The 115,343-nt window shown below is 67.7% G+C and carries 99 protein-coding genes and 1 tRNA gene (2 of these 100 only partly in view); 51 read left to right on the top strand and 49 right to left on the bottom strand.

The features are described from left to right. On the top strand, positions 1 to 339 hold the 3' portion of the coding sequence (locus tag ACI3KT_RS01140; RefSeq protein WP_404901983.1) for a hypothetical protein. 216 nt of this gene lie to the left of the window's left edge; the window shows 339 of its 555 coding nt (coding positions 217-555); its start codon lies beyond the left edge, outside the window; it ends in the stop codon at positions 337 to 339. Here the strand turns inward: ACI3KT_RS01140 and ACI3KT_RS01135 are convergent, their stop codons facing one another. After that, positions 340 to 1,347 (bottom strand): alpha/beta fold hydrolase, encoded by a 1,008-nt coding sequence (locus ACI3KT_RS01135; protein ID WP_404901981.1) that lies wholly within the window; start codon positions 1,345 to 1,347, stop codon positions 340 to 342. It abuts the gene before it with no gap. 206 nt (positions 1,348 to 1,553) lie between these two features. On the opposite strand from ACI3KT_RS01135, the gene ACI3KT_RS01130 reads away from it, so the two are divergent. From ACI3KT_RS01130 to ACI3KT_RS01085, 10 genes are all read left to right on the top strand, one after another. Further along, entirely contained in the window at positions 1,554 to 2,489 is a 936-nt protein-coding gene (locus ACI3KT_RS01130) for an ABC transporter substrate-binding protein (protein ID WP_404901980.1), read from the top strand. Then, the gene (locus ACI3KT_RS01125) at positions 2,486 to 3,529 is read left to right on the top strand and encodes a FecCD family ABC transporter permease (RefSeq protein ID WP_404901978.1); all 1,044 of its coding nucleotides are present in this window, start codon (positions 2,486 to 2,488) and stop codon (positions 3,527 to 3,529) included. Before ACI3KT_RS01130 ends, ACI3KT_RS01125 begins: the two co-directional genes overlap by 4 nt. A 14-nt stretch (positions 3,530 to 3,543) precedes the next feature. Then, positions 3,544 to 4,593 (top strand): FecCD family ABC transporter permease, encoded by a 1,050-nt coding sequence (locus ACI3KT_RS01120; RefSeq protein ID WP_404901975.1) that lies wholly within the window; start codon positions 3,544 to 3,546, stop codon positions 4,591 to 4,593. Next, the gene (locus ACI3KT_RS01115; RefSeq protein WP_404901972.1) at positions 4,586 to 5,413 is read left to right on the top strand and encodes an ABC transporter ATP-binding protein; all 828 of its coding nucleotides are present in this window, start codon (positions 4,586 to 4,588) and stop codon (positions 5,411 to 5,413) included. The genes ACI3KT_RS01120 and ACI3KT_RS01115 overlap by 8 nt, the downstream gene beginning before the upstream one ends. After that, positions 5,410 to 6,261 (top strand): siderophore-interacting protein, encoded by an 852-nt coding sequence (locus ACI3KT_RS01110; RefSeq protein WP_404901971.1) that lies wholly within the window; start codon positions 5,410 to 5,412, stop codon positions 6,259 to 6,261. The genes ACI3KT_RS01115 and ACI3KT_RS01110 overlap by 4 nt, the downstream gene beginning before the upstream one ends. 46 nt (positions 6,262 to 6,307) lie before the next feature. Beyond that, positions 6,308 to 6,625 carry an NIPSNAP family protein gene (locus ACI3KT_RS01105; protein ID WP_307298897.1) on the top strand — a complete coding sequence of 106 codons (318 nt, stop codon included), beginning with the start codon at positions 6,308 to 6,310 and terminating at the stop codon, positions 6,623 to 6,625. A gap of 126 nt (positions 6,626 to 6,751) precedes the next feature. Beyond that, positions 6,752 to 7,195 (top strand): VOC family protein, encoded by a 444-nt coding sequence (locus ACI3KT_RS01100; RefSeq protein ID WP_404901968.1) that lies wholly within the window; start codon positions 6,752 to 6,754, stop codon positions 7,193 to 7,195. A gap of 598 nt (positions 7,196 to 7,793) precedes the next feature. After that, positions 7,794 to 9,008 (top strand): hypothetical protein, encoded by a 1,215-nt coding sequence (locus ACI3KT_RS01095; protein WP_404901966.1) that lies wholly within the window; start codon positions 7,794 to 7,796, stop codon positions 9,006 to 9,008. A 393-nt stretch (positions 9,009 to 9,401) separates the two neighbouring features. Continuing rightward, positions 9,402 to 9,788, top strand: coding sequence for a hypothetical protein (locus ACI3KT_RS01090; protein ID WP_307298920.1), 387 nt, complete (start codon positions 9,402 to 9,404; stop codon positions 9,786 to 9,788). Continuing rightward, positions 9,776 to 10,231 carry a hypothetical protein gene (locus tag ACI3KT_RS01085; RefSeq protein ID WP_404901964.1) on the top strand — a complete coding sequence of 152 codons (456 nt, stop codon included), beginning with the start codon at positions 9,776 to 9,778 and terminating at the stop codon, positions 10,229 to 10,231. Before ACI3KT_RS01090 ends, ACI3KT_RS01085 begins: the two co-directional genes overlap by 13 nt. Positions 10,232 to 10,508: 277 nt before the next feature. Here ACI3KT_RS01085 and ACI3KT_RS01080 read toward each other — a convergent pair. The 6 genes from ACI3KT_RS01080 to ACI3KT_RS01055 form a co-directional block, all read right to left on the bottom strand. Continuing rightward, positions 10,509 to 10,599: transfer RNA gene (locus ACI3KT_RS01080), tRNA-Ser, on the bottom strand. A 75-nt stretch (positions 10,600 to 10,674) separates the two neighbouring features. Further along, complete coding sequence (gene cydC, locus ACI3KT_RS01075) at positions 10,675 to 12,318, bottom strand: thiol reductant ABC exporter subunit CydC (protein ID WP_404901961.1); 1,644 nt, start codon at positions 12,316 to 12,318, stop codon at positions 10,675 to 10,677. Further along, complete coding sequence (cydD, locus tag ACI3KT_RS01070) at positions 12,315 to 13,997, bottom strand: thiol reductant ABC exporter subunit CydD (protein WP_404901958.1); 1,683 nt, start codon at positions 13,995 to 13,997, stop codon at positions 12,315 to 12,317. The genes cydC and cydD overlap by 4 nt, the downstream gene beginning before the upstream one ends. A gap of 10 nt (positions 13,998 to 14,007) precedes the next feature. Continuing rightward, the gene (cydB, locus tag ACI3KT_RS01065) at positions 14,008 to 15,027 is read right to left on the bottom strand and encodes a cytochrome d ubiquinol oxidase subunit II (protein ID WP_404901956.1); all 1,020 of its coding nucleotides are present in this window, start codon (positions 15,025 to 15,027) and stop codon (positions 14,008 to 14,010) included. Between the two features lie 15 nt (positions 15,028 to 15,042). Next, positions 15,043 to 16,458, bottom strand: a complete 1,416-nt coding sequence (locus ACI3KT_RS01060) for a cytochrome ubiquinol oxidase subunit I (RefSeq protein WP_307298930.1) — start codon at positions 16,456 to 16,458, stop codon at positions 15,043 to 15,045. Next, positions 16,445 to 17,095: a helix-turn-helix transcriptional regulator gene (locus tag ACI3KT_RS01055; protein ID WP_404901953.1), complete on the bottom strand. Its 651-nt coding sequence runs from the start codon at positions 17,093 to 17,095 to the stop codon at positions 16,445 to 16,447. The genes ACI3KT_RS01060 and ACI3KT_RS01055 overlap by 14 nt, the downstream gene beginning before the upstream one ends. Before the next feature lie 205 nt (positions 17,096 to 17,300). Here ACI3KT_RS01055 and radA point away from each other — a divergent pair, with 205 nt between their 5' ends. Further along, positions 17,301 to 18,668, top strand: coding sequence for a DNA repair protein RadA (radA, locus tag ACI3KT_RS01050; protein ID WP_404901950.1), 1,368 nt, complete (start codon positions 17,301 to 17,303; stop codon positions 18,666 to 18,668). 13 nt (positions 18,669 to 18,681) lie between these two features. Here radA and ACI3KT_RS01045 read toward each other — a convergent pair whose 3' ends face one another. The 5 genes from ACI3KT_RS01045 to ACI3KT_RS01025 form a co-directional block, all read right to left on the bottom strand. Continuing rightward, positions 18,682 to 19,092 carry a dehydrogenase gene (locus ACI3KT_RS01045; RefSeq protein WP_292909505.1) on the bottom strand — a complete coding sequence of 137 codons (411 nt, stop codon included), beginning with the start codon at positions 19,090 to 19,092 and terminating at the stop codon, positions 18,682 to 18,684. A gap of 264 nt (positions 19,093 to 19,356) precedes the next feature. Next, on the bottom strand, positions 19,357 to 20,007 hold the full coding sequence (locus tag ACI3KT_RS01040) for a hypothetical protein (RefSeq protein WP_292909504.1): 651 nt from the start codon (positions 20,005 to 20,007) through the stop codon (positions 19,357 to 19,359). A 9-nt stretch (positions 20,008 to 20,016) separates the two neighbouring features. Next, entirely contained in the window at positions 20,017 to 20,520 is a 504-nt protein-coding gene (locus ACI3KT_RS01035; RefSeq protein WP_292909503.1) for an amino-acid N-acetyltransferase, read from the bottom strand. A 260-nt stretch (positions 20,521 to 20,780) separates the two neighbouring features. After that, on the bottom strand, positions 20,781 to 23,309 hold the full coding sequence (locus ACI3KT_RS01030) for an ATP-dependent Clp protease ATP-binding subunit (protein WP_307298939.1): 2,529 nt from the start codon (positions 23,307 to 23,309) through the stop codon (positions 20,781 to 20,783). Positions 23,310 to 23,654: 345 nt separating this feature from the next. Beyond that, the gene (locus ACI3KT_RS01025) at positions 23,655 to 25,223 is read right to left on the bottom strand and encodes a DUF222 domain-containing protein (RefSeq protein ID WP_404901948.1); all 1,569 of its coding nucleotides are present in this window, start codon (positions 25,221 to 25,223) and stop codon (positions 23,655 to 23,657) included. 105 nt (positions 25,224 to 25,328) lie between these two features. Here ACI3KT_RS01025 and ACI3KT_RS01020 point away from each other — a divergent pair, with 105 nt between their 5' ends. The 3 genes from ACI3KT_RS01020 (at position 25,329) to ACI3KT_RS01010 (ending at position 27,483) form a co-directional block, all read left to right on the top strand. Further along, entirely contained in the window at positions 25,329 to 25,688 is a 360-nt protein-coding gene (locus ACI3KT_RS01020) for a hypothetical protein (protein ID WP_404901947.1), read from the top strand. A gap of 164 nt (positions 25,689 to 25,852) precedes the next feature. Continuing rightward, a complete protein-coding gene (locus tag ACI3KT_RS01015; RefSeq protein ID WP_404901945.1) occupies positions 25,853 to 26,998 on the top strand; it encodes an ImmA/IrrE family metallo-endopeptidase in 1,146 nt (381 codons plus the stop codon). Then, positions 26,998 to 27,483, top strand: a complete 486-nt coding sequence (locus ACI3KT_RS01010) for a DUF4411 family protein (RefSeq protein ID WP_404901942.1) — start codon at positions 26,998 to 27,000, stop codon at positions 27,481 to 27,483. Before ACI3KT_RS01015 ends, ACI3KT_RS01010 begins: the two co-directional genes overlap by 1 nt. 119 nt (positions 27,484 to 27,602) lie before the next feature. On the opposite strand, the gene brxL is transcribed toward ACI3KT_RS01010, so the two are convergent. The 6 genes from brxL to ACI3KT_RS00980 are packed head-to-tail and all read right to left on the bottom strand — an operon-like array spanning position 27,603 to position 39,945. Continuing rightward, positions 27,603 to 29,663 (bottom strand): BREX system Lon protease-like protein BrxL, encoded by a 2,061-nt coding sequence (gene brxL, locus ACI3KT_RS01005; RefSeq protein ID WP_404901940.1) that lies wholly within the window; start codon positions 29,661 to 29,663, stop codon positions 27,603 to 27,605. After that, on the bottom strand, positions 29,660 to 31,999 hold the full coding sequence (gene pglZ, locus ACI3KT_RS01000; RefSeq protein ID WP_404901938.1) for a BREX-1 system phosphatase PglZ type B: 2,340 nt from the start codon (positions 31,997 to 31,999) through the stop codon (positions 29,660 to 29,662). The genes brxL and pglZ overlap by 4 nt, the downstream gene beginning before the upstream one ends. Beyond that, positions 31,996 to 35,190, bottom strand: a complete 3,195-nt coding sequence (locus ACI3KT_RS00995) for an Eco57I restriction-modification methylase domain-containing protein (RefSeq protein WP_404901937.1) — start codon at positions 35,188 to 35,190, stop codon at positions 31,996 to 31,998. The genes pglZ and ACI3KT_RS00995 overlap by 4 nt, the downstream gene beginning before the upstream one ends. Further along, positions 35,187 to 38,633 (bottom strand): BREX system P-loop protein BrxC, encoded by a 3,447-nt coding sequence (gene brxC / locus ACI3KT_RS00990; RefSeq protein WP_404901935.1) that lies wholly within the window; start codon positions 38,631 to 38,633, stop codon positions 35,187 to 35,189. The genes ACI3KT_RS00995 and brxC overlap by 4 nt, the downstream gene beginning before the upstream one ends. Then, on the bottom strand, positions 38,630 to 39,187 hold the full coding sequence (locus ACI3KT_RS00985) for a BREX protein BrxB domain-containing protein (protein ID WP_404901934.1): 558 nt from the start codon (positions 39,185 to 39,187) through the stop codon (positions 38,630 to 38,632). Before ACI3KT_RS00985 ends, brxC begins: the two co-directional genes overlap by 4 nt. Next, positions 39,184 to 39,945: a hypothetical protein gene (locus ACI3KT_RS00980; RefSeq protein ID WP_404901932.1), complete on the bottom strand. Its 762-nt coding sequence runs from the start codon at positions 39,943 to 39,945 to the stop codon at positions 39,184 to 39,186. The genes ACI3KT_RS00985 and ACI3KT_RS00980 overlap by 4 nt, the downstream gene beginning before the upstream one ends. A gap of 70 nt (positions 39,946 to 40,015) precedes the next feature. On the opposite strand from ACI3KT_RS00980, the gene ACI3KT_RS00975 reads away from it, so the two are divergent. The 3 genes from ACI3KT_RS00975 to ACI3KT_RS00965 all read left to right on the top strand — a co-directional run bounded on the left by ACI3KT_RS00975 (position 40,016) and on the right by ACI3KT_RS00965 (position 42,357). Beyond that, positions 40,016 to 40,291: a helix-turn-helix domain-containing protein gene (locus ACI3KT_RS00975; RefSeq protein ID WP_404901930.1), complete on the top strand. Its 276-nt coding sequence runs from the start codon at positions 40,016 to 40,018 to the stop codon at positions 40,289 to 40,291. A 61-nt stretch (positions 40,292 to 40,352) separates the two neighbouring features. Next, complete coding sequence (locus ACI3KT_RS00970; RefSeq protein ID WP_404901927.1) at positions 40,353 to 40,685, top strand: hypothetical protein; 333 nt, start codon at positions 40,353 to 40,355, stop codon at positions 40,683 to 40,685. A gap of 256 nt (positions 40,686 to 40,941) precedes the next feature. Then, positions 40,942 to 42,357, top strand: a complete 1,416-nt coding sequence (locus ACI3KT_RS00965; protein ID WP_404901924.1) for a dicarboxylate/amino acid:cation symporter — start codon at positions 40,942 to 40,944, stop codon at positions 42,355 to 42,357. A gap of 300 nt (positions 42,358 to 42,657) precedes the next feature. Here the strand turns inward: ACI3KT_RS00965 and ACI3KT_RS00960 are convergent, their stop codons facing one another. Genes ACI3KT_RS00960 through ACI3KT_RS00950 form a run of 3 tightly spaced genes read right to left on the bottom strand, consistent with a single transcriptional unit; the run spans position 42,658 to position 45,377 of the window. Continuing rightward, positions 42,658 to 44,382: a cation:proton antiporter gene (locus tag ACI3KT_RS00960; RefSeq protein WP_404901922.1), complete on the bottom strand. Its 1,725-nt coding sequence runs from the start codon at positions 44,380 to 44,382 to the stop codon at positions 42,658 to 42,660. A 27-nt stretch (positions 44,383 to 44,409) separates the two neighbouring features. Beyond that, positions 44,410 to 45,051 (bottom strand): phosphoribosyltransferase, encoded by a 642-nt coding sequence (locus tag ACI3KT_RS00955; RefSeq protein WP_404901921.1) that lies wholly within the window; start codon positions 45,049 to 45,051, stop codon positions 44,410 to 44,412. A gap of 41 nt (positions 45,052 to 45,092) precedes the next feature. Then, complete coding sequence (locus tag ACI3KT_RS00950; protein WP_404901920.1) at positions 45,093 to 45,377, bottom strand: MerR family transcriptional regulator; 285 nt, start codon at positions 45,375 to 45,377, stop codon at positions 45,093 to 45,095. 112 nt (positions 45,378 to 45,489) lie between these two features. Here ACI3KT_RS00950 and ACI3KT_RS00945 point away from each other — a divergent pair, with 112 nt between their 5' ends. The 5 genes from ACI3KT_RS00945 (at position 45,490) to ACI3KT_RS00925 (ending at position 48,723) form a co-directional block, all read left to right on the top strand. Beyond that, positions 45,490 to 45,912 carry an Hsp20/alpha crystallin family protein gene (locus ACI3KT_RS00945; protein ID WP_292910998.1) on the top strand — a complete coding sequence of 141 codons (423 nt, stop codon included), beginning with the start codon at positions 45,490 to 45,492 and terminating at the stop codon, positions 45,910 to 45,912. Between the two features lie 94 nt (positions 45,913 to 46,006). Continuing rightward, a complete protein-coding gene (locus ACI3KT_RS00940; RefSeq protein WP_404901918.1) occupies positions 46,007 to 46,234 on the top strand; it encodes a hypothetical protein in 228 nt (75 codons plus the stop codon). A gap of 59 nt (positions 46,235 to 46,293) precedes the next feature. Continuing rightward, positions 46,294 to 47,337 (top strand): LLM class flavin-dependent oxidoreductase, encoded by a 1,044-nt coding sequence (locus ACI3KT_RS00935; RefSeq protein ID WP_404901917.1) that lies wholly within the window; start codon positions 46,294 to 46,296, stop codon positions 47,335 to 47,337. Between the two features lie 83 nt (positions 47,338 to 47,420). Further along, positions 47,421 to 47,627 (top strand): methyltransferase, encoded by a 207-nt coding sequence (locus ACI3KT_RS00930; RefSeq protein WP_404901913.1) that lies wholly within the window; start codon positions 47,421 to 47,423, stop codon positions 47,625 to 47,627. Positions 47,628 to 47,802: 175 nt separating this feature from the next. Continuing rightward, positions 47,803 to 48,723, top strand: coding sequence for an endonuclease domain-containing protein (locus ACI3KT_RS00925; RefSeq protein ID WP_404901911.1), 921 nt, complete (start codon positions 47,803 to 47,805; stop codon positions 48,721 to 48,723). Positions 48,724 to 48,946: 223 nt separating this feature from the next. Here ACI3KT_RS00925 and pheA read toward each other — a convergent pair whose 3' ends face one another. Next, entirely contained in the window at positions 48,947 to 49,897 is a 951-nt protein-coding gene (pheA, locus tag ACI3KT_RS00920) for a prephenate dehydratase (protein WP_292910992.1), read from the bottom strand. Between the two features lie 130 nt (positions 49,898 to 50,027). Here pheA and pgm point away from each other — a divergent pair, with 130 nt between their 5' ends. Further along, on the top strand, positions 50,028 to 51,671 hold the full coding sequence (pgm, locus tag ACI3KT_RS00915; protein WP_404901909.1) for a phosphoglucomutase (alpha-D-glucose-1,6-bisphosphate-dependent): 1,644 nt from the start codon (positions 50,028 to 50,030) through the stop codon (positions 51,669 to 51,671). A 169-nt stretch (positions 51,672 to 51,840) separates the two neighbouring features. On the opposite strand, the gene ACI3KT_RS00910 is transcribed toward pgm, so the two are convergent. From ACI3KT_RS00910 to ACI3KT_RS00900, 3 genes are all read right to left on the bottom strand, one after another. Next, positions 51,841 to 52,923 (bottom strand): glycerate kinase, encoded by a 1,083-nt coding sequence (locus ACI3KT_RS00910; protein ID WP_404901907.1) that lies wholly within the window; start codon positions 52,921 to 52,923, stop codon positions 51,841 to 51,843. Next, complete coding sequence (locus ACI3KT_RS00905) at positions 52,920 to 53,972, bottom strand: LacI family DNA-binding transcriptional regulator (RefSeq protein ID WP_404901905.1); 1,053 nt, start codon at positions 53,970 to 53,972, stop codon at positions 52,920 to 52,922. The genes ACI3KT_RS00910 and ACI3KT_RS00905 overlap by 4 nt, the downstream gene beginning before the upstream one ends. 112 nt (positions 53,973 to 54,084) lie before the next feature. Continuing rightward, a complete protein-coding gene (locus tag ACI3KT_RS00900; protein WP_404901902.1) occupies positions 54,085 to 55,083 on the bottom strand; it encodes a hydroxyacid dehydrogenase in 999 nt (332 codons plus the stop codon). A 118-nt stretch (positions 55,084 to 55,201) separates the two neighbouring features. Here ACI3KT_RS00900 and ACI3KT_RS00895 point away from each other — a divergent pair, with 118 nt between their 5' ends. From ACI3KT_RS00895 to ACI3KT_RS00870, 6 genes are all read left to right on the top strand, one after another. Beyond that, complete coding sequence (locus ACI3KT_RS00895) at positions 55,202 to 56,539, top strand: ABC transporter substrate-binding protein (protein WP_404901900.1); 1,338 nt, start codon at positions 55,202 to 55,204, stop codon at positions 56,537 to 56,539. Then, the gene (locus tag ACI3KT_RS00890) at positions 56,536 to 57,507 is read left to right on the top strand and encodes a sugar ABC transporter permease (RefSeq protein WP_307298962.1); all 972 of its coding nucleotides are present in this window, start codon (positions 56,536 to 56,538) and stop codon (positions 57,505 to 57,507) included. Before ACI3KT_RS00895 ends, ACI3KT_RS00890 begins: the two co-directional genes overlap by 4 nt. Next, on the top strand, positions 57,504 to 58,370 hold the full coding sequence (locus ACI3KT_RS00885; protein WP_292910978.1) for a carbohydrate ABC transporter permease: 867 nt from the start codon (positions 57,504 to 57,506) through the stop codon (positions 58,368 to 58,370). The genes ACI3KT_RS00890 and ACI3KT_RS00885 overlap by 4 nt, the downstream gene beginning before the upstream one ends. A gap of 3 nt (positions 58,371 to 58,373) precedes the next feature. Beyond that, positions 58,374 to 59,114 (top strand): tyrosine-protein phosphatase, encoded by a 741-nt coding sequence (locus tag ACI3KT_RS00880; protein WP_404901897.1) that lies wholly within the window; start codon positions 58,374 to 58,376, stop codon positions 59,112 to 59,114. Further along, on the top strand, positions 59,111 to 60,394 hold the full coding sequence (locus ACI3KT_RS00875; protein ID WP_404901896.1) for an alpha-L-fucosidase: 1,284 nt from the start codon (positions 59,111 to 59,113) through the stop codon (positions 60,392 to 60,394). The genes ACI3KT_RS00880 and ACI3KT_RS00875 overlap by 4 nt, the downstream gene beginning before the upstream one ends. Positions 60,395 to 60,500: 106 nt before the next feature. Further along, positions 60,501 to 61,982: a polysaccharide lyase 6 family protein gene (locus ACI3KT_RS00870; RefSeq protein WP_404901894.1), complete on the top strand. Its 1,482-nt coding sequence runs from the start codon at positions 60,501 to 60,503 to the stop codon at positions 61,980 to 61,982. A gap of 79 nt (positions 61,983 to 62,061) precedes the next feature. On the opposite strand, the gene ACI3KT_RS00865 is transcribed toward ACI3KT_RS00870, so the two are convergent. Together ACI3KT_RS00865 and ACI3KT_RS00860 are read right to left on the bottom strand one after the other, a co-directional pair. After that, positions 62,062 to 63,099 (bottom strand): LacI family DNA-binding transcriptional regulator, encoded by a 1,038-nt coding sequence (locus tag ACI3KT_RS00865; RefSeq protein ID WP_404901891.1) that lies wholly within the window; start codon positions 63,097 to 63,099, stop codon positions 62,062 to 62,064. Positions 63,100 to 63,102: 3 nt separating this feature from the next. Then, positions 63,103 to 64,320: a mannitol dehydrogenase family protein gene (locus tag ACI3KT_RS00860; protein WP_404901889.1), complete on the bottom strand. Its 1,218-nt coding sequence runs from the start codon at positions 64,318 to 64,320 to the stop codon at positions 63,103 to 63,105. 134 nt (positions 64,321 to 64,454) lie between these two features. Between ACI3KT_RS00860 and uxaC the strand changes: the two genes are divergently transcribed. Next, positions 64,455 to 65,867, top strand: a complete 1,413-nt coding sequence (gene uxaC, locus ACI3KT_RS00855; protein ID WP_404901887.1) for a glucuronate isomerase — start codon at positions 64,455 to 64,457, stop codon at positions 65,865 to 65,867. Between the two features lie 267 nt (positions 65,868 to 66,134). On the opposite strand, the gene ACI3KT_RS00850 is transcribed toward uxaC, so the two are convergent. Next, positions 66,135 to 68,075: a chondroitinase-B domain-containing protein gene (locus ACI3KT_RS00850; RefSeq protein ID WP_404901884.1), complete on the bottom strand. Its 1,941-nt coding sequence runs from the start codon at positions 68,073 to 68,075 to the stop codon at positions 66,135 to 66,137. 47 nt (positions 68,076 to 68,122) lie between these two features. Further along, complete coding sequence (locus ACI3KT_RS00845) at positions 68,123 to 69,652, bottom strand: discoidin domain-containing protein (RefSeq protein WP_404901883.1); 1,530 nt, start codon at positions 69,650 to 69,652, stop codon at positions 68,123 to 68,125. Between the two features lie 229 nt (positions 69,653 to 69,881). On the opposite strand from ACI3KT_RS00845, the gene ACI3KT_RS00840 reads away from it, so the two are divergent. Continuing rightward, complete coding sequence (locus ACI3KT_RS00840; protein WP_404901880.1) at positions 69,882 to 70,223, top strand: hypothetical protein; 342 nt, start codon at positions 69,882 to 69,884, stop codon at positions 70,221 to 70,223. Positions 70,224 to 70,226: 3 nt separating this feature from the next. Here ACI3KT_RS00840 and ACI3KT_RS00835 read toward each other — a convergent pair whose 3' ends face one another. From ACI3KT_RS00835 to ACI3KT_RS00820, 4 genes are all read right to left on the bottom strand, one after another. After that, on the bottom strand, positions 70,227 to 70,985 hold the full coding sequence (locus tag ACI3KT_RS00835; protein WP_404901877.1) for a sugar phosphate isomerase/epimerase family protein: 759 nt from the start codon (positions 70,983 to 70,985) through the stop codon (positions 70,227 to 70,229). 150 nt (positions 70,986 to 71,135) lie between these two features. After that, complete coding sequence (locus ACI3KT_RS00830) at positions 71,136 to 71,999, bottom strand: sugar phosphate isomerase/epimerase family protein (RefSeq protein ID WP_404901875.1); 864 nt, start codon at positions 71,997 to 71,999, stop codon at positions 71,136 to 71,138. After that, positions 71,996 to 73,276: a dihydrodipicolinate synthase family protein gene (locus tag ACI3KT_RS00825; RefSeq protein ID WP_404901872.1), complete on the bottom strand. Its 1,281-nt coding sequence runs from the start codon at positions 73,274 to 73,276 to the stop codon at positions 71,996 to 71,998. The genes ACI3KT_RS00830 and ACI3KT_RS00825 overlap by 4 nt, the downstream gene beginning before the upstream one ends. Next, positions 73,276 to 74,436 (bottom strand): Gfo/Idh/MocA family protein, encoded by a 1,161-nt coding sequence (locus ACI3KT_RS00820; protein WP_404901870.1) that lies wholly within the window; start codon positions 74,434 to 74,436, stop codon positions 73,276 to 73,278. Before ACI3KT_RS00820 ends, ACI3KT_RS00825 begins: the two co-directional genes overlap by 1 nt. Positions 74,437 to 74,641: 205 nt before the next feature. On the opposite strand from ACI3KT_RS00820, the gene ACI3KT_RS00815 reads away from it, so the two are divergent. Both ACI3KT_RS00815 and ACI3KT_RS00810 read left to right on the top strand, forming a co-directional pair. After that, entirely contained in the window at positions 74,642 to 77,731 is a 3,090-nt protein-coding gene (locus ACI3KT_RS00815) for an NPCBM/NEW2 domain-containing protein (protein ID WP_404901868.1), read from the top strand. A gap of 99 nt (positions 77,732 to 77,830) precedes the next feature. Then, positions 77,831 to 78,904: a substrate-binding domain-containing protein gene (locus tag ACI3KT_RS00810; RefSeq protein ID WP_404901866.1), complete on the top strand. Its 1,074-nt coding sequence runs from the start codon at positions 77,831 to 77,833 to the stop codon at positions 78,902 to 78,904. A 1-nt stretch (position 78,905) separates the two neighbouring features. On the opposite strand, the gene ACI3KT_RS00805 is transcribed toward ACI3KT_RS00810, so the two are convergent. The 8 genes from ACI3KT_RS00805 to ACI3KT_RS00770 form a co-directional block, all read right to left on the bottom strand. Then, the gene (locus tag ACI3KT_RS00805) at positions 78,906 to 80,786 is read right to left on the bottom strand and encodes a hypothetical protein (RefSeq protein WP_404901864.1); all 1,881 of its coding nucleotides are present in this window, start codon (positions 80,784 to 80,786) and stop codon (positions 78,906 to 78,908) included. Continuing rightward, on the bottom strand, positions 80,783 to 82,504 hold the full coding sequence (locus ACI3KT_RS00800; RefSeq protein WP_404901862.1) for an acyltransferase: 1,722 nt from the start codon (positions 82,502 to 82,504) through the stop codon (positions 80,783 to 80,785). Before ACI3KT_RS00800 ends, ACI3KT_RS00805 begins: the two co-directional genes overlap by 4 nt. Continuing rightward, on the bottom strand, positions 82,501 to 83,475 hold the full coding sequence (locus ACI3KT_RS00795; protein WP_307298998.1) for a hydroxyacid dehydrogenase: 975 nt from the start codon (positions 83,473 to 83,475) through the stop codon (positions 82,501 to 82,503). Before ACI3KT_RS00795 ends, ACI3KT_RS00800 begins: the two co-directional genes overlap by 4 nt. Continuing rightward, positions 83,472 to 84,140 (bottom strand): DUF624 domain-containing protein, encoded by a 669-nt coding sequence (locus ACI3KT_RS00790; protein WP_404901859.1) that lies wholly within the window; start codon positions 84,138 to 84,140, stop codon positions 83,472 to 83,474. The genes ACI3KT_RS00795 and ACI3KT_RS00790 overlap by 4 nt, the downstream gene beginning before the upstream one ends. Positions 84,141 to 84,143: 3 nt before the next feature. Beyond that, complete coding sequence (locus ACI3KT_RS00785) at positions 84,144 to 85,049, bottom strand: carbohydrate ABC transporter permease (protein ID WP_292910948.1); 906 nt, start codon at positions 85,047 to 85,049, stop codon at positions 84,144 to 84,146. Next, positions 85,046 to 85,984: a carbohydrate ABC transporter permease gene (locus ACI3KT_RS00780; RefSeq protein WP_292910946.1), complete on the bottom strand. Its 939-nt coding sequence runs from the start codon at positions 85,982 to 85,984 to the stop codon at positions 85,046 to 85,048. Before ACI3KT_RS00780 ends, ACI3KT_RS00785 begins: the two co-directional genes overlap by 4 nt. 70 nt (positions 85,985 to 86,054) lie before the next feature. Then, positions 86,055 to 87,335 (bottom strand): extracellular solute-binding protein, encoded by a 1,281-nt coding sequence (locus ACI3KT_RS00775; RefSeq protein WP_292910944.1) that lies wholly within the window; start codon positions 87,333 to 87,335, stop codon positions 86,055 to 86,057. Positions 87,336 to 87,377: 42 nt separating this feature from the next. Beyond that, on the bottom strand, positions 87,378 to 89,309 hold the full coding sequence (locus ACI3KT_RS00770; protein ID WP_404901856.1) for a DUF2264 domain-containing protein: 1,932 nt from the start codon (positions 89,307 to 89,309) through the stop codon (positions 87,378 to 87,380). Between the two features lie 143 nt (positions 89,310 to 89,452). Here ACI3KT_RS00770 and ACI3KT_RS00765 point away from each other — a divergent pair, with 143 nt between their 5' ends. The 3 genes from ACI3KT_RS00765 to ACI3KT_RS00755 are packed head-to-tail and all read left to right on the top strand — an operon-like array spanning position 89,453 to position 91,465. After that, complete coding sequence (locus ACI3KT_RS00765; RefSeq protein WP_404901855.1) at positions 89,453 to 90,547, top strand: substrate-binding domain-containing protein; 1,095 nt, start codon at positions 89,453 to 89,455, stop codon at positions 90,545 to 90,547. Positions 90,548 to 90,606: 59 nt separating this feature from the next. Continuing rightward, on the top strand, positions 90,607 to 90,939 hold the full coding sequence (locus ACI3KT_RS00760; RefSeq protein ID WP_292910938.1) for a hypothetical protein: 333 nt from the start codon (positions 90,607 to 90,609) through the stop codon (positions 90,937 to 90,939). Continuing rightward, positions 90,926 to 91,465 carry a DUF6036 family nucleotidyltransferase gene (locus tag ACI3KT_RS00755; RefSeq protein ID WP_292910936.1) on the top strand — a complete coding sequence of 180 codons (540 nt, stop codon included), beginning with the start codon at positions 90,926 to 90,928 and terminating at the stop codon, positions 91,463 to 91,465. The genes ACI3KT_RS00760 and ACI3KT_RS00755 overlap by 14 nt, the downstream gene beginning before the upstream one ends. Positions 91,466 to 91,498: 33 nt before the next feature. On the opposite strand, the gene ACI3KT_RS00750 is transcribed toward ACI3KT_RS00755, so the two are convergent. Beyond that, complete coding sequence (locus ACI3KT_RS00750; protein ID WP_404902309.1) at positions 91,499 to 92,449, bottom strand: LacI family DNA-binding transcriptional regulator; 951 nt, start codon at positions 92,447 to 92,449, stop codon at positions 91,499 to 91,501. Positions 92,450 to 92,574: 125 nt separating this feature from the next. Between ACI3KT_RS00750 and galT the strand changes: the two genes are divergently transcribed. Genes galT through galE form a run of 3 tightly spaced genes read left to right on the top strand, consistent with a single transcriptional unit; the run spans position 92,575 to position 95,976 of the window. Continuing rightward, a complete protein-coding gene (gene galT, locus ACI3KT_RS00745) occupies positions 92,575 to 93,750 on the top strand; it encodes a galactose-1-phosphate uridylyltransferase (RefSeq protein ID WP_404901853.1) in 1,176 nt (391 codons plus the stop codon). Further along, positions 93,747 to 94,955 (top strand): galactokinase, encoded by a 1,209-nt coding sequence (galK, locus tag ACI3KT_RS00740; RefSeq protein WP_404901852.1) that lies wholly within the window; start codon positions 93,747 to 93,749, stop codon positions 94,953 to 94,955. Before galT ends, galK begins: the two co-directional genes overlap by 4 nt. Positions 94,956 to 94,995: 40 nt before the next feature. Then, a complete protein-coding gene (gene galE / locus ACI3KT_RS00735) occupies positions 94,996 to 95,976 on the top strand; it encodes a UDP-glucose 4-epimerase GalE (protein WP_404901849.1) in 981 nt (326 codons plus the stop codon). A 234-nt stretch (positions 95,977 to 96,210) separates the two neighbouring features. Here galE and ACI3KT_RS00730 read toward each other — a convergent pair whose 3' ends face one another. The 3 genes from ACI3KT_RS00730 to ACI3KT_RS00720 are packed head-to-tail and all read right to left on the bottom strand — an operon-like array spanning position 96,211 to position 99,601. Further along, positions 96,211 to 97,551, bottom strand: a complete 1,341-nt coding sequence (locus ACI3KT_RS00730) for an MFS transporter (protein WP_404901847.1) — start codon at positions 97,549 to 97,551, stop codon at positions 96,211 to 96,213. Further along, positions 97,548 to 98,471, bottom strand: coding sequence for a polysaccharide deacetylase family protein (locus ACI3KT_RS00725; protein ID WP_404901845.1), 924 nt, complete (start codon positions 98,469 to 98,471; stop codon positions 97,548 to 97,550). The genes ACI3KT_RS00730 and ACI3KT_RS00725 overlap by 4 nt, the downstream gene beginning before the upstream one ends. Next, a complete protein-coding gene (locus ACI3KT_RS00720; protein ID WP_404901843.1) occupies positions 98,468 to 99,601 on the bottom strand; it encodes an ROK family transcriptional regulator in 1,134 nt (377 codons plus the stop codon). The genes ACI3KT_RS00725 and ACI3KT_RS00720 overlap by 4 nt, the downstream gene beginning before the upstream one ends. Before the next feature lie 153 nt (positions 99,602 to 99,754). On the opposite strand from ACI3KT_RS00720, the gene ACI3KT_RS00715 reads away from it, so the two are divergent. Genes ACI3KT_RS00715 through ACI3KT_RS00705 form a run of 3 tightly spaced genes read left to right on the top strand, consistent with a single transcriptional unit; the run spans position 99,755 to position 101,999 of the window. After that, the gene (locus ACI3KT_RS00715) at positions 99,755 to 100,222 is read left to right on the top strand and encodes an Lrp/AsnC family transcriptional regulator (protein ID WP_292910923.1); all 468 of its coding nucleotides are present in this window, start codon (positions 99,755 to 99,757) and stop codon (positions 100,220 to 100,222) included. Between the two features lie 29 nt (positions 100,223 to 100,251). Then, positions 100,252 to 101,655: an NAD(P)/FAD-dependent oxidoreductase gene (locus tag ACI3KT_RS00710; protein WP_404901842.1), complete on the top strand. Its 1,404-nt coding sequence runs from the start codon at positions 100,252 to 100,254 to the stop codon at positions 101,653 to 101,655. Next, positions 101,652 to 101,999: a cupin domain-containing protein gene (locus ACI3KT_RS00705; RefSeq protein WP_404901839.1), complete on the top strand. Its 348-nt coding sequence runs from the start codon at positions 101,652 to 101,654 to the stop codon at positions 101,997 to 101,999. Before ACI3KT_RS00710 ends, ACI3KT_RS00705 begins: the two co-directional genes overlap by 4 nt. Before the next feature lie 115 nt (positions 102,000 to 102,114). Here the strand turns inward: ACI3KT_RS00705 and ACI3KT_RS00700 are convergent, their stop codons facing one another. From ACI3KT_RS00700 to ACI3KT_RS00690, 3 genes are all read right to left on the bottom strand, one after another. After that, on the bottom strand, positions 102,115 to 103,101 hold the full coding sequence (locus ACI3KT_RS00700; protein WP_404901836.1) for a hypothetical protein: 987 nt from the start codon (positions 103,099 to 103,101) through the stop codon (positions 102,115 to 102,117). A gap of 320 nt (positions 103,102 to 103,421) precedes the next feature. Next, on the bottom strand, positions 103,422 to 104,882 hold the full coding sequence (locus ACI3KT_RS00695) for a carboxylesterase/lipase family protein (protein ID WP_404901834.1): 1,461 nt from the start codon (positions 104,880 to 104,882) through the stop codon (positions 103,422 to 103,424). Between the two features lie 17 nt (positions 104,883 to 104,899). Further along, positions 104,900 to 106,201, bottom strand: coding sequence for an MFS transporter (locus tag ACI3KT_RS00690; protein ID WP_292907664.1), 1,302 nt, complete (start codon positions 106,199 to 106,201; stop codon positions 104,900 to 104,902). A 140-nt stretch (positions 106,202 to 106,341) separates the two neighbouring features. On the opposite strand from ACI3KT_RS00690, the gene ACI3KT_RS00685 reads away from it, so the two are divergent. Continuing rightward, a complete protein-coding gene (locus ACI3KT_RS00685; protein WP_292907666.1) occupies positions 106,342 to 106,914 on the top strand; it encodes a TetR/AcrR family transcriptional regulator in 573 nt (190 codons plus the stop codon). A gap of 20 nt (positions 106,915 to 106,934) precedes the next feature. On the opposite strand, the gene ACI3KT_RS00680 is transcribed toward ACI3KT_RS00685, so the two are convergent. Continuing rightward, entirely contained in the window at positions 106,935 to 107,930 is a 996-nt protein-coding gene (locus ACI3KT_RS00680; protein WP_307299044.1) for a LacI family DNA-binding transcriptional regulator, read from the bottom strand. A 120-nt stretch (positions 107,931 to 108,050) separates the two neighbouring features. On the opposite strand from ACI3KT_RS00680, the gene ACI3KT_RS00675 reads away from it, so the two are divergent. The 7 genes from ACI3KT_RS00675 to ACI3KT_RS00645 form a co-directional block, all read left to right on the top strand. Next, entirely contained in the window at positions 108,051 to 109,184 is a 1,134-nt protein-coding gene (locus ACI3KT_RS00675; protein ID WP_307299045.1) for a Gfo/Idh/MocA family oxidoreductase, read from the top strand. Further along, positions 109,181 to 109,909, top strand: a complete 729-nt coding sequence (locus ACI3KT_RS00670; protein ID WP_404901832.1) for a cupin domain-containing protein — start codon at positions 109,181 to 109,183, stop codon at positions 109,907 to 109,909. Before ACI3KT_RS00675 ends, ACI3KT_RS00670 begins: the two co-directional genes overlap by 4 nt. Next, a complete protein-coding gene (locus tag ACI3KT_RS00665; RefSeq protein ID WP_404901831.1) occupies positions 109,906 to 110,967 on the top strand; it encodes a Gfo/Idh/MocA family protein in 1,062 nt (353 codons plus the stop codon). Before ACI3KT_RS00670 ends, ACI3KT_RS00665 begins: the two co-directional genes overlap by 4 nt. A 56-nt stretch (positions 110,968 to 111,023) precedes the next feature. After that, complete coding sequence (locus ACI3KT_RS00660) at positions 111,024 to 112,052, top strand: ABC transporter permease (protein ID WP_404901830.1); 1,029 nt, start codon at positions 111,024 to 111,026, stop codon at positions 112,050 to 112,052. Continuing rightward, positions 112,046 to 112,978 (top strand): carbohydrate ABC transporter permease, encoded by a 933-nt coding sequence (locus tag ACI3KT_RS00655; RefSeq protein WP_292907678.1) that lies wholly within the window; start codon positions 112,046 to 112,048, stop codon positions 112,976 to 112,978. The genes ACI3KT_RS00660 and ACI3KT_RS00655 overlap by 7 nt, the downstream gene beginning before the upstream one ends. A 48-nt stretch (positions 112,979 to 113,026) precedes the next feature. Beyond that, a complete protein-coding gene (locus tag ACI3KT_RS00650; RefSeq protein ID WP_404901828.1) occupies positions 113,027 to 114,685 on the top strand; it encodes an extracellular solute-binding protein in 1,659 nt (552 codons plus the stop codon). Between the two features lie 79 nt (positions 114,686 to 114,764). Further along, on the top strand, positions 114,765 to 115,343 hold the 5' portion of the coding sequence (locus ACI3KT_RS00645) for a DUF624 domain-containing protein (protein WP_404901826.1). 132 nt of this gene lie beyond the right edge of the window; only the first 579 of its 711 coding nucleotides appear in the window; its start codon is at positions 114,765 to 114,767; its stop codon lies beyond the right edge, outside the window.

Genomic DNA, 115,343 nt, shown 5'->3' with positions numbered 1-115,343 from the left:
CCCGAGTGGATCGGTGTCGCCGTCAGCATCATCGTCACGATCGCGCTGGGCGTCACCTCGTCGATCTCGCTCTCCGCCGCCCTCGCGGTGTGGGGCGCGTGGGCGATCGTCTCCGGCGCCCCTCAGCTGATCACCGCGATCCACAACCGTCGCAACGGCGGCCAGATCGCGCAGATGCTCTCCGGCGGCATCTCCCTGCTCGCCGGAGCCGGGTTCCTGTTCCAGGGCCTGCAGGGCAGCAGCATGATCATCGGCGTCGCCGGCTATGCCGCCGTCGGCGCGATCTTCTTCCTCGTCTCCGCTGTCGTGCTGAGCGTGAGACTGAAGAAGGCGGCGTGATCAAGCCACAGCGTGCGGCAGTGCCAGGTTCACGAGACTCACCACGAACTTCCCCGGCTCTTCGAACATGCACAGGTGCGCCGAGTCCTCGAACCAGACGACGTCCTTCGACGGCGCGGTCACTCGCTCGAACCAGCGCGTCACCGGAGCCGTCGGAGTCGTCCAGTCGTGGCGGCCGAGGAACTGCAGCAGGGGAACCTCGAACGCGGTGCGCTCCCGGGCGTCGAAGGACAGCAACGCGGGGAGGACCTGCGGCATGGTCACCTGCTGTCCGACGCCGATCAGACCCAGGTCCTCGTCCGTGTAGTACGGCGAAAGGTCCTGCGATTCCATGAAGTACGCGGAGTCGGATCGATAGGCAGACAGCCCTCCGTAGTGCTGCGCCCATCTCCTGCAGGTCACGATTCGCTCCGTCGTCAGCGGCTGGGCTCCCGGATACTCGCCGAGCGCCTGCAGTTCCGCAACGGCTTCCGCATTCCGATCCGCAGTCGCACTGCGAACAGCGAACTGGAAACTCTCCGCCTCGTTCTCCACGCCGGAGATCACCTGCCCGACTCCGACGTAGCCCCAGAGCAGGTCGGGTCGCCGCTCGGCGACAAGGAGACCGATGATCGTCCCCCAGCTGTGGCCAAGAACGCCCACCTTTCTCACGCCGAGCTCGTTCTGCACCCAGGCGATCAGTTCGATGAGATCGTCCACGTACCTGTCGATGCTCAGATCGATCTCGCCGCCTGCCCGTGCCGCGGACTTGCCGCTGGCGCGCTGGTCGTAGTTGACGACGGTGAAGTAGTCCTCGACCGCTCGTTGCCAGATCCAGGACGAGGGCAACGAGGGAAGAGCCGGCCCACCGTGGCACACGATGAGCACCGGATTGGTCGCGCGTCGGCCGCGGATCGAGACGAACTGCGACACACTCCCGAGTTCCACGAATTCCGTGCGGTCGATCGCGTCGGGATTGGGGATGCGGCACAGATCCGCGATCACCGCTCGGCCGGTCTCGTCACTCATGGGAGCCAGCTTAGAAGGACAGTGGATCCGGATCTCTGCGGGAACTTCGGCAGACTGCCGAAGTCACGCATGTCCGCCACGCCGCCCTCCGGAAGCCGGATGACTCCGGGCCCATGCCGGACGGCGAGCTCTCCCGACGCCTGTTAGGGTTGCCTTACCAAGGTTCCCCATACTTTCCCGTATCCCCTTCAGAAAGACGATCCGTCATGCCCTCACATGCCCGCCGCCGCTCCAGTGCGCTCCTCGCCGCTTCGGCTTGCGCTCTGCTCCTGCTGTCCGGTTGTGCTGTCGATTCTCCCGCCGAAGAGGATGCCGCGCCCGAGTCCACCGGCACGCACGACGTCGAGCACGCGCGGGGAACGACGGCTGTCCCCGACGACCCTCAGCGAGTGGTGACTCTGGAGCCGCTCGAACTCGACACTGCCGTCGCGGTCGGCATCGTGCCGGTCGGCGCGGCCGTCGCGAGCAATGTGACGGGGGCGCCGGAGTACCTGGGCGCAGACGGAGTCGAAGCCGTAGGCACCGTCCCCGAGCCCGATCTCGAGGCGATCGCCGCTCTCAAGCCCGATCTGATCCTCGGCACCGAGGCGCGGCATTCCGAGCTGTACGACCAACTCGCATCGATCGCTCCGACGGTCTTCATCGCGACGCAGGCCGATCCGTGGCGCGACAACGCGCTGCTCATCGGCGACGCGCTCAACCGCGAGGACGAAGTCGCCGATCTGCTGTCCGCTGTCGACGACCGCTGCGTGTCGCTCGCCGACGAGTACGAGGTCGGGGGTGAGACGGCCCAGTTGATCCGTCCCCGTGATGAGACGACCCTCAGCCTGTACGGACCCGTGTCGTTCTCGGGCAGCCTGCTCGAGTGCGCCGGCTTCACGATCCCGGAGCAGAACTGGGCCGACGGTCTGCAGGCTGACATCTCGCCCGAGAACATCCTGTCCGCGCAGGCCGACCACGTGTTCATCACGGTGGCCGACGTCGACGACGAGTCGGCGATCCCCGCGGCGATCACCCAGAACGCCGGCGCCTTTCCGTCGGTGACCCTCGTCGACACGAGCTACTGGGTCTCCGGGGTCGGACCCAAGGGCGCGCAGGCCGTGCTCGACGACATCGAGTCCTTCCTCGAAACGAGCCGTTGACCTCTCGCTCCGACACCGCGGCGCCACCGACGCGGCTTCCTCGACGCGGCGCGCGTGCGGCCGGGGGGATGTTCATCCTCCTCGCCGCGCTCGCGCTGGCCGTCGTGCTCTCGCTCTCCGTCGGCGCCAATCCTCTCTCTTTGGAAGCCGTGTCGACCACACTGCGCGGCCAGGGCACCGCCGAGACCGACTACATCCTCTTCGATCTGCGCATACCCCGCACCGTCACCGGCCTCGTGGCCGGCGCCGCCCTCGGCGTGGCAGGCGCGCTCATCCAGGCCTTCACACGCAACCCGCTCGCCGATCCGGGGATTCTCGGCGTGAACGCCGGCGCCGCGCTCGCAGTCGCCCTCGGAGTGAGCGTCCTCGGACTGCGCGACGCGTCGCAGTTCGTGTGGCTCGCCTTCCTCGGGGCGCTGGTCGTCACGATCGCGGTCTATCTGATCGGGTCATCCGGGCGGGGCTCCGCCGACCCTCTGAGGCTCACCCTGGCCGGGGTCGCGCTCGGCGCCGTGCTGTCGGGCATCACCACCGGCCTCTCTCTCAGCGATCCGGACGCCTTCGAATCGATGCGCAGCTGGAACGCGGGGTCGCTGCTCGGACGCGGCTACGACGTGATCCTGCCGGTGCTCCCGTTCGTGGTGACGGGCCTCGTCCTCGCCCTCACCCTCGCGCCCGGCCTGAACGCGGTCGGCCTCGGCGAAGACGTCGCGCGCGCGCAGGGCGCGAACGTCGTCGGCATCCGCATCGGCGTCGTCATCGCCGTCACACTCCTCGCGGGTGCCGCCACCGCTCTCGCCGGCCCGATCTCGTTCATAGGACTGATGGTGCCGCACGTGATCCGCTGGACGTTCGGCGTCGACCAGCGAAGGATCGTCCCGCTCTCTGCAGTGTTGGCTCCCGTCATCCTTTTGCTCGCCGATGTTCTCGGCCGCATCATCATCGCCCCGGCAGAGGTGCCGGTCGGGATCGTGGCGGCCTTCATCGGCGCGCCCGTACTGATCCTCCTGGCTCGTCGTCGCTCCGCGAGCGCACTGTGAGGGTGCCGTCGCCGATGAAATCGACAGCCGATGCGGGTTACCGTCGTGTGCTGCTGCGCTGCGGTCCGCTGCGCATGCCAGTGCGCCTGCGCAGCATCGTCGTCGGACTCGCGGCTGTCGTCGCGCTGGGCGTGCTCGGCGTGCTGTCGCTGGGCCTCGGCACGTATCCTCTCTCACCGCTCGAGGTCGTGCGGACCCTCATGGGCGGCGGCGGCGCCATGGACCGCACGGTCGTGATCGACTGGCGGCTCGCCCGGTCGATCGCCGCGATCACGATCGGCGCGCTGCTCGGCGTCGCCGGCGCGCTGTTCCAGACCGTGACGCGCAACCCGCTCGCCAGCCCCGACATCCTCGGGCTATCGAACGGCGCATTCACGGGGATGCTGCTCGCGCTGGTGCTCTTCTCGGGGAGCTGGCCGACCCTGACCGCCGGCTCCCTCCTCGGAGGGTTCGCGACGGCTGCGCTCATCTGGATCCTCTCCGCGCGAGGCGGCATCCAGGGCTTCCGGCTCATCGTGGTCGGCATCGGCGTCTCGGCCGTCCTCGCCTCGCTGAACACCTGGATGCTGCTGCAGATCGAGCTGGAGACGGCGATGTTCGCCTCGGCCTGGGGAACCGGCTCCTTGAACGGCGTCACGGCGGGTCCGCTCGTAGGGGCGCTCCTGTGTGCGCTGCCGTTCGTCGTCATCGCGCTCATGCTCGTGCCGCGACTGCGTCAACTCGGGCTCGGCGACGACATGGCCGCCTCGACCGGCGCAAGGCCCACCGCGATCCGTGCGACCGCACTGCTCACCGGAGTCGTGCTCATCGCAGCGGCCACGACGGTAGTGGGTCCGGTCGCCTTCGTCTCGCTCGCCGCACCGCAGATCGCCCGCCTCACCGCTCGGACTCCACACCTCTCGCTCGTGCTCTCCGGGCTGCTCGGGGGCGTGCTGCTGCTCGGAGCAGATCTCGTCGCACAGCATGTGCTGCCTGTCGCCCTGCCCGTCGGCGTCGTGACCGTTTCGGTCGGCGGCGCCTATCTCATCCTCATGATCATCCTGGAGATCCGCCGCCGTGCCTGAGACACCGCCACACACGTCGACCTCTCGGCTGTCCGCCGAGGGGATCACTCTGTCATACGACCGCGCCGAGGTCGTCCGCGACCTGTCGGTGACTGTGCCTACCGGCGGATTCACCGTGATCATCGGCCCGAACGCCTGCGGCAAATCCACGCTGCTGCGCGGGCTGTCCAGACTGCTCGCTCCCTCGAACGGACGCGTCGTGCTCGACGGACAGACGATCAGTTCGTATCCGGCGAAGGAGGTCGCCCGCCGACTCGGCCTGCTGCCGCAGAGCGCGACGGCGCCCGACGGCATCACGGTCGCCGATCTGGTGGCGCGTGGCCGCTATCCGCATCAGAATCTGCTGCGCCAGTGGTCGGATGCCGACGAGCAGGCGGTCCGGCGCGCTCTGGACGCGACCGGCACCACCGACCTCGCTGCCCGGCCCGTCGATGCGCTCTCCGGTGGTCAGCGCCAGCGCGTGTGGGTGGCGATGGTGCTCGCGCAGGACACCGATCTGCTGCTGCTCGACGAACCCACCACCTTCCTCGACGTCGCGCACCAGGTGGAGCTCATGGAGCTGTTCGCCCAGCTCAACGCCGAGGGGCGCACGCTCGTCGCCGTGCTGCACGACCTCAACCACGCCGCGCGATACGCGAGCCACATCATCGCGATGCGCGACGGGCACATCGTTGCCGAGGGGACGCCTGGGGACGTGATCACCAGCGAACGGGTGCACGAGGTCTTCGGCCTCGCGAACGTCGTGATCCCCGATCCGGTGACCGGTGGACCGCTCGTGGTGCCGCTGCGCGGTTCCGCCCCGGCGAGGTCGCGATCGTGACTGCGGAGCGCCCGTGGGCCTACAGCGCGTTCCCTGTCGAGGTGCGCGCCCGCCGGATGCTCAGCCCGCACTTCGTCCGGCTCACGCTGGCCGGTTCGAGCCTCGTGAATTTCGCCGACTGGGGCACGGACCAGCGGATCAAAGTCGTGCTGCCGCTCCCTGGTGGCGGCATCGCCGACTTCGGGCTGCTCGAAGAGCCGACCCCGCATCCGTCCGATTGGTACTCCCGATGGCGCAGTCTTCCTGAAGAGCAGCGGAATGTGCTCCGCACGTACACACCGGCGGCCATCAGGGCGGACGAGGGCGAGATCGACGTCGACTTCTTCCTGCACGACCCGGCCGGTCCCGCATCCACATGGGCCGCCACGGCCGTTCCCGGCGATCGCCTCGTGGTGACCGGACCGGACGCACGCATGGGGTGGACCGGATACGGCCTGCACTGGCAGCCGGGCGACGCGCGGAGGTTCCTGCTCATCGCTGACGAGACGGCTTTCCCGGCCCTGCTCGGCATCCTCCGTTCGCTGGCACCCGATGTGCGCGCCGACGTCATCATCGAATGCGCGGATGCCGCAGATGACCTCGTCTCAGCAGCGGCACCGCTCGCCGCACGAGTGCAACGAGTGCGACGCGACAGCGGCGACTCCGCGGCGATCGAGCGAGCGGTGCGAGCATGGGGCGCCGAACACGGCGAGGGCGCCCGCTCCGACGCCGCCTTCTATGCATGGATCGCCGGGGAATCCGGCACGACGACGACGATCCGCCGGTACCTCACCGCCGATCTCGGAATCGAGAAGGAACATGTGTCGTTTCTCGGCTATTGGAAGCGGGGCGGCCCCCTGGTGGGGTGAGCAGCATCTGTCATCGCGATCTCCGCGCTCTGAGAAGATGAAGGACATGATCACCGTTCACCTGCGCTACGAGATCGACCCCGACAAGCTCGACGTCTTCACCGAGTACGGCCGCGCGTGGATCCGGCTTGTGGCGAAGCACGGAGGAACCCACCACGGGTATTTCATGCCGAGCGAAGGCGACAGCGACGAAGCATTCGCGCTGTTCACGTTCCCCTCCTTGGCAGCGTACGAGATCTACCGCACAGCGTCGAAGACCGACCCCGAATGCGTGGAGGCTTTCGAACTGGCGCGCAGAACACAGTGCATCCGCCGCTACGAGCGCCGCTTCCTCAGCCCGGTCTTCTCAGCAGACGCGGACTGAGGCTCACCGACACCATCGCGATCGAGCTGGCCGCGCGAGCATGGGCTGCGCGAGCAGGGGGCGCTGATTCTACGCATGGACCGTCGGGGGCTGGAACTTCGGCGGCCGGCGAAGGAAGATGTCCCCATGACCGACACGACCTCCTCCCCCGCCAGCGAGATCCCGAACGATCCAGGCAACCCGCCCGTGCCGCCCGGTGCGCTGTTGCTGGAGCTCGTGCCGGTGCCGGTCACCGACATCGAACGGGCCAAGGCCTTCTACCAGGACCAGCTCGGGTTCCGTCTCGACGTCGACGTCAATCCGAAGCCCGGTGTCCGAATCGTGCAGCTCACTCCGCCCGGCTCCGCGTGCTCGATCACGCTCGCCGAGGGCCTTCCGACGCTCGACATGCCCGCCGGAACACTGCGCGGCCTGCATCTGGTGGTCGCCGACATCGAGGCTTCTCGCGCTCGACTCGTCGAACGCGGCGTCGAGATCCGCGAGGTCGAGGACCTCGGCGGAGTGCTCTACGCGTTCTTCGCGGATCCCGACGGCAACACCTGGTGCCTTCAGCACATGCCCTGGCGCTAGACGTCCGGCGAGCCGACGCACGCCGAACACGAAGAAACCCACGATCTCTCGGGGGTTTCCATGGCGGTGACGGTGGGATTTGAACCCGCATGACCTTTGGAACCGAGCGACGGCTTTACTATAAGCCGGAATCATGCGGGTTCTGGATCACTAGGATCACCCTGGATCAGCCTCAGCCATGAGCCCTGTTGCCGCGCAACTACTTGGGTGTCACCGCGGAAACCGAGTTCCACGCGGACGGCAAGACTTACAAGTGCTGGATATGGGGCAACGCCGTCACGATCCACGACACTTCCGGATGACGACAAAACCTCTCAACATATCGACCTGTTTCGATGCTGTCTGTAGGTAGAAGAGGGGACAGCGCGGAGGAGCGTTGCGTCAATAGGGTGTGCCTGTGAACTCACTGATAGGGACCAAGCGTCCAGGACCATCATTCGCCCGTCGTCTTACGGCTACCGCCGCGGCAGCCGCAGTCGTCCTTGCGGGAGTACTCATACCTGCCACTGCAGCATCCGCGACTGCGATCGAGCCGGGAACGCAAGCCCTCGCACAACAACTTGTGAACAGCGGCCGCCTGTCGGGAACCAGCGAGACGATGGCGCAGATCCAGGCTTATGCGAACGGAGCAATGCGCGTCAACCCGTCAACCGGCCGCGAGTGCCTCATCGACGCCGCGATCCTTAAAGCGCTGAAGACCGTCGTCGTAGACAAGAACTTCTCCATCAGCATCTCGTCACTGAACCGCTACTGCACCAACGAGCAAGTCGGTACAGGAACGGCTAGTTACCACTACCGCGACGGCGGCGGTCACGCTGTCGACATCAACAGGGTCAACGGCGTTACCGCGACCGGTAGCACCCCTCAAGATCTTGCTCTGATCAACGCGATGTTCTCTGCGCTTCCCGCACCGGCCGGCCTCGGGCAGATCGGTTGCGGCGGCCGGAACGTCACCGTGCCCTCCGGATGGGTGCAGTTCAAGGACGGGTGCAACCACAACCACTTCGAATACCGCGGCGGACCCATCTCCGTCCCCATCGAGGACCTCGACCGTTCGTTCAGCATCGCGACCGACGGTACGCTGCAAGCAAAGACTGGCATGTACCAGCCCATCGTGAATCTCCGCACCGACATCGTGGCGCTCGACGTCGACGGCACCACCACCGCAGCCGTCGACACCGCAGGCAACGTCTGGGTGCAACAGGGAGCCTTCGACAGCGGCTGGGTAGGGCTGGCAGGAGGAGCGAAGGACGTCGAAGTCGACGGCGAACGCTTCGTGGTCCTCAAGACCGACGGCACCGTGATCGCCAAGGACGGCCTCTACTCCACGGCATGGACCACCCAGCTCAGCGGCGTAGACAAGATCGACGCCGACGGCGGTCGCCTGGGCGTCCTCAAAGGCGGACACCTCTTCGTGAAAGAGGGCAACCTCTGGGCGAGCTGGGTCGACCAGGGCGGCGGTATGACTGATTTCGACCTCGACGGCAACAGGGTTGGCGTCATTTCTGGGGGGACTGCCTTTGTGAAGGAAGGCGACCTATACGCCTCATGGGTCACCATGCGCAACGGCAGCCGCGTCGAACTCGAAGGTACGCGTGTCGCCGTGCTCACACCGGAGGGAATCGTCACAGTGAAGGAGGGCAACCTCTGGGCCAGCTGGGCTGACCTGACGGGTCCCGGCGTATCCGATTTCGACCTCGCCGGGAGTCGCGTCGCCGTCGTCAGTGGCGGCTCCGTCCTGATCAAGTCGGGGCCGCTGAACGCCGGATGGATCGGCGCGTACTCCAATTCGAAGGGCGTCAAACTCTCGTAAGGGCAAGAACTGAGAAGTGCCCCCGCCCCATTCGCGGGCGGGGGCTTCGACTCCGCGGGCCCCAATCGGCAAATCACCAGGCAACGCCCGAAACCTCTCGACCTATCGATGTGTGCCAGCCCTGTCTGTAGGTAGAAGAGGGGACAGCGAAGGCTGGCGGTTCTCTGACAAGATGACCGCCATGGGCGACGGCGCCCATGACGATCGGAGAGAAAGTTGAAGAACAAGATTAAGGCATCGGGCGCGTCGGCGCTCGCTCTCGCGTTGGTGCTTCTCGGGGGAATGGCACCTACGGCGGCATCGGCGGAATCGTCGGCACCGGGCGATTCAGCCACGGCCGAAGACTCATCAGCTCGCTGTACAGCAGGGTGGAGGTATCAGGCGGTCACGCGGGTGAGCAACTCGCTGATCAAGGTCGGTCCCACGTACTCGAACTACAACGGGACCGGTAGTAGCGCCTCGATGACGTTGACGAACTCGGTTTCCGGAACGGTATCGGTCACATACTCGGGCAGCTCGAACGTCTCCGGAAGCGTCAAGCTCGTTACGCTCGGCGCGACGTTCGGCATCAGCGCGCAAGCGAGCATCACCGCCACTGTGGGCAACTCGATCACAATCACTGTTCCGGCAGGCAAGACCGGAAACGGCGACTACGGCGTATGGAGGGCCTACGTGACAGGAAAAGAGGTTTACTACCTGAACAACTGCACATCAGGTGGAAGCTCGGCATCGAACGTGTGGGCCCCGTACCGTGTCGGTTGGAACACGTGGATCAGTTGAAGCCCGCCGCCGTCATCAGCGCCCTCGTTGTGGTGCTGATAACGGCGACAGGGTGCACCGCCGAGAGCGGAGTCGGTCCATCGCCGATTCCGTCCAGCGGGTCCGCCTCGACGGAGACAACACCTACCGAATTGTTAGCGTCGTATCCCGACCAAGAGGCGTTGATCGAGAAGATCGATTCTGGGCGCGGGACGGCAGAGGTTGGTCCGTTCGATCGAGCAAATGATCGCGTGGGCGTGTACGTTCGGTGTTTTGGTGAGGGAAGTGTCCATGTTGAGGTCGTGGGAGCTGCTGAGTTTGACCAAGACTGCTTGACCGATCCTGACGATCCGGGCACGCGCAACCTGATCGATGTGAGGTACGTCGAACAGGTCACCGTGAAGGCCAGCTCTGACTCTACGAATATGTGGTCGCTCGCGGTCACCGCCATCACAGATGGGTAGGGATGAGACCATGAAGTAGTGCCGTCCGCGCGGAATAGAACAACGACCCCCACCCCGTCGAAGGGTGGGGGTCTTGTTCCGCTCGGATAGATGACAACTGCTCCGCCGGGATCGCGGCTCTCGACACGTACGCCGGTCTCTTCGACGATGACCTCGACGGCCTTGCAGCCTCGCCCGATCAGGCACGACGCGCAGCAAGTGCCGTCGTGGCGTTGCCCCGGGACAAAGAGAAATCCCGCCCTCCCCAGTGGTTCCTAGGGAGAACGGGCTTCTGTAGTGGCGGTGACGGTGGGATTTGAACCCACGGTAGGGGGTTACCCTACACAACTTTTCGAGAGTTGCACCTTCGGCCGCTCGGACACGTCACCGCGGACAAGCTTAGAGGAGATACGGCCCGGATGCGAATCGGGGCGCGTGCGGGCACGGGGCACCAACCGAGAAGCTCACGAGACGGTTCGCCCCGATTCCAGCCGCACCACCCGATCGACCGCCCCCTCGGGCGGAGCGACGTGCGAGATCAGCAGCACCGACTGCGCCCCCGCGGCACCCAGCAGGTCGCGGAGCAGAGCCTCGGATGCTGCGGGGTCGACGCCTGCGGTCGGCTCATCCAGCGCCAGCACCGGGAATCCGCGCAGAAGCGCCCTCGCGAGCGCGATGCGCTGGGCCTGGCCGCCCGACACGAGTGCTCCGCGATCACCCACCCGGGCATCGAGGCCGCCTCTTTCACGCACCCATCCGCCGAGACCGACCCGCTCCAGAACCTCGAGGAGTTCAGCATCGGTCGCGGTGTCTCTGGCGAACAGCAGGTTCTGCCGAATGTCCTCGTCGAAGAGCTGCGGGCTCTGCTCGCACAGACCGATCGTGCGGCGGAGGGCCTCACCCGACAGTTCGGAGGCGTTCATGTCTCCGAGGGAATACTCTCCCTCGACGCGAAGGAATCCCACCAGCGCGGCGGCCAGCGAGCTCTTGCCCGCGCCGCTCGGGCCCGCCACGAGAACGCGCTCCCCCGGTGCGAGATCGAGGTCGACACCGGCCAGCGCCTGTGCTCCACCCGGCCAGCGCGCGCTCAGCCCGCGCAGCCGCACGGGCGGCACGGAGTCGAAAGACACGTCCGCTCCGTCGTCCGTCCGCAGTTCCGCCGGGAACGACGAAGGCAGCACCTCGTCGATGCGCTGGGCGCTCGCCCGTACGCTGCGCCACGATGCGGCGGCGATCGGCACCGCTCCGAAGATCTCGAACACCACCATCGGCGCCAGCACAACGACCGCGAGCCACGGTCCGTCGATCCCACCGGAAACGAGGCCGGGAGCCGCGGCGGCGAGCGCCCACGCCGAGGCCGCTCCCGCGGCCGCCGAGACGACCCCGGCTGCGACGGCCTGTGCGATCGACGCGCGGCGCACGGCGACGCGCAGGACACGGTCAGCGGCGGCGATGCGCTCTCGCGCCTGCGGTTCCGCCCCGTAGGCGATCAGCACGTCGAGGCTGCCGAAGTAGTCGACGAGCGCGGCCGACAGATCCCCGCGGTGTGACGATACCGACGCCTCGGCTCTCGACCCCAGCAGCCAGCCGAGGCCGATAGAGGCCGCCGCCGCCAGCAGCAGGCAGGCCGCGAGCGTCAGGGCGGCCACGGGCGAGACGAACGCGACGAAACCCACGGCGCCCACGGCGACCAGCGCCGCGACGACCAGGGGCTGCACGACGCGCAGCGGCAGATTCTGCAGGTTCTCGACATCGTCGACGAGCGCCGCGAGCACGCGCCCGCGATCGGTGCCGCCCAGCCCCGCGGGAGACAACGGGATGAGCCGGCGCACCATGTCGGAACGTGTCGTCGCGAGTTGCCGCAGGGCCGCATCGTGCCCGCTGAGCCTCTCGAGGTACCGGGTCACGGCCCGCGAGACGGCGAAGAAGCGCACCCCGACCACCGCGATCGACAGCGGCACGAGCGAGTCAACGATCGACGCGCTCACGATCAGCCAGCCGCTCACGGCGAGCAGGCTCACGGCGGCGGCCGACGACAGCACACCCCAGACGAGCCCGGGCAGGAAGCGGCGGAGCGGCGGCTGGGCCGCTCTGAGCACGCGGTTCATGCGCTCACCCCCAGCGTGACGATCTGATCGGCGATCTCCCTCGCCGATCGGCGGTGCGAGACGAGCAGGATCGTGGCCCCGGCATCCGCCCTCTCCCGCAACGACGCCCACAGTCGCGCCTCGGTGTCGGCGTCGAGAGCGCTGGACGGCTCGTCGAGCGCGAGCACCCGCCGGGGATCGGCGGCATGGCGGTAGAGAGCGCGCGCGACCGCGACGCGCTGCGCCTGCCCGCCCGACAGCCCGCTCCCCTGCACGCCGAGTTCGAGCGCGGGGTCGAGATCCGCGCAGGCCGCGATGAGAGCAGAGCGGATGCCGTCGGCATCCGGTTCCGCATCGCCGAGGGCGACGTTCGAGGCGATCGTGCCGCGCATCAGCTGCGGACGCTGATCGGCCCAGGCGAGCCATTCGGCCGGGCCCACATCGCACACGTCGACGTCGTCGATCGTCGCCGCGCCGTCGAACGCTGTCGCGCCGCGGAGGGCTGCGAGCAGGCTGGACTTGCCGACGCCGCTCGGCCCCTCGATGAGCGTGATCGCGCCCGGACCCGCGGTGAACGAGACAGGCGGGAGTTCGCGCACCCGCACGTCGCGGACAACGAGCCTCCCACTCCCCCGGGACGTCTGCAGGACCGGCGCACGTCTGCGGGACGACACGCCTTCGTCGATTCCTGCATCCGTGTCCGAGTCCTGCAGACGTTCCGAGGATGAGGAGGAGGGGAAGGAAGAAGACGTGGTACCGGCCTCATCCAGCACCGCGAACACGTCCTCCGTCGCGGCGACGCCTTCGGCCGCGGCGTGGAACTGCACGCCGACCTGCCGGATCGGCAGGAACGCCTCGGGGGCGAGCAACAGCACGAACAGCCCGACCTCGAGCGTGAGGTCGCCCGCGAGCAACCGGAACCCGATCGACACCGCGATCAGGGCGACCGCGAGCGAGGCCAGCAGCTCCATCGCGAAACCCGAGAGGAACGAGAACCGCAGCACCTTCATGGTCTCGCGGCGATAGTCGTCGGCGGTCTGCTCGATGCGGTCGGCCGCGCGACGATCGCGTCCGAACAGGCGGAGGGTCGACAGCCCCTGCACGGTGTCGGCGAAGCGCACGGCGAGCGTCTGCAGCGTGTTCCACTGCCGCTTCTGCACCGTGCGGGTCGCCATGCCGATCAGCACGAGGAACAGCGGGATCAGCGGCAGCGTGACGAGCGCCGTCAGCCCGCTCAGCCAGTCCTGCCACCACATCACCGCGACGATCACCGGCGTCGCGATCGCAGTGAGCACGAGCTGCGGGATGTATCGGGCGAAGTACGCATCGAGGGCGTCGAGCCCGTGCCCGGCGGTAACCGCCAGTGCGGCCTGATTGCGCTGCGCGAGCCATCCCGGGCCCAGCTTCCCGACAGCGGCGATCAGGCCCGATCGCAGCTGCGAGCCGGTGGATGCCGCGGCTCTCGTGCCGGCGGCATCCGATGCGGCGATCAGCAACCCGCGCAGCAGGGCCAACCCCAGCAGCCAAGCCACCTGCGCCCCGACGGCGCGACCGTCAAGAGCACCCGTGACGGCATCGGTCAGCACCCAGGCGAACGCGACCGTGACAGCCGTCTGCACCACCCCGATCAGCGCGGATGCCGCGACGAACCGCCGCGCGGCGCTCGCGTACCGCAGCAGACGGGGGTCGAGGGGTTTCATGGGTGCCGCGCTAGTGCGCGGCCGCCGCCTCGATCGAGACGCGGGTGACGCGCTTGCGGAACACCCAGTACGTCCATCCCTGGTACAGCAGCACGAGCGGGATCGCGATGAGCGCCGTCCAGCTCATGATCGTGAGCGTGTACGGGGTGCTCGAGGCGTTCTCGATCGTGAGGCTGAAGGCGTCGTCGATGGTGGACGGCATCACGTACGGGAACAGCGCGCTGAACAGCATCACGACGGCCGAAGCCACCGTCACGGCCGCGGCCGCGAAGGCCCGGCCGTCGAGACCCCGGGTCGAGAACAGCACCGCGGTGATCAGTGCCACGGCGGCGATGGCTCCGCACGCGATGACGAGCGGCAGCAGCGGCGCTTCGCGCCCGGCGGCCATCAGAACGGTCCACACCACGGTCCCCGCCGCGGCGAGGATGGTGGGGCCTGCGAGCAGCTTCGCGAGGCGCCGGGCGTCGGCGTGCACCTGGCCGTCGGTCTTCAGCGCCACGAACAGCACGCCGTGCAGGAAGAAGATCAGCAGCGTCGTCACGCCGACCAGGAGCGCGTACGGGTTCAGCAGTGAGAGCAGCCCGCCCACGAAGATGTGATTCTCGTCGAGCGCGACGCCCTGCACGATGTTGCCGAAGGCGACACCCCACAGCAGCGCGGGCACGACCGAGCCGATCACGATCATGCGGTCGAAACCCGCCCGCCAACGGGCCGATTCGCGCTGGTGGCGGTATTCGAAGGAGACTCCGCGAAGGATCAGCGCGAGCAGGATCAGCAGCAGCGGCAGGTAGAAGCCGCTGAACAGCGTCGCGTACCACTCGGGGAACGAGGCGAACAGGCACGCGCCGGCGACGATGACCCAGGTCTCGTTGAGATCCCACACCGGCCCGATCGAGTTGATCACCTGGCGCCGTGAGACGTCGTCCTTGCCGAGGATCGGCAGCGACATGCCCACTCCGAAGTCGAATCCGTCGAGCACGAAGTAGCCGACGAAGAAGAAGGCGACGATCCAGAACCAGAGGTATTCCATGGTCTTCTCCGTCTCTCAGTACACGACAGACGACAGCTGGGCCGTCTCCTCGTGGGGCTGCTCGGTGGTGTCGGGACCCTTCTGCGCCGCGCGGATGATCAGTCTGATCTCCACGACCGCGAGGGCGGCGTAGATCGCGGTGAAGGCGATCAGCGAGATGAGCACCTCGAGGCCGCTGACCCCGGGTGAGACGCCGTCTCGCGTGGACATCAGCCCGAACACGATCCACGGTTGCCTGCCCATCTCGGTGAAGACCCAGCCGACGATGTTCGCGCCGAGTGCGAGCGGGAACGACCAGATCGCGAGCTTCCACATCCACGGCGCCGGCTCCTTCTTGGCGCTCTTGCGGGTCAGCCACAGACCGATCACGGCGACGAGTGCGGCCAGCATCCCGAGGCCGATCATCCAGCGGAACGCCCAGTACGTGACCCACAGCACGGGGGCGAAGTTCGTCAGGCCGGTGTCGGCGAAGGTCTGCGCGTACTCGGCGTTGAGGTCGTTGATTCCGTGCACGCACTCGTCGAGCGAATGCGTCGACAGCAACGACAGCAGGTAGGGCACGCGGATCGAGAACAGCTCGGACGTGCCGTCTGGAGTACCCAGGGTGAACAGGCTGAAGGATGCGTCGGCGCCGCACACCGTGTTGAACGTCGCCTCGGCGGCCGCCATCTTCATGGGCTGCGCCGCGTACATCGCGAGTCCCAGCTGGTCTCCGGAGAGCACGACGCCCGCGGTGGAGACGAGCATCCCCCACAGCCCGAATTTCAAGGACTTGCGCATCGTCTCTTCGTGCTGCTTGCGGGCGAGGTGCCAGGCCGAGACCGAGATGACGACGCCGGCGGCGAACATGAAGGCGCCGAAGATCGTGTGCGGGAAGGCCGCGAGCGCCACGGGGTTGGTGAGCAGGGCCCAGAAGTCGGTGAGTTCGGCGCGGTTCGTCTCCGGGTTGAAGACGTAGCCGACCGGATTCTGCATGAACGCGTTCGCCGCGATGATGAAGTACGCCGACAGGATGCTGCCGACCGCCGTGCACCAGATCGTGGCGAGGTGCAGCTTCTGCGGCAGCTTGTCCCAGCCGAAGATCCAGAGCCCGATGAACGTGGCCTCGAAGAAGAACGCGAACAGACCCTCGAAGGCGAGCGGGGCGCCGAACACGTCGCCGACGAATCGGGAGTAGTCCGACCAGTTCATCCCGAACTGGAACTCCTGCACGATGCCGGTGACCACACCCATCGCGAAGTTGATGAGGAAGATCTTGCCGAAGAAGCGGGTCAGGTGCAGGTACTCGATCTTGCCCGTGCGCACCCAGACCGTCTGGAAGATCGCGGCGACCGTGACCATGCCGATCGTCAGCGGCACGAACAGGTAGTGGTAGACCGTGGTGAGACCGAACTGCCATCGGCTCAGGATCAGCGGATCAAGCCATTCCATGTGTCACTCCTCCTGCGTCCACCAACTGCGCTCGCGTGTCGCTCAGATGCACCGTGCACTCCGACTGCTCGCCTCGCACGCACGACGCCGTGAGCGGTCCGCCGGCTTCGGCGAGCACGCCCTGCATCAGACTCAGATGCACCTGGCACAGCACCGGCCGGTCCTCCGGACGCGCCGCCGCGTGCGGGCACGGGGTGAGCTCCACCGTGAGGCGCGTGCCGTCGATGACGGGCTCGAAACCGCTCTCCTCGAGGTGCTCGATCAGGGCGTCGAGCTGGTTGTCGGCGGCCGGCCCCAGATCGGATGCTGCGCCGGGGACGATCCGTCGCATGATGTCGCCACGGACCGCAGCGGCCTTCGCCTTCTCTCTGGCGACCGGGCTGGACGCCCCTGGCGCACCGGTGGCCGCGCTGTACAGGGTGCGCGGGCGACCCCGAGTCGCACGGCGCTCGATCTGGGCGATCACGTAGCCGCCGTCGATCAGACGCTGCAGATGCTCGCGCACGGTGTTCGCGTGCAGACCGGTGGCCTCGCACAACTCGCCGATCGTGCGATCGGCTCGGCTCTGCACCAGGTGCAGGATCTGCACTCTGGAGAAGCTCGAGATCGGCCCGCAGACGGGCCCGGCGCTGGCCATGTCTCCATTATGTTCTGGGCATCATCCGCAATCCGCCTGTTGGGCCGTGAATAACGTCTCCAGGCGATAGGGATGTCGGATTCCGCCGATAGCGCCCGCGCATCACTCGGCCGGAGGCGCCGCTGACGCGGCCTTCCGCACCTGCAGAAGACGGGCGGCCGGGCACACCGGATCCCGTGTCGGATGCCGCCACTAGCCTTGTGTGATGGCCACCCGCAAACCCGCTCCCCCTGCTTTCGTCTGCACGGAATGCGGCTGGACGACCGCGAAGTGGGCGGGCCGATGCGGCGAGTGCCAGCAGTGGGGCACGATTCAGGAGCAAGGCACCCAGACCGGCATCGTGCAGCGCGTGACGGCGGTGGCGCCGGCATCTGATCGGGTCGCCCGCCCGATCACGCAGATCACGACGATCGACTCGCCTCGCCGCACCAGCGGGGTCGGCGAGTTCGACCGCGTGCTGGGCGGCGGCATCGTCCCGGGAGCTGCGATCCTGCTCAGCGGCGAGCCCGGCGTCGGCAAGTCGACGCTGCTGCTCGAGGTGGCCGCGAAGGCTGCGATCGCCGGGCGCCGGGTGCTGTACGCGAGCGCCGAAGAGTCGCCCGCCCAGGTGCGTCTGCGCGCCGAGCGCACGGGCGCGCTGCACGACGAGCTGTACCTCGCGAGCGAGACCGATCTGGCGACCATCCTCGGGCACATCGACGAGGTGCAGCCCCAGCTCGTGATCGTCGACTCGGTACAGACCGTGGCGTCGTCGCTGATCGACGGGGCCGCGGGTCAGCCCAGCCAGGTGCGAGAGGTGGCCTCGACGCTGATCCGCATCGCCAAGGAGCGCGGCCTGCCGATCGTCATCGTCGGGCACGTCACGAAAGACGGTCAGGTCGCCGGCCCTCGCGTACTCGAGCATCTCGTCGACGTCGTGTGCCATTTCGAAGGCGACCGGCAGACCTCGCTGCGTTTCCTGCGAGCGCTGAAGAACCGTTTCGGCCCGACGGACGAAGTCGGATGCTTCGAGATGACGGGCGACGGCATCGCCGAGGTGCCCGACCCCTCCGGGCTGTTCCTCTCACAGGGTGCGACAGAACCCGGAACGTGCGTCGCGATCGCGCTCGAGGGGCGCCGTGCGATGCCCGTCGAGGTGCAGGCGCTGACCATCAGGACCACGGCGCCCAACCCGCGGCGGGTCGTGCACGGGCTCGACGGGTCACGGGTCGCGATGGTGCTCGCCGTGCTCGAGCGTCGTGCCGGCATCAAGGTCAGCGACCAGGACGTGTACGTCTCGACGGTGGGCGGGGTGCGCTTCACGGAGCCCGCGGCAGATCTCGCGATCGCGATCGCGGTGGCGGGATCTCTGAGCAACAGCGCGGTGCCGCGCACGGTCGCCGCAGTGGGAGAGTTGAGCCTCGCCGGCGAGGTGCGCCCGGTCACGCAGTTCGCCCAGCGCCGATCCGAGGCCAAGCGGCTCGGTTACGAACAGGTGATCGACGATCGCTCGAAGACACTGCGCGCGGCGCTCGGCGACGTGCGCTCACGCAGCACGCAGCGTCGCGACGAAGACGACATCTCGCCGTTCTGATTCGGGCGAAAGCTCAGGCGTCGAGCGCCTTCAGCAGTTCCTCGGGCGACGCCTGCATCGGGTGCGGGCCGGCGATGTCGAGGAAGACCGTCGTGATGGGGTGAGTGGCGAGGAACTGCCTCAGCCAGTCAGCGGTGTAGATCCCGACGCCCGGAGGCAGATTGTCGGGCTTGTGCTTCGCGTCGCTGAACAGGAGAAGCGCGAGGTCACCGGTGCGGGAATCCCGATACGTCCATACTTCGCCGGTGTCGAGCGGGTTGTCGCGCGCACCGGGCTTGACCAGGGGAACGACCGTGGTTCCGTGGCGGAGCGCCAGGGCGACCGCGGCGACATCCTGTTTCTCCAACGCCGCTGCCAGAGCATCCGATCGGAATTCCTCTGGTGCCGGTTTCTTGCTGCCGGGCTTAGCCTTCTTCGCTGCCATGACTCCAGCTTATTCACGGCTCATCGGGCCGCGCGCGAAAAGACGACCTGGATAGAGTTGGGGCCCTCTCGAGTCCCACATTGGGGACTGGGGTACTCGAGAGGGCCCTTGGGCTCTCGAGCGGCGGTGTCGAAGCGCTGGGGACGCTGTAAGTCGACGCCACTGGGGATGGCATGATGCCGCGTGTTCAGAGAGCCAAGTCAATGGTATCCCAAAGAACGGATGCTGTGGGCACCAATTCTGAGTACGAGTCTGTATTCGCGCTCAGTAGAGCAGGATCTGCTTCGACACCGTTCCCTCGAACCCGCCGATCTGCACGTCGACGTGGTACGAGGCGCCGCCACCAGGGGCGTGCGGACGGTTCTCTGAGGCGCAGGATTCGACGCTCGAGCGGGTGCGGTCCCAGGTGACAGGCGTCTTGCTCTCGACAGTGGCGCCGGCCGCGAGGGTCGCGATCATGCTGCTCGGATTCTGCTGGCAGTCTGTCGAGCGCCACCACACGTCGTCGCCGCTGGACACCGTGAACACCTGAGTGCTCGATCCGACGTCGATCGTGCAGTCAGTAGAGCCGTTGTTGGTGAGCCGGATCGACAGCTGCGGCAGCACACCCGCCTCATAGGTGTCGGCGTCGGTGAGCGCTTCGATCGCGACGTCCTTCGCCTCGCAGGCGACGATGCCGGGAGTCTCCTCGTTCGTCGGCTCGGCGCTGGCCCCGGTGGTGTCGGTCGCTTCGGGCGATGCCGTATCGGTCACGGGCGCAGTCGGCGTCGGGGTGTCGACGGCTTCGGCCGCGTTCGCCCAGGGCTTGGCGACCAGGAGCCAGATCGAGACGCCGATGACGGCGACGACGACGATCAGCGCGAGAAGCAGGACGAACCGCCGACGGCGATAGACGGCGGCGGAACGGCGGGGCATTCCTCCAGGCTAACCGAGCTTCTTGAGCATCCGCGTGTTGCCGAGCGTGTTCGGCTTGACGTGCGCCAGGTCGAGGAACTCCTCGACGCCGGCGTCGCCGCTGCGCAGCAGCTGGGAGTACACATCGGAGTCGACGACCTGCTCGCCGATGGGCGTGTAACCGCGGCGACCGAAGAACTCGGTCTCGAAGGTGAGGCAGAACAGTCGGCTGAGGCCGAGGGCTTTGGCGTGCTCCTCGAGCCGGTCGACGATCGCCCGGCCCACGCCGTGGTGCAGCCACTCGTCGCTGACCATCAGCGTGCGGACCTCGCCGAGGTCTTCCCAGAACACGTGCAGCGCACCGCATCCGATCAGCGCGCCGTCGGCCTCGGCGACGACGAACTCCTGCACGGCGCCGTAGAGCACCGCGAGGTCCTTGCCGAGGAGGATGCGACGTTCGACCATCGGCTGCAGGAGGTTGCGGATGCCGACGATGTCGGTGCTGCGGGCCGGACGGACGATGTAGTCGCTCACGTACTCAAGCCTAGGTCCAGGCGCCTGCCAGGATGCTGCGCGCGCCCGCCCGGGTCCCGTCCCGCGCGCGCCACCAGGTTCTCGACGCGCCACCAGGTTTCAGGCGTTCACTCGACGGTGGGACGCGCATGGCGTGGTGGCGGACGCGTCTCCCCCTCACACGGCGCCCCTCACACGACGCCCCCTCACACGACGAAGGGGCGGATGCCGCAGCATCCGCCCCTTCTCAATTCCTGAGCCCGCCCGAGGCGGACCGGAGGTCACTCCCCGCTGGCGACCGCCAGGTCGGGGGTGGCCGTGATCTCGCCGCCGGTGTTCACGCCGACCGCGATCTTCTCGCCACGCGGACCGTGCTCGAAGAGGAACTCGCCGTTCTCGGCGTCGACCTTGACGTGGTCGCCCGAGGAGAGCTCGCCGTGCAGGATCTTCTCCGACAGGCGGTCCTCGATCTCGTGCTGCATCGCGCGACGCAGCGGGCGGGCGCCGAGAGCCGGGTCGAACCCGATCTCGATGAGACGCTCCTTGGCGGCGGTCGACAGCTCGATCGTCATGTCGCGGTCGAGTAGCCGCTCGCCGAGGCGCTTGGTGAACAGATCGACGATCTGCACCAGCTCCTCCTTGTTGAGCTGCGGGAACACGATGATGTCGTCGACGCGGTTCAGGAACTCGGGCTTGAAGTTGCGCTTCAGCTCCTCGTTGACCTTGCCCTTCATCCGCTCGTAGGTCGTGGCGTTGCTGCCCTCGATCTGGAAGCCGACGGGACCACCGGCGATGTCACGTGCACCGAGGTTGGTGGTCATGATGATGACGGTGTTCTTGAAGTCGATCACACGACCCTGACCATCGGTCAGGCGACCCTCTTCGAGGATCTGCAGGAGCGAGTTGAAGATGTCCGGGTGGGCCTTCTCGATCTCGTCGAACAGCACCACGCTGAACGGCTTGCGACGCACCTTCTCGGTGAGCTGACCGCCCTCTTCGAATCCGACGAATCCGGGAGGGGCGCCGAACAGACGCGAGACGGTGTGCTTCTCACCGAACTCGCTCATGTCGAGCGAGATGAGCGCTGCCTCGTCGTCGAACAGGAACTCGGCGAGCGCCTTGGCGAGCTCGGTCTTTCCGACACCCGTGGGGCCGGCGAAGATGAACGAACCAGAGGGGCGCTTCGGGTCCTTGAGGCCCGCGCGCTGGCGGCGGATCGTCTTGGAGAGGGCGGCGATCGCCTCCTCCTGACCGATGACGCGCTGGTGCAGGGCCTTCTCCATGAAGACGAGTCGGCTGGACTCCTCCTCGGTGAGCTTGAAGACCGGGATGCCGGTGGCCTGAGCGAGCACCTCGGCGATCAGACCCTCGTCGACCACGGCGGGGCTGGAGACGTCACCCGAGCGCCACTGCTTCTCGAGGCGCAGACGCTCCGCGAGGAGACTCTTCTCCTCGTCGCGCAGCGACGCGGCCTTCTCGAAGTCCTGCTCCTCGGAGGCGACCTCCTTCTGCTCGCGGACGTCGGCGATCTTCTCGTCGAACTCCCGCAGCTCGGGCGGGGACGACAGGATGCTGAGGCGCAGGCGTGCGCCGGCTTCGTCGATCAGGTCGATCGCCTTGTCGGGCAGGAACCGGTCGGAGACGTAGCGGTCGGCGAGGTTCGCCGCGGCGACCAGGGCGCCATCGGTGATCTGCACCTTGTGGTGCGCCTCGTAGCGGTCGCGGAGTCCCTTGAGGATGTTGATCGTGTGCGGCAGCGTCGGCTCGTTCACCTGCACCGGCTGGAAGCGGCGCTCGAGCGCAGCATCCTTCTCGAAGTGCTTGCGGTACTCGTCGAGCGTGGTCGCGCCGATGGTCTGGAGCTCGCCTCGTGCGAGGAGCGGCTTCAGGATGCTGGCGGCGTCGATCGCGCCTTCGGCGGCACCCGCACCCACGAGGGTGTGGATCTCGTCGATGAAGACGATGATGTCACCGCGGGTGCGGATCTCCTTGGTGACCTTCTTCAGGCGCTCCTCGAAGTCTCCGCGGTAGCGGGATCCGGCGATGAGCGAGCCGAGGTCGAGCGAGTAGAGCTGCTTGTCTTTCAGCGTCTCGGGCACGTCGCCCTTGACGATGGCCTGTGCGAGGCCCTCGACGACGGCGGTCTTGCCGACGCCGGGCTCGCCGATCAGGACGGGGTTGTTCTTGGAGCGGCGGGAGAGGATCTGCATGACCCGCTCCGCCTCCTTCTCGCGCCCGATGACCGGGTCGAGCTTGTTGTCACGGGCGGCCTGGGTCAGGTTGCGGCCGAACTGGTCGAGCACGGCGGATCCGCCCTGGGCGCCGGCCGGCGAGTCGTTGGTCTGTGCGCCGACGGCGGCGGGCTCGCGCCCGGGTGCGCCGGAGAGCAGCTGGATGACCTGCTGGCGGACCTTGTTGAGGTCGGCGCCGAGCTTGACGAGCACCTGGGCTGCGACACCCTCGCCCTCGCGGATGAGGCCGAGCAGGATGTGCTCGGTGCCGATGTAGTTGTGGCCGAGCTGAAGGGCCTCGCGGAGGCTGAGCTCGAGCACCTTCTTGGCGCGCGGCGTGAAGGGGATGTGACCGGTCGGCTGCTGCTGACCCTGGCCGATGATGTCCTGCACCTGCTCGCGGACGGCGTCAAGGGAGATGCCGAGACTTTCGAGCGCCTTGGCGGCGACGCCCTCGCCCTCGTGGATGAGGCCGAGCAGGATGTGCTCAGTGCCGATGTAGTTGTGGTTGAGCATCTTCGCCTCTTCTTGGGCGAGGACGACCACTCGACGGGCTCGGTCCGTGAATCTCTCGAACATTGTTGACTCCTTGGTTCGTTCCTCGCATTCCGGGTGCCGGGACACGGAGGGTCGAAGCGCTGATACATCGAGAGTAACCACCGGGCGGATGCTGTATGCCCGTGTTCGCCGTGGGCATAGCGGGGTCAGGCGGTGGTGCGGGCGGTCTCGGGCAGCAGTCGCTCTGCTGTGAGCGCGAGCACGAGGAGTGCACGTTCACGGGGCGGCGGTGAGCGAACCGTGCAGCAGGGCCGTCCGCACGTGCGCCTCGCGCAGCCGGTCACACGCAGCCGGAGCAGGGCAAGCCTGCTCGCCCGGAACAAGTTCTTCGATGCGTCAGCATCCGTGCGTCGGGATCCGCCCGCCTCAGGCGGCGGGCCTGAATCGGTACGGCGGCGGATCGATCCCCGACCAGGCGTAGGCCAAAGTGGCTCGCTGATGCAGCACGTAGCTCTCCCCCTCGCGCTGGTGCAGCACGAAGTCGCCCTTGCCGTCGCGGGTGATGCGCCAGCCGCCGTGGTGCAACTGCATGTGATGGAAACGGCAAAGGAGTATCCCGCGGTCGATGTCGGTGCGACCGCGATCCGCCGCCCATTCGTCGATGTGATGTGCCTCGCAGTACGAGGCCGGGCGATCGCAGCCTCGCCACCGGCATCCGCCGTCTCTGATCGCCAAGGCGATGCGCTGCTTTGGGGTGAAAAGCCGCTGCTCGCGGCCCACATCGAGTGGATTGCCGCAGGAGTCGACCGTGACCGACACGAATCCGCTTTCGCACATGTGCTGGGCGGCGACGCCCGCCGGAAAGGAGGTCAGATGGTCTTCGGTGTGCGCGACCCGCGCCGGCGTTTCGGACGCGTCGACGACCTGCACGAGACGGACGCCGGCTTGCCTTGTCCCGAAGACGCTCTCGGCGTCGGCGAGGACTCCGGCGCGCAGCACATCGAGCAGCAGGTCGTAGGCGAGCTGGTCGTTGGTGCGCGAGTCCGCGGTGAGATCTGCGGCCCGCTCCTGCTCGTCTGCGTCGACGAATCGGGGACCGCCGCGTCGTGGCCGCAGTGCAGCATCGAGCATGGCGGTGACGAACGCTCCGCCCTCGTCTTCGAACGCGATGCTCGCTCGAAGCACCCCGTCGGCATCGCGATACGTGCGGAACATCCGCTTCTCGTAGCGCGCCAGGAAGCGCGCCTCGGCACCCTCGGGATCGAGCAGATCGCGGAGCATCCGCGCCGCCCCACCGAGTTCTTCGGTGGTGCGCTCGGCGGCTTCGCGCACGAGCTGCTCGGCCGCTGCGGACCACGCGTCGCGGACGGCGCGCTCGATCGCCGCGAACTCTTCTGCGGACAGCCCGTCAGCGGCGGGCGCCGGCGGCTCACCCAACCCGCTCCTGATCGCGTCGTACTGCGCCGAAGTCAGCACGCCCGAACGCATCGCCTCGCGCAGCGGTGCGTGCCAGACGGGCGGCACCTGCTCGGAGCATGAGGCACCCGCCGCACCTTCTCCTCCCGAAGTACCGGCGCCGCCAGCGTCCCCCGCACCGCCATCAGCACCGGCATCCGCAGGCCCGGCGTCCGCCCCGCCGCCGCTCTCCCCCTCGCCGTCGAGCAGCCCTCGCCCGACGCGAACGTCACGCGCAGCCTCGCTCCTCGTCGATCCCGTGAGGTGCTGAACGAGCTTCTCCGGCGAACCGTGCCCCTGCGACTGTGCGAGCCCGGAATGCCCGACCTCGCGCGTCGAGCGCTCTGCGATCAGCCCTGCTGCGACGACGCGAATCTGATCAGCGGATCGCGAGACTGCGACCGATTCGCGCAGGATCGCGACGACCTCGGCATCCGTCATCTCCGTCATGAGGGTGACCGCCTGTTCCAGGCAGGCGCCCTCGTCGAGTCGCTCGCCCAGCGTGGGGATCAGCGACGCGATCTCGGAGAAGATTGCCATAGTTCATCATGACGCTGGCCTCCGACATTCGAAGCTGAATGCAACTCCTGCGAGACCCGACTCAGGTAACGAACGCATAACAGTCGACAGCGCTACCCTTTCCGCATGCCCTCTCCTTTCGACGACCCTGAGTTCCGCGCTCAGATGGCGAAGATGGGTGTCGCCCATCAGCCCGGAATGGCGGCTGACCTCATGAGAGATCTCGCCCCGCTCTTGAAAGCCGACGGCGTCGATCTCGATGAACTCGGCGAGACCGACATCGCGACGCTCGACGCGGCGCTCGGCCGAGCGATCGAGCGCCGCAATCTCGAGCTGCTGACCTCGATCGGCGCGCAGCGCGCCGGCGCGATCGCCACGCTGCGGGTGTTCACTGCGGCGATGCCCGAGGGGAACGAGAAGATCGCCCGAGCGATCCTCGATACCGTCCGGCAGAGTTGCGCGGTGTCGTCGCGCGGGGGCTGCTGACGGCGATGGCTGTCATGGCCACGATGGAGGATTTCGGGGACTTCGACGACCCCGAGGAGTAGGTGAGACGCGCCAGCGGGACCACTTTGTCAGGCGTCCCTCATACACTCGACCGAACCGAGAAGCGCCTGTGTATATTCGGGTGAACGCGAGAAGGGAATCCGATGTCTGTCCGTGTGCCGGTCAAGCCTGAGATGCTCGCGTGGGCGCTGAAGCGGTCCGGCATGGAAAGCGGCACCGATCGATACGAACGCTTCTCGCAGTGGGCCACGGGGGACGGAACGCCCACGTTCCGGCAGCTTGAGGAATTCGCCAAGGCGACCCATGCTCCGCTCGGCTATCTCTTCCTCGATGAGCCCCCGGCTGAGACCGTTCCCATCCCGGATTTCCGCACGATCGGCAACTCCGCCATCGCCAGCCCGAGCGCTGATCTGCTCGACACGATTTACGAGGCCCAGCATCATCAGGACTGGTATCGAAGCTATGCGGTCAGTCAGGATCTGGCTCCCATTCGATACGTAAGCTCAGCTGCTGTCGACAGCCCGCCGCGCGTAGTCGCGAACGAGATGCGCGAGGCGCTCGACTTCGGGTTGGAACGCCGGTCGCGCTTCACTTCATGGGAGGAGGCCCTCCGCGCTCTCATCGACGCGATAGAACGACTCGGCGTTCTGGTGATGGTATCGGGGATCGTCGGAAGCAACACCCACCGCGTTCTCGACCCGAACGAGTTCCGAGGTTTTGCTCTGGTCGACCCGCTGGCGTCGGTGATCTTCGTGAACAACGCCGACACCAAAGCTGCTCAGATCTTCACCATGGTTCATGAGCTGGCCCACGTATGGCTTGGCGAAAGCGCGCTTTCGGAGTCGCCTCTCGCGAGCGATCCTCAAAACGCTCACGAGTTGTGGGCGAATCAAGTCGCCGCTGAAGTACTGGTTCCGACTGACGCGATCCGTCGGGACGCGACCGCAGGAGCGGATCTGCCGGAGTTGAAACGCCTCGCGCGCCTCTACAAAGTGAGCACTCTCGTTGTGCTGAAACGCATGCACGACGCGTCATTGCTGACGTGGGAAGAATTCCAGGTGCGGTATCAGGAGGAGCTGGCGCGTCTAAAAGACATCATGGCGACGAGTTCCCAAGGCGGCGGCAACTACTACAACACCCAGCCGTTGCGTCTCAGCCAGCGCTTCGCTCGCGCGGTGATCGTCGACACGCTTGAGGGCCGCACGCTCTACCGCGATGCGTCGCGGCTCCTCGGGGCCGCCAAGCGCTCGACGTTCGAGGGACTGGCCAGCAAGCTCGGAGTTGCGTGATGTATCTCCTCGATGCGAACGTCTTCATCCAGTCGCATCGTGCGCATTACGGTCTCGATTTCGTCCCGGGATTCTGGGAATGGATCGATGTCTCCTTCGCTGCAGGAACCCTGGAGAGCATCCACCCGATCGCCGTCGAGATCGCCGCTGGTCACGACGATTTGTCGGAGTGGGCGGCCGCGAGCTCGCACTTGTTCGTGCCGATGGATGCCGCATGCGCGCCGAGCCTGTCGGCGATCTCCACGTGGGTGAACGGTGCCTCCTACACTCCTGGCGCTGTCGCGGAGTTTCTGTCAGTCGCCGACTACCAGCTCGTCGCATTTGCTCGCACGCACGGTCACACAGTCGTGACGATGGAGCGCTCCGAGCCGCAGCGCAAGAGCAAGGTCAAGATCCCCGACGTATGCAACGCGCACGGAATCACCTGGACGACGCCCTTCCAGATGCTTCGCGATGAGCGCGCATCCCTGGTCCTTGGGCCGTAGGCCGGTTGCCGCCGCGCTGGCCCTCCTAGGTCGTCTGGTTAACGAGGTGCAACCTTGGTTGCGCTACCGCAAGTTCGAAGTCGGATGCATCGAATCGGAGCACGACACTTTCTGCGGGCTCAGTTGGCCAACGCCTTCACCAGCGCGTCTTTCGCGTCGGTGTAGAACAAGAACGAGACCTTTGTAGCCACTTCATCACTCACGTCAAGGAGCTGGCGTCGCGCGGAGACAGGCAGTAGCAAAGACGTTGCGCCTTTCTCCATCGCATGCTCGGCCAGCGCAGCCGCATTCAGCACGGTCTCAACGCCGCCCCCGAGTGACAGGTTGCCGACGGCGATCAGTCCACCTCGGAGGGAGCGTTGCAACATAGAAGAGGTCAGCGCAAGGAGGATCGGCAACCCAAGGCCTGCTCCCGACTTGGCCGCATCGAGCGCTCGAACCTGCGCCGTCAGATTGTGCTCCCGAGGGTCTCGGTCGCCGACCAGCGCTCGACCCTGCGCAACGAGGTTTTGATCGGCAACCTTGAAACTCTCACGAAGTGGCGCGGGTGCCGCCTGATTCAGCAGCCCTCGCGCTCCCGCTCCGGGAGTGTCGGTCGCCTCGATTCGATACAGCCCGGGACCGACCTCACCTCCGGCATCCTCAGCGATCGCCCACACCTGGCCAGGAGGGAGCGGATCGAGGCCGATCGAATCCGGACTGGCGAGCTCGAGCGTCGAGACGAACTGCTCGATGCCTTCCCCGATCCGGTATCCGAATTGCGTGTTGCGGAACTCGGCAGCGCCGATGCGACGCTGTTGTTCCTTCACACGCCGCCGGCATTCCAGGGCGATGCGCACGGCCCATTCCAGGTCTTCATCGGAGATCGCGGCCTCGGCATCAGGCGAGATGAGCTTCAGGAGGCCGTCCACCGTCTTGTTGACGGCAGAGAGATCACGCCCGGACAACGCATCCGAGTAGTTGACGCGCCCCTGCACAGAGGCGACGCGCGACTGGTTGCGCAGATGCGACCAGCATTCGGACAGGAAGTCGCTGACCAAGCCGAAGTGCCGCGTGAAATAGGACGGGTTCAGTTTGGGAATATCCCAGCCGGGCAGATACGCGTGGATACGGTCCATGAATGCCGTGTCGTCGCGCATCTCCGGCGGCAGCGGGGACAGGAGGTGACCGATCCGTTGCTGATGTGCGACGTCGACGTCGAAGTTGCCCACGAGCACGATCGAGCCGTCAGCTCGTATCGACTCACGACCTCGTGAGAACTCTCCGGACTCCATGTAGCCCTTCATGATGTTGACGCCGTCCTTCTGATCGAAGGACACGCCTGACACCTCGTCGAAGCAGACGACGTCGTATTGCGCGACAAGACCGCGCTGACCCGTGGCGTTGTTGACGAACATGCGCGCCACAGTCGCCTTGCCACCGGAGATGAGATGAGCGTAGGGCGACACCTGCTGGAACAGATGCGACTTTCCTGTCCCTCGCGGACCGAGCTCCACCATGTTGAAGTTGCGCTGGACGAACGGCACCATCCGCAGAAGCAGAATGTCCTGCTCCCGATCTGTCAGTGTTTCCGGTTCGAAGCCCACCGACCGGAGAAGCAAGTGCTTCCACTGCTCGGTGGTGAATCGCGAGCGCCCTTCTGCGAGCCGCGCAAGCGAGTCACGGGTCGACAACTGGATGGGCCTCAACGAACCGATCGCAAAAGGCTTGCCGTTCGTCTCGTCGGCGATCACCGCGTCGTAGAAGAGGTCGACCTCCGCGTAAAAGCCGCCCGTGAGCATCCGCTCGTTGTCGCGCACCACGGCATCATCGATCCGGACGTCCTTGAGACCCAGGCTGGGAAGCTCGGCAAGATAGATGTTCGACTTCGCGTCCAGCCGCGCCTTGACGAGGTCGATGAGTTTGATCGTCATCCGTTCGCGCGCACGCGATTTGAACAGCTCTTCTTCGCCGGCTCGAACAGTGCGGTCGGCGAGCAGGCGACGAACGATCTGCAAACCCTCCTCGATCTCCTCGAGATCTGTCGTCGCGCAATATCGGCCGATCAGGAACTCGCCGACGTACGTAGGCACTGGGTAGGCGCCTTTGAACTGAAGCGCGAGGTCTTTGCGGACCACGTACCCCTCGAACGCTGCGGCGGCCAACTCGTCGATCGAGTCAAGAACGATGGTCTCGGTCATTCCACACCTCCGACTTTCGTCTCCCGCTGCGCGAGAACGGTGCCGTCAACACCGAGAAGGAGCACGAACGCCTGAGTACCCGCAGCCGCCCGTTCCTCGTCTACGAGCACTTTGATCTCGCCAGGTTCGCCTGGCGCCTTCGGTCCACCGATGATCGAGCCGGGGTCCCCCGGAGCAAGCCTCACTTCGGCGGTGACGTCGGCTTCCACCGGCGCGTAATCGATACGACAGCGCTGACCGGTCCAGCGGATCGAATCGATCTGGGCGGGCTTGGGTGCACCGCCCCCCGACTTGATCTCGAGCACAGGCGTGACGCATTCCTGCGGGCTCAGGCCGCCATGCTCGTACAGCGTCCCCGCCACGAAGGCGGAGGCGCCCGGCGCACTCACCATATTGATCGCTGCATCCCATGTCCATGCCAGGACAGGGAGGTCCGGGGAGGACACGCCTGTCTTGAGGCGCGCGACTCGCGGTTTCCGCGCCGCGTCCCCCTCAGTGATCGCGAGAGGCAGATCGACCTTCGGCGCCGCGGTCGCCGGCAGGAGGAAGCCATGGTCCGTGACGACGACGACACGCTGCCACCCTGCGTCGAGAAGTGAACGGATACGTTCGGCGACGAGGTCGAGTTGCTGGTCGATCATGCCGGCGAGCTCATGCCCGTGGTCGTGGCCGAGCGCGTCGATGGTGTTGGTCTGCGTCCATCCAACGCCGCTGATGTCGCCCGTCTCCGACGACTTCCAATCGAGATACTGGACACCGGCCTCGGTCAAGGCCGAACGGAAGATCGCTGCCTTGACCGAACGTCCTTGAGCATCACCGGCATCGAATGCCGGCCCCGCACCGAAGGTGGTGTTCACGGGCGCTACGGCGGGCTGCCCGGTCGGCGTGACCGTCGGGAACGCCGCCAGCCTCGACGTCGTTTCGATCTCGAGTGGCGCCAATCGCTTCGCCAGCCGTTGCGCGAGATCGAAGCGAAGCGCGTCAACGAAGACCACACATGTCCCAGCCGCGACATTCAGCCCGACATCGCCTGAGTATTCTCCGCTGGATGCATCCTGAAAGGCGCGTGCCGTGCGGTCGACCCACGGGTCATAGAGGACCTGAAGCGCCTTCCGTACCGAAGCGCGATCGGCAGCACCGGGCACCGCTGCGAGAGATCGCAGCGCGAGATCGTCGATCTTGTGACCGAGTTCGACGTACCACTTGATCTGAGCTTCGAGGCCGTTGCCGGGCGCGCTGACCCTCGTGAGCTCGGCGAGTTCAGACAAAAGCGCCACTGCTTGAGCCAGCGGGGCACGTCCCATCTCACCCCACACGCTCTCCTCCCTCGGCGAATGCCCTGCCGCGAGGTCCACCACAGTTGCTCGCGCCTGCTCGAGGTCCATCGTCGTCGCCACGGCAGTGAGCGCCTGACGGAGTTCTGACTCCTGCTCCGCATTCCAGGAAGGCCACGAATCCGGATGGGGACTGACGTCGCCGAAGAGATCCTGCGCAGGACGAGCCTGGTCGAGTCGGATGGGGATTTTCTCGTACCGTCGCGGGTTGTCTTCGAATCGATCCCAGACACCCTGCCACGCCCCCTGGCGCCCGCCCAGCCGCGCTGCTGCGGTGAGGACGCCGTCCTTCTCGGGGTCGATGCCGTATGTCGCGCGGCACGCTTCACGGAAGGCATTCCAGCTCGCTGCGGACAGTGCCGCGCGCGACGCCTCTGGGTCGTCAAGCCAATCCAGCAGCATTCGGATGCTGTCTGTCATCACCAGTGAATGCAGACGCGAAGCGTCGAGCCGTCCCAGGAGACGCAGGTCATCGACCTTCTCGATGAGCAGGCGATCCAGAACATCGCTCAGAGCCGCTTTGCTCTTTGCATCGCCGCCAAGGTCGAGCCCAACACCATGCTTCGACCCGAGGAAGGAGTGCGGTGTCCACGCCCCCTGCCCATAGGCGGAGGGCCACCAGTTGGAGCGGAGAGCGATCTCGACCAACGGAGCGATCGCAGATTCCGGGCTGTTGGCTTCGGACAACGCACTGCGTCCGATCCCCGGTAGATAGATCACCCACGGGTTCTTCTCGTCATGCGACGCGAGGTGGTCCGGAAGTTCAGCGGAGTCCGGGTCGGCCAGCACCGCCCTCATCCAGATCGCGGGACCTTGGGCTTTGTCAAGGTCGTACTCGCCCAGGATCAGGATCGGCACCGCCTCCTGGAGGAGCCGTATCACCGGCTCCCAGGCACGGTCCGGATCGGACCAGAACACGGCAGCTGGGCGCACACTGGAGTCTGCGTTGAAGGCCGCGGCCTCGCGCAACGCGTGTGCGACGACAGCCCGCACCGCTGTCACAGCCCCTCCCCTGCCAGGCGCCTCGCCTCGCGGCGTTCCTCGAGAGTCGGATGCAGGTCATTGAGTCTTTCGGAGCCGTCAGCGTTCTTCCCGCGATCCTTCTCCCATTTCACGTTCACCTTGGCTCGCAGCACCTTCGCGGTGATGAACGGTCGAATGTTGAGCCGCACGCCGTCGTCGAGATCGGGGTTCCAACCGACTGGTTGTTTGTGAAGTTCCTTCCACCGGACGTAGACGTCATAGGGCGGCGCGCCATCGAGGATGAGCTTGAGTCGATTCTGCAGATCTTCTGCGGCGGCGAGACGGACGTCGGCTCCAGCTCGGCTCGCCGCCACCTCGTGCCGCTGGCGTTCAATCCACGCCCCCAGCGAGGTGAACGTGAGCTTCTCCAGGGTGCGGTGGTCGAGGCGGTGATAATTGACGATCGCGGAGAAGCCGTCCTTGTGACCATCCCAGATGTGCCACAGAAACGGGCGGTTGTCGAAGACCTTTACGTGCTGGGCAAAAAATACATCGCGCAGCCAATCGTCGAGGCGCCCGTTCGCGCCGCCCGCCTCTGTGACCAGGGTTCGCTCGCGAGCGCTCGACCAGTCGTCGCCGTAGGCCGCCTCAAGCAACTTCCGAAGGCGCGTCACCAGGTCAGGTTCGCCAGGAAGCGGCTGCATAGACGCAATGCCGTCCGCGTCCGCGAACTGATCGAGGGCATCCGGCTGCTGATCGGGCCACCGATAACCGAGGAGCCTCGCGACGGCAACCTGAAGCGGATGCTCCGAAGTCATGACATCGCCCCGGAAGAGCCATTGCGTCGGATCGTTCGAATGGGGTGCAGGCAATGGACCCCTCTCGTCAGCCACGTTCTGCCAACGTTCTCGGTCGAAGCTGACTTTTACGAGAGTGGCGTTCGTGATTTTCAACGCGTCATCGATGTCCCGGACGCTTGGCGCATACTCTCTACTGGAGAGGTACGCCCACAGCGTGGGAAGATCGGCATCGTCGTGAGGGAACACGACAGCCGTATTCATGTCGAAGATCTCACCGGTATAGCGAGTGACCGCGAGAGCACCCATCTGTGAAACCGCTACACCGAGTTTGCCCCAAGCTGCCGAGCCCTTGATTCCGGCGCGCTCGTTGGGTATCCAGCCTCCGCCTGTTTCCCACCAAATGATCTGGTCACGTCCGCCGAATGAAGTTGTCCGATTCACTGAGCTCTGAAGCCTCCGGAACTGCGATTGAGGCAACGGCACCTCCCACATCTGGCGGATGTAGCGCGGATTATCTCCCGTGGCAATCCCTTGAACTGACTTCGCCATTCCGCCGAGCAACGCCTGTGATTCAATCGATGTCAACGTGATCCGGCGGTCGGGATTCTGCGTTTGTGTCACTTGTCTCGGTGCCAACAACCCACGGTGCCGAAGTTCCAGAGATTTGGCCTCAACCCCGTTCGTCTGCTGAATACTAAGCCCAGCGATGCGATGGCTATCCGCCGGCGGCGCACCGCTCAACACTGTGAGCGAGACTTTGACAACTTCGCCGGTGATCTGTCGGAATGCCCCGGACCCAAGCCGCGCAACGACGTCGAACCGTCTCTGCTTGAGCAGCCGTTCGCGGAACTTCTCATACGACCCCAACAGCAGCCAGTTCTGCGGCGACACGACCGCAACCGTTCCGGTCGTCCCCACAAACTCCAGACAGCGCTCGATAAAGGCTGTCGCGATGTCGGATTTCGCCGCCGGATGGTGAACACCGATGTAGGTCTGAAGCCTTACGTCCATCGACGCACGCTTTAGGTACGGCGGATTCGTCGCCACGAGCGTGTATCTGCCCGACAGCAGCCCCGCCGCATGAACGACGTCATCGGCCGCATGCCCGAGAACTGTCTGCGCCTCCTTCTCGGCGGCGAGTATCTGACCCAGCGAAGTCCGAACGGATTCCCAATTCGCGCCGATGCTGAGATCAGTCCCGAATAGAGACTCCTCGAAGTCGCCTGGATGAGGCGAGATCAGCGACCCGAGAGTATCGGCATCACGGAAGAGGCCGTGAAGTCGAGTCAGCACTTTCTGAAGTTCTTCGTCGTCCCCGGCATACGCCAGCCACTCGTCCTTCGTCCCCCGCGCGGGAACACCCGAACAGGCGATCTGCGGTGCCGGTAGATCTCGGAATCCACCCTGCTTCCACGCTTCCAACGCGACGTTGAACGTCGCGATCTGGGTGCAGCGCGGATCGAGCTCGAGCCCGTGCAGGTTGTCGCGCAGCACAGCATCCTGGGCGTCAGCGGGCGAGAGCCCTTCCTCCTCAGCTCGCATCCGCCAGAGCATGCCGAACATTGCGACCAGGAAGTGACCAGACCCGCAGCACGGGTCCATGACGGTGACCTCTGCCGCAGTCTTGGGCCACTCTTCGAACGTGCCGGCCGCCGGTGTCCCGTCATCCAGCCTGCGAAAGTACTCCCAGGAGTCGACCAAGGGAGAGTCTGAGCGCCGGGATGCCCACCACGCGCCGAGTGAGTTCTCCAGCAGGAAGCGAACCATGTAATTCTCGGTGAACAACTGCGTGACCGGCGAGAGGTCGGCTCCGCCGATCTTGACACCGGAATCGTTGACGCGCTTCTTCTCTGCCGTCTGCCAGAACTGGTAGACCCAGCCCAGAGCATCCTCGGTGCGGAAGACCTCATCCGGAATGCTGAGGAGGATTCTCTCGAGCTCAAGCCGATGCTCGGTCGCGAACCGCATCTGAACAGCAGGATCGTCGAGGCGGAAGACTCCGGGGAGAATCTCAGACGCGAATCGCGCAGCCACCAGCCACCCATCCGGCTCCTCCAGATCGCTCGCGAGGTCGGTACAGTCCTCGAATGTCAGCGGAGTGTCTCGGAAGTCAGGATGCCTCAACAGTCCGTTGACCTCGAGAAACCGGCTGAAGAGAAGGCGGTGCCACTGCTCATAGGCGACGTCACGGATCAAGTTGGTGAGGTCGACATTGTTGCCGGCGGTGTCGTCGCCGAGTTGCCGCGCTTTCTCCCGCAAAGCGATTCGCAGGGCATTCTCGCTATCACCGAGATATGACGGACGGCTCTGATCCGCGACCGCCAACGCGCGCAGTGCATCCGCTGCGGCGCTCTCCGCTGCCGACCGGGCGCGCTGCACGGCACCATCGAGCTGACTGCGTTGACCTGCGTTGAGGACTTCGCCGGTCATCCCTTCACCACCACGGTGTCGTGATCCGCGAGCGCACGCGCGAGCTTCTCTCGCAGTTCGCTGAGGTAGCGATCGAGATCCTCGACGCTGCTGAGGCTGGCACTGGGAATGGTGACGGTAGCTGCCTTCGGTGCGCTCAGCCGGACGGCCGCCTCCAGCGCTTTCGCCGCCCGAGCCGAAACCGCATCGAATACCGCGCCCCACTCAGAGAGAGGTCGCTGCTGGACAGCATGAAGAACGGCAGGGCCGTCGGAGAGATCGATGTCACCTTCTGGAGCGAGGTTGTTCTCTGCCAGGAGTTGCCCCTGCGTCGCCAGATCGAGCGCGGCCCAGGCCGATTGCGCCTCGAGGTCTGCGACTGCCCGCAGCCGAGCGTCTTCCAGCGACTCGGACGCACCGAGAACAGCGACGCGAACTGCGCTGGCGAGGTCTCCGGCGATCGGAGTGATCTGGTCGTTATCCGCGAGAAGTTCTCGAGTGGTCTCGAATGCCTCAAGTCGTGCGCGTGCTTCGGCAGCGCTGTCGAGTGCCACGGCTGCGCTCGCGAGCGCACGAGCCAGGTCCAGCGCAGTCCGCCGGGAGACGCGCCGCCTCTCCATCGCGTCGATCCGCTCAACAAACTCCGAGAGTTCATCCTTGGCTGCCAGCAGCGCGTGTACTCGCGCATTGCCGGAAGCCTTCATCACCAGTTCGACCCGCGGCGGGAACACGATGTCCGGCAACGGAGGCGCGCCGGTGACAAGACCTGCGCGCTCCAACAGCGCCTTGATCGCCTGCTCGGCCGCGGACGCCAGCGTGTCATTGCTGGCCTGTACCCCCAGGTTGCCGAGCAGGCTCCGCGCGGCGAGCTTCTCCGAGGCGCTGAGCACCGTCGACTCTCTTCTCAGGTGCACCACACCGAGCCGTGTCTGCGCCATGACCTGGGCGGTAGTCGCATCAGAACCATTCACGGTCGCATGTATCAGACCGTTGTCGAGCAGGACCCCGACAGCGGCCATGACGGCATCTCGGGGCCAACCGTACGGCGCTGACGTGACCGACTTCTCGACCTCGCTCGCGGACGTTCCTGCCGAGCCGACTCGGCCGAGTATCTCCTTCACTACCGGGTGCAGCGCAGCATCCGCATCGTGTCCCACGGCTTTGAGCGCGTCGCCGCCGGATCCTTTCTTGATGTAGTCGAGGGCGCGGGGCCAGCGGGAGTCATCGGCGACCTCGAACTTGTCGAAGCGCCGAGTCACCGCTGCCAGGGCGCCGCTCTCGATACGATCCCGCAGCGCCGCGCCTCCTGGGCCAGACCCTCCCCCCAGAAGGACGTTGCATTTCGCGATGACATCGCGAGCGTGGCTCGTAACCTGAGCCCTGGCGCGTTCCAAACGTGACTCCATTGCACGTCGCGCTTGTTTGCCCTCATCGTCCTGGGGGAACCCCTGCTGATCGAGCGTCCGTTGGGCCGCAAGCTGATTGCGCAGTGCCGCGGCAAACGACACCGGCTGAATCCGCGGCAGGTGGGCGAGCACGACGGGCGAGTCGGAACCGAGACTCCGCGCCAGATCTTCGAACTGCTTGTTCGTCGTCCCGTCATCCCACTCGGAACGCAGCCAGACGGAAATCGTGTCGGATGCCGTCGGTGGCGTGGAGTCGGCGTGCAGCACGATCTTCCGCGCAACCTTGGCCTTGCCGTGAGGAATCGAGGCCGGGACCGAGCGTTCGAATTCCGCGCGCAGCAACACGTCTCGCTCGGTGCTGATCTCGCTGTCGGAGAGCTGCGCAGAATGGCGGCGGAATGTCTCATCCCAGATCCGGCCGGCCAGAGTCTGGATCCGATACTCGTCGCCGTCCTGCTGCAGGACCCCTTCCTCGACGAATGCGCCGAGCACTTCGGGAACGTCCTGCCGCAAGCGCTCGCCGTCACTGGCGAGATCCTCGATGAGCAGATCGACGAGATGATCAGCCGTCGCTCGAACGCCGATGTCGGCATGTCCGGAGGTCTCAAGGAGGCTGATGAGGTGGACAAGGCCGAGGATGCGCCCCCGAAGCGGATCCTGCTGGCCCTGCTCATGAATGAGGCGCTGGGTCTCCTTGAGGAGGAGACCGGCCCCGTTCAGATCTTCATGCTTCGCGGTGTAGAGGTAATCCGCTCCGACGACAGTGCCGACCGGCCGGGGAGCGACCAGACGGTTGGCCTCGTGCACGATCCGGAGTTGTGACCGGAGCTGACCGGCCCGGCCTGTGTCCGCCTTACGAAGAACGCTCTCCCAGAATCGGCGGCGACTGGGCAGGAGCGGATAGTCCTCCGGAAGGTCGATGTCGTCCTGAGCGGAGTGCTGGATCTTGCTGCCCGCGAGCTGACGCGAGATCGGCCCTGCAGCATCGGAGAGAGTCTTTACCAGTTCCGCACGCTCCGAAGGCTCCTTGCTGAGCAGCACACGGCGAACGACCGCATCGACGTCCTGGTTCTTGAGGACGACCTTGACCGTGAAGCGGTCCTGGATCTTCTGCAGCGTCGGGTCGGCAGTGAGTTCTTGCTGACCTGTCGCGACAAGCAGAACCCGCCCTTCGAGTTCCCGGGAGACGGACTCGACGAGATTCTGCACCTCCATCGCACGGCCCCCGTCGCCGCTGATGTACTGCTGGACTTCGTCGAGCACAATCAGGGTCGGAGGGATGACGCCCGAACCGACGCGGCGGAGCACCTTGCGCAGCATCTCGATCGTCTCGTCCGTGGACAGGGCACGCACGTCAGGGAACTGAGTCCGCAGCGCCTTTCGCACATCCGCACCGTTGGCCGCGAAGTCGGGATCAACTGCGAGCACGGCGTCAGCAAGGAGAGTGCTGACGTTGTACTGGCTCAACTCCTCGAGGAAGGATCCGCCATGGGCTTCAACATGTGCCCGCACCGCGCCGAGAATGCCCTTGCCGTCCAACCACAATGCAACCCGCGCAGGGCCGACCCGACTCGGCAGCTCGGCTGCGCCGAGCACGATCGAGAGGAAGACCGAACTCAGGCTCTCACTGCTGCGATCCAGGGAACCGGCAGCGGACCACGGCGCCACACCGTCCCGCTTGCTGATCGTCGACAACTCGACGAGCTGCTCACGAATCCCATCGGGGAGATTCACCAGCCCCCTGGCAGATGCCCCACCAGGAAGACGCGTGTCCGCCCACAGATGCTCGAGCACGCGTACCAGGTGCGACTTGCCGCTGCCGTAGAACCCCGATACCCACACCGCAGGCTGCGTCGTCACACCGCGATGACGGATGTACGAATCAAAGATGCGCTGAAGTCCGTGCTCGTACTCGCCCTCGCAGACAAAGCTCGTGAGCTCGTAGTCGAGCACCTTCCACTGGTTGGAGTCATCGGGGCGATCGACATTCGTCACACCATCGTTCGGGATCACGAAGTCGAGCGGACGACGAGTGAACAGTTCGTTGTTGATCGTCACGCGATCTCCCTTTGAGGGTCGATGACGCGCGCGCGGTAGTTGAATCCGTCACGTGCGTCGAGCAGGCGGAAAGAATGCGTGTCCGCATCATGCAGACCCGGGAAGAGAACGAGCAGGCGGCCCTGAACCGCATCATCGATCGCCTTGATGACGCTCGATGCTCGAAGGAACGGAAAGATCGACCCGATCCCGACGAGACTGACCACATCGTTCCCCGACGCCGCGGCGAGGTGTCCGCGAATTCCGGAGACCAGTTCGGCCTCGAACTGATCGAGAATCGACAGCGTGAGGTCGCTGGGTTCCTCGAAGAAGGCCTCGGCGTGGCGATGGCGAGCGAGCCAACGTCCGAACTCATCCGTGATGTCGATCGAGCGCCAACCGCGCCCGCTCTGGCCCGTGACGAATTCCAGTCGTGCGAGGTTCGCCCGCATCGCCCGCTCCTGTTCCGGCGGGTAGACGAGCATCCACACTCGTTCTCCGCCGGAAAGCCCGTCGCGCCAGGGCAGAGCGAGTTCAGCGGCGTAGGCGTCGACCAGTTCAGATATCCGGCTCATATCCGGCCGCTGTCGAAGAGGGGAAAGCTGATGTCGACGACGTTGCCGGCGACGAGAAGATCGATCAGCCCCTGCGTGTGCGCAGATCGCAAGGCGTCGAGTTGCCGACTCCGTGGCAGGTCGAGGATGCGAGCCCACGGGGTATCGAGCATCCCTAGCCCGCGGATACCTGACCGATGGCCGATAAAGGCTGCGAAAGCGACAGCCGCCGGCGAAGATTCGACTACGCGGCGAACTTTGTTCGTCCTGCCGACGAGATGTCCGGTCTGCGTCCAGCACGCGCCGGTGTTCCTGCCCGTCTTATCGAGAGTTGCTTCCGAAAGTTCGTCTTCGTACACGGCAGCGACGGCTCGAGTGAGGTCGGCGGACGACACGGTCACGCCCTCTTGCGCCCGCTCAATCGCCGAGAAGGATGCTCGGAGGATGCCGTCCCGAGTAAACGCAAGGATGCCCGCCAGGAGCGGCTGCGCCGCTCGGTCGACCTCCCACAGACGTCTCAGTGCTGAGAACTCGGGGTTCATCGGATCGAGCAGGTAGAGCTCTCGTAGATGGCGGAAGGATCGTTGCCGCCCGGCGTGCGTCGGCCGGCCGAGGATGTTCTCCTCCACGACCGCATCGCGATAACGCTCATGAGACGCGTCCGAAGGCACGTACCGGAGGAGCTCTACGAGATGCGGGATCCCGATCGTGTGACTCGCCGTCGTCCGCAACGACGCCAACGCGAACTGCTCAGGCGCAGCATCCTTCTCCTTAGTCACGTCCCGAGTGTACAAGTACCCGGGGACCTTCACCCTGGCGTCAACGACCGGGCGCTATCGGGCTTGACGGGTGCCCCGAACTCCCTCTGCTGCTGCCGCCCTCATCGGCAGCCGAATCGCCGAGGAGCGCAAGAGCAAGGGGCTCACGCAGGACCAGCTGGCGGTGCTCAGCGGAATCGACTCCTCGAACATCCGCAGCTACGAATCAGGGCGCTCGATGCTCAGCATCCTGACGCTGATCCGCATCTCCGAGGCGCTGCATGCGACGCCCGGCTCGTTCATCGACGAGGTCTCTTCAGCCGATTTCGCGACACCACTGACCGACGCCCGCCGCCGCGCGAGCTGATGGGCACTCCTCCCCACTCGTCCTCTCTATCGATCGGCTATGCCCGGCGTACGGTGTAGCCATGAACATCGACCGGAACCTGCGCCTCCCCGCCCGCCTGCTGCTCGCCGTGCCCGTCGCGGCGCTCGCGTTCTCGCTCGCCGCGTGCAGCGCGAGCCGCCCGACCGTCGACCAGGTCTCAGACGGTCTGATCAAGTTCTTCGAGTCGCAGGATCAGGGCGACGTGCTGACGGACGACGCCGCGGACTGCTTCGCGAAGCACTTCGTCGACTCCGATCTCAGCAACGAGACTCTGAACTACATCGCCCAGGGCAAGGACCAGGCGTCCAGCACCGAAGACGCCACCCTGACGCAGAAGATCCTCCAGGACAACTACGAGGAGTGCACCGCCTGAGACGTTTCGTCTCGCTCCGCTCGCTCAACGACCGGAGAACAGACTGCGCACTCTGAGACGTTTCGTCTCGCTCCGCTCGCTCAACGACCGGGGGGGGTAGCGAGGCGCTCGCTCAACGACCAAGAGTGCGGATGCCGGATGCCGTCGGCATCCGTCATCCTTCGTCATCTCCATCCAGGGAATTCCCAGCCAGACGTAGCGTTGAAACATCCCGCGTGCACTCGGCACGCCGCGCTTCTTGGAGTTTCCCCCTGCTATGAGTACTGCCACGCGCGCCGCCAAGGCGCCCGACACCCGCGGACCCGTTCGCAAACTGCTGACCTCGTTCGGCTTCCAGATCATCGCCGCCCTCGTCCTCGGCGTCGTCGCCGGCCTGATCGCCCGCAACGCAGGCGCTACGGTGGAGGCGCCGAACGGCTTGTCCGCCACCCTCGACACGATCGGCAGCTCGTACGTCACGCTGCTGCGCGCCGCCGTCATCCCTCTGATCTTCACCGCGATCGTCGCGAGCATCTCGAACCTGCGCCGCGTGCAGAACGCCGCGCGCCTCGCGGGTCAGACGCTGCTGTGGTTCGCCTACACCGCGTTCATCGCCGTCGTCATCGGCATCGGTCTCGGCCTGATCATCCAGCCCGGATCCCGCGCCGGCGAAGGCCTGCAGGAGGGCGACCCGTACACGGTCGGCACCTGGTGGAACTTTCTCACCGGCCTCATCCCGCAGAACTTCCTGGGCCTGACCGTCAGCACCTCCATCGACCCGGAGTCCGGCAGCGCGACCTCGAGCATCGGCTTCAACGTGCTGCAGATCATCGTCGTCGCCGTGGCCGTCGGCATCGCCGCTCTGAAGGCCGGCAAGAAGGCCGAGCCGTTCCTCGCCTTCACCGAGTCGCTGCTCAAGGTCATCCAGCGCGTGCTGTGGTGGATCATCCGCATCGCCCCGCTCGGCACCTTCGGCCTGATCGGCGCCGCCGTCGTCAAGTACGGCTGGGAGAAGCTGGCCTCGCTCGGCTGGTTCGCGATCGCGATCTACATCGGCCTCGCCCTCGTGCTCTTCGTGGTCTACCCGATCATCATCAAGACCAACGGACTGTCGATCAAGCAGTACTTCTCCGGCGTCTGGCCCGCCATGCAGCTGGCCTTCGTCAGCCGCTCCTCGATCGGAACGCTGCCGCTGACCGAGCGAGTCACCGAGCGCAACCTCGGCGTGCCCCGCTCCTACGCCTCCTTCGCCGTGCCGCTGGGCGCGACCACGAAGATGGACGGCTGCGCCGCCATCTACCCGGCGATCGCCGCGATCTTCGTCGCCCAGTTCTTCGGCATCCAGCTGGAGTGGTGGCAGTACATCATGATCGTCGTGGTCTCGGTCGTCGGCTCGGCAGCGACCGCCGGCACCACAGGCGCGATCGTCATGCTCACGCTGACGCTCTCGACCCTGGGCCTGCCCCTCGCCGGAGTGGGTCTGCTCATCGCGATCGACCCGATCCTCGACATGGGCCGCACTGCGGTCAACGTCGCCGGCCAGGCGCTCGTCCCGACCATCGTCGCCAAGCGCGAGGGCATTCTCGACGAAGACCTCTACAACGCGCCGCGCGAGGGCCTGCCCTTCGCCGACGACTCAGGCGACGAGGCGCCGGAATCGGACGCGGACAAGGAGACGGTCGGCGCGCGCTGATCACCTCCCCACGAGCGCCTCGCCCTGTTCAAGGACGAGGCGCTCGTGCGTTTCCCCACTGGATCGAACCGATACGTCGCTGCCGGCGATCCGCCCAGCTGATGCGGCCCACCGAGGTGCGCCAAAAGGTCGCCTCTCCCGCGAAGCGCGACCACAACGCACACCCCGGCAGGCCGCCAGCGGATCCCTCCCACCCAGGTGCACCGAAAGGTCGCCTTCCCGGCGAAGCGCGACCATAACGCACACCCGGGAGAACAGTTGCTCAAGGGGGCGGGGCCCTGAGCGACCCCGACACCACCTCTACCGCTGCTGCCGCGTCACGCTCCGGGTGTCGAGAGCGAGTTCTTCGGCATCCATCGCGGCGAGCAGCTCGCGCATGACCTCTTCGTCGAGGTTTCCCGCGTCGCGCTCGGCGAGCACGATCTCGCGCCGCACCTTCAGCCATCCGCGCGACAGTGCGATGAGCTCGTCGAACGAGGGCCGGGTCACGGCGTCCTCCACCTGCTGCGCCTCGTCGGCATCCTTCTCGACCCGCGTCATCCGCTTCGCGAACGCGTCGAACAGGCCGAGGTCGACCCGCCCGTGCGTCGACTCCCACTCCACGCGCCGTGCTGCGAGGAACGCCTTGCCCGCCTCGCGGGTCTTGGCCTGCACGGCGGCGAGGGCCGCGGCATCCTCCTCGTGCTCGCTGTCGCTCGCGATGTCGAGCCTCGTGATCAGCATGGGCAGTGTCAGCCCCTGCAACAGGAGTGTTCCGACCGTGACGATGAACGCGACGACGACGATCGCGTGCGAGGCTTCAGTCCCCAGGGTCGCGAGATCGGCCGCGGCGAGAGCGGTGGCCAGCGTGACGACGCCGCGCATGCCGGCCCAGGAGATGACCGCGTTGTCCTTCCACGTGAGCTGGAGCCCCGCCATCCGCTCGCGCACGATCTGCGTCCGCAGCTCATCCGCGCTGTACTGTCGCCAGCGCCTGGACTTCTTGCGACGCTGGTCGAATACGCCGGACTCGATGCCCCGATCGACCCGGGCGAGCCGTCGCCGATCGGCGCGGTTCGCCCAGGCGTTCACCGGGAACACGTACAGCGGGCGCACCAGCAGCACCACCAGGAGCACGGCCGCCGACAGCCACAGGATCTGCGCGACCGACTCGCTCCCCAGATCGCTGAGCACGCGCGGGAACTGCAGACCGATGTACGCGAAGACGAAGCTCTCGAGCAGCAGATCGGCCGACGACCACAGCGGCTTCTCCTGCTGTCGCGTCGTGTAGTCGGTGCGCGGCGAGTTGAAGCCCACGTAGATGCCCATGGCGACGACGGCCAGCACACCTGACCCGCCCAGATGCTCGGCGATCGCGTAGGCGCCGAACGGTGCGAGCAGACCGAAGGTGCCGATCACGACGGCGTCGCCGATGCGCATGCGCAGCTGGTGCAGCCCGATGCCGAAGACGAGCCCGATCGCCACGCCGATGACCACGGCCAGCACGAACTGCCAGACGCCGTTCGGGATCGTGACTGTGGCCCCCGCCAGGATGAGCGCGAACACGCGGTACAGGGTCAGCGAGGTCGCATCGTTGATCAGGCTCTCGCCCGACAGCACGTTCATGATGCGCCGAGGCAACCCCAGCTTGCGTCCGATCGCGGCCGCCGACACGGCGTCGGGCGGGGCGACGATCGCCCCGAGCAGCAGCGCACCGGGCAATGTCAGCGACGGCAGGATCAGCCAGGCGACCAGCCCGACTGCGAGCGTCGTGAGCAGGACGAGCCAGATGCCGAGGCGCTGGATCTGCGGCAGGCTGCGCTTGAACCCGACGAACGACACGTCCAGCGCCGCCGAGTAGAGCAGCGGCGGCAGCACGAGGTTGAGCAGGACATGCCCGTCGATGTCGAGATCGGGCACGAAGGGGAGGAAGGATGCCGCGAGGGCTGCGACGGTGACGACGAGCGGCGCCGGCCAGCCGCGCCAGCGCGAGATCGCCGCGACGACGACGCTGCCGACCAGTATGTAGAAGAGCTCAGCATCCATGCCCCCACGGTACTGGGGTGCGCAGGCTCAGGGAGAGCGGCGCAGCAGCTCGACCACTTCGCCGTCGGCGACCTGGCGGAAATCGAGGTAGTGCATCCCCACCGCCATGAAGTCCTCGGGCACCTGCAGGACCACGACGTCGTCGGCATCTCCGCTTTCGATGAGCCATCGCGCGGCGTCGGGATCCGCGACCGGCACGGCCACGACGACGGATGCCGCGCCTCGCGCCCGTGCGATCGCGCACGCCGCGCGAACCGTCGCGCCGGTCGCTATGCCGTCGTCGACGAGGATGGCGGTGCGACCGCGCAGGTCGGAGATCGTGCGTCCCTCACGGAACCGGCCCGCGCGCTGCTCCACTTCGGCGCGCTCCCGGCGCTCGACGCGCTCCAGGTCGGCATCCGACACCCCAGCGGCCTCGATGACCGCCGGGTTGAGCACGCGCGCTCCTTCTTCGCCGACCGCGCCCATCGCGACCTCCTCATGCCAGGGCACGCCGAGCTTGCGCACCACCAGCACGTCGAGCGGCGCTGCGAGCGCAGCCGCGACCTCCGCGGCGACCGGCACCCCGCCGCGCGGCAGCCCGAGCACCACGGGCTCGGGCGGGGGATCCTCGGCGAGGCGGGCTCCGAGCATCCGCCCCGCCTCTCTTCGATCCCTGAACCTGTCCACGGCGTCCTCCTCCTCCGGACTACCTCGCCGCGCGGCGCGGGTCAAGACCCCGCGTCGTCGGCCTGATCCCGCAGGCTCGCGTTCTCATCTTCGAGATCGAGCACGCGACGGATGCCGGCGATGTTGATGCCTTCGTCACGAAGGTCGGTCACCCGCCTGAGGCGTGCGATGTCGTCGTCGCTGTAGCGCCGGGTACCGCCGTCGCTGCGAGCCGGCGTGAGCAGTCCTTTGGCCTCGAACAGCCGCAGACTCGCCTCCGGCAACCCGAGCAGCTGCGCGGCTACGGCGATGCCGTACACCGGGGTCTGAGAATCTCTTTCGACCATCGACAGATTTCCTTCACCGGGGGTTGCATTAGCTTGCGGACTTGATCTATAACAAATCTATAGCACGAGATGCAGATAAGTCTCGTGGAACCTCGCACGAAAGGAGACACTCATGGCACTGTCATTCGATCCGTTCAGTCAGCTCGATCGCTTCGCCGCGAGCGTGCTCGACTCCGTTCGCGCACCCCGGCTGATGCCGGTGGACCTGTTCCGCGACGGAGAGCAGTACGTCCTGCATGCCGACCTCCCAGGCGTCGATCCAGGTTCGGTCGACGTCGACCTCGACGGCTCGCAGCTGACCATCCGCGCACAGCGCACGGCGGACAACCGCGAGGGCGTGCGCTGGCTCGCACGCGAACGCGGCGCCGGTCAGTTCCTGCGGCAGTTCACGCTCGGCGAGGGCGTCGATCTCGATCGGATCAGCGCCTCGTACGAGAGCGGTGTGCTCTCGGTGATCATCCCGGTCAGCGAGCGCGCGAAGCCGCGGAAGATCGAGGTCGAATCCCGCGACCACCGACAGGCGATCGACGCCTGAGCCGACCTGGGGCGGGCCACCGGCCCGCCCCTCCCCGAGCCCGTCGACGGACTGTCCGCGACGGAGCACCCCGCACACGGAAAGGACGACCCTCATGCTGCTCTCCCCCATGCTCGATCGATTCCTCGCCGGTATGGAATATCCCGCTCTGCGAGACGATCTTCTGCGCGAAGCGGCCCGCGAAGGTCTCTGCGTCGAGGACAGGGCTCTGCTCGAGTCGCTCCCGGAGCAGAGCTACAGCGCGGCCTGGCACATCAGGTACCGGCTCGGGCGCGCGGTTCTCGCCGACGCGTTCGAGCCTCGTCAGCCGGTCGCCGCCTGACGCGCAGCGGTCACCGAGGGAGGGCGGGAATTCCCCGCCCTCCCTGGCCGTTGCGGTAGATGATGACTTCCACCTCGCTCTCCGTCCTCGACCTCGTCCCGGTGCGCACCGGGCAGACCAGCGCCGAGGCGATCTCCGCATCGCTGAGCCTCGCGCAGATCGCCGACCGGCTCGGCTACCGCCGCTACTGGTTCGCCGAGCACCACAACATGCCGGCCGTGGCATCCACGACTCCCCCTGTGCTGATCGCAGCCGCGGCGAGCCGCACCACGAGCATCCGTCTCGGCTCCGGCGGAGTCATGCTGCCCAACCATGCGCCGCTCATCGTCGCCGAGCAGTTCGCGGCGCTCGAGGCGATCGCCCCCGGCCGGATCGACCTCGGCCTCGGCCGCGCACCCGGCAGCGACCCCGTGATCACGCAACTGCTGCGCGGATCCGGAACGACCAGCGACGTCGAGCAGTTCCCCCGGCACGTGCAGGACATCGGCGCCCTCCTCGGCGGCGACGGTGCCACCGTGCGGTTCACCTCCGGTGGCGAGTACACCGTGCACGCGACGCCGGCGGCCACCGGAGCCCCCGAGATCTGGCTGCTCGGCTCGAGCGACTACTCGGCGCAGCTCGCGGCATCCGCGGGCCTGCCTTACGTCTTCGCGAACCACTTCTCGGGCCAGGGCCTCGAACGCGCTCTGGATCTGTACCGCTCCAGCTACCGCCCGAGCGAAGAGCACCCCGAGCCCCGGACGTTCCTGACAGTGAACGCGGTCGCCGCCCCGACCCAGGAGGAGGCCGAGGCCAGAGCACTGCCGCAGCTGCGGATGATGTCCCGGCTGCGCCTGAACAAACCGCTCACCCCGCTCGAGACGGTCGAAGAGGCCGTCGCCGCAGAGTCGGATGCCGCGACCGACCAGGTCGTCTCGGCGGCCCGCGAGCGGTGGTTCGTCGGCACGGGCGAGTCGGTGGCTGCAGAGGTGAACGCGTTCGCCGAGCGCTACGGCGTGGACGAGGTCATGCTCTCCCCCGTGGCCGCGTCGTACGAATCGGAACCCCGGGATTCCTCGCCGGGCCGCGCACAGACGCTGGAGCTGATCGCCGCGTCGATCTGACGACCCTCGGGCGGCGACGTGTCAACCCCTGGCCTTTCCCCGAGGAGAGGGGTAGCGTCGGGCCCGACGGAAGGGGTTCGATGATGAGCACGACGAAGACCCTGGCCCTGTGGGTCGCTTACGGCACGAACGGAGTCGTCGGGAGCATCCGCCACGACGACGGGTACACGGTGGTGATGGCGGGCTCGGATGCCGCTGTGGGCACCTACCCGAGTCTGGCGTCGGCGAAGGGAGCGTTGCACGCGCACATGACGCCGGGCAGCTCCTGGCCGATGTTCCGCGAGCACTGACGAGAGCATATTTTCGTGGGTGGTCAGATGCGCATCGGATTTTCCTGGCAGGGATGCTGATTCGACCACTCACTCGCCACGACAGCCTATCCACAGGCGCGAGTTATCCACGGTTCGCGGGAAAGCGTCAAAGTTCGGCTCACGGCCCCGCCGTCGCATCGCGCACCATGGGGCGATGCGACACCGGATCCCCCTCCCCGAGAGCCTCGGCGGCAGCTTCACTGTGCAAGACGCTCAGGAAATCGGCATCCGCCGAGGCCGCATCTCCTCGCGCGATCTCGCGCGTCCCTTTGACGCGGTTCGTGCGCGCAGGACTCCGACGACTCCGATGGAGAGAGTGCTCAGTCTCGCACCTCGCCTGCGCAGCGAACAGCGCGTCGGCGGCAGCACCGCCCTCCAGGTGTGGCGATACCCTCATCCGAATCTCTGGCTGATCGAAGACGACATCGAGATCGTCGTGCCGACGGATGCTGCGCGCCCCCGGCTCGTGGGGGTGAAGAGCACACGCCTCGCCCGCTCTCGCATCCGGGGCTGGATGCTGGACGGCATCCCCATCGTCGATCCGATCGGGGCGTTGTTCATGTGCGCGAAGGATCTCACCGAGGATCAGATCGTCGTGCTCCTCGATTCGATGATCACCACGTCCGAGAACTACCCCGATATTCGCGAGAACCGACCGATCTTCACGCCGGCCGAGATAGCGGTCAGGCTTCGCGAATGGGGACGGTTTCCCTCTTGCGGTCAAGTCCGTGACGCTCTTGCTCGGATCCGACACCATGTCGAGTCTCCGAAGGAGACGGAGACTCGCTTGCTGCTCATCGCGAGCGGGTTGCCTGAACCTGCCGTTCAGCACTCCGTATACGAGCGCGGACGCTTCGTGGCACGAGTCGACCTCGCGTATCCGGGTCTCAAGATCGCGATCGAATACGAGGGCGACGGACATCGGCGCAGCAAGTCGCAGTGGCGGCACGACATCCAGCGACAGCGCGACCTCGAAGACCTCGGCTGGATCGTGATCCGGGTCACCGAACTCGACCTCCGCCACGGCGGCGCTCCCTTGCTCCGCCGCATCCGCAACGCGATCGCGACCCGCTGATCGCGCTCGCCAGACCCTCGCGCATCCGGCCGTGGTGCGTGGTCAAGATCGCACCGCGAACCCGACGCCGAGATGCAGAAGTGACCACCCACGCAGGGCCTTCGCCAGGCGGCCGCGCATCCGCTCCCTAGGTGGCCAGAATCGCATCCCAGAGCCGACGCCGAGATGCTGAAGTGACCACCCACCAGAACGGCGAGGCGAGGACGCGACAGAGACGAGAGGGTCAGTCCTCGGGCTCGCCCGACAGGATGCCGCGCAGCCAGTCGCGCGCCTCGACGAACACGTCGTCCTCGTACCTCTCCGGGTACTGGACGATCTGCCGATCGGCACGCGGATACGACCCGAGGAAGACGACGCGGGGGCTGAAACGGCGGATGCCGAGCAGCGCGTCGGCCATGCGCTCGTGGCTCACGTGCCCGTCGGCGTCGATCACGAACCGGTAGCGGCCGAGCTCGTCGCCGATCGGGCGCGACTCGATGAGCGACAGGTTGATCCCTCGGGTCGAGAACTGCTCGAGCATCTCGAGCAGCGACCCCGGATGATCGTGGGGCAGCTCGACGATCAGAGACGTCTTGTCGGCACCCGTCGGCTCGGGCGAGCGCATCGTGCGGGTCACGAGCACGAAGCGGGTGACCGCCTGCTTGTTGTCGCCGATGTCTTCGGCGAGCACATCGACGTCGTAGTGTCGGACGATCCCCGGAGGCGCGATCGCGGCCTGGGCGGGGAGCGTGCCGTCGAGCACCCCGATGGCGGAGGCGACGTTGGACGCGGCCGGCACGTGCGAATGCTGAGGGAGATTGGCTCCCAGCCAGCCGTGGCATTGCGCATAGGCGACGGGGTGGGCGGCGATCACCTGAACGTCGGACAGCTGTGTGCCGGGCGACGCCACCAGCACGAAGTTCACCTGCACCAGGTACTCGCCGACGATGCGCAGACCCGGCAGCGTCGCGAGGGCGTCCTGTGTGGTCGAGACGCCGCCTTCGATCGAGTTCTCGATCGCGATCATGGCGGCGTACGACCGACCGGAGAGGACGTCGTCGAGCGCCTCGCCGACGTTGTGCACCGCACGCCACTCCTGGCCGCGGGCCTCGGGAACCTGGTCGAGCGCCGCTTCAGTGAACGTTCCTGCGGGTCCCAGATAGCTGTACGTGCGGCGTTCGGTCACGCGTTTCACCTTAGCCCTCTCCTCCCGATGGGCGAGACGTCGCTGGATCGGCCGCCGAGCACGTCTGCGAAGGCCGAATACCTGCGTTGCTCAGGAAACCCAACGTGCGCTTACGGCCCGGTCGGTGCAGACTGTCTGCATGACGAGCCGCGCCGGCCTCCCTGCGGAGGACACTGACCTCATCGATGTCGACGAGCTGATCGCCGCCTACTACGATCGCCAGCCGAATCCCGATGTCGCCGCCGAGCGCGTCGTGTTCGGCACGAGCGGTCATCGTGGCTCGTCGCTGTCGAACAGCTTCAACGAGAACCACATCCTCGCCACCACGCAGGCGATCGTCGACTACCGGAACGGACAGGGCATCTCGGGCCCGCTGTTCCTCGGCCGCGACACTCACGCGCTCTCGCTCCCCGCCGAGCGCAGCGCGATCGAGGTGCTCGTGGCGAACGGCGTCGACGTGCGGGGGGATGCCCGTGACGCCTGGGTGCCGACCCCCGCGCTCAGCCATGCGATCCTCACCTACAACCGCGCCCTCGCGGCCGACGCCGCCGGACGCGCAGACGGCATCGTCGTCACTCCGAGCCACAATCCCCCGCGCGACGGGGGCTTCAAGTACAATCCCCCGCACGGCGGCCCCGCGGACACCGACGCCACCGGATGGATCGCGAATCGCGCGAACGAGCTGATCGCCGCCGGTCTCGACGGCGTCAAGCGCATTCGCCATGCAGACATCGACGCCGACAAGCTCGGCAGCTACGACTTCCGCGACGCCTACGTGCGCGACCTCTCCTCGATCATCGACGTCGAGGCCATCCGCAACGCGGGTGTGCGCATCGGCGCAGACCCGCTGGGCGGAGCATCCGTCGAATACTGGGCGTTGATCTCGGAGGTCTACGACCTCGATCTCACGGTCGTGAACCCCGAGGTCGATCCGACCTGGCGCTTCATGACGCTCGATTGGGACGAGAAGATCCGTATGGACCCGTCGTCTCCGTCGGCGATGGCGTCGCTCGTCGCGAAGAAGGGCGACTTCGACGTCCTGACCGGCAACGACGCCGATGCCGACCGTCACGGCATCGTGACGCCGGATGCCGGTCTCATGAACCCCAACCACTACCTCGCCGTCGCGATCGACTATCTGTTCTCGCACCGCGCCGAGTGGCCGCGCGATGCCGCGATCGGCAAGACCTTGGTGTCGTCGATGATCATCGACCGGGTCGCGGAGTCGCTGGGCCGGCGGCTGCTCGAGGTCCCCGTGGGCTTCAAGTGGTTCGTGCCGGGGCTCCTCGACGGTTCGGTCGCGTTCGGGGGCGAGGAGTCCGCCGGCGCCTCGTTCCTGCGCAAGGACGGCTCGGTCTGGTCGACCGACAAGGACGGCATCCTGCTCTGCCTGCTCGCGGCCGAGATCATCGCCGTGACGGGCAAGAGCCCCTCGGAGCGGTACCGCGAGCTCGAAGAGGCGTTCGGCGCCTCCGCGTACCAGCGCGTCGACGCCCCGGCGACGCCGGAGCAGAAGGCGACGCTCGGCAAGCTGGCCCCGGATGCCGTCAGCGCGACGACCCTCGCGGGTGAGGCCATCACCGCCAAGCTGTCGCATGCCCCCGGCAACGGCGCTGCGATCGGCGGGCTGAAGGTGCAGACCGAGCACGCGTGGTTCGCCGCGCGCCCCTCCGGCACCGAAGACGTCTACAAGCTGTACGCCGAGAGTCTGCTCGGACCCGAGCACCTCGCCGAGGTGCAGACCGAGGCTCGCGCCGTGGTGTCCGCCGCCCTGGGCGGTTGACCCGGCTCACCGTGTCTCGTCTCGTCGCTCCTCGCTCAACGACCAGTAAGAGAGGCACCGCTCGTTGAGCGAGCGAAGCGAGACGAAACGCCCGCCTCCGACCGGGACATCGGCCGACCGCAGCTCACCGCGTTTCGTCTCGTCGCTGCGCTTCTCGCTCGACGGCCGGTCAGCGGGACTCGGCGAGAGCTGCACCGGCGACGCGCAGCCAGCGCGCGGGGTCGGCGAGGGCGGAGTCCGACGACCCCGCGAGCTCGGTGAGAGATGCGGATGCCGTGAACAGCGCGATGTCGGCATCCGCCGTGATGCGACCGGCCGCCAGCATGGCGGTGGTGTTCGACTCCGCGGCGAGCGCGGCGATGAACGAGGGAACCTTGCCGTCGCCGGACTGCCCGTCGTAGGAGCCCTCTCCGGTGATCACGACGTCGGCGTCTGCGATCGCCTCGGCGAGTCCGATCAGCGTCGCGACCTCGGCGGCGCCGGGGGCGAGCGTCGCTCCCCAGGCCACGAGCGCTCCTCCGACGCCTCCGGCCGCCCCCGTGCCGGGCAGGTCTGCATCGAGCCCGAGCAGTGCGGCCAGCCGTGCGAGCGAGCTGTCGACCGCCGGGATCTCCGCAGGCGTGAGCCCTTTCTGCGGGCCGAAGACCGGGGCTGCGCCTCGTGGTCCGGTGAGCGGGTTGGTCACGTCGGTGAGGACTCTCACGTCGGGCACTGCACGGAGCCCGCTGAGATCGACCGAGACGATGTCCGCAAGCCCTCGGGCTCCGCGTGCGACTGGCGCGCCGGCGGCGTCGAGGAACCGAGCCCCCAGAGCCGACAGCATCCCGGTGCCGCCGTCGGTCGAGGCGCTCGATCCGATGCCGACCACGACGCGCGTGACGCCGTGGTCGAGGGCGGCGACGAGCGCCTGTCCGAGACCTGTGGTGTCCGCGTCCCATGGGCGCAGTTCCCTGAGAAGCTCGATGCCGCTGGTCGACGCCAGATCGATCACGGCAGTGCCGTCGGGCAGCAGCAGCCAGGACGTCTCGACGGGCACGCCTGCCGGCCCGTCGACTGTGACCGGCATCCGCTGAGAACCCGGCACCGCCGCGGCGAACGCCGCAACCGTCCCCTCTCCACCGTCGGCCATCGGCCGATGCACGAACTCGGCGGCGGAGTCGACGGACGCCCAGCCCTCGGCGAGCGCCACGGCGGCGTCCGCCGCCGTGATCGTGCCCTTGAAGCTGTCGGGTGCCAGCACGACCCGCGTCACGACAGACCCGGAGTGCTCGCGCGCACGACGACCTCGAGGGGCAGCGGAGGCTGCGTCCAGTCGGCGTCGACGGTGGCCCGGAACGCCTGGTAGCCGACCTCGGCCAGCGGGATGCGCACGGTCGTGAGCGCGGGTGTGACGTCGATGCTGGAGGGCACGTCGTCGAAACCGCACACGGCGACGTCCGTTCCAATCTCCCGCCCGGCCTCGCGCAGCGCCGACATCGCGCCGATAGCGACGACATCGCTGATGCAGAACACGAGGGTGCCCGGCTCCACGCCCTCCGTGAGGGCCTGCGTCATGCTGGCTGCTCCCGATTCTCGACGGAAGTCGCCTCTGAGAACGCGCCCGAGCGCGCCGCCTCCACTCTCGAATCCGGCGCGGAAGCCGGCGAGACGGTCGTCGGAGGTGCGGACTCCGGATGCTGCGCCGATCGCGATCGCCGAGCGGTAGCCGAGCGCCGCCATCTGCCGGCCGAGATCCTCGGCACCCGAGCGGTTGTCGATCTCGACGTGCCGGTTCTCGACGCCGCCGGCGCCGAACGTCACGATGCGCCCGCCGAGGGCCGCGAATCCCGCGAGTTCCCGTGCGGTGTCGGACTCGGTGTCGTCGGTGCGGGATGCGGAGAGGATGAGTCCCTGCGGCCGCTGACCGCGCAGCGCTCTGATGATGCGCGCTTCGCGTTCGGGGTCGCGCTCGGTGATCGCGACCGTCACGACGAGACCGTGCTCGTCCGCACCGCGGGCGACGCCCGAGGCGATCAGGCCGAAGTAGGGGTCGGCGATGTCGGCGACGAGCAGAGCGATCACGGGCGAGGTGCCGCGCGCGGTCGCCTGCGCCGAGACGTTCGCAGTGTAACCCAGCGTCTTCGCCGCCGCCTCGACCCGTTCGCGGAACGACTCGGCGACCTTGCGCTCGGATCCGTTGAGAACGCGGGACGCGGTGGCGAGCGACACTCCTGCCTCGCGGGCGACGTCATGCAGCGTGGCTGCAGCGCCGCGCGCCGATCGGGCCTGCCGAGGCCGGGAAAGGCTTTCCGGTGAGCTCATGCTCAGAGCATACTGTCCGCCCTTCTGCCGACGCCGACGCCGACGCCTCCGAGGGCGGCGACTGTCCGTCGGCGCGAGCGTGGGAGAAAGGCCGCTGGCAACCGGTTGCCTCTCAGGCCGTCCGAGCGAGCGCCTCCCGGGTGATCTCGTGCCTCAGCGGCCTGCCCTCGATCAGCCGCTCCAGCTCATCGCAGACGAGCTGGCCCATCCCGGCACGGTCGGCACCCATGGAGCCGGCCACGTGCGGCGTGAGCTCCACGTTCTCGAGCGCCCAGAGGGGCGAGTCGGATGCCGGCGGCTCCGTCGCGGTGACATCGAGCAGTGCCGTCAGATCTCCCCGCCGCGAGAGCACGTCGATCAGCGCGGGCTCGTCGATCAGCCCGCCGCGAGCCGTGTTGATGAGGGTCGCGTCCTGCGGCATCCGCTCGAGCAGCACCGCACCGATCATCCCCGTCGTCGACGGCAGCAGCGGCGCGTGCAGGCTCACCACGTCAGAGTCCGAGAACAGCTCCTCCAGCGGGACGAGTTCCACACCGAGCTCGGCTGCTGTGTCCGCTGACGCGAAGGGGTCGGCCGCGAGCATCCGCACGCCCGTGCCGCGCAGCCGTTCGGCGACGCGTCGGCCGATCTCGCCGAGGGCCACCAGGCCGACGACGCTCCCCCGTGCACCCGAGGCGACCCGAGACGCGGCCAGTGACCGCTCGGCCAGGTACACCCGGCGAGAGGCCTGGACTCCACGTGCCGCGAGCAGGATCTGAGCCGCCGTCATCGCCGCGACCGGCTCGGCGTTCGCCGACGCCGCCGAGACCACGACGACGCCCCGCTCCCATGCGGCGTCGGTCACGATGTGCTTGACCGAGCCGGCTGCGTGCAGCACGGCTCGCAGCCGCGGCGCCCGCTCGAGCAGGGCGGCATCGATCACGGGCGCCCCCCATCCGGTGAGCAGCACCTCGGTGTCCCGCAGCGCGTCGGGCTGATCCGCCAGCTCCTGCGCGGTGAGGAACGGCCTGGCCAGGTCCGCGATACGGTCGATATCGGCCAGCACCTCGGCCGGATAGACGTCGGGTCGACGCCGCTCCTCCATCACCAGACGCACCTTTACACGTTCCATACGATCTCCTTCGAAGGCGAAACATCCGATCAATGATTGACAGTGCTCGCGTCCCTAGGTTAGATTCGCCAACGACGTCTTGCAAAGTGGCAAGCGTTTGCCAAACCCTGGAGAACCCATGCACACAAAGATGAAAGCAGCCGCCGTCCTAGGCGTCGTCACCCTCGCGCTCGCCGGCTGCACCAGTGCGGCTCCCGCCACGGGCGGCGGATCCGGCGTGAAGCAGGATGAGGATGCCGTCCTCGAGGTCTGGACCCGGACCACACCGGGCAGCGCCAGCGAGGCGGCGACCATCCGGCAGGTCGAGGCCTTCACCGAGGCCACCGGCTACAAAGCCGAGGTCACCGCGATCTTCGACGACTTCGAGACCAAGCTCGCGCAGCGCGCAGGTCAGAAGGACCTGCCCGACATCGTCCTGAACGACGTCAGCCAGCTCGGCACCATGCAGACGCAGGGCATCCTGCGCGAGATCGACCTCAAGGACGTCGAGAACTCGAAGGATCTGTCTCCGCAGGCCCTCGAGGCGGGCCAGGCCGTCGACGGAAAGACCTACGGCATCCCCTACTCCGCGCAGGCCAACGCCCTCTACATCCGCAGCGACTGGTTGCAGAAGCTGGGGCTGAAGGCGCCGACGAACTGGGACGAGATGCTCGAGGTCGCCACGGCGTTCACCCAGAACGACCCCGACGGCAACGGCCAGGCCGATACCTACGGGCTCGCGGTGCCCGGCTCGACCAAGCGCGGGTACGCCTCGTGGTACTTCTCGAACTTCCTGTGGTCTGCGGGCGGCGACTTCATCAGCGGCTCGGGTGACGAGTGGCTGCCGTCCATGAGCTCGGATGAGGCGGTCGAGGCGACCACTTGGTTCCGCGATCTGCAGTGCAAGGCGGGGGTCATCCAGCCCGGCGCTGTCAGCATGGACACCCCGCCGACGAACGAGACCTTCGAGTCGGGCGTCACCGGGATGTACGTGACCGGCCCGTACATGATGCCGCGCTTCGACAAGGTGCTCGGCGCCGACAAGTACGAGGTCGTCCCGATGCCTGAGGGCCCGAAGGACGACTCGGTGCTCGCCGAGGGCGGCACGGTCTACCTGATGGCCGGCTCCGAGAACGAGAAGGGCCAGACCGCGTTCGCAGACTGGTACATCAGCCCCGAGGCCCAGAAGTTCGGCATGGAGGGCACCGAGGCGTTCGCCATCCAGCTGCCGGTGAACGAGAAGGTCGACATCGCCGAGGTTCGCGACGACGCCCGCTGGCAGACGTTCGCCACCGCCTACAAGGAGAGCGGTCACTACGCGCCGACCATCCCGAGCTGGACTCCGGTGCGCCAGATGAGCGCCGACACGATCAACGCCCTCCTCGCCGACTGCTCTCTCGACGTCGAAGAGGAACTCACCAAGCTCGACGGCAAGCTGACGGCCGAGCTCCTCACGCAGGGAATCCTCAAGCAGTGACCATCCACGCAGCCGACGCCGCCACGGCGGCCGACGCTCCCAAGGCAGCGGCGGGGACCATCGCGTCCCCGCCGCCCGCCCGGCGGCGTCGCCGCCACCGCACGCAGGGCCAATGGTGGATCCCGTGGGCGTTCCTCATGCCCGCCCTGCTGCTGTTCCTCGTGTTCCGCTACATCCCGATGGTGCAGGCCATCCAGATGTCCGTGGAGAACGTGCGCCCGTATCTCGGCAACGAGTTCGTGGGCGCGCAGAACTACCAGGTGATCCTGTCCGACCCGGCATTCCGCGACGCGACGATCAACACCGTGATCCTCGCCGTCGGCCAGACGGTCGGATGCCTGCTGCTCGGCTTCCTCCTCGCGCTGCTGCTCGAGGGTCAGACCCGCAAGCTCTCCTTCATCCGATCCGCGGCCTTCCTGCCGGTCGTCGTTCCCATGGCGGTCGTCGCCGAGCTGTGGCGCATCATGTACTACCCGTCGGCCGACGGGTTCCTGAACAACATCATCGGCGTCGTCGGCCTCGGCCCCAGCGAGTACATCAACAGCCCGGATTCGGCCATGTGGTCGGTCATGCTGATGGGCATCTGGCGCGGCGGTCCGTACGACATGATGATCATCCTGGCCGGTCTCGCCGGCATCGACCGCGGACTCTACGAGGCCGCGACGGTCGACGGCGCGAACCGCTGGCAGCGCATCGTCCACGTGACGCTCCCCGGGCTCCGTCCGGTGTTCACGATCCTGTTCATCCTGGCCGCGATTCGCGGGTTCCGGGTGTTCACCGAGGTGTTCCTGATGACCAACGGCGGCCCGAACGGCGCCACCGAGGTCGTGATGACCCTCCTCTACAAGCTCGGCCTGGAACAGGGCAAGCTCGGAGTCGGCTCGGCCGGCGCCGTGCTGCTGTTCCTGGCGACCCTCGTGCTCACCCTGGTGGTGCAGCTGATCACCCGCAGGAAGAAGGACGCATGAGCGTCGGAACAGACACCGCTCTCGGACTCACCGAGAGCCGCACGGTCGTCGGGATCGCCGTCAAGGTCGTGATCTACGCCGTGGTCGTCGCCCTGTTCGCGGGCCCCCTGATCGCCCTGCTGTCCGGAGCGTTCAGCGAGGTCTCCGACCCGACCGACCTCAGCGTGATCCCGAACCGTCCGACTCTCGAGAACTTCGCGATCGCCTTCGACTTCGGAGTGCTCGGCTACCTCGCGAACTCGTTCTTCGTGGTGGGCTTCGGGCTGCTCCTGCAGGTGATCGTCTCGGTCCTCGCCGGCTACGCCCTGGCACGCAAGAGGTTCCGCTTCTCGGCCCTCGTCATGGTCGCGATCCTCGCCACCATGATGCTCCCCGAGGAGATCCTCGCCCTGCCGCTGTCGATCCTGCTCGCCGACCTCCCGATCCTGCACATCAACCTGATGGGAACCCTCGCCGGAATGATCGTTCCGCTGGGGGCCTGGGCGTTCTCGATCCTCGTGATGACCGAATTCATGAAGGACGTGCCGCTCGAACTCGAAGAGGCCGCCCGTATCGACGGCGCCAGCGAACTCCGGGTGTTCGCGCAGATCATCGTGCCCCTGTGCAAGCCCGCGCTGGGTGTGATCGGCGTGTTCGGCTTCACGATGATCTGGGACCAGTACCTGCTGCCCCTGCTCGTCTCGCAGTCGAGCGACACGTACACGCTTCCACTCGCTCTGCGCACGCTGCGCATCGAGCCGGAGGTCACCCCCGGTGTGGTGATGGCGGCATCGCTGCTGGCCCTCGCGCCCTCGGTGCTCGTGTTCCTGCTGTTCCAGCGCTCCTTCGCCCGCGGACTCACGTCCGGTGCGCTCAAGGGCTGAGCGATGACGGTGATCGAACTGGACGGGATCACCGGGTTCCGAGACGTCGGCGGAATCCCGGCAGGGGGCGGGGTGATCCGCACCGGGCAGCTGTTCCGCTCCGGGCACCTGGCCGGACTCGGCGAAGAGGCAGCGGATGCCGTGCGCGCCCGCATCCGCCGGATCATCGACCTGCGCGCCGACGACGAGGTGGCGGAGGACGTCACGGCCCTCGAGGGCATCGCGATCACGCGGCTGCCGCTGTACCTCGGATCGACCAGGTCGTTCTTTCTCGAGGACTACAGCCTCGGCGAGATCTACACGCACCTGCTCGGGCGCTCGTCCGCGCAACTCGTCGCAGCCGTGCGGATCATCGCGGCGGGCGAGCCCACGCTCGTACACTGCACCGCCGGCAAGGACCGCACGGGCGTGACCATCGCCCTCGCGCTCGCGGCGGCAGGCGCCGATCGCGAGGCGATCGTCTCCGACTACGCGCTGACGGCACAGCTCATCCCCGATGAGCACCGTCGCGCGACCTCCGAGCGCCTCGCGGCCAAGTATCCGCAGTCGCGGCACGCCTGGATGCTCGCGACCGAATCTCCCGCCGAGGTGATGCGCGCCTCGCTCGCCTCCGTCGACGCCGAGTGGGGATCGGCCGCCGACTACCTGCTCGCCCACGGCTTCTCGATCGAAGAGCTCGCCGCCCTCCGCGCAGCCCTCGTCGCCCCGGCATCCGCCGCGCCTTCCGAAGGAGACCCCTCATGACGGCATCCGCTGACCTGACCTGGTTCACCGAGGCCCGCCTCGGCATGTTCGTGCACTGGGGCCTGTACTCGCTGGCCGCCCGGCATGAGTGGGTGAAGAACCACGAGCGGATGACGGATGCCGAGTACGAGCCGTACTTCGCGCACTTCGATCCCGACCGCTACGACCCGCGGGCGTGGGCCCGCACGGCGAAGGCCGCCGGAGCCGGCTACGTCGTGCTGACCGCGAAGCACCACGACGGCTTCTGCCTGTGGAACTCGAAGCTCACCGACTACACCTCGGTGAACACCCCCTTCGGTCGTGACGCCGTCGCCGAGTTCGTCGACGCCTGCCGCGCAGAGGGCCTGCGGGTGGGCCTGTACTACTCGCTCATCGACTGGCATCATCCGAGTTTCCCCGTCGACGGCACGCACCCCCAGCGTGACGACGAGGAGTTCAAGGCCGCCGCCGCGAACCGCGATATCCGCGACTACCAGCGCTACCTGCACGGTCAGGTGCGCGAGCTGCTCACCGGGTACGGGCAGATCGACTACCTGTTCTTCGACTTCTCCTACACCCACCGCCCCGACTACTGGGGTGGCAAGGGCGCCGCCGACTGGGACGCCGAGAACCTGCTCTGCATGGTCAGGGCGCTGCAGCCGCACATCATCGTCAACGATCGACTCGGCATCCCCGGCGACATCGTCACACCCGAGCAGTACCAGCCGCTCGAGCCGATGACGCGCGACGGCGAGCGCGTCGCCTGGGAGGCCTGCCAGACCCTCGACGGCAGCTGGGGCTACGACCGCGACAACCTCGACTCGAAGAGCCCGGAGTCGCTGATCAAGCTCCTCGTCGACGGCGTCTCGAAAGACGGAAACCTGCTGCTGAACGTCGGCCCCGACGGCCGCGGGCGCATCGACGCCACCGCGCAGCGCACCTTCGCCGAGATCGCGGCCTGGATGGACGATCACGCGCGTTCGATCCACGGCGCAGGCCCCGCTCCGTGGCAGGCGCCGAGCGACACGCGCTACACGCTCAGCGGCGACCGGCTCTACGTGCATCTGTTCTCCTGGCCGTTCAAGCACCTGCATCTGCCGGGCCTGGCGGGCAAGGTGCGCTACGCGCAGCTGATGGCGGACGCCTCCGAACTGGTGCCGCTGCACGTCGATCCCGACCGCGTGGCGCAGAACACGCTGATGGGCGGGCTACCCGACGGGACCCTCACCCTCCAGCTGCCCATCCAGCGACCCGACTCCCCCGTGCCCGTGATCGAGCTCTTCCTGACCGACGCTTCCTGAACCGACCTGACCCCTTCCCCTCGCACCATCCCTCAGGGATCGTGCACCGCGGGGCCCGGTCATCGACCCCTGCCATCCGCACCCATCCCTCAACGAGGAGGAACCCATGAAACGCAGAACCTTCATCCTGTCGGCCGTCGCCGGCGCAGCTGCGGCGATCACGCTGCCCCAGCAGGCCGGCGCGACCGTGCTCGGCCGCCCGGCGGCATCCGCTCGTGTCGTCCCGATGCTTCCGGGCCGCGGCCCGTACTCGCACGTCTCGAGCGTCGACGAGCTTCGCGCGGCGATCGCGTCGATGACCAACGGCGGCACGATCATCGTCGCTGACGGCACCTACGCGGTCCCCGAGGGAGCGCCCATCGACCTGACGGGCGCCGGTGGCCGGTGGAACAAGCCGCTGACGATCATGGCCGCGTCCATCGGCGGCGTGACCCTCACGGGCGCGCAGAGCTTCCTGTTCCAGAGCGCCCACGACATCGTCATCAGCGGCTTCGTGTTCACCCAGTCGACGACCATCGAGATCGCACCCACCTGCAACGCGATCACCCTGAGCCGCAACGAGTTCACGCTCGCCGACATCGAGGGTATGCACTGCATGATGGTGCGCGCCGACAACACGGTGATCGAGTACAACCACTTCCACCACAAGTCGACGCTCGGCATCTTCCTCGGCGTCGAGGGCGCGAACGCGACCGAGATGGCCGAGAACGTGCACATCCATCACAACTACTTCTCCGACCACAGCTTCGCCGGCGACAACGGCGGCGAGCCGATCCGCCTCGGCGTGAGCCCGCGCGCGCTCAGCAGCGCGCGAGCGACCATCGAGTACAACCTCTTCGAGCGCACGAACGGCGACCCCGAGGCGATCTCGGTGAAGTCCAGCGACAACACGATCCGGTACAACACGATCCGCGACAGCGGCGGCGGCATCGTGCTCCGGCACGGCAACCGCACCAGGGTCGAATCGAACCACATCATCCGCGGCGAGCGCGGCATCCGCATCTACGGCAACGACCACGTCATCGTGAACAACTACATCGGCGAGACCGCCGACACCGCGATCGTGCTGGGAGCAGGCACCGTGCGCGACCACTACGAAGGCGAACCCGCGAACTCCCGCAACAAGAACGACGCCGTCGACCGCGTGCGCGTCGCCCTCAACACGATCGTGGGAAACGCCGGCGGCATCTCGGGTGAGACGCACCGTCCGATCCCGCCCGCCGATTGCGTGATCGTCGACAACATCGTGGTGGGCGACGCGGGAACCCTCGCCACGGTGCCGACGGGCACGGGATTCACCTGGGCGGGCAACATCCTGTGGGGGGCGGCACCCGACGGCGATCTGCCCGTCACGGGATTCACGCGCGTGAATCCGCTCCTCGCCCGCGACGCGGCCGACGTGCTGCGCATCAGTGCGGGCAGCCCCGCCGTCGACGCGGCGACGCAGGACCACTCCGCCTGGGCGCGCGACGACATCGACGGGCGCAAGCGCAAGGGCGCCGCCGACGTCGGAGCGCACGAACTCACCCCGGCGCACGCCATGCGCGAGCCGCTGACAACCGCAGACGTCGGGCCCTTCGCCCCCTGATCCGGTCCCCACCGGCGGCCGGTCGCGCTCACTCCGAGCGCGACCGGCCGTTCTTCGTGGTGCGTCCGCCGGGCGCCGGTCAGCGCGCGGCGGGTCCTGTCGAGCCGCGCACCACGAGGGTGGTCGCGAGGTCGAAGCCGTCGCCCGGAACCTCGTCGCCCGTGACCCGGGCGAGGAGGGCCGCCATCGCGTGATCTCCGCCCTCTCGGAGCGGGGATTTGACCGTGGTGAGGGCAGGCGAGGTGAAATCCGCGCCGAAGATGTCGTCGAAGCCGACCACGCTGATGTCTGCGGGGATGCGGATGCCGGTCTCGACGAGCTCCTGCATGAGGCCGATGGCGATGAGGTCGTTGTAGGCGAAGACCGCTGTGGCGCCGCTGTCGCGCACGGCCACGGCGGCGCTGCGCCCGCCGAGCACGGTCGGGGCGACGGGTTCGAGGGTCACGAGCTCGATGTGCGCCCATTCGCACCGCTGTGCGAGCAGCTCGCCGCGGCGACGGGCCATCCACGACAGCGCGGGACCGGGCACGTACGCGATGCGGGAGTGCCCGTGTGATCGCAGATGCCGCACCGCCTCGGCGATGCCGTGCTGCACGTCGGGCACGACCGAGAGCACGTCGTCGACGAGACGGTTCACGACGGCGACCGGCTTCTGCCTGGCCAGCGCCGTGATCTGCTCGTCAGACATGCGCGGGGTCGCCAGCAGCAGCCCGTCGACCATGCGCAGCATGCGCTGCGCCCTCTCGTACTCGCGCTCGTCAGACTCCTCCGACTCGGTGAGCACGAGGGTGTATCCGGCGCTGGTGGCAGCCGCCTCGGCCCCGCGGATGACATCGAAGAACACGGGGTTCGTGATGTCGGAGACGACGAGACCGACGATCGACGTGCGCCCGGTCGGCAGCGCTCGAGCCATCGGGTTGACCTGGTAGTTCAGCGTCTCGGCTGCGGCGCGGATCCGGCGCTCGGTGACCGCGTTCACCCGTCCCGGCCGGTTCAGCGCCCGCGACACGGTCGACGGGTTCACGCCGGCGAGCTTCGCGACGTCGTAGATGGTCACGCTCTCCGTCGGAGTCGCGTCGCCCTCGCCGAGGGCATCGACCGCGGTGTCGTCTGCCATGGTCTAGCTCCTCACTGCATCGCCGCGCACCGCGCGGACCGTGCTGTCCTCCAGCCTACGGATTCCGCGGTCGACCGCGGTTCGCATTGCACGCGCGGCGGCATCCGCTTCTCCGAGCACCTGGGCGATCTGTTCCGACGAGCGCCCGTCGTGCACCGCCCAGGCGGCGATCGCGGATGCCGCGGCATCCCCTCGGTCACCAGAGGCGAGCGCGTTCGCGAGCACCGGGACGATGCGCACCGGCAGTTTGTGAGCACCGTCCAACGCGATCTGCGCGAGCCGGTGGCGGATGCGCGGATTCGCGAACCGCGCGCGGGTGGCGGCGATCGCCTCGTCGATCTCCCCGCGCGGCAGCTCACAGCTCGCGGCGGCGCTCTGCCAGTAGTCCTCGACGAGTTCGCGCAGTTCGGGGTCGGCGAAAGCGCCCGCGACGTCGTCGAAGCCGCGGAGCAGCCCCTGGTACGCCAGCAGCGAGTGCGCGCCGTTGAGGATGCGGAGCTTGCGCTGCTCGAAGGGCGCGAGATCGCGGGTCGTGCGCACCCCGACCTGATCCCAGGCCGGTCGGGGACCGACGAAGCCCTCCTCGATCACCCACTCGGAGAAGGGCTCCGTCACGACGGTCCCGTGATCGCGGATGCCGGCGATGCGCTCGACCTCGTCGATGTCGGCATCCGTGGTCCGGGGAGTGATCCTGTCGACCATAGAAGAGAGGAAGACGACGTTGTCGTCGATCCAGTCGGCCAGGCGGTGATCGATCGCCATCGCGACGTCGAACACCACGGCGCGCGTGATGCCGCCGTTGTCGGACAGGTTGTCGCAGCTGATGACGGTGAGCGCTCCCCCGCCCGCAGTCCTCCTCGCCTGCAGGCCCCGCGCGATGCGCGTCGCAGCTGTGCCGTCGCGGTAGCCGGCCTCGGTGATCGTGAGGGTGAGGATGTGGGTGTCGGGGTCGGCCATGGTCGTCTGCCAGGCGTGGGCATCGGCCCCGTCGTGGACGGAGCGGATGCTGCGCACCTCGCTGATCTCGTCGCCGTCGGCCGCTCGGGTGATGAGTGTGTACGTCCCGCCGCGAGCCTCGAGCAGACGGGCCTGCGTGGCCGATCGCCCGGTGAAGGCGGCGATCCGCCACGGTTCCCCCACTGCGCCGGCACGGTCGGTGTACCAGGCCTGATGAGCCCGGTGGAAGGCGCCGACGCCCAGGTGCGCGATGGTCGGTGGCATGCGGTCTCCTCATCTCAGCGCCGACGGCGTCGTCGGCACACGACATTCTATGGCAAACGGTTGCCATATCGGAGGGAATGACGATACGGTCGACTCAGGGACCACGCATCCCCGCACGACCGCAGAAGGACATCATGCCGACCACGAAGATGCATCCGGATCGGCTGTTCCCCAGCGATCCCGCCACCCGCGACATCGCCCGCGAGCTCTACGCCGCGGTCGCCGACGCGCCGATCTGCTCGCCACACGGCCACGTGCCGGCATCCCTGCTCGCCGACAACGAGCCCTTCGCCTCGCCCACCGAGCTGCTCATCACGGGCGACCACTATGTGACGCGGGTTCTGCACGGCGCGGGCATCCCCCTCAGCACGGTGCAGGCGCCGGCGGGAGAGCCGGCTGTCGACCCCCGCGAGGCCTGGCGCGTGCTCGCCGCGCACTGGCATCTGTTCCGCGCGACACCGGTGCAGTACTGGCTGGAGTACCAGCTCGGCGAGGTGTTCGGCGTGACGACCCGTCTCTCCGCCGAGACCGCCGACGCCGTGTACGACGAGGTCGACGACAAGCTGAGGGACGAGGCGTTCCGCCCTCGCGCCCTGTTCGAGCGCTTCGGCGTCGACGTGCTCGCGACGACGGACGATCCGGCCGATGACCTCGCCACCCACCGCGCGCTCGCGGCCGATCCGAGCTTCGCGGGTCGCGTGCTGCCGACCTTCCGCGCCGACCGTGTCATGGATCCGTCGGCCCCCGGCTGGCTCGCCGCCGTCGACCGGCTGGCCGCGGCATCCGGAATCCCCTGTGACACCTATGAGGGCCTGCTCGCCGCGCTCCGCGCACGCCGCGCGTTCTTCCGCTCCGTAGGCGGAACGTCGAGCGACACCGGTGTGCCCGACGCCTGGGCGATCCCCCTCGACCCGGCAGAGGCTGCTCGCATCCATCACGCCGCCTTCCGCGGCCGCGCCACGGCGGCTGAGGGCGTGGCGTATCGACGCGACATCCTGTACCGCCTGATCGAGATGGCGGCGGATGACGGCATGGTGATGCAGCTGCATCCGGGCGTGCACCGCAACCACCACGCGCCGACCCTCGCCAGGCACGGAGCGGACACCGGCCACGATATGCCTCTGCCGACCGGGTTCACCGAGCCGCTGCGGCAGGCGCTGAACGACTTCGGCACGGGCACGGCTCTACGGCTCGTGCTCTTCACGGTCGACGAGACCGCGTTCTCCCGCGAGCTCGCACCTCTCGCCGGCTTCTACCCGAGCGTGTACGTCGGGGCCCCGTGGTGGTTCCTCGACACCCCCGACGCCATGGAGCGCTACCGCCGCGCGATCACCGACAGCGCCGGTTTCGCGAAGACCTCGGGCTTCATCGACGACACCAGGGCGTTCTGCTCGATCCCCGCGCGGCACGACATGGCCCGGAGAGCGGATGCCTCGTATCTCGCGTCGCTCGTCGCCACGCATCGCCTCACCGAGGCGGATGCCGCGGAGATCGCCGTCGAACTCGTGAGCCGGATCCCCTACGACACCTTCCGCATCCCGCGCTGAGCCGTGTGGCCCGCGGCCGTGCGTGGCGGGTGTGCGCACGGGTGGGCGCGGCCGAGCGTGCGCGAAGATGCCGTCCCCGAATGAATGGCGACCACAACGCGCACCCCGATACCAGCATCCGATCGCTCTGCCCGAAATCCTGCTCGGGTGCGCATCAATGCCGCTCGCCGCGCCCGAAGGCGACCACAACACGCACCTCGGTGCCGCACCGGAGCGAGCGCACAGAAGCGCCGGGCGAGAGCCTCGCCCGGCGCCTCCACCCTCAGGTCAGGGCGCGGTCGGACCGACCTTCGCCGTCGTCAGCGGGGCACGGGTGGCCGCGTTGCTTGTCACCTCGTGCGCACCGACGTCGTAGACGCCTGCCCGCTGGCGGCCCTCGATGTCATCCGTCACCCAGGTGCCGTGGTCGGTCATGAAAGCCGCATTCACGGCGGGGCTCGACGAGCCGATCTTCCACACGCCCGCCGCGTCCTGCGCGAGCTGCGGATTCACCCGCGTGTAGCCCACGGTGGGGATGTTGCCGTTGGCGGCCGAACCCCACAGGATGTTGCCGCGCCAGTAGAAGTCCTGCATGAGCGGGACATCGGCGAGCTTGTTGGTGCTGCCCTGGAAGATGTTGTCGACGATCGTCACGTTCCGTGGCTCGATCGTGCGGTGCGTCTCGCCTGCCAGGCCGTTGACGTTGTTCACCACGGTGTTCAGACCGATGCGGATGCGGTCAGGAGCGTCGTACTGCTTGCGCGATTCGGTGCTCTCCCCCACGAAGTGGTCGCGCACCGTGCCTGAGCCGACGACGATCGCACCGTCGACGTTGCTGATGCCGCTCACGTAGTTGTTCATGATGACGTGGTCGTTGCCGTAGATGCGGATGCCGTTGTCGCCGTTCAGGATGTAGTTCGACAGCACCTTGTTGTTGTTGCCGTGACGCAGCACGATGCCGCCCTTGCTGTTGCGGATCGTGTTGTACCTGATGGTGTGACCGCTGGATTTGACCGAGATCGCCTCGGGGTCGCCGTCGGCGTCCTCGAACAGGTTGTACTCCACGATCGCACCTCCGCTGGAGAGCGCCTTCGGGCTGGTGCCGAGCCGGATCGACTCGCCGCCGTTGCCACCCGTGAAGGTCTGGTCGGAGAAGTAGTTGTGGTGGATGTGGGAGTTCTTCGCGACGGTGTCGGTGCCCGGCCCCTCGATGCCGAGGTAGACGCCGATCGTGCTCTTGCCGTGGAACCAGTTGTACGCGACCTCCGAATCGTCCGAGCGGACGATCAGGTTGTGCTCGGCCGACTGGGCGAAGACGAACTCGTTGCGGATGAAGTCCACCGCCTTGCTGCTCGAGCCCACGTCGATCGTGGTCGACTGGGTGAATTTGAACCCCTGGATGCTGACGTCGTGCACGCCGGAGAAGGAGAAGCTCGATGATCCGGTCAGCGTCACGCCGCCGACGGTCTCGGCCTTGATGGTCACCGGTTCGGACGAGGTCCCCGAAGCGCTGGAGCCGAGGCTCACCGCCGAGGAGACGCTGTAGCTGCCGTTCTTCAGCACGATCGTGTCACCGGGGTCGGAGTTGTTGATCGCGCTCTGCAGCGCCGAGATCGAGGTGACTGTGGTGGTCTGGCCGGTGTTGCCGCCTCCTCCAGTGGTTCCCGCCGCGCCGTAGATCTGGACCTCCCACAGTGAGTAGCCGTAAGCGGTGCCGCGCGCGGTGCCGTAGACCCGCAGATAGCGGCCGGTTCCGCTCAGACCCGTGATGTCGTCGGTGCCGCCGTTGCCCGCGGTCTCGTCCTTGAGCGTGGTCCAGGTCGTGCCGTCAGCGGAGATCTGCACCTTGTACTTCGAGGCGTACGCCTCCTCCCAGTTCAGGAGCACACGTGAGACCGTCGCGCCCTCGCCGAGGTCGGCGGTGACCCACTGGGGGTCGACGCCCTCCTGGCTCGCCCAGCGCGTGGTCGAGGATCCGTCCACCGCGGCGGATGCCGGAAACGCGGACGTCTCCAGCGAGGATGCCGTCACCGGACGCCCCTGCGAGATGAGCGCGTCGGCGAGCGGTCCGACTTCCGCGGCGATCAGCGGACCCGCCTGCCCGGACGGAAGCGCGGGCGCGGCGGATTGCGGGGCGAACTCGGCGGCGCTCGCGGCAGCCGGCACGCAGGTCAGCGCGAGAGTCGCGGCGGCAAGCACCGCGATGGCCCGATGTGTGGTCTTCATCATGCAGTTTCCGATCTTCATTGATGGGGGTGGGGGGTGCTGCGTCAGGATCACGGTGTGACCGTGATGTTCGTGAGCCCGTTCACGGCGCCGGTCACGGTGTTCGAGGCATAGACCTTGTTGGGGTTGCCGGAGCACTTCGACGTCGAGGAGACGAACACGGCGTAGCCGCCGACGCCGCCGAGGTCGGAGTCGTTGCCGCGCCAGATGTTGCCGCATCCGTACCCGGTCAGCGGATTGTGCGTCTCATAGCCGTTCGCGAACGTGCCGGGCGAGGAGAACGTTCCGGTGTTGTCCTCGAAGAGATACCCGTTTCCCTTCACGTCGATCCAGGAGTCTGCCGAGTTCTGACCGGAGAGCCCGGTGCCGTCGAAGCTATTGCCGCGCACGACTCCGCCCTCGGTGCCCTCTTTGATGTCGATGTGCTCGGCGGCGATGCCGGGCCCGAAGGCGTTGCCGATGACCTGCACCCGATCGGAGCGATCGCGCCCTGAGGAATCGGCGTAGCAGGTGAAGTTCGAGTTCGCCGAGCCGAGGTAGAGGCCCTCACCGTAGCCGGGCTGAGCGAGTCCGGTGCGTGTGATCTCGGAGTTCTTGATGACCCCGTCGGCCGAGGACTTCCGGAAGTGCACGCCTTCGTCTTCGATGTCGCGCACGAGCACGCCGTCGATCGCGACGTGCGTCGCGGTGTCGAGCACGATGCCCTTCTTAGCGTCGGCGACCGTGAGCCCGGTGATGTTCCAGTACGAGGCGCCGTAGAGCCAGAGCCCGTACCCCGAGTCCCAGCCGTCTCCCGGGTGCGGGCATCCGTTCAGGGTTCCGCTGGGGCCGTCGTTCGTGATGATGGCGGTGCGAGGGCCGGTGATCGTGATCGGAGCGGATGCCGTGCCCGGCGTCGTCGCGACGAAGCTGCCCTGGTAGGTGCCGGGGGCGAGCCGGATGGTCTGGCCGGGAGTCGCCGCCGTGAGGGCTGTGCTGAGCTGGGCGGCGGTGGAGACGTCGATGATCGTGCCGCCTGTGCCGCCGCCGGGTGTGCCGGCGGTGCCGTAGACCTTGACCTCGTAGAGCGAGTACCCGTATGTCGTGCCGCGGGCGGTGCCGTAGATGCGCAGATACCGACCGGTTCCGCTCAGGCCTGTGATGTCATCCGTGCCGCCGTTGCCCGCGGTCTCGTCCTTGAGCGTCGTCCATGACGAACCGTCGACCGAGACCTGCACCTTGTACTTCGACGCGTAGGCCGCCTCCCAGTTCAAGACCACCCGTGACACCGATGCCCCGGCGCCCAGGTCGACCTGAATCCACTGCGGATCCACACCCTCTACGCTCGCCCACCGGGTCGACGACGACCCGTCAACCGCGGCCGACGCCGGGAACGCCGACGTCTCCACAGACGACGCCATCGCCGGGCGCCCCTGCGAGATCAACGACTCGACCGCAGCAGTGACGGCCGCCGCCTCGGCAGGACTCGGAGCGGCGGCGGTTGCAGCCGTCGTGGTCGCCATGCCGAGGGGCAGAGCCAGCGCTGCGGCGGCGCACACCGCGAGCAGCCGTCGGTGGAATGTGGTGCGTGCGTGTGACATCGTCGTCTCCTGCGCCTTCGGAAGAGCATCCGACAGGGCCGGTCGGCCCTGTTCGTAAAACTTCTTACCATTACTTGATCATGACGCGCCAGCGCTTTTGGCAAACGCTTGCCAGATCGAGTGGAATCACTCTATGCCACGAGATCGCTCTCACGCCAGCACCGGGTGCGGAGGCGATCTCCGGTGCAGATGTGCGACCATGGCCCCGAGCGCACGAGGAGGTGACGCGATGCAACGAGATGCGGCTGAGCGCCGACGTGACCACGTCGTGATCGCGGTCGTCCTCTACGTGTTCATCTCTCTGACGGCCGGGCTCTACACGTTCATGCGAGCATTCGAATCCGTCGGATGCTCCGGGAGCTGCGACCTCACGGTGATGTACTACTCGAACGTGCCGTTCGTGTACGTGGACATCGGGCTGCTGGCTCTGGTCCTGCCGACCCTGCTGATCCTCGGGCTGCTCCGTCGCCCGGTCCTCTGGCTCGCAGTGTCAGCGCTCATCGCGATCAGCGCGCTGGCGATCGCCTCGAACGTCGTGTTCACCGTGGCTCAGACCACGGGCAACAGCTGACGACTACGCGCCGAGATACCCCCGCAGGCTCGCGGCCTCGGATGCGAGGACCGCGGGGTCGTCGCCGGGCACGAATTCGAGCAGGGCGTCGCGCGGCGGATTCTCAGCCGCGGAGGCCTCGACGAAGAACCGCGTCCACAGGGCGTCCCTGGCGCGCAGCGGCAGACGCTCCTTGCTCGGCCACCAGGAGAAGACATGGGCGGCGCTGGTGTGCGCGCCGAGGGCGCGATAGTCGTCGAGCACGGCGTCGACGGATGCCGCGACGGTCGGCTGCCAATAAGTGCGCAGATGTGGGCTCGCGACCTCGTCGAGCAGGCGGAGCGTGGCCAGAGCCGTCGCCGCGAGAGTGCCGGAGTGGAACTCCAGGGCGAGCTCGATGCCCCGCTCCCCCGCTTCGGCCGCCGCGGACCGCAGACGATCCACGGTCTGCGCCCAGTCGGCATCCGTCGCCTCGGCCGCGTCCACGGAAGCTGCCCAGATACGCACCCGATCTGCGCCGAGCGCTTCCGCGCTGTCGAGGATCGGCGTGAGCTCCTCGTCGGCCCCGGCACGGAAGTACGAGCCGTAGGAGGCGACGGCGAGACCGGCATCCGTCGTCGCCTGGGCGACCTGCTCGGCACGCGTGACGTCACCCGGCGGCACGTGCACGTCGCCGCCCCACTCGATGGCCTCGAGCCCGGCGGATGCGGCGAGCGCCACGATCTCCTCTGGCGCGAGCGCGCGGAACGTCACCGAGCAGAGGCCTGGACGGATCGCGATCATGTGTTTCATCCTGTCTGTTTTCCGGTCGTGTCGGAAGCCGGGCGGATCGGGTCCACGTTTCGTCTCGCTTCGCTCGCTCAACGACCAGATCCCTCCGGTCGTTGAGCGAGGAGCGAAGCGACGAGACGAAACGCGATCCGGGAGCCGTTCTCAGCGCAGGTACGGGGAGACCGCGGAGCCGAAGGTCTCGCCGGTACGCCGGACGACGTGCTCCGGAGCATCCGCCCAGATGTCGGCGTTGAAGATCTCGACCTCGATGTCGCGGTCATATCCCGTCGCGATCACGGCCTTCGTGAGCGAGCCGAAGTCGATAACGCCGTCGCCCGTGTAGTGCCGCGACAAAAGCACGTCGGCGGCGAGCGGGGTCTTCCAGTCGCACACCTGATAGGTCGCGATGCGCCCTTCTCGCCCTGCGCGGGCGATCTGATCGAGCACCTGTGGGTCCCACCAGATGTGGAAGGTGTCGACCGCGGCGCCCACCACCGCGGAATCGAAGTCGGCCGCGATATCGAGCGCCTGGCCGAGCGTCGAGACGACGGCGCGATCGGAGGCGTACATGGGGTGCAGCGGCTCGATCGCCAGAGTCACTCCGGCTTCTTCCGCGAACGGCGCCAGGGCGCCGATCGCGTCGCGGACCCGCTCACGCGCGCCGATGAGGTCGCGCGATCCCGCCGGCAGGCCTCCCGCGACGAGAACGAGAACGGCCGTCGAGCCGTCGGCTCCGGCAGCCGCGAGCGTCGCGGTCTCCTCAATGGCGCGACGGTTGTCGTCGAGAGCCGCGACCCGCTCCGGCCCCTCAGGCAGCGTGAAGAACCCGCCACGGCAGTGCGTCGTGAAGCGAAGCCCCGAGTCGGCCAGCATCCGCGCCGCCACGTCGAGGCCCACCTCGTTCACCGGTTCGCGCCAGAGTCCGATGGCCTGGATGCCGGCATCCGCGGTGACCCGCAGGGCCGTCTCCAGGTCCGCGTGCTTGATCGTGGCCTGATTGATCGACAGGCGGGGGTCGACGCTCATGCGTCCACCCCGTTCAGGCGCAGCATCCCGTGCCAGCGCTCACGCGCGAGCTCTGGTTGCTCCAGGGCGAGCGACGCGTTCGCGAGCTCGACGATGCGGCTCAGATGCGGAAGGCTCCGCGCCGAGTGCAGGCCGCCGACCATCTGGAAGGCGGGCTGGTGCCCGTTGAGCCAGGCGAGGAACGCGACGCCCGTCTTGTAATAGAACGTGGGAGCGGCGAACACCTGGCGACTGAGCTCCTCGGTCGGTCCGAGGATCTCGAGGTAGCGGGCGGGGTCGCCGGCATCCAGCGCCTGGATCGCCGCCGAGGCGACCGGCGTGATCGCGGCGAAGGCGCCGAGCAGCGCGTCGGAGTGCCCGCGCGCCGACCCGCCGAGTTCACGTGTTGTCGCCGACTGCACGGCCTGTTCGTGCGAAGTTCCCGTGCTCTCGGCGAGATCACGTGCTGTCGACGCAGGGGAAGGAATCTGATCGCCGCCGATGAGCGAGACGTAGTTGAAGTCGTCGCCCGTGAACATCCGCACGCCCTGACCCGCATCGGCAGAGGGCAGCTGCGAGCGCACCGAGATCTCGGACTCGGCGTTCAGCAGGCTCATCTTCACACCGGCGACCTTGTCGGGGTTCTCGCCGATGATGTCGAGCAGGACTGCGGATGCCGTCTGCCAGTCGTCCGCGCCGAAATAGCCGGCCAGCTCCGGATCGAATGCCGTGCCCAGCCAGTGCAGCACGACCGGCACGGTCGCCGAATCGAGCACCGTGCGATACACGCGCCGGTAGTCGTCGGCCGACGACGCGACCCGCGCCAGGTGACGGGACGCCATGAGCACGGGCCCCGCGCCCTGCTCCTCCGTGAAGTGCAGCTGCTCCTTGTAGGCGTCGATCACCGCGTCGAGAGAGATGTGCGACTCGAGAACGTGGTCGGTGTTGACGCCGACGACGACCGACCCTCCCTCCTCGCGGGCGACCTCGGCGCTGCGAGCAATGAGCTCACGCGTCGCTGCGGCGTGGAGACCCATGTTGCGCTGCGCGGTGTCCATGGCGTCGGCCACACCCAGGCCCCACGAGTACACGTTGCGACGGAACGCGAGCGTCGAGTCCCAGTCGATGTCGGCGGGCTGGCCGGGGGTGTTGTCGGCGTGCACCTTCGGCACCACGTGAGCTGCAGCGTAGGCGACGCGGCTCTGCAGAGCGGATGCCGGGCGCGAGTAGCCTCCGGAGTCGTTCAGCGGAGCATCCGCCACCGTCCCGTCGGCGGCGAGAAGTCGAAGCGTGCCCATCAGAGCGACAGCTGCTCGATCGCGACCTTGCGGCCTTCGGCGCTCGACGTCAGCCCCGCCTCGGCGAACTGCACGCCCTTCGCACCGGCGAGCAGGTCGAACGGGTATTCGGTGCCCGAGACATACGAGACGATGTACTCCTGCCACTGCTGACGGAAGCCGTTGAGGAAGACGTCGTTCGTGGGCACCTTCTGCCAGTCGGCGTCGTAGTCGTGGCCGTCTTCGAGGTCGGGATTCCAAACTGGCTTCGGCGTGGCGTTGCGGGGCTGGATCTTGGCGCCGAACAGTCCGACGACGGCCGATCCGTGGGTGCCGTCGACCTGGAACTCGACGAGCTCGTCGCGGTTCACGCGCACGGTCCAGGACGAGTTGATCTCGGCGATGATGCCGCCCTCGAGCTCGAAGATGCCGTAGGCCGCGTCTTCGGCGGTCGCGGTGTAGTGCTCGCCCTTCTCGTCCCACCGATCAGCGATGTGCACCGCCGCCTGCGCGTAGACGCTCTTGACCTCGCCGAACAGGTTCTCGAGCACGTAGTTCCAGTGCGGGAACATGTCGGAGATGATGCCGCCGCCGTCTTCCGTGCGGTAGTTCCAGCTCGGGCGCTGCGCGGGCTGCCAGTCGCCCTCGAACACCCAGTAGCCGAACTCCCCGCGGACGGACAGGATGCGGCCGAAGAAGCCCGAGTCGATCAGGCGCTTGAGCTTCTGCAGACCCGGCAGGTAGAGCTTGTCGTGCACGACGCCGGTCTTGACACCTGCCGTCTTGGCGAGGCGTGCGAGTTCGAGGGCTTCCTCGAGGGATTCGGCGGTGGGCTTCTCGGTGTAGATGGCCTTGCCCGCCGCGATGGCCTTGCGGATGGCGGATGCACGCGCCTTCGTGACGAGGAAGTCGGCGTAGATCTCCCACTTCGGGTCGGCGAGGGCCGCGTCGAGGTCGGTCGTGTAGTCCTCGATGCCATGGAGGGCCGCGAGTTCGGCGAGCTTCGCCTCGTTGCGCCCGACCAGGATCGGCTTGACCGTGACACGAGTGCCGTCGGAAAGCTCGATGCCGCCCTCCTCGCGGATCGCGAGGATCGAGCGCACGAGGTGCTGGCGGTACCCCATGCGTCCGGAGACGCCGTTCATGATGATCCCGATCTCGCGGGTCGTCGCCTGTGACATTGCTGGTCCGTTCTCTGGGAAGCTGTCGCGCGACCCGATCGGGTAAGCGCTTTCCGACAGCATGGCACGGAAGTCGTCGAGCATGCAACCCGAGCCGAATGTTCGAGTCTGTTCATCTGTTCACCTGTGTGCGACGGGGCCTGAGAGCATGGCAGCGGCCGCCGTCCTCCCTGGCGTCGGCGCGTGCGATTCGAGGAGGAATCACGTGCACACGAAGAGAACGAGAATGCTCGCTGCCGCTGCAGTGGGCGCATTCTGCCTGACCGGGATGCCGCTCTCGGCATCAGCAGACAGCGGCCTCGCCGGCTCGACCCACTACGCCAGCGACCTGAACTGGATCACCGGCGAGAACGGCTGGGGACCCGTCGAACGGGACTTCAGCAACGGCGCCCGAGCCGTGCCCGACCCTGATCGCAAGATCATCTCGATCCGCGGCGCTCAATACCCCAAGGGGCTCGGTACCCACGCCCCTGCGCGCATCGTCTACGACCTGAACCAGGAGTGCACACAGGTCCTCGGGTACGTCGGTATCGACGACAGCCAGAGCGGCAAGGGCCGCGTCGACTTCGTCGTGACGGTCGACGGCGTCGAGCAGTTCCGCATGGCGCGCACCGGTGCCGATCCTGCCGGCCGGCTCAACCTCGATGTGCGCGGCGCCGACATCGTCGAGTTCCGTGCCGAAGCCGGCCCCGAGGGCAACGGGAACGACCACGCCGATTGGGCGGATCTGCGATTCAACTGCACGGACGGCTTCGTCGCGCAGCCGCTCACCCTCACCTCGGAGGGTACGGATCTGTCGCTGCTCGCGCCCGGCATGCCGGTCTCGATCGCCGTCGACGGTGCGGCCCCGCACTCTCCGGTGACCGTGCGCTTCGGCTCAGCCGAGGTCGTGGTCAATGCCGACGGCACAGGTCGTGCCGTGGCCGCTCTCTCCGTCCCGGCCGATGCGAGCGCCGGCGACTACGCCATCACGGCATCGGCGGCTGCACCCTTCGGCGCCACCGCCGAAGGCAGCATCTCGGCTCACGTCGTCGAGGTCTCCACCCGGAAGTATTACGTCGACTGCTCGGCCACAGCCTCGGGTGACGGCTCCGAGATCTCGCCGTTCGCCTCTCTCGCCGAACTCGCCGCTCGTGGGACCTTCCAACCCGGCGAGTCCATCCTGTTCCAGCGCGGCGCCGAATGCGTCGGCGCCTTCGCCCCGAAGGGATCAGGGCTGAGCACCGCGCCGATCACCGTGTCGGCCTACGGTACCGGCGACGCGCCGGCGACGATCAACGGTTCCGGCGCCCTCGCCGGCATCCACCTTCTGAACGTCAGCAACTGGACCATCGACGGCATCCGGGTGATCAACCCGGGCACGCCGGATCAGCGCCGCGTCGGAATCCTCGCCGAGATCAACGACGGCTCTGTGCGCGCGGGCATCGTGCTGACGAACAACCACATCGAGGACGTCGCCGGATGGTCGGACAAGACCAGCCTCGGCAACGCCTTCTCCCGCTCGGCGGGCATCTCGGTGCTCGGCGACGGGATCGGGGCTTTCGACGGCATCACCATCACCGGCAACGAGGTCAACGACACCGCCGCGGGCGGCATCAAGCTCTCGGCCCCCGACACGACGAAGCGATACAACACGAAGGTCTACGTCGCGCACAACACGATCCATGACGTCGGCGGCGACGGCATCGTGATCCACAACTCCGACAAGCCGCTCATCGAGTACAACTCGGCGCTTGATCTGGGGCACGGCAAGTACCCGTTCGTGAAGGGCAACTTCGCCGGCATGTGGCCCTACAACTCCGTCGACCCTCTGTTCCAGTACAACGTGGTGGGCAACAGCGTCGGCTCGACGTACGACTCCACGGCGTGGGACTGCGACATGAAGATCAAGGGCTCATGCACGTTCCAGTACAACTACTCGTACGGCAACGCGGGCGGCTTCTACCTGGACTGCATCTCGGGCTGCGGCACTGCTTCGACGACGGCCACCGCGATCCTGCGCTACAACGTCTCACAGGACGACTGCCGCCTCGCCGGCTCCAGTGGCGGCCCCGGCACGCACCGCATCTACAACAACACATTTTCGTGCACCCGCGCCTTCGAAGACGACATGACGGCCCCTCGTGAGATGAAGAACAACATCATCATCGCGCCGAGCGGGACGTTGAAGACGACGAACGCCGTGTACGCGAACAACGCGTACTTCGGCGGCATCACCGCCCCGCCGACCGAGACAGGCGCAGTCGTCGGAGATCCCGGCTTGATCGCCGCGGGCAGCGGTCAGTTGACCCGCGAGCTTCCGGGGTATCGACTGGCAGTCGGCTCGCCGTTGATCGGAGCCGGAACGACGATCGCGGATGCCGGGACGCAGGACTTCTTCGGTGATCCGCTGCCCGCGGGCGATCCGAACATCGGCGCGTACCAGGGCGCGGGCGTGGAGCGCACAGCCCTGCCGTTCTCGAGTCTCGTCAACCAGACGGCGGTCGCGAGCGCCGCCAACCCGCGCAACGGCCAGATCACCGCTGATCTTCGCGCGTTCTCGGAGGAGGCTCTGGCGGATGCTGGTCTCGACGTCGGCGTGCCCGTCAGCGTGTTCGAGACCGAGGTCGAATGGCACCCCCGAGCTGTGGGCACGCCTGACAGCGTGAAGACCGCAGGCCAGGAGGTTGCCCTTCCCGGGGCGGCCGAGGCGCTCGTCGTCATCGGCTTCTCCGCCGGATCGACGTCGTCGGGCATGGCCACCGTGCACTACCAGGACGGTACCAGCGAGGACATCGAGCTCAGCCTGCCCACGTGGTCGGCGACAGACGCCGAGGCCCTCGCGACGGCCGCCTCCCATTGGCAGCGGAGCACGCCGTACATCGGCGGCACGATCTCGACGGTGGATGCTCCGGCATCCGTCTTCGCACAGCGGATACCGCTGTCCGGCCGCCCCGTCGCAAGCGTCACCCTCCCCGCGGGGAGCACGATGCCGGGCGACGGCCTGACCCTGCTGGGCATGTCTCTGGACGTCCCCGACCTGACGATCGACGCCGCCGTCGGGACGCAGTGCAAGGGCAGCGGAGCATGGGTGCACACCACGGTGAGCAACAGCGAGGATCAGGCGGTCGAGGTGACGGTGATCACACCGCTCGGGGAGAAGACCCGCTCGCATCTGCCCGCAGGCAAGGACGTGACAGTCTCGTTCAAGGCTCCAGGTCGAGTCGCTGCCGGCGCGTCGACGGTGGTGGTCACTGCGGCCGACGGCACCATGACCACGCGCGTGCAACCGTACGCCGCGCTCACGTGCCGCTGAGTCCGGGCGGCCGGTCAAGGGGGGGTGTCCGCCGTCAGGCGGGTGCCCCCTGCCGCCGCGCTCGCGTTCGCGGTTCACACAGACGGATAGCCTGACAGCGTGATCGCCGAGGAGAGACGCGAGCGGATACTCCGCGAGGTGGTTCTGCGCGGACGTGTCGAGGTGCTCGACTTCGCCACGCGCCTCGGCCTGTCCGGCATGACGATACGACGCGACCTCGCCGTCCTCGCAGAACGCGGCCTCGTGCGAAGGGTGCACGGCGGAGCAGTGCTGCCCGACGACGCCGAGTCTCCGGCGACGGGAGCACGGGGAATCGGCTCCTCCTCCCGACCGCTCGCGACGATCGGCCTCATCGTCCCCGACGTCTCGTACTACTTCCCGCCGGTGATCCGCGGGGCGGGCGAGGCTGCCCGGGCCGCCGGCATCCGACTGGTCCTCGGCGCGACGAACTACGACGCGAGAGAAGAGGCCAGACAGCTCACACGGCTGAGCCGGAACGGCGTCGATGCGATCATGCTCGTCACCGCACGCCCCCAGATCGACGACCTGACCACCTGGGACACGATCGCCGGCATCGGCACACCCGTCGTGCTCGTCGAACGCTCCGCAGGCGGCGCACCGACCTCGCTGCGCATCGACGCGGTGCGCAGCGATCACAGCTACGGCGCGGAGATCGCCGTCGACCATCTGGCCGAACGCGGCCACCGCAGCGTGGGTCTGCTGTGCCGGGAGAGCGCGACCGCGCCGTGGATCGTTCGCGGTCATTCGAGAGCGATCGCACGGCAAGGCCTGGATGCGACGGCTCCTGTCGTCATGGCGCCGTCGCCGCGCTGGGGAGACGGCTCGACCTCCGACGTTCTTCGAGCCTTCCTCGACGGCTGCCTCGCAGCGGGGGCGCAGGCGGCGCTGGTCCTCCCCGACGAACTCGCGATCGGGCTCCTGAGCATCGCCGAGGAGCGCGGACTGCGCGTACCCGAGGACTTCGCGATAGTCGCCTACGATGACGAGATCGCCGCCCTCGCCGGGGTGCCGCTGACGGCCATCGCCCCGCCCAAGCTCGCCGTCGGCCGCAGAGCCCTGGAGACCTGTGTCATGCGCCTCGGCGAACGCGATCAGACTCCGTCACAGCGCACGAAGCTCGCGCCCACGCTGAACGTGCGCGACTCGAGCTGAGTCAGGCCCGTGCGCGCATCTCCCACGACGTGACTCCGGGAAACGGCGTGAAAAAGATCCGCGACACCACGGCACCCCACGACGCCTCGAGGTGCGGATCGTCGGTCGATCGTGATGCGATCTCGACCTCGGCAGCGTCGTAGGTCAGCCGAAGAGCACGCGATCCGTGCCGTCCCGGCACGAGCATGCCGCCATCGATCCGCTCGGGGACCCCGGCGCACACGACCGAGATGCGGGTGCCCTCGGCGCCGACCGCGACGCCCTGGTCGCGGACGATGACCTCGCCGTCGCGGAGGCGGATCTCCCGCGTCCACTGACGATCGGCGCCGAGCGGCCACGCATAGGCCGCGCTCAGGTCGATCGACCAGCCGTCGTCGAGCGACCTCATCGGCGCCTCCCACTGTCGGCCAGGCTGCTGCTCGAGCCCGTGCGGGTGCGGGAGACTGTGCCATGCGCTGCCCAGGTGCCACAGGGAGTACCGCTGATCCGAGAACGTCGTGGCCGTGTACACGCCTCGGCCGAGGTCGGCGAGCAGCGGGACGCCGTCCACCGCGACCGCGACGGATCCGAGATCGTTGTGATTGTGGCTCTCGGCGTTGTGCCCCGCCTTGGCGATGACGGCGAGCCCGCCGCTGTCGCCCGCATGCTCGCGCCGGATGCCGACGGCGATCGAGGCGAACTCGACCTGCGCGGGAAAGGGCGCCCGACGCGGTGCCGTCGCCCTCCATCGCGCATCGAACGACTCGGCGACCATGCGCCCGATCCCGCCGATCGTGTCAGCCTCCAACCCGAGGATCGTTCCTTCGCGTCGTCGGCCGGCGGCGAAGGCGGCCGTGTCGTCGAGGCCGCACAGGCGGGCGGCGCGGAACAGCGAATGCCAGGGCGCATCGGCGCCGATGCGCGCTTCGGCGTCGGAGTAGCTCGCGACCCAGTCGTCTCCCAGCAGCATCCGCTCGGGAAAGCGAGCGAGTTCGCGCAGGCCGCCGAGTGCTCCCTCGGCGATCTCGGCACCGATCGCCCCTGCAGACAAAGTGTCCAGAAGCGCCAGGGCGTCGAAGGCACGCCCGGCTCCCTGCCACCAGTACGCGAACCCCTCGTCGATGCCGCCGTCTGCGGGAAGCTGCGCGAGATATCGATCGACGCCGTCGACGCATCTGTCGAGCACCTGCCGACGGCGTTCTCCGTCGGTGAAAACGAGGGCGGCGGGGATGACATTGCCGACGATCCACGCCAGCCAGTTGTTGATCTCGCGGTTCTCCCACCACCAGTCGTGGCGATCCATCAGGGGCGACAGGATGCGGCGTTCGACCTCCGATCGCAGTCGTGGAATCAGACCCGGCACGTCGGTCTCGAGCGCGTCGCCGAGGGCGAGGGCCGCCCATCCGGCGAGCGCCGCGGCCTCCCCCGCCCCCAGATCGAGATACGGGCGGGCGATGTCGGTGGCCATCAGCCCGCGGGAGAACGAGTCGTCGTGTGCGGACCAGCACCAGGTGGACTGCTCGCACAGAGTCCACAGGCCGTCGGCGGCCTCGAACACCCGGGCCGACGTGGGATCGATCCCCGCGGCGAGAACGGCCAGGCGGATGCGGCGCTTGTGCGCGAAGTCGACGTCCTCGTATGCGCGGCGGTCGCCTGTCCGTCCGAAGGCCGACCACTGCGACAGTCGAGGAAGGATCCACGGCGTGCCGCTCTCCGCATCGGCGGCCGCGAGGATCAGGTCGCGGGCCTCGGGAGCGATCGACTTCCAGCCCTCGCGGTCGGAGACTGACGGAACCATAACCGGCAGGTCGTCTGCGTGCGCCGCCTGCCAGATCCCTCGCAGGGCTCCGCGCTCGATCAGACCGCCGGACGTCCGGCCGCCGGCCTCCGCCCCGCCGCTCATGCCATTCCGGCCCCGCCGCGAGGCGCCTCGTCGAGGCCCCGCGTCCGGCCGAGACCGGCCGCGGGCTCGGGTCGATGAACGCCGCGCGGTCGATACCCGACGGCGTCCGAGATGCCGAGCAGGTCGCTGAGATACCACACGATCGCGAGCCACATCTCGGTGCCCTGAAGCCCGGGCTCGGTCGCGACCAACCCCTGACTCACCGGAGACGGCTCGCGGAAGGAGAAGCCCGCATCGGGGACCCACGTTCGCAGAGCGTCGGACAGGAGACTCGTCGCGAGCTCCTGCACCTCCGCCGCGCGGTGCCCCGTGCCGCGGGTGAGCCAGAGCGGATGCACGATGTCGAGCACGTTGCACGCGTCACGTGCACCCGGTGAGAACCAGCGGGGTTCGCGCGCGTGGCGGAGGACCGTGTCGACCACGCGCTCCGGATGCGGCACGGAAACTCCGAACTGGGCGAACGTGCCTCGCGAGGCCCGGTAGAAGCCGTTGACGATCGGGAGCAGACCGCGGTCGGGCGTCGCCGACCCCCACATTCCCGTGTGCGGATCCGCGTTCAACAGGAGCCAGCCGAACAGCGCCTCCTCGACACCCGCCAGCACTGCCGCTCCTGCGCTCTTCTCCCACAGCAGCGCAGTCCCGAAGGCGTCGACGTGGTGACCGGACGTCCAGGCGTCACTGTCCCACGGCAGGCTCTCGCAGAGATCGACGACCCGTTGCGGCGTCGCGTCGGTGACCCAGGTGAGCATCGCGGGGAACTCGGAGCCCAGCAGCTCGAGCGCGTATCCCACGCTCAGCACGTGATAGGCGACGTCGTCATGCGAGAAGTCCAGGCCCTCGAGCTGCCGGCCGTCAGGCCCGAGCGGCGCGACCGCGCCGGTCTCGGCGTTCTGCCACCCCTGCAGGAGGGCGATGTGCTCGGATCGCTGGCGCTGCGGCGGCACCGCACCGAGCAGCAGATCCGCGATCTCGATCGCGTCGGCCTGGGCGCGCACCGTGGGGGCAGCACCCGGACGGTCGGCGAACAGCATCCGCTCTTCGTTCCATGTTCGGTCGAGGATCGCGGCGGCCTCGCCGCGTGCGCGGGCGCCGAACTGCGCGACGCGCTCCGCCAGACCAGCGGCAGCAACCGACGCGGGGCCGCTCGCCGGCTCGACACGCCAGCGGATGAACTTCGCAGGATTTCCGCCGACGATCGCGCCGGCCGGAACGTCCTTGGTGACGACCGCGCCGGCCGCCAGCACGGAATGCGAGCCGACGGTGACGCCGTCGAGGATCACGACGTGCGAACCGATCCAGACATCGTCGCCGATCGTGATGCCCTGCGCCGTCAGAGGCTGGCGGAACACCGGCGTGCCCGGCTCCATCGAGTGATTGAAGCCGAGGATCGAGGTGTGGGCGCCGATGCGCACGGCGTCGCCCAGGGTCACTCGGCCACGGATGACGGTGTACGCATTGATGCTGCAATCGGCGCCGGTGACGAGCTCGCCGGTCAGGTACGCCCCGGCCGCGATGTACGTGCGGTCACCGAGCCGGAGGACGTCGTGATCGACGGACGCCAGATCGGAGACGAAGCACTGCGCGCCGAGCTCGCGATCGGCGCGCCCGTCGACGAGAGCCCGCAGACGTCGACGCTGCGCCTCCTGTCGTTCGGAGTCGGCGTCGCGCCAGAAGCTCCAGGGCGAGAACTCCTGCGGATCGACCGGGGCGGTGTTCACGCGCTGAGCTCCATGTCGGGCTGCGTGATCACCTGCGACAGAGCTCCTCCACGCAGCAGCGTCTCGACGTCGTCGAGCGCCGAGTCCGCGAGCCGGCGCGCCTCGGTGCCCATGGACCCTGCGATGTGCGGGGTGAGCGCGACGTTCGGCAGCGCCCGCAGCGGTGAGTCCGCCGGCAGCGGGTCGGGTTCGGTCACGTCGAGCACGGCGTCCAGTCGCCCTGAGGCGCATTCGTCGAACAGGGCGTCGTGGTCGAGGATCCAACCGCGTGCCGTGTTGATCACGGTGGCGCCGTCGCGCAGGGTCGCGAGCTGCGGTCTGCCGATCATGTGGTGGGTCTCGGGGAGCGCCGGGGCGTGCAGCGACAGCACGTCGACGCGCCCGAGCAGCGTCTCGAGCGAGACGAGCTCGGCACCTGCGGCGGCGACGACCTCCGGCGGGACGAAGGGGTCGGACACGAGGATGTGCACGTCGTCGAGCTGGCGCAGCATCCTCACCACCCGTCGCCCGATCCGCGAGAAGCCGACGATGCCGACCGTGCGGCCGACGCTGCCATACTTCGGCGAGCCCACCAGGTCGCCCCAACCCAGCACCTCTGCGGGCGTGCGCATGTGCACGAAGGCGCGCTTGAACGCGAGGATGATCGACGCGAACGTGTACTCGGCGACGGGCACCGCGTTGGCATCGGCCGCCGAGGTCACGGTGATGCCGCGCTCCCAGAGCTCATCGGAGACGAGACCCTGCACGCTCCCCGCGGCATGCACCACGGCGCGCAGCCGCGGCATGCGGTCGAGCAGGTCGGCGTCGAGTCGCGGCGCGCCCCACGAGGTCAGCAGGATCTCGGTGTCTGCGAGGTCGCCGTCGTCGATCGGCAGCGGCGCAGACGAGGTGAGGGCGCGCAGGCGCTCGAGGCGGGGGGCGTCGAACAGCAGATCGAAGACCTCGGGACTCATCGCCGTGCGCACCCTCACGCGCGCACCTCTTCGAGATCGAGCACCGGGCGCAGCGTGTAGCGGCCGTTCGCCCAAGCCACGTACAGCGCCGGGGCGCAGGTGAGCCCGATCGCGATCGCGGGCATGGTAGTGAACAGCGCGAACTGCACGCTCAGCACCGCGAACGAGAGCGCGGTCAGATACCAGCGCCGCACGCTCAGGTAGAGCGCCGCCTTGACGATGTCGCGCAGGCGCGCCTGCGGCGCCTCGGCGAGCGCGACCAGGGCGACGAGTGCCGTGGCCACGGCGATCACCGTGAGAAGCGCGAGCACGGGGACCACGACGACGGATGCCGGCAGCGCCGCCACCGCGCGAACGTCGACGAGCAGGACGACGACGGATGCCGCGGCCGCGGCGCCGATCAGCATCCCCTTGCGCCAGGTCGCCCTCCAGCCGCGCAGGAACGACCGCACCACCTGCGGCTCACCACGTCCGAACTCGCGGAACGCGGCGAACGCGCCTGTCAGCGCCGGGGCTGACAGCGGCGCGGCGAGAGCCAGCAACGGCCACGACAGTCCCGGGTCGGTCGTGATCAGCAGCACCACGACCGGGGACGCCGCGACGAGCACGAGGAAGTTCGTCATCAGGCCGAGGTAGACGACGCCCAGGATCGTGGCCCAGGTGTCGTGCGAGATGCGTGTCATCGGTCAGCCCTTCATCCCGCTGGTGGCGATGCCCTCGACGAAGTACTTCTGGCCGAGCAGGAAGATGATCGCGATCGGCAGGACCGAGATCGTCAGACCTGCGAACAGCAGCGCGTAGTTGGTGTCGAACAGATTCGAGACGAAGCTCTTGAGGCCGAGTTGGATCGTCCACAGATCGGGGTTGCGCAGATAGATCAGCGGCCCGAGATAGTCGTTCCAGGTGTTCACGAAGGTCAGCAGGGTGAGGCTCGCGATCGCCGGGATCGACAGCGGCAGCATGATGCGACGCCAGATCCCGTACTCGCTGAGCCCGTCGAGGCGGGCGGCTTCGCTGAGCTCCTCGGGGATCGTCTCGTAGTACTGCTTCATGAGGAACACGCCGAAGGCGCCGAACGCCTGCAGCAGGATGATCGCCCACAGCGTGTTCGAGACCTTGAGGTTCGACAGCAGGATGAACTGCGGGATCATGTACGACTGCCACGGCACCGCGATCGTGCCGATGTAGGCGAGGAACAGGATGTCGCGGCCGGCGAAGCGCATGCGGGCGAAGCCGTAGGCGGCGAACGACCCGGTGAGCACCTGGAGGAAGGTGACGCTGACCGCGAGGAACAGCGTGTTGCGGATCCAGACGAGCATGTTCGACTTCGTCCAGATGTCGACGTAGTTCTGCCAGACGAACGTCTCGGGCACCCAGACGACGGGCACGGAGAAGACCTCGTTGGCGTTCTTCAGCGAGCTCATCACCATCCAGGCGAAGGGGGCGAGCAGGCCGATGGCCGCGATGATCAGGGCGATGTAGCCGACGATGCGTCCGGCGGTGCGACCCGCGCGCACGCGGCCGGCGGGGGCGGGCGCGCTGAGCTTTCGCAGCGTGCCCCCGGTGACGAGAACCTGTGTCTCGGTCATCATGCGCTCCGCTTCTTGTTCCAGAGGAACTGGCCGATGGTGACGAGGATGCAGAGGAAGAACAGTGCGACGGCCGCCGCGGATGCGTAGCCGAACTGCGATTCCTCGAAGCCCTTCTTGTAGATGAACTGCGACAGGACGAGCGTCGACTGCCCGGGGCCGCCGTCGGTCATCACGAGGATCAGGTCGAAGATCTTGAAGGAGTTGATCGTGAGCATCACGGTGACGAAGAACATCGTCGGCCGCAGGCACGGCAGCGTGACGTTGACGAAGCGCTGCCACACGCTCGCACCGTCCACCCTGGCTGCCTCGTGCAACTCACGCGGCACGGTCTGGAGCCCCGCGAGGAACAGGATCATGTAGTACCCCATGTCGCGCCAGGTGCTGACGATGACCACTGCGGGCATCGCCCACTCCGACGAGGTGAGCCACCCCGGGGGTGAGGAGATGCCGATCGTGCGGAGGATCTCGTTGATGGGTCCGTAGTCGGGGCTGAAGAGCAGATTCCACACGACGGCGATCGCGACGATCGAGGTGATGTAGGGGAAGAACGCGGCGGTGCGGAAGAAGGCGACACCGCGGAGCTTGTTGTTCAGCAGCAGCGCGAGTCCCAGCGAGACGACGATCGTCAGCGGGATGTGCATGACCGAGTAGTACAGCGTGTTGAGGAACGCGATGCGGAAGCTGCCGTCGCCGACCAGGCGCTGGAAGTTCGCCAACCCCACCCAGTCGGCCTTGCCGAAGACGTTCCAGTTCGTGAACGCCATGTAGAAGAGGATCAGCACCGGCAGCAGGGTGAGGAACCCGAATCCGATAAAATTCGGCAGGATGAAGCTCCAGCCGATCAGTGCGTTGCGGCGACGCAGCGCCGAACGGCGCCGGGGCGGCGTGGCCGGCCGCACGTCCGTGCCGTGGGGCGGGGCCTCGGTGATGGTCATGTCTCTCGTCTCCTGTGTGCGGCGCGGGGTGCCTGCTCGGGGGCCGACCGTCGGCCGGCCCCCGAGAGGATCAGCCGACTTCGTTCTTCACGCGGTCTTCAGCCGTCTTGATCGCGTCGTCGATCGACGCCGAGCCCGACATGACGGCGGTGTGCAGGTCTGCGAGGATGCCCTGGATCGTCGCCGTCTTGCTCGACGTCGGGTTCTCGGGGAGGACCTTGTGGGTGGACCACGCGAACTTCGAGAGCTCGTCGGACGGCGCACCCTCGACGGCGAAGTAGCTGTCGACCACGGCGTCGTTCGTCAGAGCCGGAGTGATGCCGATCTCGGCGAGCGCCTGCGCGCCCTCCTCCGACGCGGCGAACTCGAGGAACTGCTTGGCCGCATCGGCCTTCGCGCCGTCGATGTTCGCGTTGATGCCGAAGCCGGTCGGGTCGCCGAAGGTCACCGGGGTGTTGTCGGTGCCCGCGGTCTTGGCGTCGAGCTGCGGTGCGGGAGCGATGCCCCATTCGAAGTCGTTCGCGTCTCCCGACGCCTGCTGCGCGATCAGGGTCGCCGTGTACCACGTGCCCATCAGCATCATCGCGGCCTTCTGGGTGCCGAACTCACCCTGGTACGTGAGCTGGTTGGCGGTGGAGGTGTTGAAGTCGACCTGGTCTCCTGCGTCCTGCAGCGCCAGCGTGTTGTCGTAGTAGTCCTTGAAGTTGCCGTAGTCGCCGTCGAGGACGCTGGTGCCGGTCTGCGCGTTCGCGAAGCCCTGCACGGTGGACTGCCAGCGGTGCAGGTACGCGCCCTTCACGGTGTCGGTGGTCAGGGCCGCAGCCGCGTCGGCGTAGTCGTCCCAGGTCCACGAGCCGTCCGGGTATTCGACGCCTGCTGCGTCGAACAGATCCTTGTCGTAGAAGAGCACCCAGGAGTCCTGCCGGTAGGGCACCGCATACGAGGCGCCGTCGACCTTGTAGGAGTCGGCGCCGCTGATGCCGTCGGGGAGCTTCACGTCGGAGACGTCGAGAAGCTGACCGCCCTCCTGGAAGGTGGTGACGTACTTGACCTCCTTCTGGGTGATGATGTCGGGGCCGGACCCGGCGGCGAGGTCGGCGGTGACGAGAGTGTTGTACTCGGCGGCGTCGTACTCCTTGAGCTCGATCGTGACGTTCGGATGCTCCTTCGTGAAGGCGTCGGCGAGCGTCTGGAACTCCGGGGTGGTGTCGATGCTCCACCCGGAGAGCGTCAGAGTGATGGGCGCGTCGGGGTCGGCGCTCTCAGCGGCATCGGTGCCGCCCGAGCAGCCGGCGAGGGCCAGGGCCGCGACTGCGGCGATGCTGCCGGCGGCGAGGATCTTGCGGTTCATGAGGGTACTGCTCCTTTGCAATTGCGGGTAGGTGCGTCCGGCTCAGACGAGCCGGTGCGTGGTGGTGGTGGAGTCGGGCCAGGCGACGACGGCGTCTGCGCCGTCGATGCGGACGGAAGGGTCGGATTCCGGGACACGGTCCGACAGGTGCAGCGCCGAGGCGATCCACTCGCCGGTCGCGACCGGGTAGGTGAGGACGGGGACGGATGCCGCGGCGCCGAGCGGGCTCGCGTCACGGCGGGACTCGGTCGACGCCGCACCTCCCGGCGTGAGTGCGACGATCGTGCTGCAGCGGTCGTCGGTGAACGCGGCGGCGCGTCGGTCAGACACCGAGACCTCGACGGCGTCGGCCGCGATCGCCCAGCCGCCGATGCGCAGCGCGGTGGCTGCGGCATCCTCCTCGATCGTGTCGATGCGCACGAGGCGGACCTCCCATGCACCCCGCACGATCGACCACGTCGTGACGGTGCCGGCGATCTCGACCTCACCCGTGATGCCGGAGCCGTGCCTGGTCTGTGTGGCGGCCGGGGCGATCCAGTGCGCGGTCGCGGTGGACCCGGCGATCGCGGCGTCTTCGTCGATGCGGATGCCGTTCACGCTCATGCCGGCGCGATGACTCGCGCGGCCGTCGGCGTGCAGAAGCGCGACCGACTGCTCGAGCGGCTCGGCCCAGGCGTCGCCGTTCAGCAGCGGGCTCGCGGCAGTCGAGTAGCCCAGGCGAGCGTACAGGGGCGAGTCGCCGACGAGGTTGCCGGGGTGCGCGTGATCGGCGCCGTGGTTGATCACCCGCACGATGCCGTCATCCGCGGTGGTCGAGATGATCCATGCCGGAGAGAGGGCGACGCGCAGAGTGTCGGCGGTCTCGGACGGGAGCAGCGCCTGCGGAGCAGACCACACCGGGTGGTCTTCGGGCAGGGCGAGGCCGAGAAGCCCCTTCGCCGCCCAGTAGGGAGAGCCGGTGCCCGAGTAGTTCTGTGCGAGGCGACGCCATTCCTCGTGCCAGCCGAGGTCGAGCAGCCCGTCGCGGTTCGGGACGCCGTGCGCCGCGAAATGGCGGACGATGCCGGATGCGGCTCTACGCAACTGACCTGCGGGAACCGACGGCACCTCGGCGATGATGCCGGCCCAGTAGGGGGCGGCCGCGGCGAAGCGGTAGACGAGGCTGCGACCCTGGATGAGCGGTGAGCCGTCGGCTCCGACCAGAGCGATCGCATCCTGCAGGAAGGCGTCGAGACGCGCGACGTCGTCCGGGGTCCGGCCTTTCGCGAGTGCGGCCGCTCCCTGCATGCGCGCCCACAGCACGGGGTACAGGTGCAGCGCCCACCCGACGTAGTGGTCGTAGGAGCGTTCGTCTCCGTCGCAGATCCAACCGCCCTCCCGCACGAAGGAGTCGTGAAGCGCGAGGTCGTCGTCGATGTCGGTCTGCGACCATGGGCCGCCCACCGATCGCAGGAACGTCTGCACGACGACGCGGAACCACAGCCAGTTGTTGCGCGGGTAGGTGTCGTCTCCGACCACCGGGGCGAGATAGTCGATCACCCGCCGCTGGGTCAGCCCGTCGAGGCGGTCCCAGATCCACGGACGGGTCATGTCGAGGATGAGCGCCAGGGAGGCGGCTTCGACCTTCGCCTGTGCATGCTCGTCGAGGCGCACCCAGCGGTCGGCCCCGTCGGGGTCGACGCCTGCGACGATGCCCCGCGAGGAGAAGTCGATCAGGTCGTCGACGCCCTCGCCGCGCGCGCCCGTGATGCGGAAGCCCGCGAGCAGAAGCGTGCGCATGAACCCCTCGAGCCCGTCGACGTCGACGCCGTAGCCGCCCGATGCACCCGGGAGAGTGATGCGCGCACCGTTCTCCGATGCCCAGGGGCGAACAGCCGCGAGCAGTCCGTCGGCGTAGGCGACGAGATCGTCACGGGTCCATTCCGCGTCGACGTGCAGGCTCTTCGCCGCTTCGCCGGGGGGCACGATCGCCACAGACTTCTCCTTTGAACACTGCTGTGATGGACGCGTCCGGCGCTTCTCCGTTCGCGATCGTTTGGAGATTATCATCCTGTTTCGATCAAGACAACTCTCGAATTAATCGTGTTCGATCATTTTCGATCAGCTATGCTGATTCCATGACCGATCAGCAACACGTGCCCCTGGCGCCGGCGCGCCATGCGCACATCCTCGCCGCTCTGGCGCGCGACGGGATCGTCCGGGTCTCGCAGCTCACCGAAGAACTCGGTGTCGCCCCGGTCACCCTTCGTCGAGATCTGCAGCAGCTCGAGGAGGAGGGCAGGCTCGAGCGGGTGCACGGCGGAGCAGTGCCGGCATCCGCCCCCGCCCAGGCCGGGGTCGCCGCCCCAGCGACCGGCGGAGCCATCGCCGTGCTGGTCCCCTCGCTCGCGTACTACTGGCCCGGCGTCTTCCGCGGCATGGAGGCTGAGGCGCAGCGCCGGGGCCTGCGCCTGGTGCTCCGCGGGGCCTCGTACGAGTTGCAGGACGAGCGACCGGTCCTGGAGCGCCTCGTGGCATCGGATGACATCCGGGGCCTGATCGTGGCCCCGAACCCCGACGCCGCCCACGCGCAGGACGTGGTGCAGTGGCTCGCCTCCTCCGACATCCCCAGCGTGTTCGTCGAGCGCGATGCGGTCGTGCTCCCCGGGCGAGAACCGGTCGAGAGCGTCACGACCGACCACGCGTTCGGCGCCGTGCTCGCTGCCCGACACCTTGCGGAACTGGGCCACCGACGGCTCGGCCTGATCGTCTCGCGCGACTCCCCCACCGGCCGCAAGGTCGTGAAGGGGTGGGCCGCTGCGTGCGAGGAACTCGAACTGGGCGCCGACGCCCACTTCGAGAGCCTGATCCCCGATCGCAACGTCCCCGGCTTCACCTCGGCCGTGAACGCCGCGATCGACACCGCGCTCGAGAAGGGCGCGACCGGGCTGCTCATCCACCCCGACCCCGCGGCGATGGCCTTCATCGACATCGCTCTCAACCGTGGCCTCGCGGTGCCGGAGGACCTGTCCGTCATCGCCTACGACGATGAGGTCGCCCAGCTGTTCACCCCGGCGCTCACCGCAGTCAGCCCGCCACGCGGTGCGGTCGGCGCTGCGGCGGTCGATCTGCTCGCCCGGCGTCTCGCCGATCCCTCGCGCCCTGTGCACCGGGTCACTTTGAGCCCGACGCTGCATGCACGCGAATCGACGGCCCCAGTCAGTCACGCATAGGCGGACAGACGGCCCGGGATGCACTCAAGTCGCGCATAATGAGAGCAGGGAGGCCCGCCATGTCCGTCAGACGCGATCGCAAGTTCTACACGAGCCTGGCCCTGCACGAAGCCGTCGCCGAGCATCTGGCTGAGACGCCCGTTTACGTCACGATCAGTGGTCTGCATGGTGCCTCGAAGGTTCGACAGCATGCGCACGGCGGGGCCGTCGAACTGATCGATGAATGGGTGGCGGCGCTCGAGCGGTCTGACACGCGACACCTTCGAGAGCTTCTCATCGGCGAGGACGAGCACAGCATGGACATGCGCAACACCACCGTCTTCCTCAGCGTTCTGGGGCAGGATGAGCGTCGCATGATCCTGGATCGCGTGTACTCGAATGCAGCGGAGTGAGCTCGAGCACGCGATCCGAGCCGCGTGCGAGATCGTGCAATCCGACAGGATCATCATCATCGGAAGCCAATCGGTCCTCGGCACCTGGGGCGAGAACGAGCTTCCGACATCCGCGACGCTCTCCCCTGAGATCGACATCTTTCCGGTGTCGGATGACGATGCCGAGACTCTCGCGCGCCGACTGGACGTGATCGGCGAGATGAGCGAGTTCCACCAGACGCACGGGTTCTACGTGGACGGTGTGGGACGCAAGACCGCAACTCTTCCGCAGGGGTGGGAAGAACGCCTGGTCGAAGTGCCCGCTCGCCGCTTGCGTGATGGTGTCGAGGTGCTCGGGCTCTGTCTCGATCCGCATGACCTCTGCGTGGCGAAGATCATCGCCAACCGCGACAAAGACCGGCTGTTCGTCGGCGATCTCATCGAGGCCGGGATGATCGACCCGAGAGTGCTCATGGAGCGCTTGACGATCACGAACACTGACGACGACATCAATCACGCGTTCGTCTGGGTGCAGTCCCAGCTCTGACGCCGACGCCGCATCGGCGCGCGCAGTTGCGGGTCAGCGAGTGCTCGTGCGCTCGACCAGGGTCGTCGGCACCACCACAGGGCCTGAGGCCGCACCCGCCCCTTCGATCTCGTTCACGAGCGCGTCGACCGCGCGCTGCGCGAGGGCGGTGAAGTCCTGCCTGATCGTCGTCAACGGTGGTCGGTAGTTCGCGGCATCCGGCACGTCGTCGAAGCCGATGACCGCGACGTCCTCTGGTACCCGGCGGCCGCGCTCGGCGAGGGCACGCAACAGGCCGAGCGCCATCTGATCATTGGCACAGAAGACGGCGGATGCCGCGCTCAGCGCGTCGCCCGCCGCATGACCGGACTCGGCGCTCCAGTCGCCGCGAGCGGGCTCGGGCGCATCGACCCCCGCGGCGGCGAGCGTCTCGAGCCAGCCGCGCTCGCGCTCGGCGGCGGCGAACGAGTCGACGGGCCCGGCGAGGTGATGCACGACCGCGTGCCCCGCGGAGAGCAGATGGGCGGTGGCGGCGGCGGCTCCGCCTGCGTGATCGCTGTGCACGGCGACGAATCCCGCGTCCGTGGCGGCATCGACCACGACGAGCCTCAGCCCGCTCGGCCGCTCAGCCGTCGCGACCTGCGCGGAGGCTTCGTTCAGCACGATCGCGCCGTCGACCTCCTGTTCGGCGAGGCTCTGGAACGCCGAGGCCACGCCGTGCGACGCGGTGACGAGTGTGAGCGCGTAGCCCCGCTCGGCCGCGGCCTCCGCCGTGGCCTGCAGCATGCGCGAGTTGCCGACCGTGGCGAGGGTCGTGACCACGAGTCCGATGGTCTGCGAACGACCAGTGCGCAGGGCGCGGGCGGCGCGGTGCGGGCGGTAGTCGAGCTCGGCCATGGCCTTCTCGACTCGCGCCCGAGTATCGGGATCGACGCGCGGGCTGTCGTTCACGACGCGCGAGACGGTCTGCCCCGACACCCCGGCCCGCTCGGCGACCATCGCCATCGAGACCCGACCGGTTGCCGCGCGGCGTCGTCGTGGCTCCACCGGGTCAATACCGAGATCGTCGATGCTCATCGCGTGCCCCTTTCCGTGTTGACGTTATCACGGTGCTGTGCGACCATGTTTACGTGAACACGCACGAACCTTCCGACACGCCGATCGAGACGCTCTCTGCCGGCGTCACCAAGCGCGCCACGACTCTCGCCGACGGCCGCGACCTCATCTACTACGACGACCCGGACACCACGCTCGATGCCGAGCGCTCTGTCGACGCCCGCATCCTCGATCCGCGTCCCGAGTCGGCGACCATGCGACTCGACGTGCTCACCGGCGACTGGATCACGGTCGCCGCGAATCGCCAGAACCGGGTCATGATGCCGAGCGCCGACGCAGACCCGCTCGCTCCGCAGACGCCGACGAACCCCTCCGAGGTGCCGTCGCTCTACGACGTCGCCGTGTTCGAGAACAAGTCGCCGGCCTTCGGCCCCGCACTCGCGGAGGCGACCGGAGGTGCTCCGGCGGCGAGCAACCCGCCGCGCGGCCTCGACGACCTCGCCGCGCTCGGCCTCGGTCGAACCCGCACCTCGGTCGGCCGCTGCGAGGTGGTCTGCTTCAGTCCGGAGCACTCCGGCTCCTTCGGCACCCAGAGCGTCACCCGGGCTCGCACCGTGATCGAAGCGTGGGCCGACCGCACCGCGGCCCTCTCGCAGCTCCCCGGGATCGAGCAGGTGTTCCCGTTCGAGAACCGCGGCGAGGCGATCGGCGTGACCCTGCCGCACCCCCACGGCCAGATCTACGCGTACCCCTACGTGACCCCGCGCACCACCCGACTGCTCGACAGCATCGACCGCACGGCACCCGACCTGTTCCAGCACATCCTCGACTTCGAGCAGGGCTCGGAGCGCGTCGTCTTCCAGGGCGAGCACTGGACGGCGTTCGTGCCGTTCGCGGCGCGCTGGCCGCTCGAGGTGCACCTGATGCCGCACCGCCACGTACCCGATTTCGCGGAGACGACGGAGGCCGAGAGGGACGAGCTCGCTCCCCTCTACCTGCGCCTGCTGCGCGGCGTCGACGCACTGTACGAGACGCCGACCCCGTACATCGCAGCCTGGCATCAGGCCCCCGTCAACGTCGGTCGCGACAGCGTGCGCCTGCACCTGCAGCTGACCAGCCCTCGTCGTGCCGCCGACAAGCTGAAGTTCCTCGCCGGATCCGAGGCCGCCATGTGGGCCTGGGCCGCAGAAGTCACCCCCGAGCAGGGCGCAGCCCGCATCCGCGAAGCCGTCGAGAGAGCACACGCATGAGCGACATCCACGACACCGCCACGGAGCTGTTCACCGAGCTGACCGGCCGCACGCCTGACGGCCTCTGGTCGGCACCGGGGCGAGTGAACCTCATCGGCGAGCACACCGACTACAACGACGGCTTCGTGCTGCCGTTCGCGATCCCGCATCGCACGGTCGCCGCTGTGGGCGTCCGCGACGACGGCATCGGCCGCGTGCGCGTGGCCTCGACGTTCGCCGCCGAGCCGGTCGAGGTCGCCCTCGATGAGCTGGGCACGCTTTTCCCGACCCTTCGACAGGCTCAGGGACCCAGTTCGCAAGGAAAACCCGCGGTGCCCGAATGGGCCGCCTACCCGCTCGGCGTCGCCTGGGCGCTGGCCGAGGCTGCAGGCGCCGCGGGAGCCGGCATCGACATCGCGATCGCCTCCGACGTGCCCGTCGGCGCGGGGCTCTCCTCCTCCGCCGCGATCGAGGGGGCGACGGCATCCGCTCTGAACGACCTGTGGAACGCCGGACTCGACAAGACAGCCCTCGCCCGCATCGGGCGCAAAGCCGAGAACGAGGCCGTCGGCGCCCCTACCGGGATCATGGACCAGATGGCCTCGATGCTCGGCGAGCCGGATGCCGCGATCTTCCTCGATTGCCGGTCGCTCGAGGCGCAGCTCGTGCCGCTCGGCGTCGCCGAAGCGGGGCTCGCGATCCTCGTGATGGACACACGCGTCAAGCATGCGCACTCCACCGGCGGCTACGGCGAGCGCCGCGCGGCCTGCGAACGGGGCGCCGCGATCATGGGCGTGCCGTCACTGCGCGACGTGTCGGTGGGCGACCTGTCTCGTGCCGAGACGCTCATGGACGACGTGACCTTCCGCCGCGTGCGGCATGTCGTCACCGAGAACCAGCGCGTGCTCGACACCGTGCGAGTGCTGCGCGAGCAGGGCGCGCGCGCGATCGGCGACCTGCTCGTCGCCTCGCACGCCTCGATGCGCGACGACTTCGAGATCTCCGTCCCTGAGCTCGATGCGGCCGTCGAGGCGGCGCTGTCGGCGGGCGCCCTCGGCGCTCGGATGACGGGCGGCGGATTCGGCGGAGCGGCGATCGCTCTCATCGAGGCGGATGCCGTGGCCACGGTGTCGGATGCCGTGAACGCCGCGTTCGCAGCATCCGGATTCGCCGCCCCCCACCTCTTCACGGTGACGCCCTCGGCCGGCGCGCAGCGCGACGCCTGAGAGAATAACCACTCCACCTCCACCGTTCTGAAGGAGAAGCATGTCCTGGATCGTCACCGGCGGCGCCGGCTACATCGGATCGCACGTCGTCAGGGCGCTGGCGGATGCCGGGCTCTCCCCCGTCGTCATCGACGACCTCTCCAGCGGTGTGGCATCGTTCGTTCCCGAGGGCGTGCCGTTCGTCCGAGGTTCGATCCTCGATCGGGACCTGATCGAGAAGACGCTCCGCGAGCACGGGGCGACCGGCGTGATCCATGTCGCCGGTTTCAAGTACGCGGGCGTCTCGGTGCAGCGTCCTCTGCACACCTACGCGCAGAACGTCGAGGGCACCCGCGTAGTTCTCGAAGCCATGCAGGCCGCTGGTGTCGCGAACATCGTGTTCTCCTCGTCGGCCGCCGTGTTCGGCACTCCCGATGCGCCGCTCGTGGTGGAGGACACCGAGAAGAGGCCGGCAAGCCCGTACGGCGAGTCGAAGCTCATCGGCGAATGGCTGCTGCGCGACCAGGCCGTGGCGACCGCCGAGTCCGAGAAGCCGCTGCGCCACACCTCGCTGCGCTATTTCAACGTCGTGGGATCCGCTGATCCGGCGGTGTACGACGTGAGCCCGCACAACCTGTTCCCCATCGTCTTCGAGAAGCTCATCGCCGGTGAGACCCCCCGCATCAACGGCGACGACTACGACACCGAAGACGGCACCAACGTGCGCGACTACGTGCACGTGGGCGACATCGCAGCGGCCCACGTTGCCGCCGCGCAGCGCCTCGCCGCGGGAGAGCCGATCGAAGCGGCGTACAACCTCGGCTCGGGCGACGGCCTGAGCGTGCGACAGATCATGGATGCCATGGCTCGCGTCACCGGCATCGACTTCACCCCTGAGATCGGACCGCGCCGCGCCGGCGACCCCGACCGCATCGTCGCCACCGGCGAGCTCGCCGCACGCGACCTCGACTGGAAGATGCGCTACACGGTCGACGAGATGGTGCGCACGGGCTGGGAGGCTCGGCGGGCCGCTTCCTCCTGACTACCGGCTCCGGGATTGCTTTGTCGGGCAAAGAGCGGGGACCCTTTCCCCGCAAGCGGGGCCCCTTTCCCGATTTGCCCGACAAAGCAATCCCTCCGCCTCATGTTCCGTGTGGGGCGCGGTGGGTCCTCGCTGGACAGGCTCGCGCCGCCGGTCGTTGAGCGAGGGAGCGCAGCGACCGAGACGAAACGCGGAGTCAGCGACGGGGCGGAAAGGAGCGGGCGCGTCGTCGGCTCAGAGGTCGCGGGTGCGGATCGGGTAGAGCCAGAAGCACAGCCAGGCGAGGGCGGTGAAACCGAGCGGGACGACGGCGAGCATGATGCGGATGCCGCCGTCGACGGTCTCGGCCTGGGCGTCTCCCCGTGACGCGTCGAAGCCGGATGCCGTCAGCACCGCGGCTGCGACGATGGCCTGCAGGACGACCGAGCCGCGCACGACGAAGCCGTTCACGCCGAAGAAGGCGCCTTCGCGCCGGTGACCTGTGCGCACGGCATCCTCGTCGATGATCTGCCCCAGCATCACCTCGAGAAGCTGCAGCAGACCGCCCACGCCCACGCCGACCGCGACGCCGACGAGGGCGGCCGCGAGCACCGATGTGGGCAGCAGGTAGCCGAGCACCGCGACGCCGAAGACGGCGACGCTCCAGAGCACGGCGGTGCGGGGCGAGGTGCGTCTGACGACCGCGCTCCACAGCAGGATCGACGGGATCGCGGTGACGAAGATCGCGGCGAGCAGCACGCTGCCGTCGCCCTCTGCCGCGTGCAGCGAGTAGCGCACGTAGAACGGGATCGCCGCGAGGATCACCGCGATCGAGGTCTGCACGAACAGCGAACCGAGCACATACGGAACGAACGCGCGGTTCGCGAACGTGAAGCGCAGCTGGCTCTGCCACGACATCGCCTCGGACGCCGCCTCAGGAACCGCCCGCTCGATCATCCCTCCGGCGAACGACCACAGCAGCATCACCAGGCAGACCCCGCCCAGCGCGAGCGCCATGCCCGGCCACCCGATCCAGCCGTAGAGCGCCGGCGCACCCGCCGTCCCGAGAACCATGCCGAGGATCGCGAAGATCTGCCGCGGCACGTTGCCGCGTGCGCGTTCCTCTGTCGTGCGGAAGATCTCCGGGAACAGTGCCGAGATGTTCAGCACGACCACCACGAACGCGATGTCGTAGACCGCGACGACCACGAGGAACCACACGATCATGCCCCCGGGCGACAGGGCTGGCGGCATCCAGACCAGGGCGAACGCCACTACGAGCGGCACGATGCCGAGGCCGATCCACGGGATGCGGCGGCCCCAGGGAGTGCGGATGCGATCGGAGAGAGCGCCGACCACCGGATTGAGCGCGGCGTTCAGAACGCCGTGGACGATCATCGCTCCGGCCACCCAGGTGGGCGGCACGCCGAGATGGGTGACGTAGAAGTAGACGACGAAGGCCGAGAAGGTCTGCGCCATGAGCTGGGTCGGGAACCCGGAGGCCCCGAAGGCGATCGACTGGGCGCGGGTGGGCTCGGCGTCGAGACGGCGGTCGCGGATGCCGGCGAGGCCGCGGGGGCCGGCCGAACCGCTCATCGCACGGCAGCCCGCTGCAGGTCGCGCAGGTCACGCCAGCCGATGCGCACGAGCCCTTCATCGGCGATGGCCTGGAGCACCGCGGGGTCGGCGAGGAGCCGCCGCTCGTAGCCGCGCTTGGCTGCGGCGAAGTCGACGGCAGCGCGCAGCTCGTCGTCGTCGACCATCGGGTGAAGGTAGATCTCGGTGACGCCGGCGGGCACGGCCCGCAAGAGGGCGATGAACCCGTCGCGCACCTGCTCGTAGGTCTCCTCGTCCGGCGTCCCCTCGCCGATCAGCTCGAAGGGGTGCGACCACAGCCTGTCGATGATCTCGACGCCGGCCGCCTCGGCGGCCGCGGTGGCCCTGTCGAGCAGGTGCTGAAGCTCGGGATCCACCCCCACACCGTCCATGCTGCGCGGCAGCCGGAACGGCAGACCGTGCTGCGCGGCGAGCGCGAACACCGGGGTGAGGAAGTCGCGTCCGGTGGCGAGTCCGTACACCGAGCCCATGTGGTTGTCGAGGTGCGTGACGTCGACCCCGGCGTCGAGAGCCGCCTGCAGCTGTGCCGTGATCTCGGCCTCGACGTCTGCCTCGGAGGCGAGCTCCTCGACGGACACGACGTCTGTCGGGAAGAAGCCGTCGGCATCGACCAGGGTCGTCGTCGTCCCCGTGAGCGGACGCCAGCGGTAGCGGCGCCACTCGCTGGTCAGCACCAGGTGCACGCCGATGTCGAGGTCGGTGCGCGAGGCGGCGAACGCGAGCGCCTCCGGCGACCACGCGCACGGCACCATGATGGTCGCCGAATCCGCGCCGCCCCCGTCCAGCAGCTCGGCGATCGCCGAGTTGGCCGCATGGCACATGCCGAAGTCATCCGCATTGATGATGATGGCGCGCGCCCCGGGGGCGAGGCCGAGACGGTCGGCGAGATCAGAGATCATCGACTGCTCCTGTCGGGAAGGATGCTGGTGAACACGGCCGCGCGAAGAGCCGATGTCGCTTCGCCGATCGCGCCGACCAGAGGGGCCTCCGGGCCGAACTCGGAGACCAGGAAGCGCATCGGCAGCTGGGCGGCGAAGGAGTCGGCCACCTGCCGCACGGCGTCGACGAGCACCGGATGCGCCGCCGTGCCGGCGAGGATGAACGCCTCGGGATCCACGATCAACGCCACGCTCCCCGCAGCGAGCGTGATTCGGCGCCCCATCTCGGCCGCCATCGCGACCGCCGCCGCATCGCCGGCGGCTGCGGCGTCGAGGTGCTGGTCGACCTTGTCGGCCGGATCGCGGCCGTGCACGAGTGCGAGATCGCCGACCACGGCGTCGCTCAGCACGGGGGCGCCGACCGGCAGCGGCGTCTGAGGCAGATACATCACCTCGCCGGCGACCCCGGCGAATCCGCGGTGCAGGGCGCCGTCGATCACGATGCCACCGCCCAGCCCGTCGTCGAACAGCAGCAGCACGAAACTCGCGAGCTGCGCGCCCGCACCGGAGGTCAGCTCGGCGAGAGCGGCGAGATTGACGTCGTTCTCCACGCGGACCGGGCAGCCGAGGAGCACCGACAGAGCCGAGCGGAACACGCCTCCATCGGGTCCCTGATCGTCGCGGATCCCGCCGTCGGCGGTCACGATGCCCGGCACCCCGACGACGGCGAGGTGAAGAGGCCCTTTCGCGAGCGAGCGGCACGACTCCACGAGCCCGACGATGTGCTCGACACGATCGCCGTGCGGAGGGAAGGGCGCATGCTGCTCGGCGCGGACCGTCCCCGTCGCGTCGACGAGGGTGACGTGGGCTGCGTGATGATCGATGTGCACGGCGGCGGCGAGCCCGAGACGCGGATGCAGGGCCACACGCCCCGCGGCAGGGCCTCGCGTGTCGCGGTCGAGGCCGGCGGCGGCGACGGCCTCGGCGTTCTCGAGCATGCGGAGCACCTGTGTGACGGCGGTGCGCGAGAGACCGGTCGCGGCCATGAGCTCGGCGCGGGTCAGCGGACCCCGGCGGGCCAGCGTCTCGAGGATCGCGCGACCGTTGAGGATCCTCAACAGCGACTGCGGACCCGCGATCGGACGTGCCATGGTGATTCCCCCCGGAGTCGTCGTCCGACCAGCCTGACACATCGCGTCATACTTGTCGACGGCGAGCACGGCTTCCACCGAAACAGAACCAGTTGACCCACTGTGACGACTGAATCGGTTGCCACGCCCCCTCAAAAGTGTCAGTATCGACATATGAGCCCCACTCCGAAGCATCCCGCCCTCGACGACATCTCGAAGCGGATCGTCGAGCTTCTCCAGGAGGACGGGCGGCGCCCCTACGCCGAGATCGGCCGTGAGGTAGGGCTCAGCGAGGCGGCGGCTCGCCAGCGCGTGCAGCGCATGACCGAAGCGGGCGTCATCCAGATCGTCGCCGTGACCGACCCGCTGCAGCTCGGCTTCCATCGCATGTCGATGATCGGCATCCGCGTCGATGCCGATCCGCGCGTCGTCGCGCAGGAACTCACGAAGATCACCGAGCTCGTCTACGTCGTCGTCACGCTCGGCACCTTCGACATCCTCGTCGAGGCCGTCTGCGAGAGCGACGAGGACCTCATCGATCTCATCGCGACACGCATCCGCACGATCCCCGGTGTCGTGCACACCGAGAGCCTGCTCTACGCGGGGCTCTACAAGGACCTCTACAACTGGGGCACGCGCTGACGCGCGCCGCGGGTCAGGAGCACAGCATCATGGGAACCACCGTCTTCGAAAGACAGCAGCCCGCAGAGTCCGTGATAGACGCGTCTCTGCGCGACACCGCCTTCGGCGTCTTCTGGCTGGATGACGTCGAGCGGGTCGAGCATCCGACCCTCTCCGCCGACATCGCCACCGATCTCGCCATCGTCGGCGGCGGCTACGCGGGCCTGTGGACCGCCGTGCGCGCCAAGGAGCGCGACCCGCAGCGCCGCGTCGTCCTGCTCGAGGCCTCACGCATCGCGTGGGCAGCCTCCGGACGCAACGGCGGCTTCTGCGAGGCGAGCCTCACCCACGGCCACGAGAACGGCGTGAACCGCTGGCCCGACGAGATCGACCGGCTCGAAGAGCTCGGGATCGAGAACCTCGACGCGATCGAGGCCACGGTGAAGAAGTACGACATGAAGGTCGACTTCGAGCGCACCGGTCAGCTCGCGGTGGCGGTCGAGCCGCATCAGGTCGAGTGGTACCGCGACGAGCCGGGCTTCCTCGACGAGGCTGCCGTGCAGGCCGAGATCCACTCGCCCACGTTCCTCGGAGGCGACTGGGATCGAGAGGGCTGCGCGCTCGTGCACCCCGCGAAGCTCGGCATGGAGCTCGCACGCGTCGCGGTCGAGCTGGGCGTGGAGATCTACGAGCACTCGATCGTCCGGGCCATCGAGGGCGACGGGGCGGGGCCGATCAGGCTGGTCACTCCCGGTGGAACGGTGACGACGGATGCTGTCGCCCTCGCGACGAACGTGTTCCCCTCGCTGCTCAAGCGCAATCGCCTGATGACGGTGCCGGTGTACGACTACGTGCTGATGACCGAGCCGCTGACGGCATCGCAGCGGGAGTCGATCGGCTGGTCGAACAGGCAAGGCCTCTCTGACAGCGCGAACCAGTTCCACTACGTCCGCCTCACCGCCGACGACCGCATCCTGTTCGGCGGCTACGACGCGATCTACCACTTCGGCGGCAAGGTGCGCCCCGAGTACGAGGACCGCGTCGAAAGCCACCGAAAGCTCGCCTCGCACTTCTTCACGATGTTCCCGCAGCTCGAAGGCGTGCGCTTCACGCACCGCTGGGCGGGCGCGATCGACTCGTCGAGCCGCTTCTGCGCGTTCTTCGGCACGGCCCGCCGAGGGCGGGTCGCGTACGCCACAGGCTTCACGGGTCTCGGTGTGGGCGCTGCACGCTTCGCGGCCGACGTCATGCTCGACAAGCTCTCGGGCGAGGTCACCGAGCGGACGGAGCTCGCGATGGTGCGCGAGAAGCCGATCCCGTTCCCGCCGGAGCCGGCCGCGGCGATCGGCATCAACCTGGTGCGGGCCGCCATGAACCAGGCTGATCACAACGAGGGCAAGCGCAATCTGTTCCTCAAGACGCTCGACGCGGTCGGCATGGGATTCGACTCGTGAGCGCACTGGCGGCGGGGCAGGCAGCGGATGCCGGAGCCCTCGAACTCTCGCACGAGCCTCTGCCCACGGCATCCGTCGCCTGCGGCGTCCCGACCACCGCGACGTTGCCGCTCGCGACCATCGGTGCGACCGAGGTCGGGGTGTGGGAGATGACTCCGGGCATCGCCACTGACACCGAGGCCGACGAGGTCTTCGTCGTGCTCTCCGGGCGTGCGACGATCCGGTTCGTCTCTCCTGAGCTGCCTCCCCTGGAGGTGGGCCCGGGCTCGATCGTGCGCCTCGCCGAGGGCATGCAGACCGAGTGGGCCGTCAGCGAGACGCTCCGCAAGGTGTACGTGGCCTGAGCCCTCCGCTCCAGCGCCGGTTTCACCGTCTCAAGTGGCACCCGTCGTCGGTTCGCCGCCGGAATTCCGACAGGTGGTGCCACGTGAAGTGCCGTGCAGTGTGCATCGCGGATGCTCAGGGACGCCAGCCTCGACGGATCAGAGCCGTACGCACCATCTCGGTCGCACGCGGATTCACCCCTCGGATGTGCGCGGACGTGAGCCGCACGGCTTCCACGCCGATCGCCGTGTACGCCGCATACTTCTCGATGTCTCGATTCCGTTGCTCCCGCGAGGTGCGGTGGTGGTCGCCCTCGACCTCGACCACCAGACCGAACTCCCGGTAGAAGAACTCGGAGATTCCGAGCAGCCGGCCACCGCTGTCACGGATCTCGACGTCGAGTTCCGCTTCGGGCAGGCCAGCGGATTCAGCATCCACGCGGTAGTCGGTCTCCAGCGGCGACGCGCTTCCGACGCGGATCCGCGGCAGTGCCTCGCACAGCTTGCGGAGTCCTGGCCTCCGCCCCGCGGCCACCACCGCGTGGAGCTGGTCGATTGTGCTGAGCGCCTGCTCTGGACGACGATGCCCCCAGGTGTCCCGGGGTACCCGAACGACTGCGTCGCCGACGGCGATCAACTCGCGCACCGAGAGCATCGTCGCAAGGGTCGCCCAGGTCGCGACGGGCCCGGTGACGCGCAGTCCGTCGATCTCGCGGACCGAGACCAGCTGCGGAGCGATCTGACGGCCCGTGATCCCGCGGCGACGAGGAGCGCGGTGCGGCGCGCAGACACCGACTTCCAGATGCTTCGCCGGGGCCACGGGCAGCCCATGCAGGACGGCCGCGGTGCGGCCGATGAAGAACGCATGCTGGCTCATGAGCGGACGGTAGATCCGAGCCAGCCGGAGAACCTCTTCCCGCTTTGCCCGGTCGCGCGCGAACGGTGACGAGTCCTCGTTCGTTTCGCGCTCCGGTTCGGTCGGCCGCACGACGACCAGGCCGCGGAACGGCCGCTCCAGATCCTGCGCGCGCAAGCGCCGGGCGGTGACGCCCTCTGCGCGCGCCTGCGCCGGGGTGAAGGTCGCTCCGAGTTCAGCGGGGAGAGTACGAGGACGCCGGGACATCCCCCGAGTGTGCGACACCTGAATGGTGCCGTCCGCCCGTTTCACACCGTCCGTGGACGATGCCCGGTGTCGTCCCAGTTGTGCAGGAAGACTGCATCCACTTCTCAGGTGCCACCAACTGTCGCTTTCGCCGCCGCTGAGCGGCAGTAGGTGCCGGCCGAGCGTCTGCGAACCGGTGCGGGGCGCGAGGCGCGTGCGGTCGAGTGACACGTGCGGTCGGAATCACGTGAGAATTCCGGCCACGGGCGCCACCTCAGGGTCGACGAGGGGACGAGGATGCTCAGGAGGACGTGCTCAGCGCTGTGCTCCGAGCCGGCCCGTCACCGCAGCGCCTTCACCGAGGCGTACCCGTCGGCGACGTCGCGCACAGGCGTGTCCCACACCCGAACGGTCCCCGCATCGCCGTGATGCGCCGGCCATCCGGGATCACCGTCGACGACCAGCGAGACGGCAGCCGCGTGCAGCTCATCGGCGAGCTCCTGCGGCGGATTCGGCCCGGCCAGCGGCTCCATCGCGGGCCCGTCGAGGCAGTCGAAGAAGAAGGGCACGTCGAGGCAGTGCTCGGCGAAGCCGAAGTGCCCCGAGGGCCACGAGAACCGGTACACCCAGGTGGGTGCGTCGCCTCGAGCGGCGGCGACGTCGAGCACTGCCGTACGGAACATCCGGTCGGTGAGCACGCGCCCGGCCAGACGGGTCTTGCCGAGCGCGACCACATCAGCGTTCGCGCCGAGGTAGTCGCGCCGAATCGTCTTCGGCACGCCGAGCCTGTTCAGCAGCAGCGCCTGGGGCACCCAGCGCAACGCCTTCGCAGCACCCGTCATCGCCATCGTGAACTCGTCGTCGGTCGACCCGAGCACGAGCGGCTTTTCGGCGCCGACTCCCGCGGCGAGCGACTCGAGGGTCGGCCGCGGCAGCAGGTCGCCGTCGACCGACGGGCCCAGCGGGAGCCCCTCATCGATCATCGAGGTGAGCGATTTCGGGCCGAGCTCTGTCGCCTTCTTCTGCAGCTCGAGCACCCGTTCCTCGCCCAGCGAGGAAAATCCCGACACCGTCGGCTCGACCCCGCCCGCGATCGCCAGGGCCCGCCCGAACGCCTCCGATCGCGGCGCCGCCACGTCAGCGAGCGCCCCCGAGAGCGCGTACACCCCGTGGAACAGGTGCTGCGCCTTCTCCATGCCGAGCAGGGTGAGTACAGCGCCACCACCCGCGGATTGACCCGCGATGGTCACGCGGCCCGGGTCTCCACCGAAGGCGGCGATGTTCTGCTGCACCCACTCGAGCGCGAGCAGCCAGTCGCGCACACCGCGATTCGAGGGCGCGCCCTCGATCCAGCCGAAGCCGTCGAAGCCGAGCCGGTACGAGATCGACACCGTCACGACGCCGTCGCGGTTGAAGTTGCGCCCGTCGTACCAGGGGCTCGCCGGAGAGCCGGCGAAGTACCCGCCGCCGTGGATCCAGACGAGCACCGGCAGGGCGCCGTCGAGAGACGGCGTGAACACGTTCACATTGAGCGTGGACTCCCCCGGCACCGACGGCTCGGGGATCAAGGTCACCCCGGGGTCTCCTCGTTGCGCGGTCGGCGCGAAGGACAGAGCGTCGAGCGTGCCCTCCCATGGCTCCTTCGGCACGGGCGCCTGAAAACGCAGGTCGCCGACGGGGGCTTCGGCGAACGGGATCCCCAGGAAAGCGGCCGATCGGACATTGCCTCGACCACCCGTGGTGGGGCGCCAGCATCCGCGAACCCGGCCCGCGGCCGTCTCGACCTCGATGTATTCGGTCATGAGTGCATTCTCGGTCATCAGCGGACTCCCTTGATCGGTGCGGTGGCGATGGCGGCGAGGATCACGAACACGATCGCGAAGACGAACAGCATCGGATATCCGCCGAGCGAGGTGATGATCACGCCGCCGATGGCGGGGCTCAGCGCCTGCGGGACGTTGGTCGCGACGTTGAGGATGCCGAGATCCTTGCCAGCCGACACGCCCTCGTTCGGGAGGACCTCGGTCATCAGCGCGGCGTCCACCGACATGTACAGCCCGAAGCCCACGCCGTTGACGATCGCCATCAGGATCATGCCGGTCATGTTCGGCTGGATCAGCGGCATCGCCAGCCCCGCGATCATCACGACGGATGCCGCGTAGATGAAGACCTTGCGCCTGCCGACCCTGTCGCTCCACCAGCCGGAGAGCGCGATCGCGATCAGGGTGGGGACGAACGCGACGAGCGTGAGGGTGACGACCGCTCCCTGAGCCTCGGCGAGCTCGAGGCCGATGTAGTCGGTGAGCATGTAGAGCTGGAAGGCGCTGACGACGAAGTATCCGAGGATCAGGAGGAACCGCGCGGTGAACGCCCACGCGAAGTCGGGGTGGCGCCGAGGGCTGATCCAGAAGCCCCTGAAGAACGCACCCCAGCGGAACGGCTCGACGGCTGCCTCCTTCGACGACCAGTCGCGGTTGACGAGCGCGAACAGGAGCGACACGACGATGACGGCCGCGCCGAACGCCGAATAGCCGATGCCGACCTGTGCCGCGAAGGCGCCCGCGAGCATGATGCCGACGGTCATGCCCAGCTGCGTGCCGAGGCCGATCATGGCGCTCGCTCCGCCGCGCTTCGATCGCGGGAACCGGTCAGCGGTGATCGCGGTGAGCGGCGCCTGGAAGAAGTTGAGGGCGACCTGGATGATCGTCCAGAACACGGCGATCCACACGATCTCGGTGAGCGAGCCGAGCCCGAACAGGAAGATGCCGCCGACGATCGCACCCAGCACCATCCACGGTGCGCGGCGTCCGAAACGGGAGCGGGTCCGATCGCTGAGTGCGCCGACGATGGGCTGCGCGAACAGCGTGAAGACGAACGAGATCGTGGTGACGACCGCCAGGTTGCCGACCTTGCCTGCCTCGTCGATGAGGAGGATCTGACTCGGCAGGAGGATCGCGATCAGACCGCCGTACGTGGCGAAGAGCGTGAGAGAGGCGACGAGCAGGCTGGGCAGCAGACGCCGGTTCGCTGGCGGGCTGGCAGCGGGTTCGCCCGCGGCGGGGGCGACGGAACGGATGGTGCCGGTTGGCGCGATTTCGGATGCGGGATCGAGTACGGACATCGGAGCTCCTCATTGAGCGGGACGGGGCCAATCCCAAACATCGTTTGGGATTGGAGCCATGGTGACAGATCGAACGCGGAGCCCGCAAGCCATTCACGAACTTTGTTCGGTTTTCGAGACGCGGCCGTTACAGTGAAGTCATGGCAACTCGGGGGGCGTACGCGAAGGGCGTCATCAAGCGCGAGGAGATCCTCGACGCGGCGCTCGCAGTCGTCGCCGAGCACGGATACCGCAAGGCCTCGGTGCGCGAGATCGCGGATGCCGCAGGCCTGAGCCCCGCCGGCCTCCTGCACTACTTCGGCACGAAGGAGGAGCTCTTCGTGGCGATCCTCCGCGCGCGAGACGAGCGTGACGCCCGTGTCTACGCCGATGCCGCGGCCGACCCCGTGACGGCGCTCCTCGATGTCATGCGGCACAACGCCTCGGTGCCCGGCCTCGTGCAGCTCTACGCCCAGCTCGCCGCCGAAGCCGGCGACCCCGAGCATCCGGCGCACGCGTACTTCCGGGAGCGCACCGCGACCGTCGAGGGCGCGTCGGTCGCCGGCATCGTGGCCGCGCAGGCCGAAGGAACCGTTCGCAGCGATCTCGATCCGGCGTGGATCATCCGCGCCGTGCACGCGCTCGCCGACGGGCTGCAATCCGCCTGGATGCTCGACCCGAGCGTGGACATGGCGGCGGACATCGAGCAGTTCGTCGCCCTCCTGCGGCCGTAACCGCCGGGAGCAGCCCGCTCTCAGGCCGACGGCGCCCCGATGGACTCGCGCCACACGACGCGGTGGACCTCCCCGGGCTTCTCGGGCTCCTCCTCACCACGCACGGCGGCGATCAGCCGACGCATCGAGTGCTCGCCGACCAGCGCGCGATCCTGCACGACGCTCGTGAGCGAGGGCACGAGGAAAGCGCTGGTGCCGATGTCGTCCCACCCGGTGACGCTCATGTCTCCCGGCATCGACCACCCGCGCAGCCTCGCCGCCCGCATCGCTCCGATCGCGACGCTGTCGTTCGGGGCGATCAGCGCGAAGGGCGCGGTCTTCTCGGGCAGGCTCCGCACGACCTCGAGTCCGACCTCGCTGGTCCAGTCGCCCTCGATCACGGCGATCGAGTCGAGACCGAGCCGTTCCACTGTCGCGAGATAGGCGTCGCGGCGGGCCACGGCCGAGGGGAAATCGAGGGGGCCGGTGATGTGGAGGAAGCGCCGGTGCCCCAGTTCGACCAGACGCTCCATCATGACGACGATCGGCTGCGCCTCGGTGAACACTCCGGTGGCATGCATCTCATCGTCGAACGCCGAGGCCCAGAGCACCACGGGCCCAGCCTCGCGGGAAAGATTGAGGATGCGCTGCGGCAACGGCGTGAACGACAGGAACCCCTCGTACTGTCCGCCGTCGATGAGCTCCTCGACGCGCTCGGCCCGTTCGTCACGATTGTCGGGAAGGCTCAGGATCTCGAGGACGTACCCGGCCTTCTCCGCGGCGAGCGTCGCCCCGCGCAGCATGCTGAGCGGGTTCGGCGCACTCACCGGGAAGACGACGGCGAGGCGCCCCGTGCGCTGCGTGCGCATGGCACGCGCGGCCAGGTTGGGCCGATAGTTCAGCTCGGACGCCGCCTGCAGAACCCGCTCGCGCGTCGCCGGGGCGACGCCGTCACGACCCGTGTAGACGAACGAGACCGTCGATTGCGACACTCCGGCCAGCCGGGCGACGTCTCGACTGGTCGGCCGCTTCTGCATGCTTCCCCGTTTCTGCGCAGTTCGTCCACATTGATCGTTGACGGATCGACTGCTTCTGACCATACTAGGTCAATACGTACTACTACTACGTATTGAAAGCACCAGCTCAACGAGGACGCAATGCTCAGAATCGGAATCATCGGCACCGGGTCGATCGCCAACGCCCACATCGGCGGCTATCTCGCCTTCGGAGAGGAGTGCGAGGTCGTGGCGCTGGCAGACGTCATGCCAGGGAAGGCCGCGCAGAAGGCCGAGGAGTCGGGGCTCTCCGGAGCGGTCGGCTACGACGATCCGCTGCAGATGATCGCCGAAGCCCGTCTCGATCTCGTGAGCATCGCCACGCCCCCCTCGACCCACGCAGCTCTCTCGATCGCCGCTCTCGACGCCGGCATCCACGTGCTCGTAGAGAAGCCCATGGCGCCCTCGCTCGAAGAGTGCGACGCCGTGCTCGCCGCGCAGCGGCGCTCGGGCGCGCTGCTCTCGGTCGTCGCGCAGAACCGTTTCCGCGACGATCTCGCCACGCTCAAGGCCGTCGTCGACTCCGACCTGCTCGGGGGCATCTCGCACGTGCGCGTCGACTCCGCCTGGTGGCGCGGCCTGCCTTACTACGACCTGTGGTGGCGCGGAACGTGGGAGAAGGAGGGCGGCGGCTGCACCCTGAATCACGCCATCCATCACATCGACCTGCTCCTGTGGCTGCTCGGCCGCCCGAGCGAGATCGCAGCGATGCTCGCGAACGCGCAGCACGACAACAGCGAGGTCGAAGATCTCTCGGTCGCCGTGCTCCGGTATGAGCGCGGTCTGGCGCAGCTCACGAGCTCGGTCGTGCATCACGGCCAGGAGCAGGAGATCGTGATCCAGGGCGAGCACGCTCGCGTCTCGCAGCCGTGGAAGGTGGTCGCAGAGCGATCGGATGCCGCAGGCTTCCCCGCCCAAGGCGGGGACCCCGATCGCGTCGCCGCGATCGAGGAGATCGCCGCGGCCAGGGAGCCGCTCGCGCACACCGGTCACACGGGGCAGATCGGCGACGTGCTCGCGGCGATCCGCGAGGGCCGGCCGCCGATCGCCGACGGACACGACGGCCGCAACGCGATCGAGGTCGTGACGGCCATCTACAAGGCGGGCATCGAGCACCAGCTGGTGTCGCTGCCGCTTTCTCCTGACGATCCCTATTACCGCGCCGGGCATCTCGTCGCTCATGCCCCGCGGCTCAACCAGGAGCAGCTCTCGCTCGCCGAGGCCGTGGCGCCATGAGCGTCTCCTCGTTCCCCGGCGGCACCTCGCTGTCGCACCTCGACGTTTATCGCGACGCCGCCCCCGACGGCGTGTGCGGCGGCAGCCCCCACATGCACCTCGTCTCGACCGAGGCGTACGTCGTCGTGTCCGGCACCGGGGCGCTCCAGACCATCGACGGCGACGGGTACCAGGAGACCCCGCTCTCGGCCGGAGCCGTGGTGTGGTTCACGCCCGGCACAATCCACCGCGCCGTGAACCACGACGAGCTCAAGGTCGTCGTGCTGATGAGCAACGCAGGTCTGCCGGAAGCGGGAGACGCCGTCATGACGTTCCCCGCAGCCGTCGTGGCGGATGCCGAGGCCTACGCTCGGGCGGCGGCTCTCGGCGACGCCGAGGGACGCGCGGAGCGCGCGAGGCGACGTCGCGACCTCGCCGTGTCGGGTTTCGAGGTTCTGCGCGACGCGATGCTGGCGGGCGATCAGGCGCCCCTCGAGGCGTTCAGGGCTGCGGCGGGGGTGCTCGTGCGCGACCGTGCGTCCGAGTGGGGCGAGCTCATCCGCGAGCGCCCTCTCGCACAGGCCGAGCAGTCCCTCGCCCTCGCCCGTGCCGTGGCCAAGGGCGACGTGAGCCATCTCGGCGAAGCCAGAGTGCAGCAGGCCGTGCCGTCTGCCGGCGAACGCGGATTCGGAATGTGCGGACGACTCCGCACGTACGACATGACCGATCAGGAGACCCAGAAGTGAACCACCCCTACACCTTCGATCCGCTGCCCGAGCCTGCGGCGGCACCAGGCGAGTTCAGCTTCGCCGCGGTGGGTCTCGACCACGGCCACATCTACGGCATGGCCGACGGTCTGATCGGCGCTGGGGCGACCGCGAAGTGGGTGTTCGATGCGGATGCCGACAAGGCCGCCTCGTTCGCGAAGCGCTATCCGACCGCCCGCGTCGCCTCCTCGGAGCAGCAGATCCTCGACGACCCGGAGGTGCGGCTCGTAGCCACCGCCGCGATCCCCTCCGAGCGGGCCGCCGTGGCACTGCGAGCGATAGAGGCCGGCAAGGACGCGTTCGTCGACAAGGCTCCTCTGACGAGTTTCGAGCAGCTCGCGGCCGCGCGCGAGGCGACGGCCCGCACCGGACGCAAGTACGCCGTGTACTACGGCGAGCGCCTCCACACCGAGTCGTCGATCCTCGCGGGTCAGTTGATCGAGCGCGGCGCGATCGGCCGAGTGCTGCAGGTCGTCTCGTTCGGCCCGCACCGCATCGGCGGCGGTCGCCCGGGCTGGTTCTACGACCCTGCGCAGTACGGCGGCATCCTGTGCGACATCGGCAGCCACAACTTCGACCAGATCCTGTTCTACACGGGGGCCACGGACGGCCGCATCGTCAGCTCGACGGTCGCGAACTACGCGCACCCCGACACTCCGGGTCTGCAGGACTTCGGCGATGCGCACGTCGTGCTCGACAACGGAGCCTCCGGGTACGTGAGAGTGGACTGGTTCACCCCTGAGGGGCTGGGTGTGTTCGGCGACGGACGCACGATCATCCTCGGCACCGACGGGTACATCGAGCTGCGCAAGTACATCGACATCGGCACCGAGAACGGCGGCGGGCAGGTGCTGCTCGTGAACCAGGAGGGACAGTACCGGTTCGACGCGAATGGGATGACCGGCTTCCCCTACTTCGGGCAGCTGATCCGCGACTGCCTCGACGGCACCGAGAACGCGATGACCCAGGCGCACGCCTTCAAGGCGGCGGAGCTGAGCCTGCAGGCCCAGACGTCAGCCGAGGTGCTCGCACCCTGACCCCCGGCGGCGCGCACGCGCCGTCCATTCTCAGAACCACGAGGAGGTGGACCTGAATGCCCGAGATCGTCGAAGCGCCGCTGTCGCTCACCGGCTCCGCGCAGCCCGACAGCGAGACGCGGGTGATCACGACCGCGCGGCCCCGTCGTCGCGCATTCCGGCGCGACCGGACGCCGCGGGCCCGGCAGTCCTGGCGTCGCGCGCTGACCAAGGACTGGCGGATCTACACGTTCCTGATCGTGCCGATCCTGTTCCTGCTGATCTTCCGCTACGTCCCGATGCTCGGGAACATCATCGCGTTCCGCAGGTTCCGGCCCGGCGGGTCGATCTTCGGCGACGAGTGGGTGGGGTTCTACTACTTCCAGGCGTTCATCTCGAACCAGCAGTTCTGGACGGTGTTCTGGAACACCGTGATGCTCGGCGGCCTCACCCTGCTGATCTGCTTCCCGCTTCCGATCGTGCTCGCGCTCATGCTGAACGAGCTGCGCTCGCGCCGGTTCAAGCGTCTCGTCCAGACGATCTCGTACCTGCCGCACTTCATGTCGATCGTGATCGTCGCCGGCCTCGTGCTGCAGCTGACCTCGCTCAACGGCACGGTCAACCAGATGGTCGAGGCGTTCGGCGCGGACCCCGTGCCGTTCATGCAGCGGCCGGAATGGTTCCGGTCGATCTACGTGTCTTCAGAAGCCTGGCAGACGGTCGGGTGGGGCACGATCCTCTACCTGGCCGCGCTCACCACGATCGACGACCAGCTGTACGAGGCAGCACGCATCGACGGCGCGAACCGCTGGCAGCAGACCTGGCACATCACGCTTCCCGGCATCCGCCCGACCATGATGGTGCTCCTGATCCTGAACATCGGATCGTTCATGTCGGTCGGCTTCGAGAAGGTCCTGCTGCTGCAGAATCCGCTGATCTATTCCACGGCCGACGTCATCTCCACCTATCTCTACCGCGTCGGCATCCAATCCGCGCAGTTCTCCTACGGAACCGCGATCGGACTGTTCGAGGCCCTGATCGGCCTGGTGCTCGTGCTCTTCGCGAACCTCATCTCCCGTCGACTGGTTGGAACCTCGCTATGGTGACCGAAGCTCTGCCTTCCAAGCCCGACATCGCCCATGTGCGCCGGGAGACCGGCGTCATCCGAGAGTCGCTCGGCTATCGCACCTTCCGCGTCGTCAACGCGATCGTGCTCGTGCTGATCTGCATCGTCACCCTCTACCCGTTCGTGAACCTGGTGGCCAAGGCGTTCTCGTCTGAGGGCTACATCGCCGCCGGCGAGGTGAACCTGATCCCGCGCGGCTTCAACATCGACACGTTCCGTGCGGTGATGGGCGACGGACTGTTCTGGACGAACTACGGCAACACGTTCCTGTACACCGTGGTCGGCACGATCATCGCGATGGTCATCACCACCACCTACGCCTACGCGCTCAGCAAGCCGCACCTCAAGGGCCGCACGTTCTTCATCGGCATCGCGGTCTTCACGATGTTCTTCGGCGGAGGACTCATCCCGAACTACATCCTGATCGCGAACACCCTGGGCTGGCGAAACAGCATCTGGGCGGTGGTCGTCCCCGGCGCGCTGAGCGTGTTCAACCTGCTCGTGATGAAGTCGTTCTTCGAGAGCTTCCCGACCGAGCTCGAAGAGGCCGCCGCGATCGACGGACTCTCAACCTACGGCATCTTCTTCCGCATCGTTCTTCCCCTGTCGAAGGCCGTGCTCGCGACCATGACCCTGTTCTATGCGGTCAGCCAGTGGAACTCGTGGTTCAACGCCTTCCTCTTCATGGACGACAAGTCGCTCTTCCCCGTGACGATCTACCTGCGCAACCTGATCGCCGCGGCCACCGGCACCTCCGAGATCACGGGCGGCGGCGAGGCGGTGCAGATCGCCTCCAACATCCAGGCCGTCACGATGCTGCTCACCGTGCTCCCGATCATCTGCTTCTACCCCTTCATCCAGCGCTACTTCGTCTCGGGCGTCATGCTCGGGTCGGTCAAGGGCTGACTTCCCCATCCGCGTCGAACGACGACGTTCACACAAAGGAGACACACCATGACCATCACTCGCCGACGCCTGGCGGGCGTCGCAGGCATCGTGACCTTCGCCGTCGCGCTGACGGCGTGCACCTCGGCACCCGTCGACGAGACGGCGGAGGACGGCGGCGTCACGATCGGCGCCGAGCAGTCCGTCGGCGCCATGGACGACTTCGAGGCCGGAACGACCTTCAAGGCCACCGAGCCCGTCGAGTTCTCACTCATGTACCGCGACCACCCCGGGTACCCGGTGAAGGACGACTGGTCCGTCTTCCAGCACCTCGACGCCGACCACAACGTGACGTTCTCGCGCACCGACATCCCGATGTCGGACTTCGATCAGAAGAAGTCGCTGCTGATCGGCAGCGGCGACGCATCTGACATCATCTCGGTGTCGTATTCGGGAACAGAGACCAAGTTCGTCTCGGGCGGCGCGATCCTCCCCGTGTCGGACTACCTCGACTACATGCCGAACTTCCAGGAGAAGGTCTCCGAGTGGGATCTCCAGGACGAGCTCGACAACCGCCGCCAGGCCGACGGCAAGATCTACCTGCTGCCCGGGCTCCGTGAGACGCCGAACGTCGAGTACAGCATCGCGATCCGCGAGGACCTGTGGGAGAAGGCGGGGATCACCGAGGATCCCGAGACCTGGGAGGAGTTCGCCGAGCAGCTCGTGAAGGTGCAGGAGGCGAACCCCGAGCTCAGCTACGCGATGTCGGATCGATGGACCGACGCGACCCCGCTCGGTTCGCTGCTCAACGTGATGGCGCCCAACTACGGCACGGCAGCCGGGTGGCAGTACAACAACACCTGGTACGACGAGGATTCGGACGAGTACGTCTTCACCGGCACGACGGACGAGTACCGTGAACTGATCTCCGATGTCGCGGACCTCGTGGCCGACGGCGTCCTGGACCCGGAGATCACGCAGAGCGACGACCAGGCCACGCAGAAGTTCATCTCCGGCCAGTCGGCCGCGATCGGCAGCAACACCCAGACGCTCTCCGAGTACCGGACGAAGTTCGCGGATGCCGGTCAGCCCGACGTTCCGATCCGCCTGATCTCGATCCCCGGGGGCCCTGCGGGCTCCAACCTCCCGAGCGGCCGCTTCACCTCCGGTTTGATGATCAGCAGCGAGGCGGCGGACAAGCCGTACTTCAAGGCGCTGCTGCAGTTCATCGACTGGCTGTACTACTCCGACGAGGGGATCGAGTTCGCCCAGTGGGGCGTCGAAGGAGAGACCTTCACGAAGGACGCCGATGGCACCCGAACCCTCATGGACGACATCGGCTGGAGCGCCGTGAACGCGGGTGCGCCGAAGAAGCTGAACGCCGACTACGGCTACAGCAACGGCGTGTTCCTGCCCGCGAACGGATCGTCGAAAGAGCTCCTGCTCTCGCTCATGACCGACGAGGTCGCCGCGTGGACCGAGAAGCAGCTGGAGTCGAAGAAGCAGCTGCCGGTACCGCCTGCACCGCTGCTCGACGAGATCGAACTCGAGCAGACCTCGCTGCTGCAGACGCAGCTCACGGATGCCGTGCACGCTGCGACGGCCGCCTTCATCACGGGTCAGCGCTCGATCGACTCCGACTGGGACGCCTACGTCGCCGAGATCGAGGGGCTCGGGTCCACCCAGCTCATCGACACCTTCAACACCGCGCTCGCGCGCACGAAGTAGCCGGGGCTTCGCAGATGTCAGGTTCGCGGTCGGGATCATGACATCTGCGAGGTCTCGCCCGCAGCGACAGGAGAGACGCATGAGCGAGAAGAAGAACGAGGCCGTCGACGAGATCGGACGCGGTCCGCTCTCGCGCGGCTCAGTGGTGATCTATCGGATGCTGGTGCTGGAGGCGCAGCTGCTTCTCGCGACGCTCCCCACGAGCCTCGCCGTCCTGCTCCTCGGTCGCGACCCGTCGAATCTGCCGCTGTTCGTCTTGGCGCTGGTGCCGGTCGCCCCCGCCCTCGTCGCGGGTGTCGCCGCGACCCGCGCGGCAGCCGCCGACCCCGACCTGGCACCGGGGCGGCACTTCTTCCGCGCCTACCGGCGTGACCTCGTGGCCACGCTGCGGTGGGCGCTCCCGGCGGCGTTGATCCTCGCCGTGCTGACCGTCAACCTCACCCATCTCGGCGCCGTGGATGGCGGGGCGGCCCTCCGCCCGGCCATCCTCCTTCTCGCAGTGATCGCCCTGATCTGGTGCGGACACATGACCGTGCTCACCGCCACGTTCCGTTTCCGCACTCGCGACGCCGCACGGATCGCGCTCGCGCAGATCCTGCCGCGCTTCGGTTTCTCGCTCGGCGTCCTGTCGCTCGTGGTGATCAGCGCCTTCCTGACC

This window comes from Microbacterium sp. ZW T6_19 (assembly GCF_044987465.1).
Classification (GTDB): domain Bacteria; phylum Actinomycetota; class Actinomycetes; order Actinomycetales; family Microbacteriaceae; genus Microbacterium; species Microbacterium natoriense_A.
The sequence above is the reverse complement of the archived record's forward strand: the minus strand, read 5'-3'. Positions and strand labels throughout refer to the sequence as shown.

Coding starts and splice junctions, on each gene's coding strand:
- ACI3KT_RS01135 (WP_404901981.1), bottom strand. CDS start 1,347: ATGAGTGACGAGACCGGCCGAGCGGTGATCGCGGATCTGTGCCGCATC.
- ACI3KT_RS01130 (WP_404901980.1), top strand. CDS start 1,554: ATGCCCTCACATGCCCGCCGCCGCTCCAGTGCGCTCCTCGCCGCTTCG.
- ACI3KT_RS01120 (WP_404901975.1), top strand. CDS start 3,544: ATGAAATCGACAGCCGATGCGGGTTACCGTCGTGTGCTGCTGCGCTGC.
- ACI3KT_RS01105 (WP_307298897.1), top strand. CDS start 6,308: ATGATCACCGTTCACCTGCGCTACGAGATCGACCCCGACAAGCTCGAC.
- ACI3KT_RS01100 (WP_404901968.1), top strand. CDS start 6,752: ATGACCGACACGACCTCCTCCCCCGCCAGCGAGATCCCGAACGATCCA.
- ACI3KT_RS01095 (WP_404901966.1), top strand. CDS start 7,794: ATGGCGCAGATCCAGGCTTATGCGAACGGAGCAATGCGCGTCAACCCG.
- cydC (WP_404901961.1), bottom strand. CDS start 12,318: ATGAACCGCGTGCTCAGAGCGGCCCAGCCGCCGCTCCGCCGCTTCCTG.
- cydD (WP_404901958.1), bottom strand. CDS start 13,997: ATGAAACCCCTCGACCCCCGTCTGCTGCGGTACGCGAGCGCCGCGCGG.
- cydB (WP_404901956.1), bottom strand. CDS start 15,027: ATGGAATACCTCTGGTTCTGGATCGTCGCCTTCTTCTTCGTCGGCTAC.
- ACI3KT_RS01060 (WP_307298930.1), bottom strand. CDS start 16,458: ATGGAATGGCTTGATCCGCTGATCCTGAGCCGATGGCAGTTCGGTCTC.
- ACI3KT_RS01055 (WP_404901953.1), bottom strand. CDS start 17,095: ATGGCCAGCGCCGGGCCCGTCTGCGGGCCGATCTCGAGCTTCTCCAGA.
- radA (WP_404901950.1), top strand. CDS start 17,301: ATGGCCACCCGCAAACCCGCTCCCCCTGCTTTCGTCTGCACGGAATGC.
- ACI3KT_RS01045 (WP_292909505.1), bottom strand. CDS start 19,092: ATGGCAGCGAAGAAGGCTAAGCCCGGCAGCAAGAAACCGGCACCAGAG.
- ACI3KT_RS01040 (WP_292909504.1), bottom strand. CDS start 20,007: ATGCCCCGCCGTTCCGCCGCCGTCTATCGCCGTCGGCGGTTCGTCCTG.
- ACI3KT_RS01030 (WP_307298939.1), bottom strand. CDS start 23,309: ATGTTCGAGAGATTCACGGACCGAGCCCGTCGAGTGGTCGTCCTCGCC.
- ACI3KT_RS01025 (WP_404901948.1), bottom strand. CDS start 25,223: ATGGCAATCTTCTCCGAGATCGCGTCGCTGATCCCCACGCTGGGCGAG.
- ACI3KT_RS01020 (WP_404901947.1), top strand. CDS start 25,329: ATGCCCTCTCCTTTCGACGACCCTGAGTTCCGCGCTCAGATGGCGAAG.
- ACI3KT_RS01015 (WP_404901945.1), top strand. CDS start 25,853: ATGTCTGTCCGTGTGCCGGTCAAGCCTGAGATGCTCGCGTGGGCGCTG.
- ACI3KT_RS01010 (WP_404901942.1), top strand. CDS start 26,998: ATGTATCTCCTCGATGCGAACGTCTTCATCCAGTCGCATCGTGCGCAT.
- brxL (WP_404901940.1), bottom strand. CDS start 29,663: ATGACCGAGACCATCGTTCTTGACTCGATCGACGAGTTGGCCGCCGCA.
- ACI3KT_RS00995 (WP_404901937.1), bottom strand. CDS start 35,190: ATGACCGGCGAAGTCCTCAACGCAGGTCAACGCAGTCAGCTCGATGGT.
- ACI3KT_RS00985 (WP_404901934.1), bottom strand. CDS start 39,187: ATGAGCCGGATATCTGAACTGGTCGACGCCTACGCCGCTGAACTCGCT.
- ACI3KT_RS00970 (WP_404901927.1), top strand. CDS start 40,353: ATGAACATCGACCGGAACCTGCGCCTCCCCGCCCGCCTGCTGCTCGCC.
- ACI3KT_RS00965 (WP_404901924.1), top strand. CDS start 40,942: ATGAGTACTGCCACGCGCGCCGCCAAGGCGCCCGACACCCGCGGACCC.
- ACI3KT_RS00960 (WP_404901922.1), bottom strand. CDS start 44,382: ATGGATGCTGAGCTCTTCTACATACTGGTCGGCAGCGTCGTCGTCGCG.
- ACI3KT_RS00950 (WP_404901920.1), bottom strand. CDS start 45,377: ATGGTCGAAAGAGATTCTCAGACCCCGGTGTACGGCATCGCCGTAGCC.
- ACI3KT_RS00945 (WP_292910998.1), top strand. CDS start 45,490: ATGGCACTGTCATTCGATCCGTTCAGTCAGCTCGATCGCTTCGCCGCG.
- ACI3KT_RS00940 (WP_404901918.1), top strand. CDS start 46,007: ATGCTGCTCTCCCCCATGCTCGATCGATTCCTCGCCGGTATGGAATAT.
- ACI3KT_RS00935 (WP_404901917.1), top strand. CDS start 46,294: ATGATGACTTCCACCTCGCTCTCCGTCCTCGACCTCGTCCCGGTGCGC.
- ACI3KT_RS00930 (WP_404901913.1), top strand. CDS start 47,421: ATGAGCACGACGAAGACCCTGGCCCTGTGGGTCGCTTACGGCACGAAC.
- ACI3KT_RS00925 (WP_404901911.1), top strand. CDS start 47,803: ATGCGACACCGGATCCCCCTCCCCGAGAGCCTCGGCGGCAGCTTCACT.
- pgm (WP_404901909.1), top strand. CDS start 50,028: ATGACGAGCCGCGCCGGCCTCCCTGCGGAGGACACTGACCTCATCGAT.
- ACI3KT_RS00905 (WP_404901905.1), bottom strand. CDS start 53,972: ATGAGCTCACCGGAAAGCCTTTCCCGGCCTCGGCAGGCCCGATCGGCG.
- ACI3KT_RS00900 (WP_404901902.1), bottom strand. CDS start 55,083: ATGGAACGTGTAAAGGTGCGTCTGGTGATGGAGGAGCGGCGTCGACCC.
- ACI3KT_RS00895 (WP_404901900.1), top strand. CDS start 55,202: ATGCACACAAAGATGAAAGCAGCCGCCGTCCTAGGCGTCGTCACCCTC.
- ACI3KT_RS00885 (WP_292910978.1), top strand. CDS start 57,504: ATGAGCGTCGGAACAGACACCGCTCTCGGACTCACCGAGAGCCGCACG.
- ACI3KT_RS00880 (WP_404901897.1), top strand. CDS start 58,374: ATGACGGTGATCGAACTGGACGGGATCACCGGGTTCCGAGACGTCGGC.
- ACI3KT_RS00875 (WP_404901896.1), top strand. CDS start 59,111: ATGACGGCATCCGCTGACCTGACCTGGTTCACCGAGGCCCGCCTCGGC.
- ACI3KT_RS00870 (WP_404901894.1), top strand. CDS start 60,501: ATGAAACGCAGAACCTTCATCCTGTCGGCCGTCGCCGGCGCAGCTGCG.
- ACI3KT_RS00865 (WP_404901891.1), bottom strand. CDS start 63,099: ATGGCAGACGACACCGCGGTCGATGCCCTCGGCGAGGGCGACGCGACT.
- ACI3KT_RS00860 (WP_404901889.1), bottom strand. CDS start 64,320: ATGCCACCGACCATCGCGCACCTGGGCGTCGGCGCCTTCCACCGGGCT.
- uxaC (WP_404901887.1), top strand. CDS start 64,455: ATGCCGACCACGAAGATGCATCCGGATCGGCTGTTCCCCAGCGATCCC.
- ACI3KT_RS00850 (WP_404901884.1), bottom strand. CDS start 68,075: ATGATGAAGACCACACATCGGGCCATCGCGGTGCTTGCCGCCGCGACT.
- ACI3KT_RS00845 (WP_404901883.1), bottom strand. CDS start 69,652: ATGTCACACGCACGCACCACATTCCACCGACGGCTGCTCGCGGTGTGC.
- ACI3KT_RS00840 (WP_404901880.1), top strand. CDS start 69,882: ATGCAACGAGATGCGGCTGAGCGCCGACGTGACCACGTCGTGATCGCG.
- ACI3KT_RS00835 (WP_404901877.1), bottom strand. CDS start 70,985: ATGATCGCGATCCGTCCAGGCCTCTGCTCGGTGACGTTCCGCGCGCTC.
- ACI3KT_RS00830 (WP_404901875.1), bottom strand. CDS start 71,999: ATGAGCGTCGACCCCCGCCTGTCGATCAATCAGGCCACGATCAAGCAC.
- ACI3KT_RS00825 (WP_404901872.1), bottom strand. CDS start 73,276: ATGGGCACGCTTCGACTTCTCGCCGCCGACGGGACGGTGGCGGATGCT.
- ACI3KT_RS00820 (WP_404901870.1), bottom strand. CDS start 74,436: ATGTCACAGGCGACGACCCGCGAGATCGGGATCATCATGAACGGCGTC.
- ACI3KT_RS00805 (WP_404901864.1), bottom strand. CDS start 80,786: ATGAGCGGCGGGGCGGAGGCCGGCGGCCGGACGTCCGGCGGTCTGATC.
- ACI3KT_RS00790 (WP_404901859.1), bottom strand. CDS start 84,140: ATGACACGCATCTCGCACGACACCTGGGCCACGATCCTGGGCGTCGTC.
- ACI3KT_RS00785 (WP_292910948.1), bottom strand. CDS start 85,049: ATGATGACCGAGACACAGGTTCTCGTCACCGGGGGCACGCTGCGAAAG.
- ACI3KT_RS00780 (WP_292910946.1), bottom strand. CDS start 85,984: ATGACCATCACCGAGGCCCCGCCCCACGGCACGGACGTGCGGCCGGCC.
- ACI3KT_RS00775 (WP_292910944.1), bottom strand. CDS start 87,335: ATGAACCGCAAGATCCTCGCCGCCGGCAGCATCGCCGCAGTCGCGGCC.
- ACI3KT_RS00765 (WP_404901855.1), top strand. CDS start 89,453: ATGACCGATCAGCAACACGTGCCCCTGGCGCCGGCGCGCCATGCGCAC.
- ACI3KT_RS00760 (WP_292910938.1), top strand. CDS start 90,607: ATGTCCGTCAGACGCGATCGCAAGTTCTACACGAGCCTGGCCCTGCAC.
- ACI3KT_RS00755 (WP_292910936.1), top strand. CDS start 90,926: ATGCAGCGGAGTGAGCTCGAGCACGCGATCCGAGCCGCGTGCGAGATC.
- ACI3KT_RS00750 (WP_404902309.1), bottom strand. CDS start 92,449: ATGGCGATGGTCGCCGAGCGGGCCGGGGTGTCGGGGCAGACCGTCTCG.
- galK (WP_404901852.1), top strand. CDS start 93,747: ATGAGCGACATCCACGACACCGCCACGGAGCTGTTCACCGAGCTGACC.
- galE (WP_404901849.1), top strand. CDS start 94,996: ATGTCCTGGATCGTCACCGGCGGCGCCGGCTACATCGGATCGCACGTC.
- ACI3KT_RS00730 (WP_404901847.1), bottom strand. CDS start 97,551: ATGAGCGGTTCGGCCGGCCCCCGCGGCCTCGCCGGCATCCGCGACCGC.
- ACI3KT_RS00725 (WP_404901845.1), bottom strand. CDS start 98,471: ATGATCTCTGATCTCGCCGACCGTCTCGGCCTCGCCCCCGGGGCGCGC.
- ACI3KT_RS00720 (WP_404901843.1), bottom strand. CDS start 99,601: ATGGCACGTCCGATCGCGGGTCCGCAGTCGCTGTTGAGGATCCTCAAC.
- ACI3KT_RS00715 (WP_292910923.1), top strand. CDS start 99,755: ATGAGCCCCACTCCGAAGCATCCCGCCCTCGACGACATCTCGAAGCGG.
- ACI3KT_RS00710 (WP_404901842.1), top strand. CDS start 100,252: ATGGGAACCACCGTCTTCGAAAGACAGCAGCCCGCAGAGTCCGTGATA.
- ACI3KT_RS00700 (WP_404901836.1), bottom strand. CDS start 103,101: ATGTCCCGGCGTCCTCGTACTCTCCCCGCTGAACTCGGAGCGACCTTC.
- ACI3KT_RS00695 (WP_404901834.1), bottom strand. CDS start 104,882: ATGACCGAATACATCGAGGTCGAGACGGCCGCGGGCCGGGTTCGCGGA.
- ACI3KT_RS00690 (WP_292907664.1), bottom strand. CDS start 106,201: ATGTCCGTACTCGATCCCGCATCCGAAATCGCGCCAACCGGCACCATC.
- ACI3KT_RS00685 (WP_292907666.1), top strand. CDS start 106,342: ATGGCAACTCGGGGGGCGTACGCGAAGGGCGTCATCAAGCGCGAGGAG.
- ACI3KT_RS00680 (WP_307299044.1), bottom strand. CDS start 107,930: ATGCAGAAGCGGCCGACCAGTCGAGACGTCGCCCGGCTGGCCGGAGTG.
- ACI3KT_RS00675 (WP_307299045.1), top strand. CDS start 108,051: ATGCTCAGAATCGGAATCATCGGCACCGGGTCGATCGCCAACGCCCAC.
- ACI3KT_RS00670 (WP_404901832.1), top strand. CDS start 109,181: ATGAGCGTCTCCTCGTTCCCCGGCGGCACCTCGCTGTCGCACCTCGAC.
- ACI3KT_RS00660 (WP_404901830.1), top strand. CDS start 111,024: ATGCCCGAGATCGTCGAAGCGCCGCTGTCGCTCACCGGCTCCGCGCAG.
- ACI3KT_RS00655 (WP_292907678.1), top strand. CDS start 112,046: ATGGTGACCGAAGCTCTGCCTTCCAAGCCCGACATCGCCCATGTGCGC.
- ACI3KT_RS00650 (WP_404901828.1), top strand. CDS start 113,027: ATGACCATCACTCGCCGACGCCTGGCGGGCGTCGCAGGCATCGTGACC.